Source organism: Vibrio sp. Y42_MX_L11, from assembly GCF_024181785.1.
Taxonomy (GTDB): domain Bacteria; phylum Pseudomonadota; class Gammaproteobacteria; order Enterobacterales; family Vibrionaceae; genus Vibrio; species Vibrio diabolicus.
Genome location: NZ_JAMZAP010000003.1, coordinates 115,344 through 230,686, shown reverse-complemented (window position 1 = coordinate 230,686; position 115,343 = coordinate 115,344). Strand labels below are relative to the sequence as shown.

Sequence of the window (115,343 nt, the reverse complement as noted above, 5' to 3'; positions counted from 1 at the left end):
ATTTTCTCGTTTAACAAAGGCTTACCACTTACCATGCGATCCATTTTTTACCCACTGTTTGGTGAGCGTGTATGGGGTTGGACTGGTCACATTATCGACATTCTTGCCGTTGTAGCGACAGTTTTTGGTCTGGCAACGTCCCTAGGTTACGGTGCGTCTCAAGCCGCAACGGGTTTGAACTTCCTATTTGATGTTCCAATGACGAATACTACGCAGGTACTATTGATTATTGGCATCACCGCACTCGCTTTAATCTCAGTTGTTGCGGGACTAGACAAAGGCGTGAAAATCTTATCTGAGATCAACATGGGTCTCGCTGCGCTTTTACTGCTTTTCGTTATTGTTGTCGGCCCGACGATCGCGATTTTAACGGGCTTCTTCGAAAATATAGTGTCATATGTGGCTAATATTCCTGCCCTATCAATGCCATTTGGACGAGAAGACGTAAACTATTCTCAAGGTTGGACAGCATTCTACTGGGCTTGGTGGATTTCTTGGTCACCATTTGTCGGTATGTTCATTGCGCGTGTATCTCGTGGTCGTTCAGTTCGTGAGTTCATTATTTGCGTTATCCTTATCCCTTCTTCTGTTTGTGTGTTATGGATGACCGCTTTTGGTGGTAACGCTATAAGCCAATACGTGAGCGATGGTTATGAAGCCGTGTTCAGCGCGGAATTACCGTTAAAACTATTTGCCATGTTAGATGTGATGCCGCTAGCTGAAATTACATCTTTCGTCGGTATTATTTTGGTGGTGGTATTCTTCATTACCTCTTCAGACTCTGGTTCACTGGTTATTGATACTATTGCTGCGGGCGGTAAGGTCGATGCGCCAACGCCTCAACGCGTGTTCTGGTGTACGTTTGAAGGCTTAGTTGCGATTGCATTGATGCTTGGTGGTGGCCTAGCGGCAGCTCAAGCAATGGCCGTGACCACAGGCCTACCATTTACGATTGTTCTGCTTGTTGCAACGGTTTCCCTAGTAAAAGGCCTGATGGATGAACCTCGTCCAAAAGCGGTTTCTAAGAAGAAATCGAAATAACCAACATCAGCAGTTAAATATTTGAATAAAGCGGCATGCGAAAGCATGCCGCTTTTTTTTATTTTTGAATTTTTGCTGAGAAATGAAGACCATGGAGGACAGTTTTTTCTGTTCGTTTTTTATACTTATTCTTTAAGTGATTTTTTAATAAATTAGACCTCGAACTATTTTAAGATTTGGTTAAATGGCATATTATTGTGATCTATATCACAAAAATATCGATAAAAAGGCGGATTATTTGATTTTTAGTCGCGAGGAATGCCCATAATAAAAAGGAAATTTAATTAGACCTCAAAGGATATGTATTTCCACATGATCACATCAGCACCTTGGGTTCTTTATCCAGAGATTGGAGAAGACTCAAGTAAAAAATGGATTTTTCGTGAGCCTAAAATCTCTGATGGTGACGACATTTACAGCTTAATTGCAGACTGTCCTCCATTGGACATGAACTCATCTTATTGCAATTTCCTACAGTCTACGCATTTCAGCAAAACCAGTATTTTGGTTGAGCAAAAAGGCGAAATCGCAGGTTTCATTTCCGGTTATCAGAAACCAGACGAGCAAGACGTTTTATTTGTCTGGCAAGTTGCAGTCTCACCTCGCTTTAGAGGTCACGGTTTAGCATTCCGCATGTTGAAAGAACTTCTCACCCGAGAGGAATTGGGCGGTGTTAAATCGGTAGAAACTACCATCACGGAAGATAATAAAGCCTCTTGGGCATTGTTCAAAAAGTTAGATGCGATGAACGGCAACTCTGGCCAAGTAAGCACATTTTTGGACGAAGAAGCCCACTTTAAAGGCAAACACGATACAGAATATTTGTATCGCATTCCTCTCAAATAATCCTCAAACAATAGGAATTAAAAACGGTCTCATCATGGATATTTTCAAAAAGCAGGAATCCAACGTACGCTCATATTCAAACAATTTCCCAGTCGTTTTTCGTAAAGCGAAAGGCTGCTGGCTGGAAACAGAACAAGGTGAACGATACTTAGACTTCCTTGCTGGAGCGGGATCTCTAAATTACGGCCATAACAACCCAGTACTTAAGCAAGCACTGCTTGAGTACATTGAGATGGACGGTATTACTCACGGTTTGGATATGCACTCAGAAGCGAAAGCATCGTTTCTTGAAGCGTTGGATACTTACATCCTTAAACCAAGAAACTTGGACTACAAAGTTCAGTTTACTGGCCCAACCGGTACTAACGCCGTTGAGGCAGCACTTAAGTTAGCGAAAAAAGTAAAAGGTCGCGACAGCGTTGTTGCATTTACCAACGGTTTCCACGGTTGTACAGCTGGCGCACTGGCTGCAACGGGTAACCAGCATCACAGACAAGGTAACGGTTCTAGCTTAAGTAACGTCACTCGTATTCCATTTGAAGGTTACGCTGGCGTTGATGGTCTAGCATTGTTCGAAACCATGCTAAACGACAACTCTGCAGGTATGGATAAACCAGCCGCTGTACTTCTTGAAACTGTGCAGGGCGAGGGTGGTTTAAATGCTGCTTCAAACGAGTGGTTACAACGTTTGAGCAAAATCTGTAAAGCCAATGACATTCTTGTGATTGTCGATGACATTCAAGCTGGTTGTGGACGCACAGGTACTTTCTTTAGCTTTGAGCCGTCAGGTATTCAACCAGATATCGTGACGCTATCGAAATCGATCGGTGGTTACGGTTTGCCAATGGCCGTCGTTCTACTTAAACCAGAGCTAGACCAGTGGAAGCCAGGTGAGCATAACGGCACGTTCCGTGGCAACAACCATGCATTTATTACCGCGGCGAAAGCATTAGAAATTTATTGGGCAAATGATGATTTTGAAACACACATCAAGCAGTGTTCAGACAAAGTAAGTGCTGTTATTGATCGCTGCGTTCGTCGCTTCCCACAAATGTTTGTACAGAAAAAAGGTCGCGGCATGATGGTTGGTATTGAGTGTATCAACGGTGATATGGCATCTGAAATCGCGAAAAACTGTTTCGAAAACGGAATGGTAATTGAGACAGCTGGCCCTGACGACGAAGTCGTTAAGTTCTTCTGCCCACTTACGATTAGCGAGTCAGAACTAGACCAAGGACTAAGCATCTTTGAAAGTGCAGTGGAAACCATCGCTGCGAAACATTTCAAACAAGCATCTTAATAAGGATTATTAATTATGATCGTCAGAACACTCGATGAGTGTCGCAACAGTGAGCGACGTGTGGTTTCAGATAACTGGGAAAGTGTCCGTATGTTGTTGAAAGATGACAACATGGGTTTTTCTTTCCACATTACTACGATTTATGAAGGTACTGAAACACACATTCACTATCAAAATCACCTAGAATCGGTTTTTTGTATGAGCGGTGAAGGTGAAATTGAAGTCGTTGGTGGAGAAACTTATCCGATTAAACCGGGTACGTTATACATCCTTGATAAACACGATGAGCACTACTTGAGAGCTTATAAGAATAAAGAAATGGTAATGGCGTGTGTATTCAACCCACCAATTACCGGCGCTGAAGTGCACGATGAAAACGGTGTTTATCCTCTCGTTGACTAAAAGATAGAGGTGGGGTGCTTGTCACCCCACGATCAACTATCTCTTCTTTTTTCTTTTAAAGTTACCAATCAAAAAAGGCTTATCATGACATTTACCGTAGAAAAAATCGGCGGTACATCAATGACAGCATTTGATGCTGTTCTCGACAACATTATTCTTCGTCCTAAATCGCCATACAATCGTATCTTTGTCGTCTCTGCATACGGCGGTATGACCGACGCGCTACTCGAATGTAAAAAAACCAGTAAGCCAGGTGTTTATCAGCTTATCGCGAAACGTGATGACAAATGGGAAGAAGCGCTAGCATATGTAGAAAGCCGTATGCTGCTCACAAATGAAAATATTTTCGCGGACCCAATGAATCGTATCCGTGCAGATAAATTCATTCGCTCACGTATTGCTGAAGCAAAAAACTGTATTGCGAACATTTTAGAAACTTGTCAGTACGGTCAGTTTTCGTTACGTCAGTATTTGCCTCAAATTCGAGAGTTTCTGTCGTCTATCGGTGAGGCGCACAGTGCTTACAACACGGCACTGAAACTAAAAAATATGGGTATTAACGCTAAGTTCGTTGACCTGTCCGGTTGGGACAATCAAGCGCCAAGAAGCCTTGATGAATCGATCAGTGATGCGTTTGCTGATATCGATGTGTCAAAAGAACTGCCAATCGTTACAGGTTATGCTTACTGTAAGGAAGGCCTAATGCACACTTATGACCGAGGTTATAGTGAGATGACATTTAGCCGAATTGCAGCGATAACAAAAGCGGATTTAGCGGTAATTCACAAAGAATATCACTTGAGCTCTGCAGACCCGCGTGTTGTTGGTCCTGAAAAAGTTTTGCCAATTGGTAGTACAAACTATGACGTAGCAGACCAACTTGCTAACCTTGGCATGGAAGCGATTCACCCAAATGCAGCCGCAGGTTTACGCGAGAGTGGTATTGAGCTACAGATCAAAAATACATTTGAACCTGAACACGAAGGCACTTTGATCTCTTCAAGCTACCGCCCAGAAGAAGACAAAGTCGAAATTATCGCAGGTAAAGAAAAAGTGTTTGCACTGCATTTGTTTGACCAAGCGATGGTGGGAAAAGCCGATAACGTTAGCTACGAATTAATGGAAATTATCTCTGATGCTCGCGTAAGTTTAGTTGGTAAAGAGATGAACGCGAACTCTATTACTTACTATCTAGGTGGCAGTACTGATAGCTTGAACAAAGTATTGTATAAAGCTGAAAAACGCTATCCGAATGCGTCGATTAAAGGCCGTATGGTCGCGCTGATTTCAGCCATCGGTTCTCAAATTGACACTAACAAGACACTAGCGAAGGGTGTACTTTCTTTGATGAACAATGGCGTAACGCCAGTTGCACTTCACTCATCAATGAGAAATGTAAACGTTCAGTTCGTAGTGGGTGATAAAGAATATCAGCGTGCGATTTGCGCATTACATGATGAATTCTTTCAGAGCAATAGTTTAACTAAATCGGTTAACGTCGCTTAGTTTATTCACGGTTAAAATATAAAGGAGAGCAGGTTTGCTCTCCTTTTTTGTTTTTCTGTGTTCTCAATATAGGCCCGCTTTGCATGGAGTAAACTACCGAGCTAAGTGTGTCCGTAGAGATACAGATAAGCCAGCAGAACTCTGCTGGCTCAGTAACGCAATCTAGAGTGATTAATTAAATTACTTAACTTTATTCACTTCCTGTTTAATCATTTCTAACTGCTGCATCTTTTCTTGCATCTGCAAAGAGTCGTAATTTAAAGAAGCAGGGTTCATAGTTGTACCGCGTTGCATTGGGTATTCAGGTAACGTTTTAAAGAAGTCGCCAACAACGTCTTGAATTGGTACAAACAACCACATGTTGTCTGCCATCCAACGTAGGTACATTTGTGACTCGCTAGGTCCTTTTTCAAATGGGTCAGCACGTAAGTGAATGATCTTAGGCCAGTTTGGTACAGATCGCACGGCGTCGCTTAGGTTTCCTTCTAGAGTTGCAAAGTGAAGTTTCCAGTCATTCCAGCGTACTGCGTTTAGTTCACCATTTGAGGTGAAGTAGAGCAGAGACTCACGTGGTCCTTTCTCTTCTTTTCCCTCGAAGTATGGCATGAAGTTGTAGCCGTCTATATGGACACGCCAGTCTTTACCATTTGCTTTGTAACCTTCAGCAAGCTTTTCTTTCACGTCAGGAACGCCAACTGCCGCCAACAATGTTGGCAACCAGTCTTGATGAGCCATCATTTCGTTGATTTTCGTTCCTGGCTTAATGACACCAGGCCAACGCACAAGTTGAGGCACACGCATACCGCCTTCCCAAGTCGTGCCTTTCTCACCGTGGAATGGGGTTGCGCCCCCATCAGGCCAAGTCATGGTCTCTGCGCCGTTATCTGTTGTATAAATAACGATGGTGTTGTCAGCAACGCCTAACTCATCGAGTTTGTCGAGCAATACGCCGACTTGATCGTCATGCTCTAACATGCCATCAGCGTAAATGCTAACACCGGATTTACCTCGGTACTTCTCTTGTAATCGGGTCCACACGTGCATGCGCGTAGAGTTATGCCAGATGAAGAAAGGCTTATCTGCTTTAACAGCTTTCTCCATAAACGATAAAGTGCTTTCGAGGAACTCTTCGTCCGCGTGTTCCATGCGTTTACGCGTCATTGGGCCAGTATCTTCAATCTTACCGTCGGCATAAGATTTAATTACACCACGAGGACCATAGTTTTTATGGAACTCTGGGTCTTTAGGGTAATAGTAGGTTTCGGGCTCTTCTTCTGCATTAAGGTGGTACAAGTTACCAAAGAATTCATCAAAACCATGATTGGTAGGTAGGTGCTTATCTTGATCGCCCAAGTGGTTTTTACCGAACTGAGCTGTCATATAACCTTGGTCTTTTAGTAAGTCAGCAATAGTTGGTGCCCAATCTGGAATCCCATGGTCGGAACCCGGCATACCAATCGTCAGCAAGCCAGTGCGAAATGGTTCTTCGCCAGTAATGAATGCTGCTCGACCGGCAGTACAAGATTGTTGGCCGTAATGGTCTGTAAACAAAGCCCCTTCGTTCGCGATACGATCGATGTTAGGGGTTTTGTAACGCATCATACCTTGGTTATATGCGCTGATGTTCCAGTAACCGACATCGTCACCGAAAATTGCGAGTATGTTGGGTTTGTCTGCCGCCATCGCTGCGCTGGACGTTGCTAACAGTCCGACGCCTACTGCGATTTTTCTCAATTGGTTTGCCATAAAAAACTCCAGGTGGTTGAGAGTAACGAGAAGCACAAGTAAACCTTGTGCTTAGGTGTTGCATAAGTTAATGATGTGTATAGAAAAATCCTCTTATACTCTTTATAACCATAAGTTATTGAGGGTATTTAACTATTTGTTTCTAAATAAAAATACTTGTCATTGTGATGATTTGGGGAGGTTTTAAAAATAGAGATGGGTCACTAATAAACACCATTGCCGATTGCTGGTGAGACGAATAAAGTTTCAGCAAAAACACCGAGATATTCCCTAATCGGGGGACGAAGAATGGAGCACTCATTTTGAAGGCCTTTCACTTCTAATTATTTGTATAACCAAGGGGTTAGCGACTATATTGATTCAAGTTGCACCATCTAAATACTAAGGATAGTTATGAGTCAGTGGGCGGGTCGGTTTCGGTGTCTATTTCTGGGTATCGTCATGGTGAGTGGTTCGTTTTTTTCCCAGGCATCAGTGATAGAGAGTCCCCAAAATACCACGAAGCTTGGGTTGGAATATGTTGGCACGCAAACGTGCGCGGAATGTCACCAACAAGAGGTGGAGGCTTGGAAGGGCTCTCATCACGATATGGCAATGAAACATGCAAACTCAGAATCTGTTCAAGGTGACTTTGATAACCGCACAGTGACGCATGATGGGCAACCCAACCGTTTTTTTAGACAAGGCGAGGAGTATTGGGTCAATATTCAAGGCCCTGATGGTCAATGGCATGATTATAAAATTAGCTACACATTTGGCTGGAAACCGTTACAGCAATATATGGTGGAGTTTGAAGACGGTCGTGTACAGCTCATTCCTTTTGCATGGGATTCAAGGACGAAATCGGAAGGTGGTCAGCGCTGGTTTCACCTTTATCCAGAGACAACAACGACAGATGAGTTTTACTGGACTAACACTGGGCAAAATTGGAATTTCATGTGTGCAGACTGTCATTCGACCAATGTAAAGAAGAACTATGACGCAATCAAAAATACCTACAACACGTCTTGGTCCGAGATCAATGTTGGTTGTGAAGCGTGTCATGGCCCTGCAAGTGGACACATCGAGTTGGCGAAAAAGTCCGCATCTACAGGAGGCTCTTTCGATACAGATAGTCACTATGGTTTTGACCGAAATTTATCTAAAGCGGTAACCGAGTGGGTATTTGAGAAGGGCCACAGAACGTTACAACCAAAAGCAATCGCAGAAACAAATCAAGTTCAGACGTGCGCACAATGTCACAGCCGTCGAACGCAGTTAAATGAGACAGGTGATCACATTCAAGGCTCATTTTTCGATAAATATCGGTTAAGCCTGATCACTCCAGAACTCTACTACCACGATGGCCAAATTTACGATGAAGACTATGTTTACGGTTCATTTCTTCAGTCTGAAATGGCTGAAAAAGGCGTAACATGCACCAATTGCCACGATCCTCATTCGGCAAAACTAAACATCCCAGAAGAGGCGGTATGTTCACAATGTCATATTGCGTCAGAATATACCCCAGAAAACCACACCTTCCATGAAGCGGGATCCAAAGCGTCACAATGTACGACTTGTCACATGCCAGAAACGACTTATATGCAAGTCGATCCTCGTAGAGACCACAGTTGGCACGTACCTAGACCTGACTTGAGCAAACACATCGATACGCCCAATGTATGTACGTCTTGTCATGAGGATAAGAGTAACCAGTGGGCGGATGCGCAGATAGCCGAATGGTTTCCTCACTCTCAATACCTCAATCAACAACACTTTGCTGTCGCGTTTTATGCCGATGCAATTGGGCACAAAGGGGCGGCGAATGCTCTGGCTTACTCTGCTCAGAATTCATCATTAAAAGACATCATACGAGCTTCTGCATTAGAGCGAATGGGCGGCAATACTGACCAAAATACGACTGTTTCGCTCGCAAGGGCCGTTAAAAATGAGAATGAAATGATTCGGCTCGGCGCAGTCGCGGGCTCGTCTGGTTATGAGTTTCATGATCGATGGCGAATTTTAGAACCACTGCTGGATGATCCCGTACTTTCAGTGAGGGCGGAGGCGGCTTCGGTATTAGTGACCAGCTATGCGCAAATGACGCCGTTACAAAAAGATAGGATTCAACCATCGCTTGAAGAGTACATGGACATTCAAAAGTTTAACGCCGATCGTGGTTTTGGTAGAACCAATTTGGCAAATGTATACCGCAGCTTAGGCGAAATCGATAAGGCAATTGCGTTATACCAAGAAGCGATAAGTATCGAGCCTTATTTCGAAAATAGTTACGTGAATTTATCGGACCTGTATCGACGCCTTGGGAAAGAAAAAGCTGCGCTCTGGGTGTTACAACAAGGGATGAAAGCTCAGCCTAAATCCAGCTCATTACCTTACAGTGCCGGTCTTTCTTTGTTACGTCAAGGCAAGGAAGATGAGGCCAAAGCTCTACTTAAACATGCCGCAGAACTAGGAAAGACTAACGCTCACTACTGGTATGTTTATGGTCTAGCTTTGGAAAAAAGTGACGTTCTGGAAGCCAGTAAGGCATTGCAGACTGCGTTTAAAGTTGGTGGGAACCCTCAACATTTATATGCTCAATGCGAAGTTCTAGCGAGAAATCATAAAAAAGGCGCTGTCGCTTTTGCTTTCGATAGGTGTCTAAAAGAGCTGAGTAATTATGCTCCTAAGCAGGCTATTGATCAGCTGAAAGCGTCTATTGCGAATCTGTAGAGATTAAACACCAATAGTAAAAAGTGGAGCCTTTATCGCGCCACTTTCTCTACTTAGTTTAGTCTACGTCTTTCGCTAGTCTAAGGCCCATGTCAGACATAATGACGGATTGGCTGGCAAAATCGCGGCGATAGTTTTCAGATTCGTCTGCGTTATAAGCAAAGCTGCCGCCACGTACAGACTTGTGTGCAAGGCTTTCTTTTTCCTCTTTTGCGTTTACCGGATTATCACTGGGTGCTGTTTTGTAATAACCTTCGTCAAAAGCATCAATCACAAACTCGCCTACGTTACCTGTCATGTCGTACAACCCGAGCTCGTTTGGTTGCTTTTGACCTACCTTATGAGCCTGATTGTGCGAGTTATTCGCATACCAAGCTACATCGTCAATATTGTTTGATCCAGAAAAAGTGAAGCCTTTACTTAAAATTCCGCCTTTAGCGGCAAACTCCCATTCTGCTTCTGTTGGTAGACGGTAATGCTCTCCCGTTTTTTCATTCAATTTCTTAATGAAATAATTGGCTTGTTGCCAACTAATATTATTGACGGGTGTATTTGGATCTCGAAAGTAGCTCAGAGAGGAGCCAGTGACAGCTTCAAAGAGCGATTGAGTTACCTCGAATTTTGACAAATAGAATCCATCAACGTTAACAGTGCGAGCTGGGCCCTCTGACTTTTTGGCTGATGGATTATCTGCGCCCATCGTAAACTGCCCACCTTCGACAAGAACCATATCTTGATCGATTTTCTGAGCGAGAGAGTTTGGTGGGGTTGTTGCACACCCATTAATTATCAGCGTGACCGATATGGCTGAGACAAAGGAAATAATCTTACTTTTGGGATGCTTCATTCGGCGACTCCGTCAACGACTTTGGTCAGAAAGTCTAGCAAGCAAAACCATAACAAACGGTTATACACACTATAACAAGCGCCGAGAATAATTGAACATTATCATCACCCTAGGTGATTAACTCGATGATTAGGTTTGACATCATTGGGGACAGGTTAGCAACTAAGAAGGTGATGAATGCACATAACTCAAGGGCCTCAGTTCAACGGAAAAGCATCTAAGCGTTTACATGTGATGGCAAAGCCCATTGGTGCTGCCTGCAACATCGATTGCACTTATTGTTATTACTTAAGCAAACAAGATTTGTTGGAATATAAGCAAGGGTGCTCGCCAATAATGGATGATGAAACCTTAGAGAGCTATATCCGCCAATACATAGAAGGGCAGAACACACCTGAAGTTATCTTCTCTTGGCAAGGTGGAGAGCCAACCATGCTTGGGTTGGATTACTTCAAAAGAATTGTTGAATTACAAGATAAATACCGCCCTCATGGTATTACGATCTCTAATGATCTTCAGACTAATGGCACGCTTCTTAATGATGAGTGGTGCGAGTTTCTAAAAGCGAACCACTTTCTTGTCGGTTTAAGCATCGATGGCCCTGAGATGATGCACAACGCTTACCGAACAAATCGAGCAGGAAGAGGAACATTTAAACAAGTGATGAACGCCGTTGAGCTATTACATAAGCATGAAGTGAAGTTTGCAACGCTCACGTGTGTGAACAACTTGACCAGCCGTAACCCATTGGAAGTGTATCGCTTCTTACGAGATGAAGTACGTTCCCCTCAAATGCAGTTTATTCCGATTGTTGAGCAGAAAACTTTCAGAACAACCGCGCCACAAACTTGGAAGCCCAATGAGCAACTGATGCAAGGTGATAAACGTCTGATTCCCGGTCACAAGGATTCGGTTGTCGAGCCATTTTGTGTGGCGGATGAAGCATGGGGTAACTTTCTTATCGCGATATTCAATGAGTGGGTCGTGCATGATATTGGTAACGTTTTTGTACAGTATTTTGAAGCAAGTTTGGAAACATGGATGGGAAGCAAAAACCCACTATGCACGCTAGGTGAAATCTGTGGCAAAGGTTTAGCAATGGAACCAAACGGTGATGTCTTTGCGTGTGACCACTATGTTTACCCGGAATACAAGGTCGGAAATATTCACCGCGAAAAACTCGATACTCTCGCTTATGGCCCTGACCAGCAGAAATTCGGGTTTGCTAAAAGTCGTACACTGCCTCAGCAGTGTGTTCATTGCGATTATCAGTTTGCATGTTTTGGAGAATGCCCTAAAAACCGCTTTATTCGCACCAGAAAAGGTGAGCCTGGCCTTAACTATCTATGTGCAGGTTGGAAGAAGTTTTTTGCGCATGTCGACAAATCAATGGCGTACATTTTACGAGCGATGGGCAACCCTGTGGTACACGGTAAATACAGCGATAAGGTTTTACACCTGAAAGCGTCTAATCGACCTGTTTTTGACACTAAGTTCTAAGATTCAACTGGTCCAGTTTTATAAAAGTAAGGTCTCATCAATGCAAAAGATAACGCGTTTTACGAAGTCACTTTTAACTTTCACGCTGAGTGTAGCGTTAAGCCAAGGCGCTTGGGCTCAAGATAAACCTCCGCTCAATTCAGATAGAGTTTCATCCGTTGAGATAGCATCTCAAGAAGAATCAATGACGCTAGCACAGCAAGTCGAAAAATTGTCTTATGATGCACAAAACAAGAAGTTGTCTTCAGAAAAGCGTATTGATGCTTTACGTGAACTAGCCAACTACCCCAGCCAAAACGCTTTGGTTGCCGTCGCTCGTGGTTTGAAAGATGCAGATGCTGGAATTCGTGAAGCAGCAATTGTAGGAGCTCAACCCTATATGATAGAGCATCGCTGGCGTCTGGTTTCCCCGTTGCTAAGTGATGACGATGCAATGGTTCGAATTACCGCAGCGATAAACTTGGTTCGAGATTACGCCAGTTTAAGTTCGGAGCAGCAACAGTTACTTGAAGGCGCGGTGACTGATTTAACATCCTACTTGTCGCAGAAAACTGACAACGTTTCTAGATTACTCCTTGCCGATGTATATCGTTGGCATCGAGAGTGGGACAAAGCGGCATTGATTTATCCAGAGCTAACCAAGCTGATGCCAAGTAACCCGCAAGTCTGGTTAAGCTACGCGGACAATTTTCGAGCACAACAAAAAGATCGACAAGCTATCCAAGTACTTGATGAAGCAATCACACTTTTTCCTGATAACGCTGCTTTGCATTACTCGAAGTCATTGGCGCTAGTAAGACTTGGTGAGAAGCATGATGCCGCTAGCGAAATTGAAAAGGCCGCTAACATGGCAAAGAACAACAGTTATTTTTGGTACTTAAATGGTGTTCTGCAAGAAGAGTTAGATCTTAAAAAATCTGTGGACGCTTTTGAAAAAGCTTATTTGATCTCTGGCGCGCCGGAGCAGCTTTATGCAGTGTGTGATATCTACATTCGGTACGATAACCCCAAGTCTGAACAGTGTTTAGCGGAACTTAAGAAAGTAGCTCCGGATTACGTGATTGATGAGCTTAATCAGAAAAAGGGACGTCAAAGTACTTCAGAGCAGGTTGACGCCAGCGAACTCAACACTTTATCAGTAAGCTTCTTTAATTAAAGCGTGTTTCTAGTTACAAGGTCACTTTCTGGTGTCGTTGCATATGTTGCTCTGAATTGCGCTTGTTAATCGTGAACTATACTTTCATTTGGATTTGCATCCCGTACCTCAATATAAGGAATTAAAATGGCTATAAAGTTAAAGGTGATTGTCCTTGCGACAAGTTTTGCTCTGTCTAGCTATAGCATTGCTGCTGATGTGCAAGATCCTCTGCCGTCATGGAACAACACCGGTGCGAAGCAAGCTATTATGGCGTTTGTTACTAAAACGACGACTCAAGGCTCGGACGCTTATGTTCCTGAAAGCCAAAGGATCGCTACGTTTGATAATGACGGGACGCTGTGGGCAGAAAAACCCGTTTATCTACAGCTGTTTTTTGCGATCGATAAAGTGAAAGAGATGGCCTCTGAGCATCCTGATTGGAAAACAACAGAACCTTTTGCTTCGGCAATAAAAGGTGACTTGGAGGGGGTTGGTAAGCAAGGCCTTGAAGGTGTGATGCAGCTTGTTATGGCGACTCACTCTGGAATGTCGACTGATCAGTTCCATCAAGAAGTGAAGGAGTGGATGAAAACGGCCGTTCATCCTACGACGGGAAAGCCATACACTGAAATGGTTTATCAACCGATGCTTGAGTTACTCGACTACTTGAGAGCAAATGACTACCAGACCTATATAATTTCTGGAGGTGGCATTGATTTCATGCGTGTTTGGGCACCAGAAGTGTACGGGATCCCAACGCAAAATATCGTTGGGACGACATTAAAAGCGGAGTATCAGGTCGTTGATGGAAAGCCAACGATTCAACGCTTGCCAGAAATTGATTTTGTGAATGATAAAGCGGTGAAGCCTGTCACGATTCAGAACTTCATTGGTAAGCGCCCGGTGATGGCATTTGGTAATTCTGACGGTGACTTACAAATGTTAGAGTGGACTAAAGCGGGGTCTGGCCCACGATTTTCAGCGGTTATCCATCACACGGATGACAAGCGTGAATGGGCGTATGATAAAGACTCTCACGTGGGGAAATTAGACAAATCATTTAAAGTGGGTGAAGAGCAAGGTTGGTTGTCTGTCGATATGAAACAAGATTGGAATCAAGTTTTTAAAGAAGCGATGAAAAAGTAGCGACCCAGCCAACGTAAATATTACACCAAAAATTTTTTGATAGGGGGTGATGAGCAAAACGCTCTTCATCTCCTCAACTTAACAATTCTGTTTGGTATTAGCATAAGCAAATATTGCGTGCGTCCGTATTGGTTATTTGATTGCTGTGTGGCATTATTGCTTAAAACCACTTAAGTGAATTTAAGCAATGACGCAAGAAGAGCGATTGATAGAGCTCAGAGCCAAGCTAGACCTACAAAACAAAATAACGTTATCGGAAGTTTGCGAGTATTTTGGCATCTCGCGAGATTCAGCGCGTCGAGACTTAGTCAAGTTGAGCCAACTACCGGGATTACAAAGAATCCGAGGTGGCGTCATGCTTGCCTCGATATCCTCCTCTACAGAGGCGTACTCTAATCGACCAATTAGTGACACTAAACATCGCCTCGCTCAAGCGGCCGCTAAGCTTTTGGATGAGCGTGACCACCTTGTTATTGATACCAGTACTATCTTATCTCTGCTCCCACTTTACGTAGAAAAAGCACGCTGTGAAGAAGATAAGCTCAACGTGGTCACCAACAGTATTGACGTACTGCTCGCTGCTGAAAAAAGTGAATCAATGGACGTCCATTTCTTAGGTGGACACTTTGACCCCTACGCCAGAGCGATCTTGGGTGCACAAGCAGAACAGCAAATGAAGCAATATCATGTGAATAAGGCGTTTATTGGTGTGTGCGCGTTGTCATCCCGAGGGTTGACGACAAATAATGAGCTAGAAGCAACCATGAAACAAACCATGATAGAGCAAGCTCAACAAGTCATTGTCGTTTGTGAATCCCGCAAAATTGGAAGCGACAATTTTCACCATGTATGTGATTTGTCAAAGATCGACATCGTTATTACCGATCATGCTCCTCAATCAGATTTTCAACAACTTCTCGACCACAATGATATTGAATGTATTGTTGTTTCACCGAAATAAGGAATCTTAGTATGGCTTACGATCCCGTAAAGACCGCCGTGATTGGTTACGGATATTCAGCAAAAACTTTCCACTTACCCTTCATTAAAGCACTGCCAAACTTGACGTTGAGCGCAATAAGTTCTCGTCAACAGGAAGCGGTCCAAAATGATTGGCCAGGTGCTCAGTGGTTTGCTGATGCCAATACTTTACTCGATGACAGTGACGCTGAGCTTGTGATCATCACTGCGCCAAATGACGTGCACTACGAGCTCGCAAAGCGTGCGTTGAACAATGGGAAACATGTCATTGTCGAAAAACCGTTTGTAACGCGCATAGAAGATGGGAATGAGTTGATCGCCTTAGCAGAAGAAAAAGGATTGGTTCTGAGCGTTTTTCATAATAGGCGTTGGGATGGCGATTTTCTCACTGTTAAATCGCTTATCGAACAAGGTAAGTTAGGTGATGTGAGGCTGTTTGAGTCGCACTTTGATCGCTACCGTCCTGAAGTTCGTCAACGCTGGCGAGAGCAGGCTCAAGATGGCGGTGGTATTTTATTCGATCTTGCTCCCCATCTTCTCGATCAGGCCTTGGTGTTATTTGGTATGCCAGATGCGATAGACGCACAGTGTCGAATGATGCGCCCGGGCGCGACGACGATTGATTACTACAACTTAGTGCTTCATTATCCAGATCATATTGTGCATTTACATTCAAACTTATACAGCCCAGAACCAAACCTGCGTTATAAAGTATTGGGTACCGAAGCTAAATATGAAAAGTTCGGATTAGATCCTCAAGAAGGCTACTTAAAAGAAGGCCGATTACCGGAAAACGATGCTTGGTCAGAAGAGGACGAGGCGTTATACGGTGTCCGCTACGACGAAGACGGTGCGCAAACCATCAAAACGGAGAGAGGTGCGTATCAAGCTTATTTTGTTGGTGTAGCAGATGCCATTCGTTTGGGGACTGATAACCCGGTTCCTGCCGTTCAAGCAGTACAGAATATCGCTCTGATTGAGATGGCATTGGAAAGCAGTAAAACGGGTAAAACGATTCAGGTGAAATCATGAGCTTAACGCTTGAGCTCGTCGCTCAACAAGAGCATGAGCTTCAATTGAAAGAGTTTAACCACCAAGTGGCGTGGTCTATTGGTTTAGCTTTAAAAGAAGCGGCGGAAGCCTGTGACGCGGCTGTGGCTATTGAGGTCTACGGTTTTGGACAAACGCTATTTCAATACGCGATGACAGGAACGTGCGCTGACCATTTGGATTGGGTTCGTAGAAAGCGAAATTCAGTATTGAGATATGGTCACAGCTCTTACTACCTCTCGCTGTACAATAAGCAAAAGCAGCGTGATTTTGAAAATCAGCCACATCTCGATGCGCGTGAGTATTGTGCTCATGGCGGCGCGTTCCCAATTCGAATCTTGGGTTCTGGTTTAGTTGGGGTTGTGACGGTATCGGGTTTACCGCAGTTAGATGATCATCAGCTTGTTGTCGATGTATTAAAGACAATGGTAATGACCAGCACAGAGCTTGCTTAAAGTTGTTCGATATTACAGTGGCACGGCATTTATTTTGTGTCACTGAATTCTCTTATTAGCTCATTTTGCGTCCTATTATGTGAGAAAATATTTAATATTGCTCCCAACTTCCTACCTGAAAATTAAATCGATTTCATATAACCTATACGCTCATTCATACAAAAAGCCATCGAAGCTGGCAGTTGGCAAATGTCCTTTAGAAGAAAAGAAAAACTTAATCTTAGAAACCTTATTGTAATCCTGTGTGTTTTCAGTGTGCTTGTCACTTTGATCAATGCGTTTTATTCGATCTATCGAGTGCAACGAGATCTCATCATCAATAACACGTTAGAGTCCAACCGCGTTTATGCGCAAAAAATGTCAGAAATGACGGACTCTTTCATAGAAAGCTCAATGTCGCAGCTAAAATACAGTGCGAACTTGCTAAAAGATAAGATGCACGATGCTCAGTTTCTGGACGAAGAGGCGGAGAGGCTGAGAAAGCAAACCAAATCATTCAACTCTGTGGTTGTCGTTAATGCGAAAGGCGTCATTATTTCTGTATCACCAGAGACACTTCAGGTTAAAGGTGTAAAGCTCGTTGGTGAAAGAAAACGTCAATCTTTAAATGCTCAAGCGCCCGTTGTCACTGAGCCATTCATCTCACCCGCAGGAAATTATCTGTTAACGATCTCATACCCTATATTTTCTCAGTCCAATGAATATTTAGGCTATATCGGCGGTACTATCTATTTAGAGAAGGACAATATTCTTGCGGAATTACTTAGCCAGCATGCTTACAAAGATGGCTCTTTCCTTTACGTTGTGGACGAAAGCAATACGCTGATCTACCACCCAGATAAATCGCGGGTTGGTGAAGTGATCAACGATAATATGGCAATTAACGCCGTGACAATGGGTCAGCGTGGTAACAAAGAAATTGTGAACTCTCGCGGTGTTGAAATGCTAGCAGGGTATGCACCAGTTGAATCATCAGGGTGGGGAATTGTCGCTCAGCGCCCGAAATCAATGACGTTAATGGTGCTAGATGAGCAGATGTGGAGTGTATTTTTCAAATCGATTCCAATTGGTTTATTAACTCTGCTGTTGATCTGGTTCTTCTCTCTACTTATTTCAAGACCATTATGGCAATTGGCTGGCGCTGTTCGAGGAGTAGAAGAGCACTCCTCATCCATCGATGATTTGAAGCTGGTTAAGTCTTGGTATTTTGAGGCTTCACATTTGAAGCTCAGTTTTCTCAAGGCGTTTGGTATCGTTTCAAAAACCATTGATAAGCTGCAACTGGATACGCTAACAGACGCGATGACTGGGTTGTTAAATCGACGCGGCTTAGACAAAGTTCTAGGCTTGTTTAAGCAAGAAAACACCGCTTTTTCTATTTTAGCTTTGGATATTGATCACTTTAAGAGCGTCAATGATAACTATGGTCATGATGTGGGTGACAATCTACTCAAAGAATTCGCTCAGTTGATGAAAGAGCAAGCCCGAGCGAATGATCATCTTTGCCGTTCCGGTGGGGAAGAGTTCATGATGTTCCTTGAAGCGACGGATGTTCATCACGCGGTTGATGTCGCAGAGCGGATTAGGCATAACGTAGAAAAACACGATTTCCTGGTCGTTGGTAAGGTAACGGTATCACTTGGAGTTTCTCACTGGAAAGGCAACGATATGCCAATTGAAGCGGTAATGAAAGACGCGGACAACGCTCTGTATAAAGCAAAGCGCAACGGAAGAAACAGAACCGAGTTAGGTGAAGACGCACAATAGGTATAGTGCTATGCACTGAACGTAAAACGCGCCAGTTACCAAGCTTTTGTTTTACTCGTTGGCGTAGCCGCTACCAATTGCTCTAAATGGCAAGTCGAGTTCTAACTCTGGAATTTGCTTGCCCACCCAAGCCGGGAATGTATTGCTATTTGGTCCTGGAAACAACGTGTATTCTTCAGCCCAAGGGTATTGGTTGATAACGCTTTGTATTTTTGGGATAAGTTTATCGGCTTTTTCACCTTGTATTGAGAGTATTTTTTCTGGCTTCGCACCGTACCAGTAGCGATCTGGTGTGCCCGTTTGGTATTGATACAGAGCGGGTTGTCCACGATTCACGCGCCACCCGACCACTTCATACACGGTATATTCGTTCGCATTTTCAGGCTTTATCGCAAACCAAGTGTGCACCGCAAACCAGCCTCGCCAACCAAATGCATCTGCGGCATAAAACTCAATTACGGCATGTTTCACATTGGAAGGGTCAGGCGCGATACCGGCAGGTTCTCTGCTTGCGGTACGCCAATCTCCTTGAGTGCATCCACCCATCAAAGCTGCGATTGATATCAAGCCAACTTTTAATAGATGAGTAAAACTGAGAGAGTTTTTCATTGATCGCTCCTAGACCAACCGATGTTGGAAATGCTTTATTGATTTTAGCTATAAAATAGGTGCAAGCCTTATTGTTAAATCTTCCCTTCGTTAAAAAGAAGGGAAGGCTAGCGCCACAATATCGGATCATACGTAATAATGAGGTAAGCAGATTTGTAACATGTGGCATAGACAATATTGTCTCTCTCTATTAACTTGCTTAGTTGCGTATGAAAAAGTAAGAGCTTGTACGTATATTGCTTACACTATTTAGTAATTTAAAATTAAATAAAAACAATTGCTTGGGTGTTATTGGGGGCGATTAAATAGGCTGGTTTATCCTCAACTGCATTGTGATTCCCCCATTTTTAGCGGAATTTCATCGTACATCCTTTTACTGTATTTAGAGACTTGCGTACACCTGTGGCACAATGGGCGATTATTGAGAGTGCTGTTTGGTAATGCAAATGGCAGAAAAATAACTAGAAATTGAATAACCAATGTTTAAATCAAAAAGTATACTTGCATTATGCACCTTCGCATTTGGCTGTTTTGCCAATCAAGATAGTGAACCAACGTCCGTTGTACTTAACTATGGTGACTCTTCACTCAGCGCTGATATTCAAGCAAATCGAAAATTTCATGTGGTCCAAGATAATGAAAGTGAACATGTGGAGTTTTCTGGAGGAGTCACGAAGGAATATTCCGATTACATTGTGAATATACATATCATCAGAAAAAGCAAAATACGCAGATCAAGTCGAGAGCTAAATACCACCGTATTGATGAACAGCGATCAGCTTGAAAAGCCTTTAGTGGTTGGTATTGAAAATGATGAATTCACCAGTATTACTTTGCGTTAATACTTGGTATTTATCGAATAGGAATGGTTGAACCGATGCTCTCAATACGTCGCTATCGCACAGAGGATGCTCCAATATTGTGGACACTTTTTTACCACACTGTACGAGTCATTAATCGTCGCGATTATACCGAATCACAAGTTTCAGCTTGGGCCCCATCAGATTTTGATCTCAATTCATGGCAACGCACAATGGATGCTATTCAACCCTATATCGCGGAAATAGAAGGGCAGATCGTTGGCTATTGTGATTTGCAAAGTGACGGCTTGATTGACCATTTCTTTTGTCACCATGAATATCAAGGCCAAGGTATTGGTCGTGATTTGATGTCTTTTCTATTTTCACAGGCGAAAGTAAAGGGGATAGAGCGACTGTACTCTGAAGTGAGTATCACTGCCCGGTCTTTCTACGAGAAAATGGGGTTCACAGTTAAGGTTCAGCAACGTGCTGAAGTTAGGGGAGAAACCTTAACTAACTTTATGATGGAAAAGTATATTTCATTGAAATCGTGAGCATTTAGTGAGCTTGAACACAGATATAAAATGTTTTCCAATGTGAAAACAAGTTCATTGATCTCGCACCAAAGTTTTGTTTGAAAACAGTGTGCATAATCTTCTCTGGAACAAGCCATTACTGCATTTTTCGTCTCTGAAGGCTTAGTCAGAGCCTAAAAGCTTCGGTATTGCGGTGGGTAATGGCGTTCCAAACGCCAAACGTGTCTGGCTAACCATCTCAGGAAGAGAAGTAGTACTATGCGCCCTTATCTCAAATACATTATTCCAACATTGATACCATTGCTTATTTGGTTAATGCCCCTCTCTGCATTCCCATTTGATGGCATTACTATAGTCCAGCAGAGAGTGATCGCAATCTTCTTGCTTGCTGCACTCTGTTGGGTGTTTGAACCCATTCCAATCTACGCCACTTCGGTCGTTATCATTGTGCTCGAACTATTGCTTGTTTCGAATAAAAGCATCGTACTTTTTCGCTTGCAAGAAGGGCAGCCACATTTTGGTGAGCTGTTGCAATATAACGAGATAATGGCGACTTTCGCTAGCCCGATTATTATGCTGTTTCTCGGCGGGTTCTTCTTAGCTATGGCGGCGACAAAGTACAGGCTGGATGTCAACTTAGCGCGCGTGTTGCTAAAACCATTTGGACAAAACCCAAAGTTCGTTATGTTGGGTTTGATGTTGATCACCGCTGTCTTTTCCATGTTTATGTCAAACACCGCAACAACAGCGATGATGTTGTCGATTCTAACCCCTGTGATTGCGGTATTTGGACCTAAAGATCCCGGTCGAATTGCGTTTGCCTTGTGTATTCCTGTTGCCGCCAACATTGGTGGTATTGGTACACCAATCGGCACGCCCCCGAATGCTATCGCGCTGAAATATTTGGTTGGTGATAACTTAATCACGTTTGGTGAATGGATGGTCTTTGGCGTGCCATTCGTCATTGTGATGATGGCGCTAGCGTGGTTTCTGATTGGCTTTTTGTATAAAGCCGAGCAAACCACCATTGATCTGAATATTAAGAGCAAGTTTTTGAAAACACCAAAAGCGATGATTGTCTATGTCACCTTCGCAGGTACGATTATTCTCTGGTTGATGGGGTCAGCACATGGGATGAACTCTTACACAGTGGCATTAATTCCGGTCGCGGTATTCTCATTGACGGGCATTATCAACAAGGAAGATTTGAAGAAAATTTCTTGGGACGTGCTTTGGTTGGTGTCAGGTGGTATCGCTCTGGGTCTTGCTCTGGATAAAACAGGGCTTGCGAAGCTGGTGGTACACAGTATTCCGTTTGATCAGTTCTCGCCATATGTGGTCTTGTTTGGTGCGGCGTTCTTGTGCTTGTTAATGGCAAACTTTATGTCGCATACGGCTACTGCAAACTTACTTATGCCGATTATGGCTGCGCTAGGTACCTCGATGACTTCGTTAACGCCATTGGGTGGAGAAGTGACGCTGATCTTAGTCGTGACATTTGCCGCGTCGCTCGGTATGTCGTTACCAATCAGTACGCCACCAAACGCGTTAGCTCATGCTACTGGGCATGTCGAAAGCAGCCAAATGGCTCGTATCGGTGCAGTGCTGGGCGTGATTGGTGTATTACTTAGTTTTGTTATGGTTTGGATTTTACATACCGTTGGGCATATTGGGTAACCCATGTACGAAACGAAACTAGATGCGTTAGTACAACGCTATTTTAACCATCTTGAACGCCGATTAACGGTCCTATCCGGATCGGTGCTTATTGAGCAAGCTGGCTACAACGATCGGTTGTACTACGTGCTTTCAGGAGAGTTGGCTGGCTATTATGCGGAAGATGATAAGAAGCCAATTCAGGTATTTTCTGCGTCTCAAGGTGCGTTTATTGGCGTACATAGTTTCTTTTCTGGTACATGGACGGCCTCTTCGACAGTGATTGCTCAAACTGATGTTGAACTGGCTTGGATACAGCGTGATACGCCCGCGGTGGAAGAGGCGACATACGGACCATTGACGACACAATTTATGCCCGTGATGGTGAACGAATTATCTCGGCGTCAACGGCGTGCAATGCAAGAGGCCTTAGCTAAAGAAAAAGCGTTGCAAAAGCTGCATACCGCAGAGCAAATGACAACGTTAGGGCAGCTTGCCGCGGGTATTGCTCATGAGTTGAACAATGCTATTGGTGTGGTAAGCAGTAAATCTGAGCGACTCGAGTCGGTCATCATGGAATTGCTTGAAGAAGTTCATCCGGAAGCGAGTCAGTTTTTTGATTTTGGTTTGATGCAAGGACAGAAAGTCTCTTCCAGCGAAGCGAGAAAGCGGGGGCGTCACTTCGAAAAATATTACGGCTTGCCCAAGGATCTCGCGCGTGATCTCGCACGTGCCGTTCCAAATAATTTCCTGTCGGAGCATTGGTTAAAAAGACCCGAAGAAGCGATACGTTTCTGGCAAATGGGGCGAGACCTTCATGATTTGCGTATTGCCTCTAAACATACTGTTGGCATTGTACGTTCAGTGAAACAATTGGGGCGTACGGATATCGACCTGGATGAAGCGTTTAATATTAATGACTCAATCAATCGAGCGCTGGCCCTATTGCAAAGTGACTTAAGACGTGTGAGCGTACGTTTTAGCCCAGCGGACTTGCCGGACTTTGTCGGTTCTCAAACCGAACTCGTCCAAGTTTGGGTCAATATTTTAAAGAATGCGTGTGATGCACTTGGTCAAACCGAAGATCCGGGGATCGAAATACATACTCGAGAGAGTAAGGGGAAAATTTTGGTCACGATTGCTAACAACGGACCAGAAATCGATGAAGCGACACGCAGAAAAATTTTCCGGCCAAACTTCACCACTAAAAAGGGTGGGTTGTCGTTTGGTTTAGGATTAGGGCTGTCGATTGTGAAACGCATTATCGCCGGATATAACGGCTCTATTGTGGTAAAGAGCGACAGTGAAAAAACAATTTTTAGAATCAAGTTACCAGTAGAGGGTGAACATGGAGAAGCTTAATGTAATTTGCGTTGATGACCAACGAGAGGTATTAAGCGCGGTTCTACAAGATTTAGAGCCGTTACATCAGTGGTTGAATATCGAAGACTGCGAATCCGCAGGTGAGGTTCTAGAACTGATGGATGAGCTTGATGCAGAAGGCGAGATGATCGCATTAATAATTTCCGATCATGTCATGCCAGGTAAAACAGGAGTGGAACTACTGACAGAGGTATCACAAGACAGTCGTTTTGTTCGCACACGTAAAGTGCTTCTGACGGGGCAGGCGACGCACACGGATACCATTAATGCGATTAACTCCGCAGGTGTTGATCGCTACTTTGAGAAGCCATGGCAAGCGAGCCAATTGATTGAGTGCGTTAGAAACTTGGTGACTCAATATATCTTTGATATGGGCTTAGATTACACTCAATATCACGAACACTTAGATCAGAGTGTTGTTTTTGAGCGCCTACGTTAATCAAGGCTCTCTAAGGTTGTTTTCGTCACGGCCAGTTAGTGTCTGAAATTTACTGTGAGTAGTTCAGCATGCTTAACGTGGCCGTGCGGAATAGCGTTAATTCTGGGATTATTTCGCCGAAGAACGGTTTAGCTCAATGAATAGCGACTGGCACTGGCAACAGAGAGTGGTTTAGAGAACCAATAACCTTGCAAATAATCGACGCCCATCTCGGAAAAGAAGTCACACATTTTTGCGTCTTCGATGCCTTCTATCACCACTTCAATATTATTTTCCTGACACATAGTGATAAGAAACTTCAAATACTCTTGAGAAGAGCGATTGGTCAGTGTCTTCCATGCCATCGACTTATCAATTTTGATTTGTGTCATCGGCAAGTCGAAGAAGCTATTTAATGAACTGTAACCAGAGCCAAAGTCATCGAGCGAGAGTGCAAAACCTAACTCCCTGAGCGTGCTTAGGGGAGCAATGGCCGTCTGGTTATTATCCAAAATAAACGTTTCTGTCAGTTCCAAAACAATAGACTCGGGGTCAACGCCAGCTTCATCCGCCATGGCTTTAATTCGCGTAGGGAATTCGCTGTTCATCAACTGAAGTACAGAAACGTTCACGTTAACACGAACTTGGTTTTGGTAACGTTCACGGTAGTTTTTGATGAATTCACACGCTTTGGCAAATACTTGATATCCCAGTTCGACGATCAATCCTTTGTTCTCTGCGACGGGGATGAATTCGTCAGGATAAATTTCGCCAAACTCTTTGCTACGCCAGCGAACTAGCGATTCGAAGCTCACCACTTTTGAGCTTTTGGCGTCAATAATTGGCTGAAACTTAACACTTAATGTCTGTTTTTCTAGCGCACTTTTAAGACCTTGCTCAATAAAGAAGTAGCGATCAACGGCATGCTGCGTCTTCTCACTGTAGACCGCGACGCGGTCTCTATTTTGTTCGCTCGCGTACTGACAAGTTCTTGCCGCTTTACGTAAAATTTCCTCTGCGGAGTGACTAGGGTCAATACAAGGATACAAACCAATGCTAATGTTGCTACCTAGGTATTGGCCTTCTTCAATCACCGCTTCATGGTAGGTTTGTTTTAAACTTTCAGCGTAACTCTGTAGCGCTTCTATTGAGCACTCATCGTGAATCAAAATCGCAAAGTCATCATCATGCACGCGATACACCGAGCTGTTTGGAGAGGGCAAGTGACTGAGAGTTTGTAGCAACTTCTCTACTAACCCATCGACCAGTTCACTGCCATATTGATTCAAGTAAGATTTGATGTCTTCGATCTGAATATAACAAATAGACGCGCAAGAATCGGTGGTACGTACACTGTCCTCGATATCCAGCAAGAGATGGGCGCGGTTAGCCATGCCTGACGCGTTGTCATGAAATGCAACTTGATGGATGTAACTTTCCATCAGCTTACGCTCAGAAATATCTCGATGGCTGCCAACCATGTAATGGCCATGTTCTGTTTCTTTGGTCATGGCTACGCCTTCTATCCAGACGTATTATCCATTGGGTTTACGCACTCGGTAAGTGGTTGTAACCCTCGTATTGTTGGTCGTGATGTGCGCATCGACCCTTGTGGACAGCCTTTCTCGATCAAGAGGATGAACAAGCTCTAACCATTGCTCTAAACTGATTCGGCCAGCGTTAATACCGAGCTGTTCATAGAAGCCTTTGTTGTAAAATACCATGGTACCAAACTCATCCATGTAGAAGAGGCCTTCGTTAAATACGTCGAAGATATGAATGAATCGTTCTTCAACGATTTTCAGGAACTCTCGGTCACTATCTGAGGCTTGTTGGTCAAATATGGTGGTCAAGATATTTCCTCCTCGAGCGTGTTAGCATCAGAGATGAGTGTGGGGGTTTGATAACATAGAGGTGATCTGTTGGCGTACATTACAATCACAAAAGTATCAGTTCAAATTGTTTGGCTATCATTTTATGCGCTACTAGGTTAATAACATACTAAGATTAGGCGGCTAATCATCGACATTTATAAAAAATAGTCAACAGTAAAAATCATTTATAAAATACAGTTATTGATGCTGTCCGCAATCTATAAATATTTATGAATAATTATCCTCAAGTTATTTTAAGACGTGTCGGTTAGAGGTTCTGCTCTTGAGTGTCATATCTGTATATTTGCTAGGCTAAAGACCATAATAACAAAAAGGGCTTAGTGATCGCGATGGGTTATTAATTGACAGGATGCTCATTAATAGTAATCAATTCTAATTTATTATCACGCCAATTAATCAAATCTCTTATAATACTGCCGTTAATATCGAGTAAGCTTTCTTTTTATGCAGTACGATCCAAAAAATTCAATCAAAATTGCGCTCGCTGATGTCGGCGTTGGTATGTTTGTTACCGCGATAGAGCACAACAAGCGCGTAAATTTAGCCAATGCAGGGCGGATATCTAGCCCAGAGGGCATTAAGAAGCTTACCGCGAGCGGCGTGAAGTATGTTTGGGTAGATCAAACATTATCTTCTCAGAAGTGTGTCTTTAAGCCTGTGGATGAATCCATTGTTGCCGTAGAAGAGGAGCGAGAGCCCAAGTCCTCTGACTTTTCGAAGGTTCAACGCGCTTATCGCTCGAGAGATGTTCAACATAAACGAGCCAAAAAGCTAATTGCGGAAGCAAAAGATCTGGCGCAGAAACTATTGAATCAAACTTTTGAAGGCAAAATCATTGAAGTTGATGAGGTAGAAGCTTGGGCAGATGATGTCATTGAAAGCGTTTTTATCGACTCAGATGCTTTGCAATGTGTTTCTGCACTCCGAAAAAAAGACTCCTACTTGTTGGAACACTCCGTCAATGTGGCTTGCCTTTTAGTATCATTTGGTAAGTACTTGGGGTTAGATAAGCAGACATTAAAGCAGCTCGCTATTGGTGGCATCATTCATGATGTAGGTAAAATTAAAGTTGATGACAAGATTTTGCATAAACCAGCAAAGCTAACACCTGAAGAGTTTGAACACATGAAGCTACATCAAGTGTTCGCTGGTGAGATTATTCTCCATGTAAAGGGCCTTAGTGATGTGAGTCGCGATGTCTGTTTGATGCATCATGAGAAGTTAGATGGCAATGGCTACCCTAGGGGCTTGAAGGGCGATGAGATTCCGATTCACGGCCGCATGAGTTGTATTGTTGATATTTACGATGCATTGACGGCCGATCGCTGCTACAAAAAAGGCATGAGCTCAGCGGAAGCGTTTAAAATCTTGTTGAGTTTAACGCCATTTCATTTAGATGCAGACCTAGTCTACAAGTTCATTAATTGCGTTGGGATGTACCCAGTGGGCTCTATTGTTGAGTTGAGTGATGGGCGTGTTGGTATTGTTTGGTCCTCAAATGACTCTCAAGCTTTAAAGCCAGAAGTGAAGTGTTTTTACTCACGCAAATATCAGCGTTATATCGATGTGGCGATGGTCGATTTGAAAAATAGCCTACACAAAATAGAAAGAGCAGTCGCTCCGTCATCGTTAGAAATCGATCCCAAGCCTTTTTATGATTAAGAAAAATAAACATGCTTTACAACCTTGCATGCAGAGCGTATTTTGATTGCATAACTATCTATTAATGGTTTCTAAATTATGTAGGGACTAGGTGGTTATTAAAGAATCGAGTTTCATGGATGGAAACTGAGCTAGGAATATCTCAATAAAGATTGAGATATAACCCTCTACTTTTTGCGGGAAGGGATGCCAATGCAAATTGATACATGGATTTTTTACACTCTGGCCGTTTTGGTGCTTACTGCATCGCCTGGGCCAAGCTCATTGCTGTGTTTAAGTAAAGGTGTGAGTAGTGGGTTTCGTATTGCCCTCATGACTGCGCTAGGCAGTTTATCAGCGATCACTATTATATTAACGCTTTCTTTTACCGGGTTAGGGGTTGTGATTGCCTCATCTGAGCTGGTCTTCAATATCATCAAATGGTGTGGTGCCGCTTATTTAATCTGGTTAGGCATTCAAGCGCTGCGCTCTTCTCAAACGGATTTTGACAAAACGGCAGCCGTCCAAAGCTCCTCGAATGCGCTCAGCGCGTTCACCAGTGGTTTTATTGTTGGCGCTAGTAACCCGAAAGCGATTGTCTTTTTTACCGCTTTGTTTCCTCAGTTCATTGATCCCTCTGCGCCTTTGTTGGCTCAATACGCGATTTTTGCATCTACATTTGTGGTGTTTGAGCTAAGTTGGCTAACATTTTATGCATTATTAGGTGTAAAAGCTTCAGACTGGCTGTTTGTCGCTGGAAGAGCCAAGTTGTTCAATCGCCTGACTGGCGGAGTATTTATTAGCGCGGGCGTCATGTTGTCGACGGCAAACCGATGAGAAAGCGCGTGTTCGGTGCATGGTTGGGTTATTTCAATAGCGTAAGTTGCAATAACCTAATTTAGCGTTAGCTTATTTCCATTATGGAAATAGACGTTTTGTTTATTTTCATTAGTGGCAACAGGTAAGCCGGAGTAAAATCACGTTACTCTTTAGGGGTAGAATCCATGTTTTATCTTGTGGGTTTGTGGTTACTTTTTCAGGGACATCTCAGATGAAAAGCCTTTCTGAACTACAACAACGTTTTCTAGACATTGCGACTGATGTTCGTCTTTCTCCAAAACAAAAGTCGAACTTTTTGGCCTTGGAGGCGGAAGCATGTATTCCTTACATGTCGATTTCCCCATCGCTAAGACAAGCAATGGATGAAGGAATCATCTGTGATATGTTTGAAGGCCATGCACCTTTCAAACCACGCTATGTGCTGCCTGATTACGCTAAGTTCCTATCGCAAGGCTCTGAGTATCTAGAGTTGCTTCCAGCTGCCGATTTCGATGATGCGCTGAATATGCTCACCATCATTTACCATCATGTTCCATCGGTAACGAATATTCCGGTGTATTTAGGTCAGTTGGATGATGTCTTGCTGCCTTACATAGGCGACCTAACAGAGAATCAAATTTACAAAAAGTTAAAACATTTTTGGATCATGTTGGATCGCACATTGCCAGATGCGTTTATGCACGTGAATGTCGGACCGACAGACAACATTATTTGTCGCACTATTTTAAAAGTGGACGCCGAGCTCAAGCAGATTGCGCCAAATCTTACGTTCATGTACGACGAGTCGGTCACGCCTGATGATTTACTTCGTCAAGCGACGCAGAATATTTGCGAGTGTAGTAAGCCTCATATTGCCAATTACCCTGTGCACTCGAAAGCCTACAGCGGTTCACGTTTTGGTATTGTAAGTTGCTACAATTCACTGCCACTGGCTGGTGGTTCAAACACGCTGGTGCGAATGAACCTAAAAGGAGTCGCAGAACGAGCATCGGATTGTAACGACTTCTTAAACAGTGTTTTACCTCTATACCATCAATTAATGGTTGAGTTGATGGACGCTAGAAGTACGCACTTGCATGAAAAGTCCAATTTCTTTCAAGGATTTTTGACGCAAGAAGGGTTGCTTGAAGAGTCCCGTTTCGCACCAATGTATGGCATTTATGGTATGGCAGAAGCGGTGAATCTTCTGTTCGAAAAAGAAGGCCAAACGGGGCAGTACGGAAAAGATGAACGTGCGAATGCCTTTGCTCATGATGTTTCAGCCACACTGGCGAAACTAGTGGAGTCAACCCCAGTGAAATATGGTTTGGATGGTAAAGCGCTCTTACATGCTCAAGGTGGTATTAGCTTAGATCTTGGCGTTACGCCAGGTGTGCGTCTTCCTTATGGCACGGAGCCAGACCCTGTCACTTATGTACAAGCAACAGCTGAGCATCACCAGTATTATCGTGCAGGTATCAGCGATATTTTGACGATTGATGAAACGGTGAAATCAAACCCAGAAGCGATGTTCAATTTGTGCAAAGGGGCGTTAAATGCTGGTTATCGTGAGTTTACCGCGAATGTGGCCTCAAATGATTTGATTCGCGTTACGGGATACATGGTCAAACTTTCTGATATCGCAAAATATGATGCAGAAGGTTCGAGAACCAATACGACGTTTCTGGGAGCAGAGGCGGCAAGAAATACTGGGATTTTAGAACGCTCACCACGTGTGGTGAGTCATGAAATGACACCGACCTACACGCAGGCGTAAAGGTCGGTTTAGGAAAGAACAAGATGTCTAGACGAAGTGGAAGCCTTTTGGCAAAAGTCACTCGTATCCTTCCTTTCTCTTGTGTTGATGGGCCAGGAAACCGTCTAGTCATCTTTCTACAGGGTTGTAACTATCAGTGTTTGAACTGTCATAACCCTCATACAATAAACCATTGTAATCACTGTGGTGATTGTGTGAGTGAGTGCCCGGCAGACGCACTGAAGTTCGACGAAAACAACAACGTTGTTTGGCTTAAAGAGGAGTGCACCCACTGCGATCATTGTATAGAGATATGTCAGAACCAATCTAATCCAAAAATTACTGACTACTCTGTGGTAACAATGCTCGATTTGATACGCAAGCATCGCTTTTTTATCAGTGGTGTTACAGTATCCGGTGGGGAATCTACCTTACAACTTCCTTTCATTATTGAGCTGTTTAAAGGGATGAAGCAAGATCCTGAGTTACAGCACCTTTCTTGTTTCATCGACAGCAATGGCTCTTTATCAGTGACAGGTTGGCAGCGTGTGCTTCCTTTTATGGATGGTGCGATGATCGATTTGAAATCGTGGCAGACAGAGACGCATCAGTGGCTAACTGGGCGTGATAATCATCGTGTATTCAAAACGCTTCAGTACCTCGCAAAGCATGAAAAATTGTATGAAGTTCGGTTACTGCATATTCCAGGGAAAAGTGATTTAGATATAGAAATCGTAGCGATTGGGCGCTATTTGAGTACTTTGCCTGAATCGGTGCTTATCCGTTTAAATGCATTTCAACATCACGGAGTCATGGGGGAGGCGCTAACTTGGGATGTCTGCTCGCGCCATGATATCGAACGCTTAAAATCAGAACTTTTACGTTACGTGAGTAACCCCATCGCAGTGCCGACTATACTCACGTAATGCAGTTTTGATTCGTTATCTTACTCACGCATCGCACGCGTCTAGCATGGCACAGGCATCGAGCAATTGTTTTTGTAGCCATTTTAAAGCCGGATCGTTCAAGCTCGCTTTGTTCCAAGCGAGGCTGTAGGCTACCTGTCCATAATCGAATGGAAGGGGTTGTTCAACCAAGCCTTTTGCTTGCATGGCCGCCCTTGCCCAAAGCTTGGAACAGGTGAACAAGTAATCTGAGTGCTGACACATCACCGCAGCTGAGCCAAAATCCGCTACACGCATAGCCATATTTCGCTTCGAGTGCCTTTGTGTGAGGTTCTGCTCGAAATAAGGTTGTGAGAGATCTTTATCATGAATCCCAATGTGTCTTGCACAGGGGTAGCTTTCAACAGACAAAGGCTGTTTAGAGAGTGGATTTGATGGTCCCATTAAACAAACCATTTCGTCTTTCAGAATGGTTTGCCATACCAAGTCTTTGTTTTGCGTGGGCGGCTGACTAAGATCGTGTGGAAGCAGCAAAAAGTCCACTTGGCCTCTTACCAACGCATCAAAACTCATTTCCTCTTTTGCATGCACATTCAAATGTGCGTGATTACCGAGTTGCTGAGATAAATGCTGTAGAACTGGCGCAAAAAGCTCAAACGAACTTTCACGCATAGCTAATGAGAAACTGCCCTGATAGTAAGCTGGATTAAATGAGCCCTGATGTAATAATCCATTCATGCTAGAGAGTATGCCATGGATCGAGGGGCCAATGTGCAGCGCAAATGCCGTTGGTACCAAGCGAGTACCATCGCGATAGAAAAGGTCATCTTTCAGCGTTTCACGTAATTGCCCAAGTGTTTTACTGACGCTCGAAGGTGTTACACACAGGCGCTCTGCGGCAAGCGTAACACTGTGAGTGGTTAACAACATATGCAATACAGTGAGGTGTTTTAGGCTAATGCGTGAAAGAGCAATGTAGTCCATAAATAGCATGGTTTCTTATGATTTTTGGCAGTATATCAGGATGAAACAAATTTTTACTATTGTTTATCTCGTAAATGAGCATCTTTCGCTTTGAGCTCAATGTATTTAACGTGTTGCGTAAAAATAATTTGAGCTTTGTAAGATTAAAGAACTCTCTTGGATTTGTTAGGTCTTTGGCGTTTTTCTTTCTTCAATTTTAGAATTTCTATTTTATTTATCTTTCTAGTGCGAGGGCTGAATAGTTTGTGTACGAATGAAAAGCCGTCATTACCTATTAAAAATAGCCATTGTGTTGTTGATTGTTTGGTGATTTACTCAAGATCCTTAAGTAACAGAGGTATAAATAATTAATGGACGACCCCTTTAGTCGACAGAACCCTTCACCGTATGTCTTCCCATCACTGGAGGCGTACTCATGTTAGAACTTTTCATGCAACCAGAGGCTTGGGCGATTTTTGCCACTTTGTTTGCGCTTGAAGTTGTCTTAGGCGTTGATAACGTCGTTTTTATCTCCGTCCTATGTGAAAGATTGCCACTGCATCAACGTAAACTGGCAAGAAACCTTGGTATCGGCCTTGCTGTTATTGCTCGTATTGCATTGGTTTTTTCTATCTCTTGGATTATGCAGTTGACTCAACCACTGTTTTCCGTCGTAAACCAAGCGTTTACCGGAAGAGACGTGATCATGATCGCGGGTGGTGCATTCCTATTGGCAAAAAGCCTGAAAGAGTTGTGGAGCTGGTTAAATCACAATGAATCTGGCCACTCGACTCATGCTCGTACTGGATTAGCGGTAGTGCTGCTGCAGATTGTTGCTGTGGATGCGGTATTCTCAATGGACTCGGTGATAACCGCCGTCGGTTTGACAAGTGATGTCCCGCTTATGGTCGCGGCGATTGTCTCGTCTGCAATCGTGATGGTAATGACTGCTGAAAAAATCAATAATCTGGTGACGCGCTATCCCGGCTTTAAAACGTTGGCATTGCTGTTCCTGGTTTTATTGGGTGGCTTATTGATGGCAGAAGGCTTCGCAATTCATATCAATAAAGGTTATGTGTACTTTGCGATGGCATTTGGTTTGATTCTGGAACTTTGTCATATCCAGCTAAAAAACAAACAGCGTCCTAGCATTAAGCGTCTTCGTCCGTTGCGAATTCGAGCAACGAGATTAGAAGCTCGTCAATAACAAACGACATTGCCGCTCACATGAGCGGCATTTTTGTATCTTGTATCGTCATTTTTAATTCTCGTTTTGCTTCGTTGTCGTCTCGATAAAAAATCGCATTTGTTGTTGTGTCGCAGATTTTTTATATAGAGCGCCCAACTAACACGAGTGAACGAAAATAATGAATAAAATGATCGATGCGTTAGCAACCAATGGCTACTACATCTGGGATGATTTTCTTTCTGAACAAGAGGTGGCTCAACTGCGAGATTGCATTCCAAGCAACTGGAAAAAAGCACGTATTGGTCGTAACGATGATGTTACTCGTATTGAATCTATTCGTAGTGACAAGATTCAATGGTTATCGCCAAATATGGGGCATGCTGTTACTTCTTACTTGGATAAAATGGAAGAGATCCGCCAAGAAGTGAACCGTCACTTGTTTCTTGGACTTTTTGAGTACGAAGCTCATTTTGCCAAGTACGAGAAAGGGGACTTCTACCAAAAACATTTAGATTGCTTCAAAGGTAACGAAAACCGTCGATTGACGACCGTTTTTTATATGAACGAATCCTGGACGGAAGAAGACGCGGGTGAATTAGTAGTATACGATTTGAATGACAATAAAATTGCAACCATTCCCCCACGCTCAGGGCGTTTGTTCGTATTCTTATCAGAGCAGTTCCCACATGAGGTGTTACCAACCAATGCCGAGCGTTTTAGTATCGCTGGTTGGTTCAGAATCAATGGTGTGCGAGATAATTTACTTGATATTGCTAGGTAGCTATTTATTATCTGCCTAGTCTTATCATCCTAAAAAAGGGGGGCGTGTGTTCGCCCCTGTTTTGATTAAACGTCGGTTGAGAGTTCGTAACATTCTGTCATGTTTTGTTCTAATACCGCATAAACGTCAGAGCAAAGCTCCTCTTTGGCTATTTGCTCACCCATAATGTCGGCGATCTGTGTTTGAGTCATTCGTCCTCGATAAGGGCGATCTTGAGACAGGGCTTGGAAGACATCCGCGACAGCAATAATACGCGATGGTACATCGAGCTCGTCGCCTGTTTTGTGATAGGGATAGCCCGAGCCGTCTAAACGCTCATGATGATTGGAAGCCCACTCCGCTATTTTCGCGTTAGGGAAGACCTTATACAATGCGAGCTGAGTATCAATGGTATGGCGTTTAATGCGCGTGTACTCTTGTTTGTTCAGAGAGCCTTCTTTGTGAAGGATTTCATCTGGTGTTTTTAACTTTCCAATATCATGCACCAGCCCTGCAATATATAACATCTCTTGGTCGTGCTCGTTTAGCCCAAGCTTAATCGCGAGATACCGAGACAATTCCGCCACTTTTTGTGAATGTTGATAAGTGAATGGGCTCTTTGCATCAACAATTTGAGCGATAAACATTCCCAAACTGTTCATATCTTGGATGGTTAATTGTTTTTGAAGCCAATCAATGCTTTTAAAATTTAGGCCTATGGTTTCAATATTTTCCGACTCCATCGCGAACCAAAACGCGTCGGTCATGACGAGTTTAACCATTGCTTCGGCCATACTTGGATTAAACAAGGTTCCAACGTTTGCCATGATGCACTCAGCAATCAATTCTTCATGAAGCGTGACAATGTCACAGTGGCAGTTCATGACGTATTTTGAGCGCATAAAATCAAGGCGGTCCGATAAGTAGAGCAGGGCGGCCACCTCTTTTTCAAAAGGCGGTAAATCGAGCTCTTTTAGTTCGCTCCAATGTGTATGATGGTAGAGAACTGGTGTCGCAAATTGGCGCAACAAACGACATTGCTTGAGGCTTCGGTACCCTCTTAAGCAGTGTGTTTTCACGTCTTGTGGCACCAGCTCTCCAAGTAACATTTTATGTTCTTGTGTTTCGGAGACTCCACAGTCGTGGATCATACCTGCGAAGTAACAAAACTCCGCTTTTTCTGGCTCCCAACCCATGACGCGAGCACATTGGTAAGCGATATAAGCGACACGATGGCTGTGGTGAGTATCGTCAACACCGACATAATCGAGTGCTCGAGCAACCCAGATAAGTGCTTGTTTTAGATCGACTTCAAAGCCCGTGTCCGTATGGGGATGGCAAGAATGATTCATGGTTTATACCGACATTGCTAATTAGCCCACGCGAAACCCAAATCAGAAGGTGATAGGAAAATTGGGTACGACAGCGAATAGACCCCAAAAAGGTGGGCGTTTAGACGTAGTTTTAATTATGGGGCGGATAATAATCCTAGTTGCATAACAATATCACCTGAAGCTCATGATTAAGAGTCAGTTATTTGAACTAAGTATTAGTTTTGAAAGATTATTGTTGCTTTTATTGACTTATTTGAAAACGACAATAAATCATGATGTAACGTATTCTTATTTGTATTTTTATAAGTGATGTTCGGATTAGATTACTGATATACCGTACCGTTATGTGATTAAGCAGAATCCATATTTTTGAGTTTGTATGAATGATAAGGCACCTTCAATAACCACTTTATGATCGGCAAAGCCGAAGAGGGGTGAGTTATTAAGGTAACGCTAATGGAAAATCATAAAAAATAATTTTCTCTACAGCTCATGTGGTGTGGGGAGATCAAGATAACGGTATTGCTCCCTCAGCAGCATTTATGTGTTGATGGAATGACTTAATTAAAAAATGTGTGATTGCAAAGTAAGCATAGGTGATAAAAGTAGCTAGAATGATAGCTCTAAATGAAAAGGATTTCGTATGTTGAAGCATCGCTTATATCGGACTTACACCGCAGGGCTAAAAATAGCAGCTCTTATCCTTCCTATGCCGAGACCAACCTTGTTTTCCGGCCCTGGTTCGATGAATGAGCTATTAGAATCGATGACCGAACTGGGATTTAAACGCGTCTTATTAGTTACCGACGAAGGGTTAGTCCAAGTCGGTATTGTCGATAAGGTGCTCAAGGCGGCAGCACAACTTGATTTACAGTTAGATGTTTTCTCGAAAGTGCAGCCCGATCCTACCTATGATCAGGTAGAAAGCGGTCTAGAGGCTTACCATCGTTTTCATTGTGAGGGCATATTAGCTTTGGGTGGTGGCTCGGCAATGGACTGCGCAAAGGTCATTGCTGCGAAAGTTACCAATAAACGACCAATAAAAAAGTTAGCTGGACTATTGAAAGTATGGCGAATGCCAGCGCCTCTGTTTGCTATTCCAACGACCGCAGGAACAGGAAGTGAGGTCACCATCGCCGCGGTCGTATCAGATCCCTCCTCACACATTAAAACCCCTTTGATGGATCCAAAGTTGGTGCCACTAATGGCAGCTTTAGATGCGAACTTAATGATTGGTTTACCTCCTAAGATCACGGCTGATACTGGCGTTGATGCATTAACTCACGCTATTGAGGCGTATGTGTCGAGAAATGCTACTCAAGAAACTAGGGCTTACTCTGTTGCCGCCATTAAGTTAATTTTTAAGTATCTTCCTCGGGTCGTAGCACAAGGGGATGATGTTGAAGCTCGACATAAAATGGCCATGGCATCCTACTACGCAGGTTTAGCATTTACGAAAGCGAGTTTGGGTTATGTTCATGCGTTTGCTCACACATTCGGTGCGAAATATGGAATACCTCATGGCATGGCAAACGGATTAGCCTTGTTACCTGTGCTGCGCTTTTCATTATCAGAGATAGAGCCTCAACTAAGAAAACTCGATGCGTTGACGGCCGAAGGGCAGTCAGGTGAGGCGAGTGCTCAACACTTTTTGACGCATGTGGAGTCTTTGTTTGCAAGCATTGATATTAAGCAGAAAAGTGCACTCATTAAGCGCGAAGATGCTGATGCGCTTGTAGATTTAATTCTGAAAGAGGCGCACTGGAATTACCCTGTCCCTAAGTTCATGAGCAGGGAAGAATGTACTCAGCTATTGTTGGATATTAGTGAGGTGTGAATTTATATTTACACCTGTGGTTTTTTATCCTTACACTTTGCTTGATCTTCTGCTGAAGATCCTACAATATCGACAGCATTGCAAATATGGTATTGGTTTCGGTACGCCGTTGCCCGATTTAATACCGATAATTCCTAATAAAGTGTAAAGATAAATATACAATGAGTCGTTCTAAAGTATTCGGTAGTACGCTAATTATTGCGGGCACTACAATAGGTGCTGGCATGCTAGCCCTTCCACTTGCCTCTGCCGGCATTGGTTTTTCAACTTCAATCATCATCATGCTCAGTTTATGGGCTCTGATGGCTTTCACTGCCTTACTCATGCTAGAGCTTCATCAGCATGCAGAAAGTAGTGCAACTCTTCATACTTTAGCGAAACAGATCCTGGGCCAAAAAGGCAAGTGGGTGGCAAGTTTTGCTATGTTGTTTCTGTTCTACTCATTGTGTGCAGCGTACATCGCTGGCGGTGGTGCTCAGTTCGGAGACCGCCTTGCACAATGGTTTGACCTTGATATTTCAGGGCCTACATCAACGATAATCTTTACCTTGATTGTGACTTTAGTTGTGACAGTTGGTACAGGTACGGTCGATAAAGTTAACCGCGTGTTGTTCGCGATGAAACTTGTTGCGATGGTTGCTGTGCTTTCTTTTCTTGCTCCAAACGTTACGGAATCTTACTTATTGAGTATGCCGATTGAGCAAGGTCTTATTGTAGCGGCGATTCCTGTTATCTTTACTTCGTTTGGTTTCCACGGAAGCATTCCGGCAATTGTGAATTACTTAGATGGCGATACTTCTTCTTTGCGCAAAGCCGTTATTATTGGCTCGACGATCCCGCTCGTGATTTACATCTTTTGGCAGATCGTGACATTGGGTGTGGTTAGCCAAAGTACGCTTATTGAAAACGGTGGGTTGAGCGCGCTTATTGGTCAACTATCGCAGACGGTGCACCAATCAAACTTAGGCAACATTGTCGGTGTATTTGCTGATTTGGCACTGTTAACGTCATTTCTTGGTGTGAGTTTGGGTCTATTCGAATTTTTGGGTGATACCATCAAAGGGAGCAACGATAAGCCTAATCGCTTGGTTGCGGCACTCGTGACGTTTACCCCACCGCTGGGCTTCGCACTTTTTTACCCTCAAGGCTTTATTATGGCTTTGGGCTATGCAGCGATTGCCTTAGCGATTTTAGCCATCTTTTTACCTCTGGTTATGGTGATCAAGGTTCGTAAATCGGATGATTTTACAGGAGAGTACCGAGTAGCTGGTGGCCAAGGCGCATTAGTGATAACGGGTATCGCTGGCACAGGTATCGTATTAGCTCAGCTGTTAATTACGCTGGGTGTGCTTCCTGCTCTGGGCTAGTTGTTTAGAACGTTCTCTGAATAACCTCTAGTTACTGAATCCATCGTAATCAATCAGTATTGTTAAGCCAACGAGTTTCGCTCGTTGGCTTTTTTAATCTGGATCAAATTACCGTAAGATATTCGGTGAAAGAATTGGTAGAAATGTGCTTTTATTTCGTACACTTAAGTTGTGGTATATCGATAATTTAAGTGGAGAAAACCGCTCAAAATACCATTGAATTTACAACACAATGAGCTTCTCTTGTTTCTCTGCTTGGGTGTGGAGGTGAAGTATGGCGCACCGGAGTTTTTACCCGTTTGCAAAACCGCTTAATGAGCAACTGCAAACGCTAAAGGGCAGGATGCAGGCGCACTTGCCGTGTATTGATAGGGTGTCATTTGCTAAATATCACCCAGACCAAGATGTGCTCAAATCATTTGCAGAAAGTGAGTTCGACACTTGGTGTTTAGCCCACCATGAGTCAGCATTCCGTAAACTCCACCACCTCAATATTGCCTCCAAAAACGCGATTCCTCGCATCGTCGAAGACCTTCACGATATTAATCATTGTCCTCGGGTTCAAACCTTACTCAAACAGGGATACCAGTCGTCGGTTGCGATTCCTTGTTACGACAATAAAGCATTTACAGGCTTTGTGTTTTTAAATTCCACTCAGCCCAATGCGTTTAGCTTAGAAGCGTTGAATAGTCTCAAACCTTATTTCGAAATGATTCAATTTGCGGTTGAATCAGAAGACCACGTCGTTAGCGCGATAGAAACGTTGGCGAACCGAATGCAATGTATGATGCCAGGCTACTCCCCTGAGTTTTACGCGCATACCAAACGAATGAAGTACTACAGCCAAGTCATCGCAACGCAGTTAGCGGATCGTTATCACCTGAATGATGAAATGGTCGAAGATATTGGTATTTTTGCTCAATTCCATGCGCTCAGTGATATTCAGTTGCCAGTTGAAATTGCTAGTCGCCGAACAAATTATACTCAAGAGCAAGAGGCGATATTGATTCAACATATTGAGCGTTGCATCGACTCTGCCGATGACATAGTGGCTCGTATCGGAAATCCGGTTCACCCGAGTGTGACTTTGTTTTTGCAGATGGTTACTTATCAATACGAAAACTTAAATGGTACTGGTTATCCGTATGGTTTAACCAGTGACGATATACCAATCGCCGCGCAAATTACGGCTGTCGCGAATGCCTTTGATTTTATGACGACGCACCATCCGTACAGACAAGCGTGGTCCATCCCATACGCATTGTTAGAACTTGAAAAATGGGTATATCAGGGATGGTTATCTCGAGAATGTGTTAATGCTCTGCGAGAGCATCAAGGTTATATAAAGCAAATCATCCACAAATATCCGGAGCACTATACAGGCTTGGGGTTAATGTGAAGAGCAGTAACGAAGTTGAAATGTTGACGAGGAGGAATATTTAAACAATACTGTTTTTATATACAGTGATAAGTTTGGAGGTGAAGTATGTTGTGGGAAACCCTTGAAAGAGTAAACCGCTTACGCCAACAAGCACTTGCAAATTCTGAGTTTGTTGAGTCAGCAAAAGAGCACGAACAAGCACTTCAGGAGCAAGAATATCATTATCAAACGAAGAAAAAGCGTTCAGCCAAAGACAAACAAGGTAAAAAGTCGCTGGCCGATATCTATAAAGAAGTAGAGTTTGGCGCTGACGCTCGTCATTAATTTATTCACTGCGGCATTTCTCATTTCTTCATGCGCCGCAGTATTCATTCAAATTTATGCGAGGGCAGTGGTAGACCGCTGCTCTCGTTGACCTGCCGACAATCCACTAATGAAGTCATCCGCAACAAATAATCATTAACGCTTAGTAATTCTCTCAATGATCTTGCTGATGTAATGATAATGACAACGGTTTGCATTTGTATCTTTGTTGTTATATAAAACCTCCCTTATTAATCGTTCTGTTGAATAAGAACGGCAAACGTGATGAACGAATGAAAGCGGTTGATTAGCTTTCATTTGTGAATGGCTATTAGGTGAAGTAGGGATGTTGGAAGCTAAAGCACTCCAGTTTGAGATTGAAGGCAAGTCATTGCTAAAAGCGTTTGATGTGACATTTGAACCTGGGAAAACATACGCTCTTGTTGGGCACAATGGTTCAGGAAAATCCACATTGTTAAAGTTGCTGGCACAGCAACAGCCATACACCGCTGGTGACGTGGTTCTGCATGGAACGAGCATTAACGATCTCTCAGCGAAAAAATTCGCCCAACACATTGCCTACTTGCCTCAGCATCTTCCGGTGACCGACAGTATTTTAGGTCGAGATTTAGTCGGTTTTGGTCGTTACCCATGGCATGGTTTACTTGGTCGTTTGAGCAAGAAAGATCATGACATTGTTGAAGAATCAATGGCGATGACAGGAACACTAAAATACGCAGATCGCTTAGTTGATACGCTATCTGGAGGGGAGCGCCAACGAGTGTGGCTAGCCATGCTATTAGCGCAAAAAACCGAGTATTTGCTTCTTGATGAGCCTTTGTCTGCGTTAGATATTAGCCATCAAGTCGATATGTTGAAGCTCATCTCTAAACTCAGTAAAGAGTTGGGTTTGGGCGTTATTATCGTATTGCACGACATCAACTTAGCGGCGCGCTTTTGCGATCATATCGTTGCATTACATCAAGGTGATTTGATTGCACAAGGCAATGTTGAACAGGTGTTTACTGAACCTAAGCTAAGGGACATATACGGGATAGAGATGAAGATCTCTGACCACCCTGCGGGTTATCCGGTGGCGATGCCAAGCTAGAGGTTGAATAATGAGCAGTACAAACACTCGACTTAAGCATTTCTCTTTCGCTCTCTCACTTAGTGCGTTTTTGGTCAGTTCCTTTCAAGCAGTAGCAGAGGCGTCACCTCGGGTGATGTCGGTTGATTGGACACAAACTGAAACGATGTTGGCGTTAGGGGTTGTGCCCGTAGGCGTCGCTCAAGGGCAAGATTACGATGCTTGGGTAAAATCGCCACCGTTACCACCTCAAACTAAGGATGTAGGGTTAAGAACTCAACCCAATATAGAGCGTATTTACGAGCTCAGACCTGACCGTATTTTTATTGCCCCGTACTTCTCCTCAATGAAGCATCGCTTAGTCGATATTGCCCCCGTTACCACGATTGACTTATATGAAAGCGGGATTACAGATTGGTCGGTACTTACTCGTTTCACTCGGAGGTTTGGTGAAGAGCTAGGAAGAGAAGCGGAAGCTGAGGCACTTATACAAAAATATGAAGAACGTTTCTCTTTATTAAAACAGCGCATAAACAAAGGCCAGCCGCCGCTTTTAATGATTCAGTTTATGGATACGAAGCACGTTCGTGTTTTTGGTCAGAATAGTCTTTACTCTCAGGCTATCGAAAAGATTGGGCTGAGTAATGCGTGGAACGAAGAGACAAATAGCTGGGGCTTCAGCTTAGTCGGCATCGATAAGTTAGCAGGTATAAGAGCCCAAATTGTTATCGTTGAGCCATTGCCTCACGGTGGCGAAAAGCAGCTCTCTCAAGATCCGTTTTGGCAATACGTTGTTCAACAGTCTGGTGAGAAGGTCATGCAAGTCGCACCTGTTTGGAGTTTTGGTTCTATGCCTTCAGCGCTTCGGTTCGCGGAGTTAGTTACGGCGAGTAAGGTCGAGGAGTTAGAACAATGAAAGCCATGCCTTTAAGCCTTGTGGTGTTACTTTCGGCATTTACCTTTTCTATTGGTGCTTTCCAATTGTATCAAGCAAGTTCATTCTCACTGGCTCTTAGCAGTTTATGGAAACCTAACTTTCAATCTATCGATTCCGTCTTACTTCACTTTAGCTGGTGGCCTCGAGTCTTCACCACGATTATTTCTGGCGCCGGATTAGCGGTTGCTGGGGTATTGATGCAGCAAGTTCTGCGTAACCCTCTCGCTTCACCCACGACACTTGGTGTGGCGAGCGGTTCAAGTTTTGCTTTGATGTTAGCTACGCTATTTGCCCCTTGGATGTTGGATATAGCACCTAATTTGGTTGCTCTCATCGGCGGTGTGACATCGATGGGGTTGGTGATGCTGTTGTCATGGCGACGAGCGTTATCTCCAACGGTTGTCGTCGTTTCTGGGTTAGTGATAAACCTGTACTTTGCATCATTAAGTACGGTTATTTTGATGATGAATACCGAAAAGCTGAATGGATTAATGATATGGGGAGCGGGCTCGCTTGTTCAGAGCGGATGGGGTGATTTCTCGTATCTTGCACCTCGAATCGCACTTGCTACGGTTATCGCATTTGTGTTTGCAAAGCCGTTAAGTCTGTTAGAACTCTCCGAGCAAGGTGCCAAGAGTTTAGGTGTCTCGCTAGCCAAACTGCGCTTTGTCTGTCTTGGGCTTGCGGTGTTAATCACTTCTTGGGTCGTTTCTGCAGTAGGAATCATCGGTTTCATCGGATTAGCAGCGCCAGCGATTGCTCGATTGATAGGTATCAATAAAATCCAGCATAAGCTTTGGGTATCGATGCTGATTGGTGCCATGTTATTGACTTTAACCGATTTGGTTATTCAGCAACTGCCAGGGCTAATGGCGAGTTTTATACCAACGGGAGCAGCAACCGCTGCACTGGGCGCTCCGCTACTGTTATGGCTGCTACCTCGCTTATCACAAAAGACGCAGGGTCATACTCAAACGGTGTTAACTCGACATCGTCAACATGTTTACAAGCTAAACCCTAAAGCGATCTCATTGGCGTTGATCGGCACATTAATTTCCGTTGTTCTTTTTACCACGGTTGCTGTGCAAAATGAAGGGTGGACAAACTTGTTTGCTAGCCAAAATTGGATTTTTTTGGAATGGCGCGCACCTAGATTATTTGCAGCAGCAATTGCGGGGGCAATGTTAGCGATTGCTGGCACCATGATTCAACGCCTAAGTGGAAACCCAATGGCCAGTCCAGAAGTGATCGGCATCAGTTCAGGGACAGCGATGGGATTGATCATCGCGATGTTTACTGGGTTAGGTTCGTCAATTTTCACTCTTTCTTTAGGCGGGCTTGTAGGTGCATTAGCGACGGTATTGGTCATTGTGCTGCTAAACCGTAAATCAGGTTTTCAGCCGGAGCGCATTTTGTTGACTGGTATTGCTATTACCGCACTGATGAATGCAATACAGAGCTTTATTCTAGCCACTGGTGACCCAAGAAGTTATCAAGCATTGGCTTGGTTGTCTGGGTCTACCTACTATGTTTCGGTTGAAACGTTACTCCCATTGTCTTTATCTGCGCTTGTTTTTATAGGGTTGAGCTTTCTCTGCGTAAGATGGCTAGATATTCTTCCTGTTGGCGCCGCTTCCTCTAAAGCACTTGGGATTCGCGTTGATCGTTCGCGCGCGATACTGCTGCTTTTAGTTGCTTGTCTCACGGTCAGTGCGACATTGGTTGTTGGTCCTATTAGCTTTGTTGGGTTACTGGCTCCGCATTTAGCTCGCTTATTTGGCTTTAACAAAGCGTCACAACACATGTTATGCGCCGCGATATTGGGTTCCGGCGTGATGTTGTTGGCCGATTGGTTGGGACGACAAGTTCTTTACCCACAAGAAATACCAACAGGGCTTATGGCGTCTCTCATTGGCGGTTTGTATTTAATGTGGGGTTTACGCCGTTTATAGATACGAGCTAAGCATCAACGAAGAAAGTACTTATACAACAAACAAGCACTCGCAGTGGCATTGGTAACCTATGCCACTGCGAGTGTCTTATGCAAAACCTCTGGTTTGTCTTTTATGGAAACAACTGGCGATGCCGTAACTCGCTTTTCTTTCAGCGATCGCTGAAGTCATGAAGGGTTGGTTTGGCTGCCGACAAAAAAGGAGAATAATATGACTCGGCAGTTTATGCTGACACCAACGTCAATGGCGGTTGTATTAGCGTTATCAACGCCAAATGTCTTGGCTCAGGAAGATGAAAATATAGTTGTGATTGGACAGCAGCAAGACAGTGCAGTTGGTCCTGATTTTAGTTATCTTGGAGCGAAGAGTCGGGCAGCGACGAAAACTGATATTGCCATCAATGAGACCCCAAGAGCGGTATCTGTTGTTACGCGAGAACAAATGGATGATCGTGCCTCTATTAGCATTTCTGACGCGCTACAGTACACACCAAGTATTCAAACTAATTATTTCGGCGAAGATAACAAGCAAGATTGGTTTATTATTCGTGGTTTTAAACAGGCGAACAGCGGGCTGTATCAAGATGGTACCCGTTTATATTCTTCTGGTTTCTATAGTTGGCAAATAGATCCGTTTGCGTTAGAAAGGGTTGAAGTGTTACGTGGTGCAGCGTCTGTTCTTTATGGGCAAAACCCTCCTGGTGGGGTTATCAATGTCGTCAGTAAGCGACCTCAATTTGATGGAGGCTCAGGGCTTGTATCTTTGGAGTACGGTTCTGAAGACCGTAAACAACTTTCTCTTGACGTAAACTCTGAGGTGAGTGAGCAGTTAGCTTTCCGCTTTCAAGGGTTAGCGAGAAAAAATGGGACGAGAATTAGTGGGGTAGAAGCAGAGCGCATTCTTCTCTCGCCATCAATGACGTACAAATTTAATGAGATGTCTGAAATTACCTTTCTAACGAGCTATCAAAAAGACGACTCAGATCCTTATCTGCAATTTTTGCCAGTTGAAGGAACGTTAACGCCAAACAAAAATGGAAAGATCAGTGATAGTTTAGCGATAGGTAATCCTAACTGGGAGACCTTTGAGCGTGAGCAGGTGTCTTTAGGCTATGAGTTTTCTCATGCGTTTAATGATACCACTTCATTTGTTCAAGCAGCTCGTTACAGCGAAATGGATGTTAAGCTAAGACAAATGTATTCGTACGTTTACTCGGCTGATGTGCCTGCGTTGGGGCCGGCTTTGGACCCATCAAATGAACGCAAAACCATACTTCGGGGCGCTTCAACAGAAGATGGGTCATCTGATGCTTTTAATATCGATAATCGTTTGATGCACAGAGTAAATTGGGGAAGCGTTGAGCATAACTTGATGTTGGGTTTAGATTTTCAAATGATCAGTATCGATGGTAAGGACTTTGCTAATGATCCTATCGTTGCTGATGGTAATGCACTCTTAAACACACCAATGGGAGCTTTGCCTGACCCTAGGTTTAATGTATTTAATCCCACTTATTCGGATAATATAATGTTACTCGATCCGAATACGCTACAGCCATTGAGCGAAACCGATAAGCAAAGAACGAAAATCGAGAACCGACAGCTCGGTGTCTATTTTCAAGATCATATGCTGATTAACGATAAATGGGCAATGTTATTGGGTGCGCGTTACGACGATACAAGTAACGAAGTACATAATGTTACCACGGGTGCTCGCACGAAAGTCGACAACGAAGAGTGGACGTTTAGCGTGGGAACGGCTTATATTTCTGATTCTGGCTTCACGCCATACTTTAGTTACTCTCAGTACTTTGATCCAATTATTCAAGAAGACAGCAATGGTAAGCCAGCGAAGCCTGAAAGCGGTGATCAATTTGAAATCGGTATGAAATACCAACCGGATTCATTTGATGGCTATTTCAATATTGCAACGTATCGGGCAACAAAAGAAAACTTGGCTCGTATCTACTTGAGTGAATTAACGCAAATAGGAAAAATAGAAAATAACGGCGTTGAGTTTGAAGTTGTAGCTAATGTGACACCATCCTTAACATTAATCGGAAACATAGCCTATGTTGATGCAGAGATAAAAGAAGACGTCAATAATACATGGGTTGGCAAAACACCTTCTCAAGTCGCGAATACCGTATCATCAGCTTGGGCACATTATCGTTTCTTTGATGGACCTCTTGATGGCGTTGCTGTTGGCTTAGGTGCGCGCTATACAGGTGAGTCATACGGAGATAATGAAGAGAGACTAAAAGTACCAAGTTACTTTTTAATGGATGCGACGGTCAGCTATCGCATTGGAGATTACAAGCTACAAGTCGCAGCCAAAAATATCACTGATAAAGAGTACATAGCGACATGTGATGGTTTTTGTTGGTATGGCGATCGACAAAATATTATTGCCAGTTTAACTTACGATTGGTGATTTAACGGATAAATAAACACCCCTAGTGTAGGGGTGTTTATTTAGAAATCGGCTTTGCGGACAAAATGTGGGTTTTTGTACTTTTTCTGCGGACCAAACGATGATACTACGAGCTTGTTCCATAACGTTTTGTCAAACTCACCCTTTGGAATCGAAGGGTAGAGGGTTTCCTCTTCTTCTCTTGCAAAGTTCATGTACTGTTTCTTCTTAATTTGATTGTACTTTTTGGCGATCTGGTTATGTTTCCTTACCCACTCCAGTTTGTAATTGTGGAGCACTTTTTCACCTTCTTCCGCACTCATTCGAGATAGGAATAATCGCTTGTACGAGACCTTTCTGTCCAACATTGTGCGCATGACGGTTTGGATATATTTACCGTGGTGCGTGACAGTAATATCTTTTTCGTCAATAGGAGTGACGCACCAGCCTTTAGGTAAAAAGTCTGGCTTCTTAAATTGCTTATTACGCTCCATTAGCGCCTGATGTAAAACTAGATCAGAGGTGCCGCGGAACGTTTTTTGCCATTTACCGATACGAATTTGAATCGAACCAGGCAAGCGATAGATGTTAGTAAACTTATCTTTGTCCATGGACTTGTGTCATGAGATTAATATGCATTATTAGAAAGTGAAAAACAGTCTAGTGCAAAGGGCACCAGACTGAAGTACCGTACGATTTTACAACGACCTTGCGTGATATAGCGAGGGGTTATGTCAATAATAGGTAAGAAATAGAAAATTAGTTCACATTATGAAGAAATTGGAAGCTAATCAGGCTAACTTTTGAAGTTGGGCCGATTATGCCCATGCCTACCAAATAAAAAGAAGGCATGGGTATAAAAATCACACCGCTTCTTCGAGTTGCTTGGTTTCTTCTTCAATCTGCTGTAAATGTCGGTTTGCTTGCTGTAACTGATACATTTGGGCATAACGACCATTTTGTTTTAACAGTGCTTTGTGTGTGCCTTTCTCTACTAATTCCCCATGATGAAGAACAATGATTTGGTCCGCATCCAAAATAGTTGAAAGTCGATGAGCGATAACGACTAGTGTCATGTCTTGTCTGAGTACCGCCAAACTCTTTTGTATTAAAGCTTCTGTTCCTGAGTCAATATTGGCCGTTGCTTCATCTAGTATCAATATTTTAGGTTTTACCACAAGCACACGCGCTAACGCTAAGAGCTGTTTTTGTCCAGCAGATAGATTGGTTTCACCTTGACCTAACTGCGTGTCTAGCCCATTGGGATAACGGTGAATTTGCTCTGCCAAACCTACCTTGTCTAACGCATCCCATATTTGAGTATCGTCAACCGCTCGACTAAGAGAGATGTTTTCTCTGACTGAAGCAGGGAGAATATGTGGATCTTGTTGAACCATTGCCACATCTTTGCGAAGTACGTCTTTCCCTAATGTTTTAAGTGGACGACCATCTATGAGCAGTTCACCATATTGCGTTGGATAAAAGCCCATTAACAGTGACGCTAATGTGCTTTTACCGCTTCCTGTATGCCCGACAAGCGCAATAAAGTTTTGGTGGTTGGCCCTCAACGAAATGTCTTTTAGGACGTCCTGTTTACCATCGTAGCTAAATGTGAGGTCTTTAAGTTCTATAGCACCTGACCTTAATGGTTGATGATCGTCCCCGTAAGTTTGTTCTTTCGCATCAATCAATTCAAAAACACGTTCGCTTGATACTAACGCTTGCTGAAGTAGAGCAAGTTGCTGAGTCATCTCAATTAGTGGTTCAGTAACTCGCGCAAGATAACTGATAAATGCATACAGTACCCCCACACCAATCAACTCAATACCATTAAAGCCAAAGATCGCAACCAAGCAAAGCAACGCAAGACCTGCGAGCAAATCCATTAATGGTCTTAGCAGATAGCCGTTTAGCCGAATCACTCGTTTAGATGCCACCAAGTGCTCTGCGGTTAGCTCGTTGAACTGTTTATTAAAACGCTCTTCTTGTTGCATTAATTGAATGACACTCATCCCTTGAATGGATTCACTCAGATTCGCATTTATATCAGTCAATAGGTCACGCATCTTTCGGTAGCTTTCTGTACTTAGCTGCTTAAATAAGTACATAAAGCCGATGACGATCGGTAGCAATACAAGCACAACAAGTGTGAGTTTCCAGCTCATGAAAAACATAACGCCAAGCATCACCACAATCATGACCACGTTTTTCACCACGGTCGCGATCAAGAGCTCATAAAATTGCTGTAGAGATTCCGTATCGTTGGTGATTCGCGATACCAATTTCCCCGCAGGAGTGTAATCAAACGCAGATAACGGCTGCTTAATCACACCAGAAAATACTTGCTTACGAATCGTTTTGATCGTGTTAGCCGCGACAATGCTAAATTGCAATGACTGAAAATACTGAAATGTTGCCGATACAATCTGAAGAGCGATATAACCTACTGCTAGCGAAATCAGAACATTCTGTGAATAGTCACCTTTAGCGATGTGCTCATCAATGAAATATTGAATCAACCAAGGGCCGCCAGCGCTGGCTAACGCTGCGATAAACAGCAAAGCAAGTCCTTTAATCATTGGCTTTGGTTGAGATAATGGGTAAGACATCAACCGTTTAAACGTACTGGTCTGGTTCATTCATTATTCCTCCATCGCCTGTTCTAGTTTTTGGTACTCGAACATTTCGGCGTACCATCCCTGATGCGCTAATAAAGCGCTATGTTGCCCACGTTCAGTAATGTGGCCGTGATTCAAGACAATGATCTCGTCTGCTGCTTCCAATGCGGTGAGGCGGTGTGCAATAACGATTAGGGCTTGATCACGGTAGTGTGTTTCCAAATTCTTAAGGATTTGATGTTCGGTCCGGCCATCAACAGCCGAAAGCGCATCATCCAATACCAAGACTTGTGCATTTAGTAACATAGCGCGTGCTATCGCAATACGTTGTTTTTGCCCGCCGGAGAGTGTAATGCCTTTTTCACCGACTTCTGTTTGGTAGCCTTCAGGAAACTTCTCAATATCGTCATGTATACAGGCTAACTTTGCTGCTCTGTAGACTTCTTCCTTTCCCGCGTTAGGGTTGCCTAAGGCAATATTGTCAAAGATAGATTTTGAAAATAGAAACGGGTTTTGATTAACCACGGCAAAGCGGTTGCGCCACTGAGGAAGTAGGGCATCTTTAATCTCAACATCCCCGAATGTAATTGAACCGTTTGTTAGGTCGTGCTGACGCAAAAGCAGCGTTAGCAGGGTTGATTTTCCGCTTCCGACAGGGCCAGCTACTCCCAACATTTTACCGGGCTTGAGCTCGATTTTTATTTCGGCTAGAGCTGGTGGTAAATCACTGGACCAGTGGAAAGCATCGATATCAATTTTTAATGGCAGTGGTTTATCTTCTAATGGTTTATTTCCACTGACAATCTCTGGTGTTTCATCAAAGATCTCTTGTAGGCGATTCCATGCTGCGGAGCCTCGCTCTAAAATATTAAATAAGAAAGCGAAGGCCAGCATAGGCCATATCATCAACCCTAAATACATCGTAAAGGCTGTTAGATCACCAAGCGTGATCTCTCCCTTATCGACAAGGTAAGCACCAGCAGCGACACTGAGAAGGAAAGAGAGGCCGATGGTGAATTGGATAGCTGGATCAAATCTCGCGTCGACTCTAGCGACGGCGATATTTTTCTGACCGGTATCATCGACTACATCTTCAAAGCGCTGTTGTTCTTGATTCTCTAACCCAAAAGCTCGCAACATTCGCACGCCGTTAAGTGACTCTTGCGTCATGTCTGACATGGTAGAAAAGGCTTCCTGAGCAATGCGGAAACGTTGATGCAGTATACGGACGATAAAAAAGATGATGATTGCAAGAAACGGCATTGGAAGAAGTGCCATAACGGTGAGCTTCCAGCTAACTTGCGTTACCATGATGATTAAAACTGCAATGCCCGTGATCAAGGAATCGGCTGCCGTTAAAACCCCTTCGCCGGCTGTCATTACGATGTTACGTACATCATTAGTACCACGCGCCATCAGATCACCGGTCTTATAACGTTCGAAAAATCGGGGTGGTTGTGTCGATAAGTGCCTATAGAGACGATTACGTAGAATGGTTCCGAGTTCCCAGCTTGCGCCGAAAAGCCAAATTCGCCATAAGATACGGCATCCATAAATGGCAAAGATCAGTACAGTGAGTCCCAAGAGCCACAGAATCAGCGTATTTGTATCTAACGTGTTATCTACGACCCCATCAACGATGATACCGACCGCTTTAGGAGGAACAAGTTGTAGAGTTGATATCACAGCGAAAAGCAAAATCGATCCGACATAATGCTTCCACTTTTGTTGGAAATACCAACGTAACTGCCAGAATATTCTCATCACGCCTCCCGCTTTAAATTATTGAATTTGTAATAGAACTATTATTGAGCGAAATGATGAGTTTACAAGCACAAATTATTGGCGGTCGGAAAAACGATAGATTGTTTCGATTACGGGCGCGTGCGGTCGCTAATTACTTGTTTTCTCGCTGCAAGCTAACTATGAAACAACATTATGTGAAATAGTTGTTAATAATGGGTTTTAGGGCCAGTATTCTGCTAAAAGCGATGAAAGCACCAAAAGTGCAACTGTTACTTTCACTCACTAGGGGGAACTAGCAGTCGTCAGTTTGTATTTTGTAGCTGACTTGGCCTCCTGGAGTTTCTGGGTAGTAAACTTCGACATAACACATATGGTCTGGACCAACAGGTTTGTTTGCAAAGCCGATAAGGAAATAGGGTTCGTCCGGGCTGTCTACCCCGTACCAAGTATTGATAGTGAGTTGAGGGTCGAAACCTGCCAGCTCTTTTGCGGGAATGACATTCTTAATGAATCCAAAGTAACCAATTAGGTCGTTATTGCCGTCATTATCTAGATCAATGTTATATTGTTTGTCGCCATCTACCGTCTCTTGAGATTGAATAACGGCTTTGGTGTACACAAAGTTGTTTGCAGTCATGAGCGCTTCCCTCGCGCCATATAGAACCGCCACTCGAGCATCTTTTTGCAGACCAAGAAATTTAGGAAGGGCAATAACACTAACGACACCAAGGATAATGATGCACACAATGAGTTCAATGAGGGTAAATCCTTGAGAGCGATGCACTGCCTTTTCTCCATGAGTCATGAATAGTTTGGCGGCTATTTTGATATAAAAATGCGCAGGTCAAGTATTAAAAAAGGATGGGAAGGAGTGACCAAGCTTGCAGATCTTAAATATAAAACAAGTTGCTTATTTGTTACATGCTGGTGGGAGGCGGCTATCGAATAAGGGGAGAGAGTTAAATTCGGGAGGATAAAATACCTCCCGAAATGATCAATTAAGACTCGTTTGCGACGGCTTGACCGCTGCGCTTAAATACAAATCGCCAAATGAATAAGACAACGGCAATATAGGTTAGACCAACACCTAACGCTTGCCAGTGCATGCCGTTATACATTGCGATTGGCATAAGCGAGATGATGAAAATGTCCGTAATTGAGCCTGGAACATAAGCGATAGCATAGTCGTCTAACACTTTACTGCGCATTTTGGGGTCGACAATGCGTAATAACGCGATACCCATAGCGACTGTACCTGTTAACCATCCCCAAGAGAAAATGCCTTTCTCAAACCAGTCATCTCCCATGATGCGAGGTGCAACCCAAAAGATAAGCCATAGCGTGAACGCGATACCACCAATTGCGAGCACTACCATTGGCATTAAATACTGCGCTAGAACCGTGATCTTAATCGCTGAGATACCAAAGATGATCAGGTAATCCGTACTAATACCCGCTGCGTGTTTGAATGCGCCGTCACATAGGTAATGAGATGCCTTGGTTTGCTTAGCGATAATTCGAACTAACATACCGCCTAGAAAGCCAGTAACGAAAGTCGGAATTTGTACCTTATCGTGGAAAGAAGATAAGTAGTTGGCTGCTACATAAGAGAAAGCGGTTACCACTACAACCAGCGCCGCGTGAATCGCGAAAGAATCGACTGACAATGATGACATCGTATCTTTCATCACAGGTTCTTGATCGTCAGGTTTCACTAAGCCTTTGCGCTCGTGTTCGTCCATGCTGTCGAATGTCGTAAAGCTACGAATCCAGCCCATTTTCAACGCAAACTGAAGCATTAACATGCCCACCGAGATTGAAATAAAGATCCCAACCGTGGCGAACGTTAAACCAAGTGTAAAACCATCTTCCCAGCCAAGGCCTGTGAAGATTTCACCGACTACAGATGCTGAACCATGACCGCCCATGAATCCCGCGGACATGGTTACGCCAAACCCAGGATTAATGTCAGGCCAAAAGAAGGTGGTAAGTACTAAACCAAACATTGCTGCAAACAGCCATTGCGACACGGATGCAATTTGGTTAAACGCCCACAATGAGCCTGCTCGTTGAGCAACCACTTTTGGTGACGGGACATCTGTTGCTAAACCCAACGCAGAAAAAAGTGCAGCAGTTAAGAGGCTTGCGTTTGCGGTAAAAGTATCTGTCCAAGGTAATACGTTAAGCAGAGCTGGGCCAAAAATAAGACCAAATAACCCAGCCAATACAGCTGATGGAATGTACATGCGTTGTAGTAAAGGCATATGTACACGAATTACTTTTGCTGCAATTAATAGTAAGCCAGCGATGGCTAAGTCAGTCAGCATTAGACCTTTTGGCATTTCTTGTCCTCCAGTAAATGCGTTCAAGGGGCTCATCCTTTTAACCAGCCTTGATGTAATAAATAACTTCCAGCACAAAACCACGAAAATAGTCACTCGTGTGACATCGCGTCATGGTTGTTCTAGTCAGCACTCTATTGCGCTGTCGAATTTGTATTAACGGATCTGTTGATCCTTAAATCTATAAAGTGAGTGCAATTGTTGTGAGTGCTCACGAAGTGTTGAGAAATTTGAATAAATTCCTCGATCAAGTTTCTGATAGTTCACTCAGGAAGGGCGTGTATCCTAGTCAGTTTGTCAGCGCAATGCAATTGAGCGTCATCAATATTTAGTGCCTAAAAACTGGGCACTTGTAATTAAATATTTGATAAATAGAAATATTGAACAAGAAAAATAATTTGTCGATATGATAACTTTTTGTGATTTGAAGGGGGATTTTGCCACTTTAAGGAGGGATTTTTTGGAGGAATCGAGAAAGTAGTAATATCAGTAAGAGCTAAAGTAGAGTGATTCGCGCAAATATCATGCGTTATAGGGGGCCGGAATTTCGCCCCCAGAGCTACAAAGTGCTTGTTTAAATTCGGTTGTCACCAGTACTAAACGCGATAATTTGACTGATTTCGGTCAAGCTTCTTCCACTTTCTTGCTGCCACTGAATAAAGGCTTTATTACCAGAGTCCAAGGACTTTTTCGTGTCTTTGCCGCCTTCAATGATCTTGCAGTTGCGTAAATAAGCTTCGACATCGTTAGACAGAATAAAAGTGTCCACGCCCATTTGGCGTAAAGTGTAAGGGCCTGTATTTCCACCCAAACGACTACCATGCTTCTTCAAGTAGCCCCATAGATCCGTGATCTTTTCCCGAGGCCATTCAGCAATCATGTTACTGAACGAGCCATATTCGATTCTTGCTTCGTGGATCATGCGAGCGTTGGCCGGAATCGACATGACTTTAGTGAGGTGGCGAATGATGCGTTTGTCGGTCGCTTTGGTTTCCCATTGCTCGTCTGACAGCATCAACAACGGCTCAATCTTAAATCCGAAGAACACTTCTTCGAAGTTCGGCCACTTGTTGTGAACCACGCTCCACGAAATCCCACTTTGGAACACCTTCATCGAAAAAGCGGCTAGCCAACGGTCATCGGGAATCGCTGCTAATTCCTCTTTACTTAATGGGTGAGACAATAGCGCTTCAAGCTGATCTTTTCCGCCTTTTCGCTTAGCAGCACGTTGATAAATCGCGTCAAATTTTTCGATACTCATAAAAGAAGTTAGTCCTAGTTTATGTCGATATTTGCGAAACATACTACGCTTAAGTGGCTGAATCGTAAATTGATGGAGTGTCACAAATGAAGAAGGTCACATTAACGTTTGTCGGGGAAGGTTCGGAGCGTATCGCGGATAAATTTTATACTTGGCTGGCTGATGGCGGATTAGAAGACAGCTTAATTGAAACTCTATCGGACAGAGAAGTGTCGGTGGTCGGTATTAGCGATATGGATAACGAAACGCGCGATGTAGTGATTACGACAGAAATGAATTAGCGCGTTGTACACGATAAAAACCAAAAGAATGCGATACAACAAAGCCCTTCGTCGGAAGGGCTTTGTACGTCTAACTCGTCTTCTTGTGTAGAGTGGATTTAATGATGAACCAGCGTTAAACCGCTTGGTAAAGCATCACCGAAGACGCGTTTTGATTCGCTTTCTGAAAGCTCTTTCACTTCTTTAACTAGTGATACCCAAGATTCGGGAACTTTACTTTGCTTCAACTTAACCAAGACCTGCTCACGGTAGTCGTCAGAGATATCGAATAGTCGGTCGCCCGTCTTACGACAAATCATTACGGCTGCGAAAGCGATCATTGGCTCTTTCTGCCAGTTCTGCTCTAACAGCTTAGGCAACCACTGTTCTGCTTGTTCACGAGGAATGACGTTGTGCTGGCTGCCATAAAGTGGTGTGCGAGAAGCCAAACGTCCCATCGCCCACCAGTGCGCTTGTTCAAACTGGTTTTGGTTGATCGCTTTACTCAAGAACCACGTTGCCAATAGAACTTTATCTTCCACTTCTAGATGCTCTAGAGAGGCTGAAAGACGCACCATGGATTCGTAACCCATGTCTTGTGCCGCTTTGGCGGATTGTGGGTTTTTCATCGCACCAGGGTGTAGGTATTTCGCGATGTCCGCCAAGATGGTCTCTTGCTGCTCTTGGCTTAAACCACCGGCAATACGACGCCAGAATACCCACCAGTCTGTCCAGCCTTGATGGTTTTTGAACTGAATGTTTTGTTGGTAGAGGCCCCAAACTTGCTCAATGCGCCAAGAGTCTGTTGGATCGCCAAAGCCCGGACGCAGTGCAAAGCCCGCCAAACGAAGCCAGTTTTTCTCGTGCTGTTCAGAACGACGGCGACGTTTACGACCTTGTGCAAAGGTATCAAACAGTTGACGTAGGGTAGTGAAATCCCACTCGTCACGTTTGCCGAGCTTCTTCTCAAGATCTTTGGCTAAGGTTTTGATCTCTTTGCCTTCTGCGCTTTTTTTGTTACCGCTGTATAGGCGAGCGATTAGCCCCTTACATTCGTTCAGTTTAGGGTGAAGCTTAACTTGCTCGCTGTCATCGGTTTGCTTGTTACGGACTTCAAATTCGAGTTCCCAACGTTTGTTGTCGTCTTCTGCGCTGACACATTCCATCTTAAGTGTGCCGACTTCAGTCAACTGACACGCCAGTTGTACTTCTACGCGTTCTTTCTGGTTGGCTTGCAGTTCGGCACCTTCACCTTCAAGGGTGGTGATATAAGGCGGTAGCGGAGCAAACAAGTCTGGGTCAACATCAACCATCACGCCATTTTGAATGGCGGTGTTATTGGTTAAGGTATCGTGGGTAGAAGTCAGCAGGTTAAAGCGGACTGGCTCTCCAAGAGTGAGCGAGAAACGACGACCGCTTAAACGGATCTCGTGACCTTCTTCTGTACCTTTTGCAAGCAAACAGAGCGCTTTGCCCATTTTGTTCTTTTCTTGAAGATGCAAGAAGTAAGAACGGGCTGCACCACCACCAATTTTAAGCTGTGCACCACGACGTGCTTTACCAAAGGCAACGGCACCCAGCGCAACAGACCAATCTGGATGTGGGTTATCTAATACCGTAACTGGTGCGCCGCGCCAATCGGACAGTAGGGTAGTGACACGCTCAGTCACCAGATCACTGTTGAACACGCCACCGTTGAGTAGCAAACCGACTGGAATCGCGTTTTGTTTGTCGTCTTCAATGCCAAGAGCGGCACGAGACACTTGCTGATGCATCGTTAAGAACTCGGCAACGTGCTTACTGACGGCTGGGTCAGCAACGTATGGAAGGCCAAACTCGACAACTGCGCTGCGGCGTTTGTCTGGTACTTCACTGAAATCAGAAAGCGGGAAGAAGCCATCTAATGCGATTTGGTGCACTTCTTGTTTGCTTAGAGCAATACTCTTTGTGCCCCCAAGTAGCTTAGAGCCGCTACCTAACATGGTGATCTTCACTTCGTCAAGTGCGCTCGCTGAAAGCAGGTTCTCTTTCGCTTTACGTGTTTGCTGAATTAGCTTTGTTAGGCTTGCTGCAGTGAGCTTCTTACTTTGATTGAAGCGGCTTTCTGCAAGGTGTGCTAATGCTAAGTCGAGGTTATCACCACCCAGCATCAAGTGTTCGCCAACGCCAATACGATCAAGGGCTAGCTCATCTTGAGAAGAGAAACTTGCTTCAATCAAGCTTAAGTCGGTGGTACCACCGCCCACATCGCACACCAGAATCAGCGGTAGCTCTTTGAGCTCATCAGCTGCGGCTTTCTGATGGCGTGCGTACCAGTCGTAACATACGGCTTGTGGCTCTTCGAGCAGGACGATTTTCTTTAAACCTGCCAACTCTGCGGCTTCAAGCGTGAGCTTACGAGCCGTCTCATCGAATGATGCTGGAACAGTCACAACCACATCTTGGTCTTCTAGCTTGTTGCTAGGGTGACGGTAGTTCCATGCTTGACGAATGTGGTTGAGGTAGCTTGCGCTGGCAATGACGGGTGAGACTTTATCCACGTCTTGCGCGCCAGCCCAAGGGAGAATGTCTGAGCTACGATCTACCGCTTGGTGCGATAGCCAGCTTTTTGCACTGGATACCTGACGTCCTTCTACTTTCGCGCCTAATTCACGAGCCCATTCACCAACGATGACATTGTTAATGTCGCCAGCAACAGGTTCGTTGTCCCAAGGAAGAGTGAGGTCAGAAGGGGAGATTTGACCTACAGCTGGATGATAGCGGAAAGAGGGCAGAAGTGGTTTACGAACGACTTCGCCCGGACCAATCAGTTGGTCGATGTCAAATAGGGATACTTCGGATTGTTCAAGGTTGTCGGTGATTTCACAGTAGGCCACCACAGTGTTTGTGGTGCCGAGGTCAATACCAACAAGGAAACGAGGAGATGCCATACAAAACCAAACCTTCGTGTATTTAAAAACGGCACCCGATTGGATGCCGTTTGACTTCTAATTATTGTTCTTCGTTTGAGTCACTTTTCGCGTCTTCGCGCACATCGAACTCAACATGCCATTTTTGCCCGTTATCTGCGGCGATGGCTTCTAAGTAAAGCGTGCCAAGCTCTGTGACGCGAGAAGCAAGAGTTACTGGAACCACTTCACCTTCACGACGACCTTCAGATACTGGCAGCGTTACTTGGATTTCTGGTAGCTCTTCAAGCTCTTCAGGTGCCCAGTAGTCTAAGTGAGTACCTGCTAGGTCATCACGACGAACGGTTGAGCCGAAGAACTGGAAGTTAACTGGCTGACCGATGATCAAACCAAACTCTTGGCTTGGTACGTCAACGCTTGAGCCTTCTTCCATACCAAATGGTGCTACACACAGTGCTTCCATTGGAGGTGCCATGCCCGGAATCGCAGGCATCGCACTTTCGATACCCACGTAGTACGCCGAAGCAATACCGCCGCGGATACGAACGCCTTGACCACGACGCACAGAGCCGTAGTAAGCCGCACCGCTAGCAACCGCAAGGTCTAGATCCACACCTGTTAGGCGTTTCGCCATTTCTGCGTCTGCTTCAATTAGCCATTCGTTGATCGTGTCTTCTAGACGAGTGGCTAGAAGTTTCGATTTCAGAACGCCGCCGTTGAATAGGATTGCTGTTGGCTTGATGAAGTCAGCCGATTGCGCTGCATCCGCGCCAGGCATACCTGGCATGTTTGCGAATGGGTTGAAATCTTGAGCTTGCGCTGATTCACCACCGCTTTGCGCGTGTGCTTGCTTAGACAAGAATGCTGCAATGTGGCGAGTAATACCCGCATCTTGTGCGTAAGGCAGACCCATTTGTGTTAGTGCACCACGGTTACGTTGAACAGGGTGGTCGGTAATCGCAACTTGAGGGAAGAAACCGTCAACTAATGTCTGTTGTACTTCTTCTTGAGTCAGTTCAGTTTTCAGCGTTGCCCCTAGCAGTTTAGAACCGCGGCTTGGTACAACGATTGGCACTGACTGAAGCTCGCTGTCGTTCAATAGCGCTTCTTTCGCATCGCGACATGCGTGCGTCATCGCCTGAACTTGCCATGGCTGTAGCTCTTTGCCTTCTTGCGCGAGCTTCATCTTCAAGCGGTACGCAAGTGCAAGGTCCATGTTGTCACCGCCAAGTAGGATGTGTTCACCTACCGCGATACGGTTCAGAGTTAGGTTGCCGTCGTCTTCAGTTACTTCAACCAAAGAAAGGTCAGTTGTACCACCACCGATATCGACCACAAGTACGATGTCGCCAACTTCAACTTCGTCGCGCCATTTGTCGTTGCTGTTATCAATCCAGTTGTAAAGTGCAGCTTGTGGCTCTTCTAGAAGCGTTAGGTGCACAAAACCAACGTTGCGTGCAGCTTCTGCAGTTAGATCACGAGCCGCAGGATCGAAAGAAGCCGGAACCGTAATGGTAACGTCTTGATCGGCAAGGTTGTGATTTGGGTTTGCGTGATTCCAAGCATCTTTTAAGTGCTCAAGGTATAGCTCGGTTGCGCGAAGAGGGGATACTTTTTCCACTTCTTCTGGGCTACCTGCTGGTAGGAATGCGTCACGACGGTTTACACCACCGTGGCAAAGCCAAGATTTCGCACTTGCAACAAGACGAATTGGTGTTTTTGAACCTAGGTTACGTGCAATTGCACCAACTAAAGCTTTTGGCTCACTTGACCACGGAAGAACACGTGATTGCGGGTTCATTTCGTGTTCGTGTGGTTGATAAAGGAAAGAGCCAAGTTGGCTACGAGTCTCTACCGTACCCGGCGCAGTCAGCTGTGGGATAGGCATTACTTCAACGCGAGCATCTTCGTCGTGCGTATCAACAAAAGACATCACGCAGTGTGTGGTACCTAAGTCGATACCGACGCTGAATTTAGGCGTCTGTTGTTCTTGAGCAAACGCTTGGTTATTCGTTTCTTGAGAATGATTTTCTTGGTTCATGTGTTCCATTACAGCTCAACCTCGGCTGGAGCAATCACAGAGGCATCGTAGTTTTCAGCCAGCTTAGGAAGGTTCATCGATGTTGCCTTCCAGCCTTTGTGCACTAACGTGCCTTGGAATGGCGCGCTGCCTGTCACGTTGCCAGTAAGGCGGATTTCTTGTGGGTTGAAGCCTTCTTCAACCGTAATACGAGTTTCTTCTTCTTCGTTACGAACGTGCGCAAGTGTCACGTAATCGTTCAATACTTTTTGACCGCCAGTGTGAATAACACGAGCCGCAGCGCCTACTTCTTCATCAGAGAACGAAGTTAGGTCTTCTTGTAGGAAGTCGATCAGACGAGCTTCTTGCTGCATGATAGAAAGTAGCTGCATTGCAGAATCAGTAGAAGCTGTTGCGAGTTTCGATTCAACTTCAACGACTTTTTCTACTTCGACGATCTTCTCAACTGGCTTCTCAACTTCGACGATTTTCTCGACCGGTTTTTCTACGACTTTCTCAACCACTTTTGATTTGCGAGAGACCGCGACTAAAAGAAGCAAAACGCTCGATGCGGTTAGGCCAGCGTGAAGCATATCGAACGTTTGAGGAATTAGGTTCAAATCAATGTTCATGACGTTTTTTCTCTTTCTATTGATTATTGGTGCTCAGTATTGGCTCATATGTGTTCACTAAAACGATCGTCTTTGCGATCTTGCACCAAGTTTAGACATTAAAATGATGACGGATGGTAGCATATTCAAGGCTTAAGGCTGTAATAATTCGTGACTATACCGTACGAACAGCGTGAAAAATCGACGATCGGACTGCCCAGCATAGGTTGTTGCTTGATGTTTGTGCGTTGCTAACGCAGTATTTCAACAGATCCCGAAGTTTAACTTACGGAAGTATCAAAATTACGATATGACACAAAGCACCGCTCACAAGAGCGTTATCAAACGACATTCAGACTCTATTCTAGCTTTCGCAGCGACGTTGTGTGTCACTGCTGGTGTGGTCGGTGCTGCTTATACGATGCAGCAACGGTATACGCAGACGACGTTTGATACTTTAGCTGACCGACAAGCAGAATCACTGAAAGCGAACGTCGAAAATGATTTAAAGTTTATTGGTGCAGGTGCAAACTTTTTTCATTCGATTGAACGCACCTATTGGTCTTCGTTCCCAATGTATGCGGAACAAGTAATCAATAGCTCGCGAAGTCTAATCGGACTTCAATGGATGCAAAAGGTCGAATTCGAAGACCTTGATGAGCATATTTTAAAGACCCGTCAAACATTTCCTGATTTCCAACCGTTTACCGTTCCTAAAGATGACCCCAAAACCTACGGGTACATTTTTGAACACAAAGAGCCAATTTTTATCGCATCGGATATTTATCCAAGAACACCAGAAAACCTTTCTCTATTAGGTTTCTATTTTTCACGTAAACGCTTCGATCTCATCTTGGATGATATATCCACAAATGGGCGAGCAAATGTCTCGGATAAAGTTCGCTTACTGCAAGATGGGTATGACAAGTCCATCCCTAAAACTGGGCTGCTAGTGTTCCATCCAGTGTTTGACTTCGAGGATAAACATTTATTAGGTGTAGTGACAGGGGTGATTCGAAGTACGGTTTACTTTGAGGATTTGATCACGAAAACCGCGACCGAGCTAGATATGTCGGTGCGCGTAGAAGATTTAGGCTTTGACGCAGCAGATGACCCCGTTCTCTTCCAAAGTTCAAACTGGGATAACATTCGAGGAACGGTTATAAGCCGTACCATTCAGCTGCCCAATCGTGAGTGGCGGATTGATTTTAAACTTTCTGATGCCGTCTCTGCTTGGGAGCGTTCTATTTTAGCGGGCACGACATTAGCCGGGTTGGTAATCGCCTTTTTGATTAGTTGGATTGTGAATTTACAGTCACGAGAAAAAGAGCGCTTGGCGGTTATGTTAGAGCTTAAAACCGTCGAATTAAAAAGGATGGCTGAGCGTGACCCTCTAACTCAGTTACTCAATCGCCGAGCGTTTAACGATCATTTGCTTAGCCAGATAAACAAAGGTGTTAGCTTCGCATTGGTTGGTTTTGATATCGACCACTTCAAAATTATCAATGACAAGCACGGTCATTTAGGGGGAGATGAAGCATTGCAGCATGTGACTAAGCTAGTCAGTGCGAATCTAAAGCCTGGAGACCGATTTTATCGTGCTGGTGGTGATGAGTTCTGTATTATTTCTAAAGTCATTGATAAAGAAGCACTGGAAGCTTATCTGGAAAAGTTGCGGAGCATCGTGGCAAGTACGGCTTTTGACTATGGCGATGCTTCAATCATTTGCACGTTAAGTATTGGCGCGGCTGTCCATAAAGATGAAGATCCTGAAAGCTTGTATCACAAAATGGATAATCAACTTTATTTGAGTAAAAAAAACGGTCGTAATAATGTGTCGATTGGCGATTAAATGGGCGCGCAAATTCGAGTTTTACACCGTGTTACGGTAGAATCGCACGCTTTAAAATTTTATGTTAGGAATCAAGACAAACTATGAACCATAACCGTATTGTATGCTTCGATTTAGAAATGTGTTGCTGGAACGAAAATGGTGTCGGCAGCACGGGTGAAATTATCGAAGTTGGGTTGGCTGAAATAGATTTGTCTAGAGGCGAGATAGTCAAGCGAGCTCAATACTACGTAAAACCTGAACATGATGAAGTTTCGCTGTTTTGTGCCGAGCTAACAGGTATTACGCCGCGTAAAATTGAAAAACAAGGGCGCCCATTAGAAGAAGTGCTTAAATCCATGGTTAAGAACTTTGGTGGTCGAAACAAGATTTATGCATCATGGGGCCGAGATGACCTCATCCTGCTTGAAGAGTGTAAGCAAAAAGGTATTGAAGCGCCATTTACGGAGTTCATCAACTTAGCGACGCTTTATCGCATTCAAAATCGTCTTAAGGATAAGCGTATTGGTCACCGAGCAGCTCAAGAAGCAAAAGGCATTGATTGGGAAGGGCGCCAACATTCTGGTTATGTGGATGCGTACAATTTAGCGAAGCTTGCTCTGACTATGCTTTAATGGTCCGATATAGTTCGGCAAACTTGTAATCAAATCGTCATTCAACCATTGTTGTTTTGTCATGGAATCTGTTTAGTGTAGAGCTCGTCAAACATATTCATATCTTGACCAGTATTTTAATAACAATGTCGTTGGCTTATCGAAAAAACGCGCGTAATGCGCGTTTTTTTATGGCTATAGAATTCAATCTTCGCCATCATTTCACGGTAGACTTGAAATAGCTTGCGCGACTTACATGTTTACCTTGTTTCCTTACTGAGATTGCAACTTTGCTCGAATGAACTCACTGTGATCAACGTAGAGTAGTTCTGCTGTTTTGCGGATCACTGCATCTTCTAGTGGATCAATTTCGCCATCGGCATACGCCACTTCCCACATGCTTTTGATTAAGTTGTAGCGTGTTTCTTGAGTCAATTCTCTCAGTTGAGAAGTAAAATCGTACAGAGACGCGGAGTCTTTTATTTTCTGTTGAGCTTGCTCTAACAAAGCATTTGATTCTTCTTCATTTAATGACAGAAGCTTCATCAATAATGAACGCTTTGTTTCTTGCTCTTTATCATCGACGTTATGGTCTGCGCCAGATACTTCACACAGCAAGCACGCGATAGCCATATTCGGAGAGAGTGTGTTGGTTTGGCTTAAATCAGAGCCTTCAATGAGCTGTTTAAATAATGAGGTAAGAGAGTTAAACATATTGAACACCGAGCTATTGTTTATTTGGTTAACATGGTCATAAATACGGTAGATCTCAAGGTGCGGTATCAAATTTAGCACGCCGTTGACAGTCAAGAGCTTTGCTCATCTACCCAAATCCCTCGTACTTTTAAGTTCAGTCAAAAATGACTTGTCTTCAAGAAAGGGCAAGTCATTTTGGGAGCGAGATTTAGCCTTCTGCACGAGTTGGTGGAAAATGTACCTCTTCACCATCGCTCGTTAGAATGCTAATTTGGCTCGGCTTTCCTTCGTCATCAAGACGCAGCTCACCAATAGCACTGTGGTTAACTAAGCGATAAAAATTGTGCGTACTTGGTGCGCGTTTGTAGATCTTTAGCCGCTTACGTTTTGTAAACCAGTTTAAAGGCGAACGAGGGCTATATAGAAGCCTATCTAGACCATCACAAATATTGAGCAATTGGGTTGGGAACTGATTTTTAATCCCGCTACAGGTGATTTGATAGATATTCGGACTATTTTTTCGGTAGCGAAGTTTAATGTCGTATGCAAAAGAGTAGTGCACGTCGCCAGAGAGAATAACGAAATTGGTCGGCGTCTTAGTATGTGTAAAAATACTAATAAGCGTATTCGCACTTCCGGGGTGCGCCATCCAGTTTTCAGCATCGACCATTAATGGTTTACCAAGCATCGTTACTACTCGCTGCAGTGCTTCGATAAATTTCACTCCGAACATCGGCGCGGCAGAAACAATGATAACTTTGTCTTGATGAACAAGTTCTTGGTGGAACTCAATCATTGCTTCCCAGTCCATTAACCCAGAGGGCTTGTTCATTTTAGACTCAGAACGCCAGCGTCTGGTTCGCGTATCTAGCACGACAACTTTTGGCGTCGTCGGAATGGTGTAATGCCAATTCTCAAAGCGATACAAATATTGAATAAATGCATCTTGAGTTTGTGAGGAACGCTCGTTGAAAAAGCGTTGAGCGATACTCATAAACTCATCATTGAATTTTTCTGGCGCGTTTCCCCACCCTTGGCAGAGCCAGTAGGCAATCAGGCTGTTACCGATAATGCGTTTTGCAAAGGCGTTGCTGTACGCGGCTTGTTCCCAGCCTATGGTAAGGTTCCAATCGTCGGTGACATCGTGATCATCAAAGATCATGTAGGTTGGAATGTGAGCAAGTAGGCGTTGAACCTTATCCAGACCTGAGACGAATTTATCTATTTGAGCTTTTTCTTCGCGCCATTGCTGCTGCCATTTGGGATCGAGAGTTGCTCCGCCGACAGTAAACTCATTTTCTAATAAGCGATCTGTCCGAATGAGCTTCCATAAGGTTGGAGACCAAACCAATAAGTACATTGCAAAGCATTCGGCAAAGCTTATTAGATGGTTTTCACACTCTTTGGCGCTGAATATTGGCGTCCCTCTGTGCGGGAAAAACGTACTCAGTAAACTGCCATCATTCACATAATGAGGCAACAATTTGTCCCGACCATAATAACAAGCTGAGTGCTGGTAGAGGGCATTGGTATTTTTTATCGGCGCTTGCTCGAATTCTTCGCCCGGTAAACCGAGTAGGGCAATGACTTGTTCGATGGCGTCCAGAGTAGGGCCTGCAACATGGTCTGCGTAGATTTGGTCACCACTCATGATGAGCATATCTGGTCTTTCTTCGATGGTTTGAGATGCGATTTTATGATCCGCAGCGACCAATGTATCTTTACTGAAGTGGTGGGGATTCCGGCACGAGCCATGCAGAACATAATCTGCTTTTTCGCTGATTAGGAACTCAACGCCCAAATTTGGACAGTTATCTCGTTCATAAGTCAGATGAGGAAGCAGTTCCGTTACTGAGCCGTGTTGCGTTTGTATTTGATAGCGTAACGTTTGATGGGTCGGAAACTCGCCCTTTAATTGCAACAAACAGCACCACGCATTGAGACCGATTTGAAGCTGTTCTTTTTGCTCACTTAAGGGGGCTTGATGAAGGACGGAGGCGTTTTCATCCGTAATTTGCACCATACCCTCCAAGCGTTGGGTGGTGACTAGCCAAATATTGATTTCAGTTGCGGTCACTTTGCGCAAAATCGGACCTGCAACGATAAGAGGAAGTGAAGATGTTTCAGTCGTATTCATCAATGCTGGCAAAACGGCTCCTTATGTGTCAGCTTCTTCTTCTAATATTTCGATAACTTGTGAACTGCTAAGTTCATGTCCCATAAGGAATAAACCTAGCATGGCATCGGCTTTTGACGCGTTATCACTGTCTTCATCCAAAATCTGCTGAAGTCGCGTTCTGATTAGATCTATTTCGTGCTCGACGAAGCCGCGTCCCTCTTCGTCTCCCTGACCATCTTCTGGAGCATTATCAAAGTGCAAAAATAACATGTCACCATCAAGTTGAGTCCCTATCAACCTTTCAGGCAGCCATGCTTCTCCCATCACAATGTCTGGGTCCGTGTCTGCGGGTAAATGATTCAAGGTAGAGATGAGTTCTGATGCTTTCACTTTTTACTTCATTATGTTTGATTTAGAACTAAGCTAGAGTTTTAAGAGCTTGTTACGATAGTAAAAATATTCACAAATAAGCTCATCTAGTCGTGCAATATTAATATAATCTTGGGACTCAAACTGTCACGAGGATGACAACATTTGTCATTGTAACGGCTATCATCAGAAGAACATAAGCTTTAAATGGCAAATCATTGATGTTTGCCTGCTTCTCAACCAACATTTTTCGAACTCATGAAGAGATTAATTCTAACAACACTCACTTTGCCTTTAGCTGCGATGACTTCTTCTGCGTATGGTGTAGAAGAGCAAACGTGGGGAATTGCAGCGATGTATCGCACCGCATCGATCCCGTTTTATACCGCCGATAATGACTCGACGGTGAGTACATTTGTACCAATGATGTTCTTTGAAAACGAGCATTTGTATATCAATGGCATTGAAGGCGGCGTTTTTCTGTATGACGAGAGTGATTCTGACTGGCGCGCGAGTGCGATCATGCGATTGAGATTTGTTGATATTCCCATGTCGCTACAAAATGCCAATGAAGGGGACAGAGTCGACTTTGGTGGTCAAGTTCGTTATAGCATTAACGACAACTGGCGCGCAGAGTTAGAATTAATGACGGACGATGAACTCCAGTTTCACTCTAATTATCGCCTTGCCGCTAATTATGCGTTTGGTGATTGGGAGTTAGAGCCATCTATCACGATTCGATACAAAGACGCTGACTTCAACAGTGAATATTATGCGTTTAAAGATGTTACTGGGGAAAGAATTGGAGCAGGACTTGACGCCAACTTCGGCATCAAAGCGCGTTATCATGTGACTTCCAACTTGTATTTATTGGGGGAGACGAGTGTCACTCGCTTAGATGATAATGCCTACAACAGCCAGCTTGTAGAAGACCGATATCAAGGTGAAGTGTTTGTCGGTTTTGGCTTTTTCAACGATAAAGGCAAAGCTCCGAAATCAGCACTGAGCAATAAACCATACCTACGTATCGCGCATGGTTGGGCGACGCCTTCAAATATTGGTGAAATATTTAGCTTTGAGAGAGAAAAAGACCCATACGACAATCAACTTACTTCATTGTTTTATGGGCACCCGCTAACGGACGAGTTGTTTGGCTTTCCTCTTGATATTTATTTAACGCCAGGTTTGGTTCATCACTGGTCGTCCAGTGTGCAGTCCGCGAGCACAGAATACGTGATGGCGATTAAGGCTTATTATACCGTTAATTGGCCAACGACTTGGCGATTTGGTGTTGCGGAAGGTATGTCATACGTCGACAACATTACCTACATCGAAGGAACCGAAATGGAAGACAAGGGTTATACACCAAGTAAGCTACTGAACTACTTAGACTTCTCGTTTGATGTAAATATAGGTGACTTATTCAACCAAAAAAACTGGGAAAATATGTGGGTGGGTTATTCATTGCATCACCGCTCAGCAATTTTCGAAAGTGCGTCCCAGTTTGGGCGCATTAAAGGCGGGAGCAACTACAATACCATTTACTTCCAGTTCGAGTTTTAGAGCATCGTAAGATGCATATAGGTCGGATTTGCAACTGACTTCTTTATCACCCATTATGAGTAATGATGAATAATACAATGCTGCTTTCAACGCGAACCTTCGTGTATCGTGCCAAAGTTAAGGCTGTTTGTGATGCATCTGATGAATCGGATGGCATGAGCACCATGAGTATCGACTCCTCATTCAATATTCAAATTGAGGCGATAAACTGTACCAACGATGAATTTGCCAAGCGCTTTTTTGTCGTCCACGGGGAAGGGCATTTAGAGGGTGATGAATGGTTAGTGTTGTACGTCAATTCTCTTGAGGTTGACGTTGGAGACGATCTCGAAATTCCGAGTGATGTCGCGTTTGATGCGATGATTGAGAATATGATAAACGAAGCCGAGCAGTCTTTGGAAAAGCTCTATCACGAAGCGCTACACAACTTAGAGAAAGTGAATCGCTCTGGGAGAAATAAGATAATTTCTAAACACGATTAGGGTATTTTGATCGACAAGGGATTGGCGCGAACCAATCCCTTGTTATTTGTATTCTACTTGTTCTTGAACTTAGGCCAATTTACGCTATCGCTGCAAGTTGGCTCTGCGCTTCAGAAATGCCTTTCGCAGCGAAATCTTCACCCATGTTTAGCGCTTCCGCATAAACAAATTCCACATCTGTGATACCAACGAAACCTAGCACGGTACACAGGTATGGTGTGACGTTGTCTGTTGGTGAATCTTTATGGATACCACCGCGAGTCGTGATGACAATCGCTTTCTTACCTTCGATCAGGCCTTGGACGCCGTTTTCAGTGTATTTGAATGTCACGCCAGCACGAGCAATCAAATCAATCCAGTTTTTAAGCTGAGTTGGAATTGTAAAGTTATACATTGGCGCTGCGATAACCAAAGTATCAGCGTTTTTTACTTCTTCAATCAACGTATCCGACAGTTCGACTACCGCTTGTTGTTCTTGTGAAAGATCTTCCGTTGCGCGAAGTGCAGTGGCAACGGCGAAGTCCAAAACTGGTAATGGGTTTGCAGCCAAATCACGAACAGTTAGCTTGTCTTGGTCCACATTTTTGATGAAGTCTTCAACCAGTTTGTTTGATTGAGAGTAATCGCCAAGGATGCTTGATTTTAGAGCTAGTACACGAGACATAATGGTTATTCCTTAAATAAGTGCTTTTGACTATGGGAGCCATTATAAGCGAGGCACGTTGGTTAAAAAGTATAGGGATTCGCTGAACATGTTCGAAAAATTTGAATGTGGTTTCGGTTATCTTGTTGCAGATCTTGTGTGATACAATCCGCGCAGTTTTTGTAATGAAAAGAATAGGAAACGCTTTGACTTCGTCACAGCCCCCAAAAAAGAATCCCGCTGAAGAGCAAGCGACACCGTCAAATGGTGTGCAAAAGGCGACAGCGAAACAAGATAAAGCACCTCAGGCTCAAGTGAATAGCGCGGCGTCTCTACGCAAAGCGTTAAGCCAGTGCATGATGCGTGACCGCTTCCGTTTAAGTAAACGCATTTCTGGTGCGAGCAAAATTAAGAAAGATGCAGCACGTAATGCTGTGTTTGATGAAATTGCACTCGACATTGCTAAATCGATGATGGTTGCGGAACAACGCAGCAACTACAAACCAACGATTGAATACCCAGAAATTCTGCCCGTCAGCCAAAAGCGTGACGACATCGCTAAAGCTATTGAAGAAAACCAAGTGGTTATCGTCGCGGGTGAAACCGGTTCTGGTAAAACCACTCAGCTGCCAAAAATCTGCGCTGAGCTTGGTCGCGGTAAGTTCGGCCTGATTGGTCATACTCAGCCTCGTCGTCTTGCGGCGCGTTCGGTTGCGAACCGTATTGCCGAAGAGATGGAAACCAAACTGGGTGAGTTTGTTGGTTACAAGGTTCGATTCAACGATCAGATCTCTGAAAATACCCAAATCAAATTGATGACGGACGGTATCTTGCTGGCTGAAATTCAGCATGACCGTTTCTTGAATCAATACGACACCATTATTATCGATGAAGCGCACGAGCGCAGCCTTAACATCGATTTCATCTTGGGTTACTTGAAAGAGTTGCTACCACGTCGTCCTGATTTGAAAGTGATCATCACGTCGGCAACCATTGACCCAGAGCGCTTCTCAAAACACTTCAACAATGCACCAATTATTGAAGTGTCAGGTCGTACTTACCCAGTAGAAACCCGTTACCGCCCACTAAGCGGTGATGACGACAATGATCGTGACCAACTTGAAGGCATCTTCGAAGCGGTCGACGAATTGTGCGATGAAGGTTTAGGTGACATCCTGATCTTCATGAACGGTGAGCGTGAAATTCGTGATACCGCAGATGCACTGTCTAAACGCAATCTGAAGAGCACCGAAATTGTGCCGCTTTACGCGCGTTTGTCGGCGGGCGAGCAGAACAAGATTTTCCAACCTCATACTGGTCGCCGAATTGTACTGGCAACCAACGTGGCAGAAACCTCGCTAACCGTTCCGGGCATCAAGTATGTTATCGACCCGGGCACGGCGCGCATTAGCCGCTACAGTTACCGAACTAAGGTTCAGCGTCTTCCAATTGAGCCGGTTTCTCAGGCGAGTGCGAACCAACGTAAAGGTCGTTGTGGTCGTGTGGAAGAGGGTATCTGTATCCGTCTGTACTCAGAGGAAGATTTTGAGTCGCGCCCAGAGTTTACCGATCCCGAGATCCTGCGTACCAACCTAGCATCGGTTATCTTACAGATGACCGCACTTGGCTTGGGCGACATTCAAGCCTTCCCATTTGTGGAAGCGCCGGACAAACGTAACATCCAAGATGGTGTTCGTTTGCTGGAAGAGCTTGGCGCGATTAATTCTGAGGTAAAAGACCCGAAAAAACGCCTGACTTCCATCGGTCGCCAATTAGCTCGTTTGCCAATCGACCCACGCTTGGCGCGTATGGTTTTGGAAGCGCCAAAATATGGTGCGCTTAAAGAAGTGATGATCATCGCAGCTGCTTTGTCGATTCAAGATCCACGCGAGCGTCCTTCAGACAAACAACAATCATCAGATGATAAGCACCGTCGTTTCTTCCATGAAGAGTCGGACTTCCTGACGTTTGTGAATTTGTGGGAATACATCCAAAAGCAGCAAAAAGCCTTGTCTAGCAACCAGTTCCGCAAGCAATGTAAGCAAGACTATTTGAACTACTTGCGCGTGCGTGAGTGGCAAGATGTGTACTTCCAAATTCACCAGTCGATGCGTGAAATGGAATTCAAACTGAACGATGAGCCTGCGTCTTACCATGGCGTACATAGTGCGATCTTGGTTGGTTTGTTGTCACACATCGGTATGAAAGACCAAGAGAAGAATGAATACCAAGGCGCGCGTAACGCTCGCTTTCATATCTTCCCTGCATCGGGTCTATTTAAGAAACAACCTAAGTGGATAATGTCAGCCGAGTTGGTGGAAACCTCGAAACTTTGGGGTCGCATCATTGCCAAGATTCAGCCGGAGTGGATTGAGCCATTAGCCAAACATCTTATCAAGCGTAGTTACAGCGAACCGCATTGGTCGAAGAAACGCGCGGCGGTGATGGCGCATGAAAAAGTCATGCTTTACGGCGTACCAATCGTACCGAAGCGTTTGGTCAACTACGGCAGTATCGATCCGACCGTTAGCCGCGAAATCTTTATTCGTAGTGCATTGGTTGAAGGTGAGTGGGAAACCAAACACGCGTTCTTTAAGCAAAACCGTAAGCTTCTGCAAGAAGTGGAAGAGCTTGAACACAAATCTCGTCGTCGTGATATCTTGGTGGATGATGATGAGCTGTTTGATTTCTATGATCAACGTGTTGGCACCGAAGTGGTGTCTGGTAAACATTTCGATACGTGGTGGAAAAAAGCATCGAAAGAAGCTCCTGAGCTGCTGACCTTTGAAAAAGAGATGCTGTTCAAGGGCGACGCTAGTCATGTCACCGACTTGGATTACCCGAACTTCTGGCATCAAAATGGTTTGAAGCTCAAGTTGAGTTACCAATTTGAACCAGGCGATGATAGTGACGGTGTCACAGTGCATTTGCCGTTGCCGATTTTAAACCAAGTTGAACCAGCGGGCTTTGACTGGCAGATCCCGGGTTTGCGTCATGAGCTTATTGTTAGTTTGATTAAATCGCTGCCGAAGACGATTCGTAAGAACTTTGTACCTGCGCCGAACTATGCCGATGCATTCTTAGCACGCGTAACACCAATGGAAGCGCCGCTGCTAGACTCGCTAGAAAAAGAACTGCGCCGCATGACGGGTGTAGAAGTGTTGCGTGAAGACTGGAACTTGGAACAGGTGCCTGAACACTTGAAAGTCACGTTCCGAGCGGTTGATCATCGAAATCGCAAACTGAAGGAACATAAAGATCTTCACGAATTGAAAGAGAGCTTGAAAGACAAAGTTCAAGAAACGCTTTCCAAAGTGGCAGATGACGATATTGAACAGCAAGGTCTGCATACGTGGAGCTTCGGTGAATTGCCGAAAGTGTATCAACAAAAACGTGGTGGCTACGATGTAAAAGCGTATCCTGCACTTGTTGATAGCAAAGACAGCGTTGAAATCAAACTCTACGAAACCGAATTTGAGCAGATCACCGCAATGCGTGCTGGCCAGCGTCGCCTAATTTTATTGAACGTACCGTCGCCAATTAAATACTTGCACGCTAACTTACCGAACAAATCGAAGTTGGGTTTGTATTTTAACCCTTACGGCAAAGTGCTTGATCTGATCGATGACTGTATCGCCTGTGGTGTCGATAAGCTTATTGAAGAGCAGGGTGGCTTAGTTTGGGAGCCAGAGAAGTTCGAAGCGTTGAAAGAACACGTTCGTGCTGAACTGGGTGATACCGTCGTAGAGATCGCGAAACAGGTTGAGACTATTCTGACAACGGCGTTCAGCATCAATAAGAAGCTAAAAGGCAAGATCGACTTCACAATGGCGTTTGCTCTGTCGGATATCAAAGCACAAATTGAAGGCTTGATCTTCAAAGGCTTTGCGACGGAATGTGGTTGGAAACGCTTGCCGGATATTCTTCGCTACATGCGTGCGATAGAGCGTCGTATGGAGAAGTTGCCAATCGATCCAAACAAAGATCGTTTACATATGCTGAAGATTGAATCTGTGACTCAAGACTATAAAGAGTTGCTGAAGAAGATCCCGAAAGGTGTGGCCATTCCTGAAAACGTAAAGGAAGTGCGTTGGATGATTGAAGAGCTTCGCGTGAGTTACTTTGCTCAACAATTAGGCACTCCTTATCCTGTTTCTGATAAACGAGTCAAAAACGCGATTGATGCTTGCTAATCAACCAGTAAAATAGCGTCAGATTTGTAATTCTCGCGTATGAGATTACTGGTACACTAATTGCTAGTAACTCAATAAGCGTTATTTTTTAGTTCTGGGAGGCAATGGTTCGCCTCCCTTTATTTGTAGTACCAACGACTGAGTTATGCAGACGTGGGAATAATAAAGAGTAAAGGTAGATGATGAAAAAAACTCTATTAGCAGTGGCGCTACTTGGCGCATCTTCTGCGGCAATGGCAGATTCTTGGATTTACGGTGGTGCAACAGTAGGTCAGTCTGACTACAAAGGTGAGACGGATACATCATACTCTGTTCACGTTGGTACAGGCATTCTACCTATCATTGGTATTGAAGCTGGTGTGACGCAACACGGTGAATTTAACGTAAATGGTCAAGACACTAAGCTAACGTCTTACTACGCAGCACTTAAGCCAAGCATCGACTTTGGTCCACTGCATGTATATGCAAAAGGTGGCTTCCACCAGTGGGACAAAGAAGTGAAAGGCGGCAAAGACGATGACGATTTGGATCTAATGTACGGTGTAGGTGCTGAGTACTTCATTTTTGGTCCGATGTCTGTTGGTGCTAGCTACATGAACTACACGGCGGGTAAAGACGATATCGGCACGTTCTCTGTTAACGCAACACTGCATTTCCTATAAGCGTCTAGCTTTCTAACACCCATATGAAAAACACCGACTTTATGTCGGTGTTTTTTTGTCTGGAAGTCACAAAACAAAAGTTGAACATAAATTATTCACTTTTGGATCTTAAAATGCTCATGCTTTCCAATATATAGTGGCGATTAAATACGCATATTTGCGTAATGTTTCGCTTAGGAATCGCTCAGGAAGGGATAGTATGAAAAAAACACTCTCGTTATTAGCTCTAACGTTGTGCTCAACATCAGCAATGGCTGACTCATGGATTTACGCTGGCGGTCAAATTGGTCAATCTGATATCGATAGCGAAAACGATACAACCTACGGTATTCATGTAGGTACTGGTATTTTGCCATTCATTGGCATTGAGGCAGGTTACTTTAACCACGGCAAAGTGGATTTATCACTGAGTGGCAGCAGGGGTAGTGCTGATTTTGATTCATTCTATTTAGCAGCGAAACCAAGCATCGACTTTGGGCCGCTTCATGTCTATGCCAAAGGTGGCATCAATGCATTCAACGTTGATTATGACGGCGGACTGAGAAATTTAGATAAAGATGATGGTGTCTCCTACATGTATGGTGTCGGTGCCGAATACTTCTTGCTCGATAATGTTTCTATTGGGGCAAGCTATCAAGCGTTTGGCGTGGATATTGACAGCGATAGTGACACCGTGAGCAGTGTGACGGGGAATATTACCTTCCATTTCCTATAATACTCAGTCTCTATGAAAACGTTACTGACTTGGTTTCATCGCTATCTTTGAAACCAAGTCAGTGTTACTTATCTCAATTTACGCGCCCATCAATGATAAAGCCACAGAGCGCAAGTATTTCCAGTGCTTTTCGAACGATCAAATTACGATAAAATCAATCGTTAGACCTCATAATTTTTGTGTTGATATTACTTTGTTCTCATCTGCCTTTAACTGAGCCAAAAATGCAATAAATGGCGATTTTTTGCAAAAATATGTGATTACTGCTAAACTTCGCCCCGCTTTAAAACTTTAGAGTTCAAATTAATGGAGGGCGGTATTGGAGTTCTTCTCACCTGAGGGGCGTTTCAAATTCACGTTAAATTTGTATTTATGGATAATGCATTTAAAAAATATAGTATCGACACAACAGACTATCAGGTTGGACAGGACAACGTTCAAAAGTGGGGATTCGACATACATAACCCCGTTTTTGGCATCAGTGCGGGTCTCGTTGTTTTCTGTCTAATTTCACTTCTTCTTGTTGAGCCAACCACTGCTCGTGATGTATTAAACGGTCTGAAAAACGGAATTATCGAACAGTTTGATGCGTTCTTTATGTGGTCGACAAACTTCTTCTTATTATTCGCTGTTGCTCTTCTTTTTTCTCCGCTGGGTAAAATCCGCTTAGGTGGCAAAGAAGTAACGCCGGATCACTCAACCGTTTCTTGGTTGTCGATGCTCTTTGCAGCTGGTATGGGTATTGGTCTTCTGTTCTGGAGTGTGGCGGAGCCGACCGCGTACTTCACTGATTGGTGGGGAATGCCACTGAACGCAGTGCCATACACAGAAGAAGCGAAATCTCTAGCGATGGGTGCCACCATGTTCCACTGGGGTGTGCATGGTTGGAGTATTTACGCACTCGTTGCACTAGCACTTGCGTTTTTTGCTTTTAACAAGGGTTTACCGCTTTCATTGCGCGCGGCGTTTTATCCAATTTTTGGTGACCGAGCATGGGGTTGGTTAGGACATGTTATCGACATTCTTGCCGTTTTATCCACGCTGTTTGGTCTTGCAACGTCGCTGGGTCTCGGTGCTCAGCAGGCGACCAGTGGTATTAACCATGTCTTTGGTCTAGAAGGCGGCATTGGTACACAAATGATTGTGATCACCTTTGTTACCTTTATCGCGGTGCTATCAGTAATTCGTGGTATTGATGGTGGTGTTAAACTACTGAGTAACGTCAATATGGTGGTTGCATTTGCCCTGCTTATTTTCATTACCTTTATCACGTTTGATACGGCGTGGGGTTCGCTACGCGACACAACAATGGCTTACATTGAAAATATTATTCCGTTGAGCAACCCCCACGGTCGTGAAGATGAAACTTGGATGCACGGCTGGACGGTATTCTACTGGGCTTGGTGGGTATCTTGGTCACCGTTTGTTGGTATGTTTATCGCGCGTGTGTCTAAAGGTCGTACGGTTCGAGAATTCCTGTTCGCAGTGATCGTTATTCCTACTGTCGTTACCTTGATTTGGATGTCTGTATTCGGTGGTATCGCGCTTGACCAAGTGGTGAATAAAGTCGGTGAGCTAGGTGCAAATGGTCTAACTGATATTTCACTGACTCTGTTCCATGTTTACGATGCGCTTCCGTATAGCTCAGTGATTTCAATGCTTTCTATCGTGCTGATTCTGGTGTTCTTTATTACATCATCAGACTCTGGCTCACTGGTTATCGATAGTATCACTGCGGGTGGTAAGATTGATGCACCAATTCCACAGCGTATTTTCTGGGCTTGTATTGAAGGTGCAATTGCAGCCGTTATGCTTTGGGTTGGTGGTAAAGAAGCCTTGCAAGCATTGCAGTCAGGTGTGGTTGCAACGGGATTACCGTTTACCTTTGTTCTGTTGTTGATGTGTGTAAGCTTGGTTAAAGGGTTAAGAACCGAACTGTCAGCTTACAAATAAACACTATCCACTATTGAATTTAAATGCCGAGCCTAATGCGCTCGGCATTTTTTATTTCTACTTTTCTTTTTCAATAATTCCGTTACAGTTTGGGCTTATTCCCACCTCATTTAACAGCATTATGTCACTGGCTAAACTCATTCTTATTCGTGGACTTCCAGGTTCAGGTAAAACAACCTTAGCAAAGCAATTGGCGATAGAGCTTGGTGCTAAGCATTTTGAAGCTGACATGTATTTTGAAAATGATGAAGGTGATTATCACTTTAACCCGACTCAATTGTCCCAAGCGCACGAATGGTGTTTTCAGCAAACTCGAAAGTGGTTGAACAAAGGGAAAGTCGTGATTGTGAGTAATACGTTTGTTCGGCACTGGGAGATGAAGCGTTACTTGGACTACTGCGTGAAGAAGCGCATTGAGGTGGAAGTTAAAGTGTGTCGCGGAGCGTATCAAAGCATTCATGATGTGCCACCAGCGACCATCGAAAAGATGCGACGCCAGTGGCAAGAGTGACCGTTACGAGAATCGAGAAACTACTGGCCTCGTCCATCAATCATCACAACGAATGTTTTACTCATGATTGAAAGGTCCATTGAAATCCAAGAGTAGAACGAACCTAAGCTTAGTGCGTAACTGTGATCAAACCCAACTTTACGTCGTACATCTTCAATGCAAGCATCATAGCCTTGGTTAACTTGCGCTAGGCCTGTAATTCCTGGTAATACGCCATATGTGCGTTCTACAAAATAAGGGATTTCATCTTCCAACTTTTGGTAGAAAGCAGGGCGCTCTGGACGTGGCCCGATCATAGACATTTCACCTCTCAACACATTAAACAGCTGTGGTAACTCATCTAAACGCGTCTTACGTAAAAAACGTCCTACTGGTGTGATTCGAGGATCATTCTCGGTTGCCCAAACTGCACCGGAGCGTTGCTCCGCATCAATATACATGGTGCGAAATTTCATGATTTGAAAAAGATCCATTTTTTCTGGTGTACAGCGCCCAACACGCAGTTGACGATAGATCACTGGGCCTTTTGATGTGATTTTTATAGCTAGCGCGATAAATGGGAATAGTGGTGCAGTGACGAGCAAAATAAACATTGCAACCAGTACATCAAACGTTCTTTTCGCGTGGCATACATTTGAATCGTAGCGTGAGTTTTTCATGATGCTTTCCTTATTGGTTGACGCGTTTCCAACGTCCATTTTCCATTCCTAGCAAATACTTCATACCGCCGATGAAATTGGCGAGATGACCAATGACGATGTAGCTAATCAGTTTAAAAGGCTTGACTGTGTTAAGTGCAGGCACCAAGTAAGTGACAAGTGCGATACCATAAACACAGGCTTGAGCGAGCAGCATTACTTGAAAAAGCGGGTTGTGTGCCAGTAGTAGTGAACAAACCAAGCAAACAATCATCAAATAGGGTGTTGCTAAGCGCAGAACCTTTCCCGATAGAAATGCAAAGGCAGTGCCACGATAGCGAGGTAGCAGTAATTTCTTTAATTGCATGAGCTGCTGCATGTTACCCGCTGAAATTCTTAGGCGTCGCTTGAAGTCTGCGTCGTCTGAGCTTTGTTCGAGTTCAAGAGCTAGCATGTTAGGTTCGTAGATAGCGTTATAGCCTCGCAAAACGATTCTCATAGGGAGAATAAAATCGTCATTGATGGTGCTGACTTCAAGTGGTTCAAATAGGTGGGTTCTGAATGTATAAAACGCACCGTGAGAACCAATCGTTGAACCCAGCAAGGATTCTTGGTGCTTCACTCGAGACTGGTATTGCCAGTACGCTGCTTCACCTTGGTTATCGGTACTCATTATTTGATATGTCGCGTTAACCACTCCAACCTTCTCATTTTGATAATGCTGACTAGCTAGCAACAGAGAATCGCAAGAAATCAATGCCGATGTATCACTCAGTGCGGTAATGTCCGAGCTAACATGACGCATTTCTTCGTTGAGTAGGGCAACTTTACCGCGATTGACTTGGTGGTCATTAATGATGAACAGTGTATCGGAGCAGATTGCTTCTTGAATCGTCGCTTGAGCAATCTCGGCTGTGTTATCTGTGCAGCCATCACATGCGATCACCACTTTCAATTTATCTCTTGGGTAATCTAAGCTCGCAAGGTTGCGGATCTTTTCTGCTATCCATTGTTCTTCATTGTAGGCGGGCACGATGACAGTAATAGATGGTAACTGACTGTCTGTTTGAGAGGCTTTGTAAGCTCGCTCTACAAATGGTGCTGTGGTTTTTTGCTGTTTTAAAGGAAGCCATTTAAGTAGCAATGGATAACCAACATGATGATAGACAATCAAAAATGCGGATAAACCAAAACCTGTAATCCAAAGTAAATCATTCATAGCTAGCCTCCTTGGCCAAACGTGAGTAGCGACTCACCATGTCTTTGATATCAAAATGTTTGAGAATAAAAGTTCGAGGAGAACCATGGGTTGATTTCAATTGCTGCGACAAAGCTTCCGCCAAAGAGAACACTCGGTTGGCTTCAACCAATGTGCTGTTAATCGGGCAGAGCGTCTCTTTCACGCCACCAACATCGGTTGCGACACAAGGAATGTCACATGCTTGAGCTTCTAGTGTTGAGAGGGGGAAACCCTCTTGAAGCGACGGTAAACAAAATAAATCGAGGCTTTGGTAAAAGCTGGGCATATCGTCGACCAAGCCTAAAAAGGTAACGCGATCCTCAAGTTTTAACGTTCTAACTTGTGCTTCCAATTGAGCTCGCTGAGAACCATCTCCAGCAATGGCTAGGTGTGTGTTTGGCGTAAGATGAGAGAAGGCTTCGATAAGCACTTTATGGCCTTTAACAGCTTCTAAACGTCCAGCTACTCCAATTACTGTTTTGTTGGCTGGAAGCCCAAACAAGTTTCTCTTGGTTGCTTGATTACCGCTTTGAAATTTCTGGCAATCGATTCCATTATGTATGGTGCAGACTTTGCGGTAATTCAGTTTTGTCTGGATTTGTTCGGCGACAAAGTTCGCATCGGCAACCACATGTGGACGAATCATTTTTAGCAGTAGGGACTGCAGTCGAGCTGACTTTCTGTTATTCAGATGCCAGGCGTCGTGCTCAGTATGGATAATTACTGGCACCTGCGCTAAGCGTGCCGCTATCCCACCATATAATAGTGGACCGATATGGTGAGTGTGGACCACATCAGGCTTAAGTCCTTTGAGCATGGAAGTCAGCGTACTGATGGTTGTCCCGCTGAATCCAGGTTTCTTATTGAGAAAGTGCAGTTGGCCTTGGTAGGCCGAGAGTTTTGACCAGCATTGCAGTGCTTGCGCTTTGCTTCCCTCTAAACTTACGACAAACACGGAATGATTCGGTTGCGCAAAACGAAGCATCTCTAATACGAGCGTTTCCAAACCGCCAGGAGCTAAGTGCTGCACGACGTGTAATATCACTTTTTTATTGCGTTGAGTGCTATTTTGCATTTGTCTGAATTCCATTCTCAAACCCTCGTTGAGTTCTTTGTTTATTCAGGAATTGCAGACTGCGTGCCAATAAATTAAGTGTTTAAAAACATCAAGTTAATGGCGACACATATGAAGTTCGATGTTTATTCTCAATTTGAGATTCATATTAGTGGAAACCTTATGCGGAGTTAGAATAAGCACAAAAAGAAAAGCACTCGCTGAACGAGTGCTTGTCATGGAGTGTTAACGGCTGTTAGCTTCCGTATACCACTTTAGGTAGAGTGGTGATCACAGGAACGCCAAGATGCTTTTCTAATGCTCTTTTAGAGCGGATAGAGTTATCTGCTAACTCAAGTATCGTCGCTAATCCAATGCCCAAACCCGCGCCACCGATAAACCCTAAAATAACAAACACAAAACTAGGTAAGTTAGACGGAATGGTTGGTGTGAAAGGTTCATCAATGATTTTCACGCGTTTATTCTCTTCAAATACGCCAAGTGAACCAGTTAATTGAGCCATTTCATAACGCTCCACAAGGTCATCATACATTTCTCTTTTTACCGCGACATCACGAGCTAGGCGGTTGATTTCTGTTGCTGTGCTACCAAATCGATGCGCATTACTTTCTAACTCTTGAATCATTGTTCGTAAGCTATTGGTTTCTTCTGTGAGGGCTTCAAAGCGTCCGCGCATAATTTGCAGTTGGTGAAGCTGAGAGACCAGAAGAGGCTGAGCTTCTCCAAGACTGTTTACGGTGGTATTGCTTGCGATATCCCAAAGTTGGGCGCTGTTTAATTCCGGTTGTTTAGAGTTCAATAGTACTGAGCGCTCTTGCTCCAAGCGGTTTAACTCTCGTAGCTTGCCTTGAACCATGCTATGCGCCTCAGTGTACTTGGCGCGAAGCAAAGTGAGCTCACTACGAATGTCGATGATTTGTTCTTCAAGCTTACCGATAACCGGGTTGGTTTTAGAAAGTTGTTGGTCCAAACTACCTAGGCTTCGGGTAACACCAGCAAGCTCCGCTTCTTTTTCTGCCAAGGTTTGTTTAAGGCTTGCCAGACGAGTCAGGCTTTGTGCTTGCATTTCAGGCGTCGCGTGAGAGTAAGTATTCTTGTATTCCGCGAACGCTTGCTCTGCTTTATCCAGCTCTTCTCTGCGTTTATTAATATGGATGGTTAAAAAGTGACTTGAATCTTTAATTGAAGATCGTTCAGGAGCTAAAAGCTGTTCGACAAAATGTTCGCTGACGGAGAGTAACATCGACTCCATGCCATTCGGTTTACCACTTCGTAGTTGGATTTGAATGAAGTCCTTACCGAGCTGCTGAACAGACAAACGCGACGCGAGATCTTTAATGATGAATTCTTGCTCTTTGGCACTCATTTCGTCACTAATCAGCGCTTGTTCTTTGGCAACTGAGTACAAAACATGTCGGCTTTTTAGCAAGGTACTGAGTGCGCTCAATCGATCTTTCAGCATGGTTGAGACGGCAAGGTCTTGAAGGAATGGGTTCATTTTCGCTGTCTCTTGGATAAGCATACTCGTATGAGCGACATAAGTCGTCGGAACCAGTTTACTTACGATGAAACCCAGCACAGGCAATACAAGCATAGGAATAACGATCATGTAGCGACGTCTCCAAGCACCATGTAACAGTACACTGAGGTTTTCTCTTAAATCGTTCATAGCGCCCTCACTAATTTATCAACTTGGTTGGCTCTTGCTTCCCAGCTTTGCTGTTGAACAAATGACTTTGAATCTGTTGGTGGCGGTAGGAGGTGATCGAGACTGGCACGCACGTCTTCGACATCTTGAACCACATGAAGCATATGTTTGTAGGGCATTAATGCAGGAAACGGTGTGCTGATAACAGGGGTTCCTGTTGCCAAGTACTCAAGAAGTTTAAGCGGATTACATGCCTTGATTTGAGCGTTATCAACAAAGGGCAACCAACTGGCATCCCAGTGTTGGGAGTAACGTGGCAGAGTGTGATGCGCTCTAGGGCCCAGGTAGTATATGTTGCTTCTTTGTGGAAGTGGATTGTCACTGAACTCGTTGGGGCCGATGAACACGAGATCCCAGTCAGGCGCTTGGTCTGCGACTTGGGCAATTAAGTCGTAGTCTAACCATTCAGACAAACTGCCATAAAAGCCCAGCACTTTGCGACCATTATTATTAGGTAAATCTTCAGCCTTAGGTGCTGGCGCAGAAAACAAACTAAAGTCGACACCGTGAGGTAAAGTGACGGTTTTACCAGACGGAAATTGAGTGGCGAGTTTGTCACTTGCTGTAAAAATCACATCAGCCGCGTTAACCAGTGTACGTTCGTGCTTGGCAACCGTGTCGTGGTCAACACCAGCTAAAGCGCTAAAGTCATCGCCACAATAGTAAATCAGCCCACGTGAATTCATTTCCGCACAAACATCTGCGGCCGTCGGGAGCGATGTCCAAAATATAGGCTTATCAAAACCAAGAGCGTGTAACTGTTTATTGAGCTGGTATTTCATTATCTTAGCCGCTACTTTTCTTACCAGCGCAGAACTTGGAGCAGGAATAGTGAGTAGGTTAATGGTGTGAATATTTGGGTTTATTTCAGACTCTAACGTTGGTTTATGCGATCCAGCGTTATTAAACACACGAGCGAGCTTGTTTAACGCACGTTGCATGTCTTTAGCGGTCAGCCTAGGTTGACGCAGACCGATTGAGTTAACCCAAAGGATGCGGTGGCTAGTTGCTAGTCGTTTGACAATGTGTTGAGTGGAGGAGGGTAACCCGCCAAAATCTTCTCCAAATACTACGATGTCTGTCATGTGGCTCTCCTTGAGTCTTCGTTATTTGATTACTAATCAAGAGAGTAATCACAATACGTGCCAAGGATTTATTTGATATAAAACAGGTGATTAGACTTTCTATTGGTATTTGAAATTAGGGTTTCTCATTTTGACAATCACTTTGAACGATTCGGCTAACGACAACCGTTAATGCTGCCAGAATGTAAATTGGCCAAGTGAAACCTTGAGTGAGGAAAGTACCTGATACGATGGTCCCGATAAGCCCACTTAAGACTGCGTTTGCTCCAACAGAGAGGGTGTAATCCGATGTTGGCGTCAGTAGTGAAATAGAATGCAAAGAGGTTCGAATCAATGACACAATCAATGTAATGAACACGGCGAGTCCAACAAACCCCGTTTCTGCTAATACGCCAAACCAAGTACTGTGTACGGCGTGATTGATGCCATCCCAGTGAGGGCTATAGAAATAGTAATTGAAGTAGAAATTATCAAGCCCAACCCCAGTTAACGGATGGTGGAGAGCCATTTTAAATGCGGCTTCCCACGCGTAAAGTCGTCCCATCGCAGAGGCATCTATACCATCCTCGGCTGCGCCACCCGATTCTCGCCCTGAGATACCAGCAAATGCGTAGAGTACGATGGCTGCGACGGCGCCTAGTACTAAGACTAACGTTTTGCTTTTGATGTGCTTAAAGGCAAAGTACGCAAATACCGATAGAGAGCCTAACAAGCCCCCGCGGCTTTGTGTCTCAATAATCGCAAAAAACAACACCAAACAGGTAACAAGTGCGAAGAGTCGGAGATGCTTAGGTGAACGTTTCTCCATTAACTGACTAACGGTAAAGGCGAGGGGAAACATTAACACAAGCGCCAAGTCGTTCGGATCGCCGAGTACTGAACCTATGGAGCGTCCAATCGATACGCGTGTCCCTTCCACTAAATCAATGCCATTCGCTGCGTTTTGTAATGCGACTAAACCAATCAACAATCCGGCGAAAATTATTGCTTTCGACATTTGTGCTAACTGAGCCGGTTTGGTAATAAGCCAGGTGATCGCCAATGTCATAATGATGATTTTCCAATAGGTATTTTTGAAAACTGTAATGGCAATGTCACGACTGGAGGCAAAGACGATGCCGATGATCACCAACCCCCAAAATATGCACAGCCATTTTAATGAAGGGTGCCAAAAAGCAGTAAGCTGGCGACTTATTAAAAGGTGGAAAGCAAGTGCGGCCAGTGCCCCCAATGATAGTAGCAATGGGATCTTAAAGTTATAGATAACGGGAAACGCTTCATGAATACGAAAGAATGAAAAAATAACGAACAGCGTGACAAGCCAAAACGTTTGGTTGAGAACGAACAGTAAAGCCAGCGGGGCGAAACATAATGCGACAATCAAAATAGGGTGAGGCATAACAATCCAAAGCAGGCCGATACAGACGGTAATCGTCAGCGCTGCGATGGATTGTTTTCTTCTCACCTTGGTTTCAGTCATAACGAGTATCTCTTCACCTGTCCACGCCATTTCACTATGTATCGAGTGAGCGCATCTAGCGTCTCTTTACTCATATAGCGAGTGGCTATCCCTGCCAGCAAAGTGCATGTCAAAATGCAAATTGCGATGGCGATGCCTATTGATTGTGAAGAGTGAAGCAGGAACAGTGCCACACCGGAGATAATCTGCAATAAAACCATCAGACTTAGGTGAAAAGGCAACGGCATGCATTGTTGGCCTACCACATAAGTAAAGCCAAGCTTACACAGTTGAGCGTAATAAAGAGCAATGAAAACTCCATAGATACCCAGGGACGATAGGCCAAACAGCAAAGCAATTGCAACGCATGCTGAGACGACATTAATACCCAGTAACCAGCGAGTACGACGCTTGTACAAAATGGAAATATTAATGAGCTCGCTCCACTCTTTTAGCATAGCGATAGGCAGTAAGAACAAGCTGAACAGTACCGCCTCATGATAGGTTTCTGGTAACAGGTAAGTGATCATCACCATTGCTAATGTGCCGACTGCAACACTTAAACCTGTAATGTAAATCATGCCTAGATGAGTGATGCGCACAGCTTCTGTACTCTTACGACCTTCTAGGTAATTAAATCGACGTGGCATCCACCACATACCAAATGGCTGAACTAAAATACACATGCCAACCGCAAATTTTACGGCTATCGCGTAAATCCCTAAGGTCGCAAGTGAGGCGTTCGCGCCGATGAACCAGCGTTCAGCGCCATTGAGACAAAACGCAACCAATCCAGCCATCATCATTGGCAGACAGTAATTTAGGTATTGTTTCGCCACTGTCAGATTTGGCAGAGTCATGCTGTAGCGGTTAATGATGTGCAGCCAGACAAACTGAGTAATAGCAGCCAACAAGCCACCCCATAAAACAGAAATAACATGTGGGTGAACAGACAGCGCCGTGATGATGAAAATGACCTGAAAAACAGTGGTAGTCACCATGACGTTAAGTAGGGTTCTTGCTTTGTCGTCCTGTGTTCTCAACCAAGCTGTGCCGATTGCGATACTGCCTTCTAGAACGATAGCAAACATAACAATAGCAAACTCGACTCGCGTAAAAGGTGCAGGAATAGGCGCGAGCATAATGATAGCGAGTAGGCATAAAGCCACGATGCCAGCGATGAATAAAGCAAGTGAGTACAGCTGGTTTAGAAGGCTTGTGCGCGTATTTTGATCCTTTTCAACCCCGACGAATCGATACAGCGCTTCATGTAAAGCGAAACTGACGAATAAGGTTGTGACAACGCCAAAGGTGGTAAGCAGTTCAAGCTTGCCCATTTGTTCTGGTGAGAGAAAGTGGGGCAATACAGGCAGCATGATTAAGCTGATGCTTTTGTTTATCACTAACGCGATAGCGAACAGCGACATATTGGTCATTGCTTTAGACATGGTCATATCCTTTGATGTATCGCGGTGTTTTGAGTTTACAATCGCCATTCGGTGCGGATTCTGCTGCAAGGTGCTGAGCGATTGGCAGATAACAACGTTCGGCCGTATAAAGTTGAGAAACGTTGAGTGCTTCGATACCCATTGTCACTTTCATCCATGGAGACTCATTCAAAAGGCGAATTGCGTTATGTAACGACGCCACATTGTTTGGTGTGTACTTGATGCAATTGCGGCCATGCGTCAATACGCGATCCCAGTAGCTATCATCATGTGGGATGACGATGCACATGCCTGCTGCGAGAGCTTCTAAAATGGATAATCCAAAAGGTTCGTTAACACTGGTGGAAACAAACACACCACACTGAGAGCGTAGGTCATCGAGGTTATCTGGGCATTCATGCCATTCAACACCTTTTGTGGTGAAGTCTGGTGTTGAATATTCCACACCTGCCACATTTGGTTTGATGTAACACACGGTAGATTTGATCTCTTTTGTCTTATCAAGTGTTAAAGCATCAAGAAAAAGATCGATGTTCTTCCATTTTAGTAAGCTGGCCGCCCAGAAGACGCGGTTTGAAATCGGATTTGCTTGTTTTGGCCAACGGTCTCTCGATAGTCCGTTAACAAACGTAGACGCATTCAAACCACACCAATAGCGTTCAGTGGCTGGCTTCTCTGTTTTGAGGTAGACCTGTAAGGCCTCTAGCATCGATTCTCGGGTGTTTGCCAAGTAATAAATTGCGGATGCTTTTACCAAGCAGTAGCCGGAAGATCTTGAACGACCAACTGGACCATGAACCATTTGTACCACAGGCTTTTTGCTGATTAATCTTAGTAAGTACAAAGGCATATCGTTACTTGGGCAAGATAGACCTAAAAAGCTATCTATCTTTGGTAGTTTCATGCACGCAAAAATCAGTTGGATAAAGTAATACGCGTTCATTAACCAGTAAGTGAGGCCATGAGTGGAGCTCAGTGGTGATGGTTTGATTTTGATAATCTGCACACGAGGCGTATCGCTAAGTAGTGACTCCCAATGCTCTGGATTCGTGGTCAGCAGATAACCAATTACGTTCAGTTTATCGCACTGTTTGAGGAGCTCTGCATTCGCAATTTTAGAACCACCTTGCATTGGGATGGCGTCGAACATTAATACACGTTTCATGACTGGCCTCCTCAATTGATGCTCAACCAGCGTGAAAGAGGCTTCATGCAGTGAGTCATTGGCATTGGTGTAATACTGTTGTTCTCAAGCTCACCTTCATAAATACGTTCAATGGCGCTTATGGATGCTGCAGTCGTGAGGTTTTGGCTAGCATGAAGATAGGCGTTTTCAGCTAGCTTGTTTCTTAGAGCTACATCTTGCATGACTTGTTGGATAGCGTTTAATAAGCCTGCCATTCCGCGATTCTGGTACAGTAGCGCAGAGTGATTATGCTCGAACAACTCAGGGATGCCTCCTGTTTTAGGAGCCACGATAGGCAGCTGAGCTAAAGCCGCTTCCCCGAGCACGAGACCAAAGGCCTCTTCATAGGCGCCGCTAATAAAAGCGTCTGCATTCCCAGACATCCATGCACCAGCATTGCTTTTTTCCCCGACAAAGTGGACTCTGTCTTGGATACCGAGATCCGAAGCAAGTTGTTGCAATGTTTCTCTTTCCTCGCCATCGCCAACGATAACAAGATGAGGATTATCGTGATGGTAATTGTGCATGCGCATAGCGCGAATAAGGCGGTCGAATCCTTTTCTTTTAATCAACGAACCTACCGAGAGAAAGGTAAACGCTTGTGGAGGTATTCCGAGGTGAGCCTTGATATCAATGGGCGTATCAGAGTCTTGAAGCGATACACCGTTGTGCACAACATAAAGCTGGTCTTCTGGGTAACCATCCTGAATAATTTCACGACCGACATCTTTACTAACGCAAATCAATTTTGGGGAGAGGTGTAGCCCAAGAGAGAAGCGATCTCGCAATGTATAGTGACAATGAAGTTGGGTGACAAGTGGGATGTGATTCATGCGTGCAGCCAAACACATCCATTGACAAGGGCCACCGCTATTAACGTGTACCAAGTCGATATTGTGTTTTTCGATCAGTGCTGAGCCTTGTTTGATAAGGCTATTCCATCCGCTAATATCCCAGCGAGGCGCACTCCAGCCACCAACGAGATTGAAAACAGAATGTTCCGCTTCAATTCCGAGCGATTGACACTTATCGATTAGTGGCTGGCAGTTTGACCACACGAATGGCTCAAACTTATCACGCTCAATCCCTGAGATGAGATCCAGAAGTACCACTTCACTGCCGCGAATCCAGTTATCACCATAATGAACATATAGAATGCGTTTTGGAGTAGTCATAAGTCACCTCTGTCTCATCATTAACTTGTGTTAACTGCTGAGTTGCAACAGAGATGCCAAAATATGCCATTAGTTTATGTGTTTGAATATTATTAGATATTTGTGCTTGGACTTAAGTGGAGAAGCAATATTCTCATATTGAGAACCAATATGGCTTATTGCTCCGTTTCAATTTGATATTTTCGTAGCAATACAGGAATAACGCTTTGCGCCGAGAAATCATCAATAATGGTCTGCCGAGCGTTTTGACGAATGAGAGATTGCTGCGCTTCATCAAGAGACATCCAATGTTTAAGGCATTGAGCGAGAGATGGGATGTCATTGACAATAAAGCCATTTTCGCCAGTTTGGATAATATCGGGCAAGCGACCCACGCGTAGGCTCATCACGATTATTCCTCTAGCCATTGCTTCAAGCGCCGCCATAGGCAGGCCTTCATAGCGAGAAGAAATTACCAGCACGCCAATGTTTTTCCAAACGGTCTCCATTTCAGTTTGATGACCGAAAAATTTCACATTTGAAGGGGCAATTTGGGCGAGTGATTCTCTTTCTGGTCCATCACCGTAAACACTAAAATGCAGTGTTGGGCAGAGCTCAGCCACTTCGATAAATTGGTCGGCACCTTTTTCTTGGCTCAATCGGCCGACGAAAGCGATTTCTTGATAGTTGAGATTACGATCGGGAATCGAAACAAAGTTATTCAGCAGCTCCGAAGGGAAAATGATTTTACGCTGAATGCTTGGGCTGACGGAAAAGCAGTGGTTAGAGAGGTAGCCTGAACTTCTATCAAGCCAATCATAGAGCCACAGTTTGCCCGAGGATGATTCTCCTGCATGATAAGTTGAAATCAAGCGAGGAAATGTGCGCGTGAGTAGCTTGGCACAGCGCGCTAAGATTGACGCTTTGTAACCGTGGGAGTGAATGACCGATGGTTGGTGATTGGCGACCGCGCTTGTTAGGTGTTTGATCTTTAATGCCTTATGTGGCTCACCAGACAAATGGTTCAAGTAACTCACAGGGATGGTGGATTCTTCTGCTTTCTCTACAATCTGTGCTGGTGGCGAGTACTCAGTCGTTAAGACAACACGTGCTTTGTGCCCAAATGTCATTAATCCACGAGCAAGCTCTATGACGTGACTTTCGATACCGCCAAACAGGCGGCTATCAAGAAAAATCCAAATTTCACCAACGGCAGGTTTCTCAAGATTGTTCGAGATTAATTTCATCCGCTTCCCACGCTTGTTTTTTTCGGTAAACCGTAGATGGGCTTAGCTCCAGCATTACGGCGGCATTGAGGACGTTGCCATCACAGTATGCGATTGCGTTTTGAATCGCCTCACGTTCCACTTGCCACATAGGGCGAATGGTTCCATCAGAGTTAAAGTAAGGCGAGGCAGCCGCTGAGGATTGTATGCTAGGTTCCGTTGTCGGTATTGACGGTTCTCTAGCGGGGGCCGACTGTTCCTCAACATACACAGGTTGGGATGTTATTGTTGTAGGGTTTGCTGGCTCTTGAGTTACATGTGTGGGAGTGGATGTTCTCACCGTTTTAGACTTTCTAGTCAGTTGAGCGGGTAGGTGATTCACCGTGACTTTTTCGTCATTATTAAGCACTACAATGTTACGTATGATGTTTTGCAATTGCCTTACATTACCCGGCCATTCGTAGTGCTTGATGATATGTTGAGCTTCGCTGTCGATTGTTGAGAATTTCTTTTTGTCCTGTTTGGCATAAGTGGTCAAAAAGTGCTTGGCTAGCGTGACAATGTCACTTCCTCGCTCGCGTAGGGGGGGCATATCGATAGGTATTACGTGTACGCGGTAATACAAATCTTCACGAAAACGACCTTCTTCCACTTCTGTTAATGGATCTCGGTTGGTGGCACAAATGATTCGAACATCCACCTTCATCTCTCGAGTGCCACCAAGCGGTGTGTAGGTTCCTGTTTGAAGAAAACGGAGCAACTTCTTTTGCATCTCAAGTTCCATTTCACACAGTTCATCGAGAAAAAGCGTACCACCGTGAGCCAGCGTCGCAGCACCTTTTCGGTCTGTTGTGGCTCCGGTAAATGCGCCTTTAACGTGGCCAAAGATCTCACTTTCCATTAAATCTCGTGGGATAGCCCCGCAGTTAATAGCAATAAAAGGCTTGTCTTTACGATCGCTCTGACGGTGCACGGCTTCAGCACAGACTTCTTTACCTGTGCCGCTTTCACCCACAATAAAGACACTGGCAGATGTTGGAGCAACGGCATCAATGGTTTTATATACCGCCTGCATTGGGAGACTTGAACCGATAAATCCGTGATAGTTATGGCGATCAAACTTGGACTGAATGTTTTCTACTAAATCTTCCAGTTTGGCGCGTTTGAGGTGCAATGCAACAGAAGTTTTTAGGCGATCAGCGTTAATAGGTTTTTCTAAGAAATCTTCCGCGCCTTTTTGAATTAGGTTAACGGCTAAGTCTACGCTGCCATGCGCTGTAGCAATAATAACGGAGGTAGGAATGTCATTCTGGTTGATCCAATCCAACACGTCTTCACCAGACATATCGGGCAGTTTCAAATCGAGAATGATGAGCTGAGGTTTGCTTCTTTCAATAAATTGAATTGCTTCGCGACCTGTTTCGACATGAAAAATGTCATAAGGTTCGTCTTTGACATACTGCTTATAAAGTATGGCTAGTGAAGTAGAGTCTTCTACCAGTAACACCCTTGGTCTCATAGTCCTATCCCAACGTAGTTCGTTTCACTTTTATGATTTTTGTCAGCACTATTATTTGTATTTGGCGTGATGAGCGAGTTATATGACTTAGTGCTCTCTAGTACTGAATATTCTCAATTTGAGAAAAGCGTTATCTAAGTATTAGCACAAGGTGGGAAATTTGCGAAAAATCCATACTTTTTAATTGATTAAGTTAAATTGTAAATGTCTTAGATGATATCGGCATCGCACTTTAATAAGTGCGATGATTCATAAGATAATTTATTATTGAAACGGTTACTCGAACCCTTGATCTTTTCGCTTTTCTAGCGCGTCAAACGATTCAATTGCCAGCTGGGAAAGAGACTCACAGAGAGCCAATGCTTCTAGTGTTTTCCCTTCCACACAATATTTCTCAATCATTCTTGCTTGTCTGGAAAGCGTTCGGTTACCTAAAGCAAGGGCAGAGCTGCCGAGTGTATGAACTTCGAACTCTAATGTTTGGAGGTCTTTCGCGCTTAATGCTTGCTCTATTTTCTCCATGCGCTCTCGTGACTCTTCAATATAGTGTTCAATCAGCGTAGGGATGATTTCGGCGCACGTATCTTTGATCATTTGCTGGAGAATGTGTTCATCCACCAGTTCCTGTTCGATAGTCGGTGTGTTATTTGCAGTCATATTGGCGCTCCCTATAACATAAACAGTTCACTTTTCTTAATTTGTTGAGATATCTTTTCTTTCCACTTTTTGGGTAAAAAGCGTAGCTTGGAAACTTGTCGGATCAACTCATCTTTCAGGCTAGGTGTATGCTTCATATTCAGCACGGAACCAATCAAATTCGCATCGCTAGCATCAAGTAGTTTTTTGGCTTGTTCGAGTTGGGTTGCCGTCGTAGAGCCATAATGTGCGACTAATAAGGTGGCATCACATACGCCCGCAATCACTTGAGGGGCAATATTGCTTCGGTTGACACTCAGAAGTGGAGATGTGTCTATCACGACGCGCTCGTATTGCGTTAACCACTCTGCAATATTGTGCTTCAGCATTGTCGGGTCTCGGTACGCCAATTGAGTGCTGGCGAGAGATGGAGCAGGGAGACCGACTAAGGTTTGATGCGTATTTTCTCTTGTGATCAGGTGGCCAACTTTTTCGGCATCATCAAACTCGTGAATGGTGCGATAAGCGGGCTTGAACAGGTTAAGATCCACATACAAAGTATTGTGCCCAGCTAAAACCAGACGCTCTGCTAGAGATGAAGCCACGGAAGTGACGCCGTCTTCAGACTTACAACCCACAACACAAATCGTTTTGTGGCCTTTCTGTTCACTCTGAAGATAAATTTGCTCAATCTCAGCGTGAGTGGCAGGAATAGTCATTACAACGCTCCTATTAACACGATGGTTGTGGTGATTTGTAAAATATCTCTTAATCCGGCTCTCGCTTTTTCAGCAAAGCTTTCGTCTTTATGTGGAATGTAAATAGTGTCGCCTGCACGGATGACTGGTAAATCATAAATGTTGGCGGTTTTGCTAAAGTTCACCAAATCAAATGTTCGAGCTTGGCCCTGACAGCAAGACATGTTGACCACACTGATTTTTTCAAGATACGCATTGTTAGTCGGGCCTCCGGCTTCGGCCAGCAGGTCAAGTACCGTCATGTTGTCATTAAATACATAGCGCCCTGGGTCTCTTACTTCACCTAATACGCGCACTGTGGATTCTTTGGAGCGATCCAACCAGTTTTTGTTTTTTTCCGGAATGTAAATGGTATCGCCGGGACGAACGTGGGGCAGAATAGACTCATCGCCCGTTTCAAAGTACATCGACAAATTCAATTTACTCACTTTGGCATAGCCTAGGCCACGGTGCGTCACACGAATATTGTGAATATCGGCATCCATTGTTGGTCCATCGGCGGCAGATAAAATATCCAGAAAGTGCATCTCTTCGGTAAAGCGATAGCGGCCTGGTGCATTGATTTGACCGAAAACATATATCGAGGCATCAGAGCTCTGGCTTACCCATTGCGATTTGTTGTCTGATGGATCGTCAGGTAATGCATGGACTCTTACTACCGTGCCAGCAGAAACTCGGGGCAGATTCGATGTTGGTGAGCCATCTAAAATGTATTGATCTAAATCGAACTGTGTCATTTGACCATTATTGGCGACTTCAATTTTGGTGGTGTCAGCTCTACGTGTTGGGCCGCCAACATGCGCAAGCAGATCAATTAAATCCATTTCGTCTGACCATTCAATACGTCCCGGGCGGACGACTTCTCCCATCACAGCGACCGCTCGACTTGGCGCCACTTTTAGCCATGACTTCTCGTTGAAATCGGTTTTCTCAGGCACGAAAATCGCGTCTCCAGGCCCGACATTCGGTGGTCTAACCGAAGACAGCCCCTCGGTATGCGCGGTTAGGTCGAATTTGATGACCTTACCATCGGCTTTTATGACTCGAATTTGGCGAGATTCTGCATAGCGAGTAGGCCCGCCTGCATTGGCGAGAATATCCATGAAGCTAGCGTCTTGCTTTCCTTCATACGCGCCAGGGTGGGCAACTTCACCCATGACATAAACCACATTTGCACCCGCTTTGATTTCTTCTTCCTGTTTTGGAACAAAGATGGTGGCACCCGGTAGGATTTCTGGTAGTAAGCTTTGATCACCCGTATCTAGATACTTTTTCAGATTAAACATGGTTGGGTTGTTATTTGTGATCACGCGAATTTGCTCAACACTGGCATATCGTGTTACGCCGCCAGCTCTCATCACGACATCAACGAGCGTGGTGTTCGGTTTGTAAGAGAATGAGCCGGGAGCATTAACTTCACCAAAGACTTTGATGGCACGAGCGGAGTCTGCGCTATCGCCTGAGTTCGCGAGTTTTGCTGCATCAAATTCTTGCTCAATATTCCCAACGAGTGGAGATGCTGGAACAAACAGTATGTCCAGCGATTCCAATTTCGGGAGCTGGCTATTATCACCAGTATCAAGGAAACGTTTGTAGTCAAATTCGATGTTTTTGTCGCCGCGTTTAACGATCATTTTATCGAGCTGAGCACCAGCGCGAAGGCCGCCAGCTTCGTATACAAACATTTGAATGTTGGAACCTGAAGGTAAGGTATATTCCCCGGGTTTGACCACGTAGCCTTGGACTGACACTAATAACTGTTGTTGTTTGATAAAGACTCGAGCGTTGTTTACGTCACGATACACGGTTTTTAGCGTTTCGATAATCACGTCTTGGAGCTGTTGTTCATTATATCCAGCAACAAATACAGGGCCGACTTCCGGTAAGTTAATACGCCCACGGCGATCGACTTGAAACCCTTTATTTAAAGACGCTTCTCCAGGTAGGTTAATCTGAATTAAATCGCCAACCTTAACAGTATTGTTTCCATCTGCTGACGAAGTAGGTACCCAAGCAACCAAGCACAAAAGAACTAAGGTGATAAATGGTTTCATCGTGTTCATAGCGCACCTCCTACAGATAGGTTGCGATTTACTGAGGTATCGCTATCTGAATTAGGGCTAATAACCTCGATGCTTACGCGGCGATTGGTTAAACGCACGGCAGGTGTTTCACCCTCGTAAAGCGGCAGGCTGTCTCCCACAGATTTGGTGGTTACGCGCTCTGAAGTGATGCCAAATACAGTCAGGTAACGCTTAACTTGTTCTGCACGCGCTTGAGCGAGTTTCTGGTTGTAATCTGGTGAGCCAGTGACATCGGCATGCCCAGTCACCACAAGAGTTAGGTTAGGGTGGTCACGTAAAATGTAGGCAGCTTCTGCCAAATGTCCCATGTACTTTGGATTAATTTCTGCTGAATCGACAGCAAATTGATTATCAATATTGAGGAGTGCATAAATTTCAGCGACGACGTTCAAATCGCTACGCAATGCTTCAATATCATCGGGTGGCGTACAAGTGGTTTGGCTTAATACATAGTCGAGTTGCTGTTCAAGTTGGTTTAAACGTCGACGTTGAATCACCAGATCGTTAGCAGCATCGAGTAGAAGTCCGCCTTCTAGCTCACGTGCGATTCTGTTTTGCTTCTCAAGCGCTTGCACTACTGCTGCAGGAAAGCACCAGCGTGCGCCTTCTTGAATCAACGCGTCTAGGTGTAGCTTGGTGAGTTGCCAATCAAACCTCAACCCATGCTCTGGACCTAACGGTTCATCGGGCATGACTGGGGAAAACTGATAATTTTCAATTGAGATATCTTGATAGTTTTCCGCCAAGCCACCTTTTCCGTGGTCTGGGTAGTCAAACGACGAACAACCAAACATGCCGACAACAAGACCGCTTACTACATATCGTCGTATAAGATTTACCATGCCAACCTCCGTTTAAACCGGTATTTTTAGTGTCCTTTTGAGTTAACGGGAATAGCATGGTTAATACGAAGCAAGCTCATGATTTCTAAAGGTTGGCCTGATACGTTTTCAATACTCATGCTTCTTTCACGTTCAACTAGACGCTTATATAAGTAAACAATGGCACCAATCCCTGAAGAATCAAGAAATTGGACGTGCTGTAGGTTAATTTCGACTTCTTTGTGATGATTGTCGTGAATTACTTCATCAATGTGATGTTGTGCTTGTCGACAGCCACTTGCGTCTAAGTCACCAAAAAACTCAATGGCTAATTTGTCTTGATTAATTTCTAGTTTGCGTAATTCCATGACTCTATCTCCGTTTGTTTTCTCTACTTGGATATAGAGCAGGTAACGTGCCAGATTTAAATGCAAATAAAATCAAATGGTTATGATTTTTTGTTGATGTCATTCAAATTGAGAAGGAATAGGTTCTCAATTTGAGAATCAAAAACGCATAGACAAACGGCTTGTTCAGGAGAGAGATCGAATTAGTATCGAGTGCTAAAGCAAGAGTCTCATCGAGATTAGATTGCGACTTGATTTGAGACTCACCCATCTTATTGTGAACAATGTGTAAATATTAAATGCAAAATCTGTCTAAAGTTTATGATTGTCCTTGCAAATCATTACTTAAGTTGATTGTTCTGAGTCGAAGAATGACTAGTAACAAATAGGTCATCGAGAGGAGTTACGGTTCAATAAAGGCGCTTTTTTGTACAAGGTCTTCTTATGCCATTAAAAATGACATTAATCGCGCTGGCTGTTATGACAGCGTCTTCACAGCTTCAAGCTGATACTTCTCTCACGCCTCCAGTTTCTCTTGCTCAAAGCTATCAAGATGGTATCGATGTATCTGAATATTGGTATAGCGAAAAACTCGACGGTATTCGCGCCTATTGGACAGGACAACATCTCGTGACGAGAAATGGTAACCGAATCTACGCTCCAGATTGGTTTATAGATTCACTACCTGACTATCCGTTAGATGGTGAGCTATGGGCGGGACGAGGCAACTTTCATCTCGTACAACAAACGGTTTTGGATAAAACGCCTGTGGAGTCAGCTTGGCGAAACATTGATTTTATGATCTTTGATATGCCGTATTCTGCTGGTGATTACCGGAAGCGTTATTACAACATCAAAGACTTAGTGCTCGAAGTAGACCAAGCTCATATCAAATATGTCGAACACCGAGCGATCCAAAATGAAGCTCACCTGTTTGCGCAATTGGATAAGATTTCAATATCCGATGGTGAAGGGGTGATGCTACGTAAGGTATCAAGCCGTTATCAAGCTGGACGTGGTAGTGATTTACTTAAACTGAAACGATACGCGGATGATGAAGCGCTAGTCGTGGGCTATAAGCCAGGCACGGGGCGTTTATTGGGTATGATGGGGGCGATGTTAGTTCGCTTACCAGATGGTACAGAGTTTTACATTGGTAGTGGGTTTACCGATGAAGTGCGTCGTCAGCCTCCGAAAATAGGTTCAACCATCACGTTCAGGTACAACGGTTTTACTCATAACGGTAAGCCACGTTTTGCCCGATTCTTGCGTGAGAGGCTGAAGGAATAGAACGCTCTGCACTTACTAGTTACCAACGGTTACACCGCACCGCTTGAAGAGACCCTGCCAAAACTGAACGTGGTTTAGGGTTTCTTGTCTAAAGGTTTTGTGTGCCTCTTTTATACCATATTGATGACCATGAAGTTGCATACGCTTTTCTATCAAGGTGGCGCCATCATGAAGTTGCTGATAGGTACTGTCTAAATAGGCTAAGTAAGGTTGCACTTCTTCAACGTAAATAGATTGGAAGACATTTCTTAGGTAGCGGAACTGGGTGGTGTCTCGGTTTGGCCCGCACAATACATTATTCTGATGTTGTTCAAGTAACTGAGTCGTAGCTTTTAGCCAGTGAGAAGCGTTTATCATCGAATAGTAAAGCCGTCCGATTAAACGAGATTTCTCTAGCTCTTCTTGATACTGCACAATCTCAATATCGGGCAGACGTGAAATGGCGCGATGAGGCAAGCCGTACATTTCACTGAAAAGGCGATAGACGTCGTTAATACGTGCAACATCATTTGGTGTTTCTTGAGATAGCCAATCCGACGCCGTTAGCTGCTTTTGCATTGCATCACTCGCGAGTAGCAAGTTGTCAAGATGAGTACCTAAATGTTGCCACTTAGTCGAATAAAGCTCTGTTAATGTGGTACGTTCTTCATCGCTGAGCTGAAATTCGGATAGACATCGATTCATGACTCGTAACAGTGAAGTTTGGTAATCAAAATCATGAAATGCATCCTGCACCTTACCAAGTTGCGAGTTTTTCTCGGCAAGTAGATTGAATAATCCACACTGGCGTAATTGGTAGCTTTCTAGTAAACCAATCGATAGCCTGGGAAGTGGCTCGAATAAGTCGCGTTTTGCAGGTATGGTCACCGTAGGTTGCGATTCGATTGGAAGAGTAGGAGCGTCCAACACATTGGCGACACGTTGGTGATACTTGTCAAACATTGCTCTTTCTGGGTTGAACCAGCTATCGCAACCGTTAAGAAACAAGACTAAAAACAATAAAATAGACCGCACAAATATCCTTTTTATAACTTCGTATTCGTCACCAAAAGAGCAGGCTGAACTGACTCACAAGCTTGCTATAAGTATACTCAACAGCGTTATTATTCGATCAAAAAAGCCAGCGTGTGCTGGCTTTTTCTTATTATCACTGAACTGAAAAGTTCAATTGCACCTCTGGTTCTTGGCGGTGCATCCAGCGCATTCTTACCCCTAACATAAGTGCGGCAGAAGAAAGGCCGATGATAAAGCCTAGCCAGAAACCTTGCGCTCCCATTGGCTCGACGATCCAGTCTGTGCGGCCAAGGACGTAACCCATTGGTAAACCAAGAATCCAGTAGGCGATAAAAGTACGGTTGAAGATGGCTCGCATATCTTTATAGCCACGTAGTGCACCTGCCGCGATTACCTGAACTGCGTCCGTACATTGATAAACAGCAGCAAATACGAGCAGTTGCATCGCTAGAGTGATGACTTCTGGGTTGCTAGTGTAAAGTTCGGCAATCCATTCACGAGACAATACGGTTAATATCGCTGTAAGAACAGATAGACCTAGACCAACTATGATGCCCACTCGTGAAGCAACGCGAGCGCCATCAACGTTTTCTTCGCCAAGTCGGTGTCCGACACGAATACTCACTGCCGCACCGATACTCATTGGAAGCATAAATACTAGCGACGAGAAGTTAATCGCAACCTGATGCGCAGCAACGATGATTGGTCCTAGTGGTGAGACCAATAGTGCAACGACAGCAAATAGTGTCACTTCAAAAAACAGCGCTGCTGCAACAGGAAAGCCGAGCCTGAACAGACGAACTTGCGCTTTCCATTGTGGTCGATGCCATTCACCAAATAAGTTGATGCCTTTAAGTCGATCTGATGTCATTACATAAAGCAATAGTAGGGCAAACATGACCCAGTAAACAATCGTGGTTGCGACACCACAGCCAATACCGCCTAATTCAGGTGCTCCAAACTTGCCATACACGAAAATCCAGTTTAGGGGAATGTTGAGCAGTAAACCGATAAAGCCAATGACCATTGCTGGTTTCGTCAATGACATACCATCCGTAAAGCTTCTAAGCGTTTGAAAAAGCAAGAAGGCAGGGACTGCTAAGATAACAGCATGAATGTACCCCACTGTTTTTTCTGCCATCAGCGTTTCAACATCCATAAATCCGAGAATAAATTGGGTTTGAAGCAGCACTGCAATAATCGGCACACTGATCAACAATGCCAAAACGACGCCTTGTTGAATTTCAAACGGGATTTTTACTCGACGACCAGAGCCATTTAACTGTGCGACAACAGGGACTAACGCCATTAACAAACCCACACCAAATAAAATGGATGGAAGCCAAATACTTGAAGCGACAGAAACCGCAGCCATGTCGGTGGCACTAACGCCTCCGGCCATAACGGTATCAACAAACCCCATACCAGTTTGAGCAACAGATGCGATCAATACCGGGGTCGCCAATTTGATGAGACTTGATGCTTCTTCTTTATAGCGATGCACGAAAAATACTCCAGAGCGGAACAATAAGTTGAAAGAATGAGAGCGCTCGAGGACAAAAGATGTGGTGAACTGATCTGATGGTTGATTTTAGTCACGATAAGGTGAAAAAATGCCTCGGAGAAACTCCGCGCAAATGATAAACAATTGTATGTTTATATTCCATAGTTAGGTTGCGAATAGTGGATAACACTAACTTAATGCTCGCTAAGCTCAGGATACGCTAATACTGAGAGCTGTAATAAATCATGTTAATGTAAGAAGCATTTATGAGAACAAGGCTCCATTTTTCAATAGGTCGTTGCTCTATAATCTACAGGTTTTATCTCGATACACAGTGCTGTGCTTCAGGCTCTGTCATCGATTGCAGCTTGTATGAAATCAATAGGTAAAAAGAATGTTTACAGGAATAGTTCAGGGTACGGCTAAGGTCGTTAAAATTGATAAAAAAGAACGCTTTCAAACGCATGTTGTCGAGTTAAGCGATGAGCTTTGTAAAGGATTAGAAATAGGGGCATCTGTCGCTCACAATGGCTGCTGCCTGACCGTGACCAATATAAATGGCAACCTTATCAGCTTTGATTTAATGCAAGCGACATTGGCTCTCACCAACTTAGGCGAGCTAGTTGAAGGTGACAGCGTAAACATTGAGCGAGCTGCCAAGTTTGGTGATGAAATTGGCGGACATAGCATGTCTGGCCATATTAGTTTGATGGCTGACATTGTCGAGATCATCGATACGCCTAATAACCGCACTATTTGGTTCCAACTGCCGCAAGAATCAATGAAATATGTGTTAGCGAAAGGCTATATCGGCTTGGATGGTTGTTCTTTGACGATTGGTGAGGTTGAAGCGTGTCGTTTTTCAGTACATCTAATTCCAGAAACCTTGCAACGAACACTCTTTGGAGTAAGACAAGTAGGGGACCGCGTTAATATTGAGTTTGACCCTCAGACTCAGGCCATAGTTGATACTGTTGAGCGAGTTCTCGCAGCAAAACAGCTTTAGAATGATAAAAAGGAGCCAAGCGCTCCTTTTTAATTCAAGTGACTTTGTGTTTCCAACGCTTACATGCTCGAGTTGTTATTCGTAATTGTCATCGATAAACAGTTCGACTTTATCTTGCAGCTCATCTACTCGCATATTTAAGTGAATGGCATGGCAACAAGCTGGACAATCATCATAAAACTCTTGGTCACCATTACTTGCATCTAGTGTAATGCCGATTGAATGTCCACAATGGGGGCATTTGACATGCCTTTCGGTATAATTTTTCATACAACAACTCCTAATATCGCAGGGCTTTTAAACACTCTATTCTTTAAGGAAGTACAGCCCTTCACTTACTTTGCCTACAAGGAAAATAGGCACAATCCAAAGTTAAGTCTCCTTTGATATTAGGTGGAGTTGTTGCTAATTGAGTCGAAATAAGTATAAAACTTGACCCCAAACTCAACCTTGAGCTTAGGGTCATTTTCTGTAGTGATGTGCCTCGAGGTTTTACATCTTGAAATATGCAGTGGCTTCCAAATTAATAAGAAATAATTTTATTAATAACTTGTTGAGCCTGCTCCAAGTAATGGCCGCCAAATAAATTGCAATGGTTGAGAACATGGTAAAGGTTATAGATATCTTTACGCTCTTGATAACCAGCAGAAAGTGGCATAACAGATTCATAACCTTGATAAAATTCCGGCTGAAATCCACCAAAAAGCTCAGTCATCGCAATATCACACTCCCTGTCACCCCAGTAGCAGGCGGGGTCGTAACAGATAGGGCCACATGCCGTGAGAGCCGCATTCCCATTCCATAAATCGCCATGCAGCAAGGAAGGCTCTGGAGCATGGTTTGCTAGCAGTTGTTTTACGACATCTATAAAGTCGTCGATATCAACTAAAGTGACGCCTTTTTCTTTAAGGAGCTGTAATTGCCATCCTATGCGTTGTTCAGCAAAGAAGACACACCACTTCTTGTGCCACTTATTGGGTTGTAGAGTGGATCCGAGATAGTTATCCGTATCAAAACCAAATTCCTTTTGCTCGCCCCATTGATGAAGGTGAGCTAATTGCTGTCCTAATTTAAAGCTGTTTGGGCCATCTTCTAATGGCTTTGTTGGAAGGTAGTTAAGAATTAGGAATGAGGCGTTTTTGGTTTTACCAACCAACACAACCTCTGGAACAAATAGGGTAGATGTCTCGCGCAAAAGATGCAGACTTTCTGCCTCAACTTCAAACTTAGACAAAAACTCGCGATCGTTAATTTTCACGAAATAGCGCTGTTCGCCGTCATTGATCATGTAGCTTTCACTGATATCCCCACCAGACAGTCTTACTTTTTCCGTGATCTGGTACTCGAATAATAAAGTATCAGAAAGCTGTTGCGATATTGCTTGCCACATACAAAACCTCGCGAATCTATTTGACCACCAACAGTTTAGGATAAAAAGCAAGGTGTTGGCGCTACGTTGAGCATACTTCGTAAAGAAACCTTCCTCTCAGTGTAGTCAATTTGTATAAATGTGAATCAAATCGCTTATAAGCCTCTGATTTGTCGGCATAGCATATGGAGATGAACGTATACAACAGGTATTATTATTTTTTTGACGTTAGTTCCATTGGTGACATGAAAATACTGATATGTGATGACTCAGCGGTTGCAAGAAAGCTCATTGCGCGCTCCATCGTACAAGATACATCATTGCACCTGATCGAAGCTCAAGATGGGTATGAGGCGCTAAATATTCTTGCGGAGCAAAATATCGATATTTTGTTTCTCGATTTAACGATGCCGATCATGGACGGTTTTGAAGTCCTCGAGTCATTACCTGTTAGTCATTACCAGACTAAAATCGTCATTATTTCTGGAGATGTTCAACAAGAGGCAAAACAGCGCTGCATAGAGCTAGGTGCTCAAGCTTTTATCGCTAAGCCTCTGACAGAAGAGCAGGTGATACCGCTCTATGAACAATTGGGGCTGCACTATGCGTTCAAGCCTAGCCATTCGATGGATCCTAAAAGCCAGATTTGCGAGGAGTTCTCCTCATTAGCCAAATTCCGCGAGATTGCAAACATTGCCCTTGGTAAAGGGGCTGCGATTATGGCAGACCACTTACACGAGTTCATCCAACTTCCTGTTCCACATGTTGGCCCGTTATCCTATGGCGAACTTCATATGACGCTTGTCGACGTTGTTGGGCGTGATGGCTCCGTCGCGGTTGCGCAGAGGTTTGTTGGTGGCGGTATTCATGGTGAAGCTCTGGTGTGTTTACGTGGTAGAGACATCAATCAAATTGGCGAGAAGTTAGGCTATCTGCTTGAGTTTACACCTCATAATGAAATCATTTTGAATATCTCGAACTTACTGGTTTCGTCATTTCTCACATCGTTAGGGGATCAGCTCGACAAGCAATTCTCACTTCGTCAGCCAGGCATTGTGGATACGTTAACGCCTTACTGTGAAGAGCAGGGTGAATTAGGTGAGCTGTTTACTATCGAATACACCTACATGGCAGAAGCGCTTGATTTTGAGTGTGAGGTACTGTTTTTAATTGATAAACCATCCGTAGAAATTATTTATGAAATCATGGAGCTAATCTAATGTCCGATATTACGCTGGACATAGCAGACTTTCATTGGGTCACACAAATTCTCGATACGATGGATTCAGGGCTTATCGTGTTGGATCAAGAGTATAAGGTCTGTGTGTGGAACAGTTTTATGCAGTCATACAGTGGCGTTCTGTCACAAGAAATCCTTGGCCAATGTTTATTTGATCATTTTGAAGAATTGCCAAAAACTTGGCTAGAAACCAAGATAAAAACCGCCGCCGATCTGGAAACTCGTTCCTTCTCTAGCTGGGAAAACCGACCGTACCTTTTTAAATTCAACAATTTTTCTCCGGTTTCAAACAGCAGTGATTTCATGTATCAAGACATCGTAATCACCCCGTTAATCGGGCTCTCAGGAGAGGTCAGCCACATTGCTATTCAAGTGAATGATGTCTCTGAAACGGCAAGAAATCGCATTCATTTGAAAGAAACAAATCAACATTTGTCTGAAATCAGTCGCAAAGATGGTTTAACAGGTTTATTTAATCGTGCTTATTGGGAGCAATCGCTGAAAGAAGAGTTTGCTCACCTAAAAGTTATCGACGGACCATGCTCATTAGTAATATTTGATATCGACCACTTTAAAAAAGTGAATGATACCTATGGTCACCCGACGGGAGATGAAGTCATTCGTCGTACTTCTTCGTTATTAAGAAAGACAGCAAGAAGCAGTGATGTGTGCGGTCGTTTTGGCGGAGAAGAGTTTACGGTATTGCTTCCTCATACGAATCAAGAACAAGCTTGCTATTTCGCGGAGCGTTTACGTAAAAGAGTTGAGCAAGAGATCGTGAAAGTGGAAGATTTTTTGATTAATTACACGATAAGTATTGGTGTTTGCGAGTATAAACCTTATTTTGAAACTCACACTCAATGGTTAAAGAGTGCCGATGCTGCGTTGTATCGTGCAAAAGAAAACGGTCGTAACCAAACTTGTTTGCATGAAAATGACTGAAATACAAAAAGGTTTGAAGAAACCCTGTATCCGAACGCAGTGAGGCAAAGCGCAATTGTTTGAAAAACATCCAGTTGGTTCGTGAATGTTTGTTAATATGAAATAAGTTAATGAAATTTTCTCGGCATGTCTTACTATTGAAACTATTCCGCTTTCAGCTTCGAAGGCTTGCAATAAACGGAGAAAAACAGTGGTTTTAGAAACCGATGGATATCTCGCTCTTATCGAGCACTTGTCGCTAAATCTAGATATTTTCACGACTGAAATTGGCGACACTGGATCCGAAAGCATCGAAGATGTCGTCACCGATATGGTGGCTTCAAACATCATGGCGATCTTTGAGCAAAACCCAGAGCTTCACTCAAGCGTACGCTTCAAATTACTAAAAGAAGCGGATGCGGTTGTTGAAGATCTTGGTGAGATATTGGCTGGTGTATGGCATAAAAAAGCGACTAATGAACAGATCACGTTCCTTGATGAATACATCGCTTTGGTTAAAAACCTATTCGATACTGCCGTTGCTACTTACGATTGATATTGTTTGATACCAGTCATCTCCAATTCTAAAAGTAAGAAGAGTTACATTGTAACTCTTCTTACTTGCCAAAACTTAGATGCCCAGTATGGGTTGTCGATTCTTGAAATGATCACACCTTTAGACGTTGACGCATGCATGAACTGCTTGTTACCCAAGTAAATCCCTACATGATAGGTCGTCCGTCTTGTCTTAAAAAACACCAAATCTCCTTGTTTGGCGTCCGTCCAATTTAATTCCACACCTTGTTTCGATTGTTGTCTCGTTGTCCTGGGTAACGATAGCTGATAAGCCTCGACAAAGGCTTTTTGCACAAATGCCGAGCAATCAATACCAGATTTTTGTGTGCCGCCTAAGCGATAAGGTGTGCCATGCCATTCTGTATAAAACTGGAACAAGTCAGGGTTATTGTCCAATAACTGATTTGTAGGTGTTGTCACTTGCACTTGCTCGCTAGGTTCAGGCCCAGAAGAGCAGGCGCTTAGTAGCACACTGATTATCAAAGGAAAATATACTCGACGCAAATCACCACCTGTCATCTCTACGACTCACAACTGAAATATTAGTGTCATAACCAATCCATAGTATGGGCTGCAAATCACGGTTTTGTCTCACAAATGTGACGGAATCACTGCAAAACCGATTCAACCTTAAGAAAGAATAAAAATTGATTATGGCAAAGCGAAAACGCTCACGCACATCACTTTCACTGATTCAGGCTGTTAGTGCAACATTTTTAACTATCATAGCTCTTGTTATAGCCCTTTCTGTCTCAAGTTTCAAAGGAATGGAACAGGTAGGAGAGCAATTTGAAGACTTGTCGCAAAAAGCGTTACCAATCGCGATGGCGAACGCAAAGTTAACCAGGAATGTATTGGAGATGGTTAAGCTACTCAACCATGGTATGCAAATTACTGAGCCAAAAGAGTTGCCTCTAATAAAAGAGCAAATCGATTCACTTGCGACTCAAAGTAAAAGTTTGGTTGGAGAAGCTTCTGGTGTTGCTGAGCAACTCTCTGAGGAGTTAGATACAAATTTAGCGCGTTTACATAACATCACGCAGTCCATTTTACTGAAGCAATCTTCAGTGATAAAAATTCAAATGGATATTGATGCAGGAGTTGGTGGGTTCCGCTATGGACTCAGCTCTATCGGCCCGGAAATGAATCGAATTAGCTCGTTTCTTAGTGCCGAAAGTCCTGAATCGAGTGATGCCGCCAACCGATTTATTGCCTCAGCGAGCTCAATGGAAAGCAAGTTCTTAGTAATGATGATGCATTCTGAGCTGAGCAAAGCCGAAAAAGAATACCGAGAAATGCGTAACCGTATTGCAGGTATTAATCTCGCCTATGAAGATTTCCAGTCTTTACATCCAGAAGTAAGCGAATACGCAAGCCTAACGGCACCGTACGAGATGGTGAAGCAAGGCTTTAGTGAAAAGGGCGTGCTGCGTTTGATCCTCGCCAAACTAGAACAAGGGGAACTGCAACGTTCAGAGTTTAAACAGGCTTCGATTCTTGCGGATGAAACCATGCGGTTGCTTGATCAAATATCACAAGCTGCTGGTGAGTTGATTGCGGATAAAGAGAGTGTGGTCAATGACACTATTCAGTCAGTGAGTGTTATGATCGTTTTTGCAGCGTGTGTGATTTCTTTCATTATTCTGATCACTTGGTTCAGTCTGAAGTCATGGACAAACCGAGGGTTAAGAAATGTACTAACGCGTCTTTCAGCACTTACCGAGCATGACTTTCGTGACAATGCAGATGAGGTCGGCCCTTATGAGCTGAAAGAAGTAGCACGAAAGTTGAATCAAGTGATCGATTCCACACACGATTCCATTCAAACGGTGACGCGCAATTGTGAAATGCTTTATCAGACGGCCGAAGTAAGCCACAGTGCAGCTGAACAAACGAGCGATGGGTTGACGACACAAAATGAAGCGTTGGCGAGCATGATCACGACCATTACGCAACTTGAAGCCTCCATTCGTGAAATAGCAACAGTGACAAATGCCTCGTCACAGGACTCGATGCTTGCTACCCAGCACACTGCAAAAGGCGTTCAAGTTGTGGAACAAAACCGTGAACGTTTGGAATCACTTGAACGCTCTTTGGATATGAATGAGCAATCTATGTTAGAGCTAGACCAGCGTGTTAAGCAGATTCGTGAAATGGTCGACATGATCAGTGGTATTGCTGACAACACAAACTTGCTTGCTCTCAACGCGGCAATAGAAGCCGCTCGAGCTGGTGAACAAGGGCGTGGGTTTGCGGTCGTCGCAGATGAAGTCCGCAAACTAGCAAGTGATACTTCTCAACAAACAACGAACATCCGAGCAATGATGAGTGAGCTTATTACCGCAGCAGAGCGTTCTCGCCAAGCGGTAAGTGATTCAAGAGAAGAAATGGCCCACGCGCTGCAGTCCAGCAATGAAGTGAAATCAACATTCTCGGATATCAACCTTGCGGTCAAACACATTCAAGAACGTGTTGAGCAAATCTCTGTTGCCACGGAAGAGCAAGAACGTGCGACGGCAGATGTATCTCAATCCATTACCCATATTTCTAACCTTGGCGAACGTACTAAGCTGCAGCTTGAGTCTATGGTTGAAAGCTCTGAACAAGTGGCGGAAATTGCAGGGCGTCAACAAGCGATGTTGCATAAATACGAGCTACATCAGTCCGCATAAGTGACATATTTTCATCTTCTAAAAGCAGAACTTCGGTCCTGCTTTTTGTTGCTTCTACGCACCCTCTGATTGCTATTCAAATCGCAAAAGTGAGTTATATCGCATCTTGCTCATTTCTTAAGGGCTGAGTTATCACTACGTGGTGTTAATGGTATCTCGGTGAAACAAGATGACTAGAATGTTGTCCGAATTCAAAGGAATGAATCATGCAATTATTACAAAGAGCTAGCCTTATACTGGTTAATCATCAGCAAGAACTTTTGCTTATTCAGCGTTTTCAAAACGATAGACACTATTGGGTTTTCCCCGGTGGCAGTGTTGAGGTAGGAGAGCAGCCTGTTGAAGCCGCGAAAAGAGAAGCGCTGGAAGAAACCTCATTGAAACTCAATTGGGTTGAGAAGGCTTTTGAACTCGAAAATCAAGGGCGCTTAGAAACCTATTTTCTCTCTTATGTCGGGAACTCAAAAGTGAAACTGGGGGCTGGGCCAGAGCAAATCAGAAAATCAGATGTTAATCAGTACCATTTAAAGTGGGTGCGTGTAGAGCAACTTCATGCGATTCCTTTATATCCAGAACAAGCCAAAGCTTTCTGCTTAAACAACGAGGAGTGGTTTTGTGATCGATAAAGTTTGTCCCGTCGTTCTGCGTAAGCAAAACCAAGAGCTCCTGCTTTTTAAACATCCGTTGGCGGGTATTCAGTTCGTTAAGGGTACTGTTGAAGTGTTTGATGAAAGTTACATCACAGCCGCGAAGCGGGAGCTCGCTGAAGAATCTGGAATTACGCACGTTATCTCCGCTCGGTATTTATGCTCATGGGACAGTGGCTTTCAAAATCAAGTATGGCATTTTGTTGTGTGCGAGTGTGCTGACCTAGCGGATTCATGGACGTTTCATACACAAGACGATGGCGGACATGATTTTGCGTTCTTTTGGCACGATATAGGGAGCGATATTTCCTCACAAGCGCATACCGTTTTTCAGAACGCACTGGAAAAAGTTCGAAAACTGATAGACCAAGGAGCGGTTTGAATGAGACTTCTGTTCTAACATTGGTGTATTTGAGCGAAATGCCAAAGCTAACACTATGCTTCTATCAGGAGCGAATAAATTTCTTTCGCACGCCTCACGTACTGTTTAAAGGCACTGTCGATCTCAAAAATGGCTATGAGATTACAAATGTTTAACTGACTTCTATATGCTTTGCGCATTCATTCAGATAAGGAAACGATAATGGATAAATTCGTCGTGTTTCTCTTATGCCTTTTTATGACAGTTGGCGGTGTGGTTCATCTTTATGACAACATTGCTAACGGTTTTTTGCCTTATGATTTTGCGCCACGCTGGTTGAATATTTATTGGAGCTCGTTGGGGCTGTTAGACTTACTAGCGGTGTATCTGTTGGTGAAGCACCGTCGTTCCGGATTAGTACTTATGCTATTGATTCTGACGACCAATGTTATTTTTAGCTCGCACGCTCACTATGCATTAGAAATATTGGACAACAATGCCGCACTTCAAATGAAAACACTCTTTTTAGGTTTTTCATTCGGCGTATCTATCTGGTTATGGAACGCGCGTAAACATCGACAATCACGCCAGATATTTCGTTAACTTTCACTTTTCATCACTCAATTAAGGATAGTAAACAGGGATTCGTTATGAACGATTTTAAAGACTTGGCCAGTTTCGCTGGTTTCAGCGTACTGACAGGTTTAAGCTTTGGTACCACTTTCTTCAGTCTGGCTTTTCTATACAGCTCAATAGAAGCACAACAAGCAATGAATACTAATGCTTTGGTGTGCACGGTGCTTGGTGTGGTTGGTTTATTTGTTGGTATTACTCAGTTAAACAAAAAACGTCAACTAACGGAGAGTGAATCCATTAGCTAGCATCGTAAGGATGAAGTGGTGTTTAACTGGTTGGTGTTTAGGTTTAGTCTATTCGCTTTGTTTACGCACTTCATCCACAAAAACTTTTCTTCAACTGTTGCGTCTTCTTCGGTTATAGCGAAAAGGTTGCGTTAACAGCTTGTCTAATCGTTGTTCTGCTTCATTCCTAATTTCCGGTATACCAATTACGACATCATCATGGCCAAGCTCAGGCTGAGCTCGATATGTCCCAAAAAGTCGATCCCAAACAGAAAGGAAGAAACCGAAATTCGAGTTGGTTTCTTTTGCTATCACGGAATGATGAACGCGATGCATGTCTGGCGTTACTATGACGTTTCGCAGTTTCTGATCCGCTGATAAAGCCAGTTTTGCATTACTGTGATTAAACATCGCACTGGCATTGAGCACTATTTCGAATACCACGATAGCGATAGGAGAAACGCCTAAGATAAATACGGTGGCAATTTTGACACCCATCGAGATGATGATTTCGATGGGATGAAAACGTGCGCCAGTAGTGACATCAATGTCGAGATCGGCATGGTGCATTCGATGAAGCTTCCACAGTGGCTTTACATAGTGAAAGACCACATGCTGAACGTAAATGACGAAATCAAGCAGAATAACCGCTAGAAGCACGTTTAACCAAGCGGGCAGGGAGAGCAAATTAAATAGTCCCCATTGTTGCTCCTGAGCGATAATTGCAGCTTGAAAGGCGGCGATAGGCATGACTAACGCAACAATCAAGCTATTCACAGCAACCAGTGATAAGTTATTGACCCAGCGAAACCCGCGTGAAGCGGTAAGTGTTTTTCTCGGCAGTTTGTTTTCCCAAAGGGCACAAAGTAATAATACGCCGAGAAAAAAGCCTAATCTTATCCACGAGGGATCTTGAAACGTCGTTTCTGTCACTGTCATTTCCTTATTTATTACTTTATCTATGACCGAGATAAGAGTGAAATTATTTCAACAAACAGTAAGGTGCTTTGAAGGGCTTATCTTGAGGCGAAACCATAATGTCAGTAGAATCGCGCTCTACTTTTTACTTGGCATTACTTACCATGAGAATTCACGCTTTCCACCGTTTATATCAGTACCGACAATCTATCTCAACCAAGCCTTTCAACGCGCGTGGATGTAAAGTGGTTCGTTGCCAATATTGCCAGGTTTCTGAGCAACACTGTTTGTGCGATCTTCAGCCAAACATCAAGGCTAATATTGCATGTATGTTGATTGTTTCTGAAAACGAAGTATTTAAGCCAAGTAATACCGGTCGTCTAATTGCTGATACGATTCAAGAGACTTACGTTTATCAATGGAATCGAACAGAACCGTCTGAGGAGATGCTGGAGCTACTACAGGATGACAACTACCAACCAGTGATTGTATTTCCTGCAGACTATGTGGATGACCCATCTCGTTTAATTGAAGATCTGGAGCCTGCGCGATTAATAAACGAAGAGGCTCAGAACAAAAAATGGTTGCTGATCTTTATTGATGGTAGCTGGCGTGAGGCACGAAAGATATTCCGTCGTTCTGACTTTCTTAAATCTTTGCCTGTGCTTTCTATTGAGCCAGAATCTCTGTCTGAGTACATCATGCGCCGTTCTGAGAATGAGCAGCATCTTTCAACCGCCGAAGTCGCGACGTTAGTTTTGAAACAAGCCGGTGAGAATAAAGCATCGGAATGCCTGCAGTTGTGGTTTGAAGCCTTTAGAGAAACCTACATGTTGACCAAGACCCGAGTCAAAAACGATCCCAACCGACCGCATTTAAAACGCTTCAAAGAGTGGGTGAAAACCGAGAGCTGACTCTAAGGAATGAACTTTTGTTGATGGCATGTTGTTCAACTGGCTGCGGTGAGGGGATAAATCTGCATTCGGTCACGGTTTGCAGGCGTACAGATATGGATAATGCCACTAGTTTATACTTTTGACTCCAGCCATTTTTGGAGTCGTTTAAGCATTTTTTAGGAGAGAAATACATGTATTACGGCTTTGATGTCGGTGGCACTAAAATTGAATTTGGTGCATTTAACGAGAAGCTTGAGCGTGTAGCGACGGAACGTGTACCTACACCAACAGACAACTACGAGCTGCTGGTTGATACCATTGCGGAATTGGTTAACAAATACGATGCAGAGTTTGGTTGCGAAGGCACAATTGGTCTTGGCCTACCAGGCATGGAAGACGCAGACGATGCAACGGTATTAACGGTTAACGTTCCTGCGGCGAAAGGCAAACCACTGCGCGCGGACCTTGAAGCGAAAATCGGTCGCAGCGTAAAGATTGAAAACGATGCGAACTGTTTTGCGCTATCAGAAGCATGGGACGAAGAGCTTCAAGATGAGCCTTCTGTACTTGGTTTGATCCTAGGTACTGGCTTTGGTGGCGGTTTTATCTACGATGGTAAAGTTTTCTCTGGCCGTAACCACGTAGCAGGTGAGGTGGGCCATACTCGTTTACCTATCGATGCTTGGTTCCACTTAGGCGAAAACGCACCTCTGTTGGGCTGTGGTTGTGACAAGAAAGGTTGTTTAGACAGTTACCTTTCTGGTCGAGGCTTCGAGCTGCTCTACGCCCATTACTACGGTGAAGAGAAGAAAGCGATCGACATCATTAAAGCGCACGCAGAAGGTGAGGCGAAAGCTGTTGAACACGTTGAGCGTTTTATGGAGTTGCTGGCTATCTGTTTTGCAAACATCTTTACAGCGACTGACCCACATGTTGTTGTGCTGGGTGGTGGTCTTTCAAACTTCGAATTGATTTATGAAGAGATGCCAAAACGCATCCCTAAACACTTATTGTCTGTGGCTAAGTGTCCTAAGATCATCAAAGCAAAACACGGTGATTCAGGCGGTGTACGCGGTGCTGCGTTCCTAAACATCAAGTAGTGACTGAAACGTTACTCGATATAAAGTAAGAAGAAATCTACGCCCCGTTTAGACCATCAAGGTAAAAACGGGGCTTTTTACTTATATATCGAAGTAACTCATATACCCAAGTAACTTCTATATGCTTGGGTATAGAGCACGAACAAAAATAGCATGCATAAAAAAAACTCGCGACGAATCGCGAGTTTTCTGTTTACAGCTAAGCTTATTTGTTCTTTTTGCCTACGCCTAGGTTTTCTTTTTGAGCTAGGGTAATTTTGCTAAAGCCTAATTTTCTGAAGTAGTTATCGCGGTAGTTGCGCACCGCTTTAGTGTCAGACACTGCTTCGATTTGTTGCTCCATCTTTAGGAACTCAGTGATATCGATACCTTCCGCTTCTGCAACCGCTTCTTGAATGTTGCGGTGTTGCTGGTATGAGAACGTCAGTTCTTTGTCTTGGTCTTTGTAAGTGTAAAGAATGGTGCGAGCCATAGCTGTCTCTCTGAAAAGGTTTCTGTATTAAACAAAAAGGCCAGACTCGCTGACCTTTGAATTTCTAGTTTGGGCTAGATTCTGCCTTGAAGTGGGATAATTGTCACGCTTTCTCCCGCTTTTACTGTATCAATAGCTGGGGAGATTTCGATCAAACAGTTTGCCTCACTCATTGAGCGCAAAATACCAGAGCCTTGCTTGCCTGTTGTACGAACGGTTAAACGGCCAGTGTTATCCAGTTCATAGATTCCTCGACTAAACTCGGTACGACCTTGTCGAGAGCGAAGATTCTCAGTCGCGATGGCATTCACTTTCAGAGGCTTCCAGCCTTGTTCGCCTTGCATCTTACGCAGTGCAGGCTCGACAAAGTTAATGAAAGAGACCATCACGGCAACAGGGTTGCCCGGCAGACCAAAGAACGGCTTGTTGTTGATTTGACCAAACGCTAGTGGACGTCCCGGACGCATGTTGATTCGCCAAAAATCGATTTGACCAAGTTTATCCAAGGCAAGTTTGATGTAATCCGCATCACCAACGGATACGCCACCAGAAGTCATAACCACGTCCGCTTGCGCCGATGCGTTTTCCAACGCTTCAATCATTAACTGTTCGTTGTCTTCCAGAATACCGAAATCCAAGATCTCGCAGCCGAGCTTTTCAAGCATGCCCATGATGGTAAAACGGTTGGAATCGTAGATAGAATTCGCTTTTTGCTCTGTTCCCGGCGCTTGTACTTCGTCACCGGTGGAGAACACGGCAACTTTCAATTTGTGGAACACATTCGCTTCACCAAAACCAAGCGAAGCGATCATGCCCATTTCTGGAGAGGCTAGGCGAGTGCCTGCGGTAAAGACGTCACTGCCGATAGCGAGATCTTCACCTGCTTGACGAACGTTTTGGCCTGCTTTGATATTCGCACCGTTAAAGGTGACCTTGTCACCTTCTTGAGAGGCTTGCTCACGCATGACCACTGTGTCGCCGTTTAGTGGTGTTGGTGCGCCGGTCATAATCTTCACCGCTTGGCCGACTTCCAGAGGTTGATCGTAAGCATGGCCCGCCATCACTTCAGCAACCACTTGGTAGCTATCGCGCTCAATATCATCACTGCGGATGGCATAGCCGTCCATCGCGGAGTTGGTGTACTGCGGCACGTTTACTGGTGAAATGATATGTTCCGCGAGAACGCGGCCATAGGCGTTTTCAATCTTGCATGCTTCTATTTCCGAAACCGTGTTCACCAAAGAAAGGATTTTTTCTTGGCCTTGAACCACAGAAAGGAAAGCCGGAGAAAGTGTGTCGCAACATGCGGCGTCTTTCTCTTTAGATTTTGGTGCTTTTGCATCTTGAACGTATTGAAGAACAAATTGAGCGATGGCATCCAAATCATTGATGTTCATTTGTGGCAGTTCAGAATCTAACTCCGCACTGTCGGAAGCGATAGCAATGATGTTTTCATCGTGAGGATAAAGCCAAGGTTTACCCACTTCTTCACGGTGCAATTCAATTTTAGGAAACGCGATGTTTTTACAGCCTTCGACCAAAACTACATCGAGCTTGTCTTCATCAAAACGTGTTAATAGGTATTCAAACTCTGCTTCGGCTTCTGGCGTTTCTGTCATTAACGCAAAACGGTTGCGAGAAGCAATCAGCATTTGAGACGCGCCAGCTTTGCGTAAACGGTAGCTGTCTTTACCCGGCTTATCGACATCGAAGTTGTGGTGAGCATGTTTTAGCATGCCAATGCGTAAACCTGCTTCAGTCAGTTTTGGCAATAGGGCTTCAAGTAGCGTGGTTTTGCCTGTGCCTGAATAAGCTGCAAAACCAAGAATAGGAATATTTAGCGTGTGTTTCATGATTCTAATTGTCCAAATTGCGCCAGTTCTTCCGGAGTGTTCAAGTTGACGAAACAGTTTGGTGAGTCGCTAAAGTCAACGTAACTGGTGTTGCACTCTTTGTAGAGCAGAATGATTTTGCGGTCGCCACGTTCTAAAAATGCGGTGAGTTTTGGCAGTACGCGCTTGTGGTAGAGCGTGAAAACAGGTTGCTGATGGTCACCATCATGAGCGACCAAAATATCGCTGTCTTCTTTGACTGCCTGGCAGAAACGCTCGACAAGGTCGGTGTTAATTTGTGGGCTATCGCAAGGTACAAATCCAACCCAGTCAGTATCTGCATGCATCAAACCTGCGTGAATACCGCCCATAGGTCCAGGGAAATCTTTGAATTGATCACTAAATACGAAACCAAATTTGCTGTACGCATCTTGGTTTCGGTTGGCATTAATTAAAATGCGTGGTGTTTGTGGAGATAAACGTTCAATAACGTGTTCGATGAGTGGCTTCTGATTTAATTCAATCAGACCTTTATCTTTTCCACCCATACGGCTGGCTTGGCCACCAGCCAAAATGACCCAACTAGTTTGTGTTGGTTGAAGCATATGCATTCTCTTGGGATGTTTCTTTTGGTATGACATACAACAGAGGAGACTCTATCAAAGTCTTGTCTTTAATCCACCACTGTTTTTTACATAAGTCGGTCAGTGCGTTGGTTTGATGGCTTGTCACCACAATACTGGAACCACGATCCAAAAGATCTTTCGCCATCACCACCAATCGTTCAATGGACTCTTGGTCTAAAGACGCACTTGGCTCATCCATCAATAAAATCGACGGTTTTAAGATCCAAGCTCTTGCCATGGCAACACGCTGTTTTTCACCGCCGGACAACACGGAGATATGTTCGTCCGCTAAGGTTTCCAAACCTACCATGCGCAGCGCGTGAATAACTTGAGCTCGCTTATCTTTTGGTGTGTCTTGTTGATATTTCACGCCATAGACTACGTTCTCATAAACAGTGCCGTCAAAAAGGTAAGGAGATTGATGGAGATAAATCACATCGACACGACCATTGCGACGCGTCAGTCTTTTCAGCCACGTATCTTTTGGCGCAACAACGTCGCCAGTAGAGGGTTTGAGCAAGCCGGCAAGGATTTTGAGTAGGGTAGTTTTGCCCACACCATTGTCACCCTTGAGATAAATGGCATCATTTGGGCCGATGGCTAACTCAGGGATGTGGAAAAGCACACGCTCTTTAAAGCGCATGGATAACTGCTCGGCGGTGATTTTTATAGTCATAATGCGCCTCTACATGGGGTTAATGGTGAGTCGTTTGTTTGCTTCATGTTCTATGTTCTGAGGTAGCCTTTGCCTCTCATGCTTGATAAGAAGAAGTTTAGTGCCAACGCTAAAGATAGTAATACAATTCCTAATGCAACTCCTTGCGCAAAAGCACCTTTGCTGCTTTCCATTGCGATAGCGGTCGGAATATTGCGCGTTACGCCCATAATGTTTCCGCCTACCATCATTGAGCAGCCCACCTCGGTTACGATACGTGAGAACCCTGCAATGATAGCTGCGAGTAGAGGAAAGCGGGTTTCCCAAATCATCGTAGCGGCCACGCGCGGAATGGAGACGCCTAGCGTGATGGCAGTTTCCACAGCGCGACGGTCGCTAGATTGCAATGCACCATGCATCATCGATACCAAAACAGGGAAACAGATCACCATTTGGCCGAAAATCATCGCCTTCTGAGTGAACAGCATTTGCCAGTCTC

The 115,343-nt window shown here is 44.1% G+C and carries 99 protein-coding genes and 1 pseudogene (2 of these 100 cut by a window edge); 54 read left to right on the top strand and 46 right to left on the bottom strand.

Features of this window, described 5'->3' with window-relative positions; all coding sequences use genetic code 11:
* The 5 genes from NL643_RS04735 to NL643_RS04715 form a co-directional block, all read left to right on the top strand.
* Positions 1-1,041, top strand: partial view of a BCCT family transporter gene (locus tag NL643_RS04735; protein WP_253643994.1) — the 3' portion only. Its footprint begins 621 nt before the window's first position; 1,041 of the gene's 1,662 nt are visible here — the last part of the coding sequence; the start codon falls outside the window, past its left edge; the stop codon is at positions 1,039-1,041.
* A gap of 312 nt (positions 1,042-1,353) precedes the next feature.
* Positions 1,354-1,887, top strand: a complete 534-nt coding sequence (ectA, locus tag NL643_RS04730; RefSeq protein ID WP_005393379.1) for a diaminobutyrate acetyltransferase — start codon at positions 1,354-1,356, stop codon at positions 1,885-1,887.
* A gap of 34 nt (positions 1,888-1,921) precedes the next feature.
* Positions 1,922-3,187 (top strand): diaminobutyrate--2-oxoglutarate transaminase, encoded by a 1,266-nt coding sequence (gene ectB, locus NL643_RS04725; RefSeq protein WP_005393371.1) that lies wholly within the window; start codon positions 1,922-1,924, stop codon positions 3,185-3,187.
* A 15-nt stretch (positions 3,188-3,202) separates the two neighbouring features.
* Positions 3,203-3,589, top strand: coding sequence for an ectoine synthase (locus tag NL643_RS04720; RefSeq protein WP_005393369.1), 387 nt, complete (start codon positions 3,203-3,205; stop codon positions 3,587-3,589).
* 84 nt (positions 3,590-3,673) lie between these two features.
* A complete protein-coding gene (locus tag NL643_RS04715) occupies positions 3,674-5,095 on the top strand; it encodes an aspartate kinase (protein WP_005393366.1) in 1,422 nt (473 codons plus the stop codon).
* 180 nt (positions 5,096-5,275) lie between these two features.
* Here the strand turns inward: NL643_RS04715 and NL643_RS04710 are convergent, their stop codons facing one another.
* Positions 5,276-6,841 carry an arylsulfatase gene (locus tag NL643_RS04710; protein ID WP_253643993.1) on the bottom strand — a complete coding sequence of 522 codons (1,566 nt, stop codon included), beginning with the start codon at positions 6,839-6,841 and terminating at the stop codon, positions 5,276-5,278.
* A gap of 393 nt (positions 6,842-7,234) precedes the next feature.
* Between NL643_RS04710 and NL643_RS04705 the strand changes: the two genes are divergently transcribed.
* Positions 7,235-9,556 (top strand): multiheme c-type cytochrome, encoded by a 2,322-nt coding sequence (locus tag NL643_RS04705; protein WP_253643992.1) that lies wholly within the window; start codon positions 7,235-7,237, stop codon positions 9,554-9,556.
* 58 nt (positions 9,557-9,614) lie between these two features.
* Here the strand turns inward: NL643_RS04705 and NL643_RS04700 are convergent, their stop codons facing one another.
* Complete coding sequence (locus tag NL643_RS04700; RefSeq protein WP_253643991.1) at positions 9,615-10,403, bottom strand: SUMF1/EgtB/PvdO family nonheme iron enzyme; 789 nt, start codon at positions 10,401-10,403, stop codon at positions 9,615-9,617.
* Between the two features lie 177 nt (positions 10,404-10,580).
* Between NL643_RS04700 and NL643_RS04695 the strand changes: the two genes are divergently transcribed.
* The 7 genes from NL643_RS04695 (at position 10,581) to NL643_RS04665 (ending at position 18,440) form a co-directional block, all read left to right on the top strand.
* Entirely contained in the window at positions 10,581-11,903 is a 1,323-nt protein-coding gene (locus NL643_RS04695; RefSeq protein ID WP_253643990.1) for an anaerobic sulfatase maturase, read from the top strand.
* Between the two features lie 40 nt (positions 11,904-11,943).
* Positions 11,944-13,059, top strand: coding sequence for a hypothetical protein (locus NL643_RS04690; RefSeq protein ID WP_253643989.1), 1,116 nt, complete (start codon positions 11,944-11,946; stop codon positions 13,057-13,059).
* Positions 13,060-13,185: 126 nt separating this feature from the next.
* Complete coding sequence (locus tag NL643_RS04685; protein WP_253643988.1) at positions 13,186-14,187, top strand: HAD family phosphatase; 1,002 nt, start codon at positions 13,186-13,188, stop codon at positions 14,185-14,187.
* A gap of 187 nt (positions 14,188-14,374) precedes the next feature.
* On the top strand, positions 14,375-15,148 hold the full coding sequence (locus NL643_RS04680; protein ID WP_253643987.1) for a DeoR/GlpR family DNA-binding transcription regulator: 774 nt from the start codon (positions 14,375-14,377) through the stop codon (positions 15,146-15,148).
* A gap of 11 nt (positions 15,149-15,159) precedes the next feature.
* The gene (locus tag NL643_RS04675; protein ID WP_253643986.1) at positions 15,160-16,200 is read left to right on the top strand and encodes an oxidoreductase; all 1,041 of its coding nucleotides are present in this window, start codon (positions 15,160-15,162) and stop codon (positions 16,198-16,200) included.
* A complete protein-coding gene (locus NL643_RS04670; protein ID WP_161444701.1) occupies positions 16,197-16,673 on the top strand; it encodes a heme-degrading domain-containing protein in 477 nt (158 codons plus the stop codon). The genes NL643_RS04675 and NL643_RS04670 overlap by 4 nt, the downstream gene beginning before the upstream one ends.
* Positions 16,674-16,862: 189 nt before the next feature.
* Positions 16,863-18,440, top strand: coding sequence for a sensor domain-containing diguanylate cyclase (locus tag NL643_RS04665; RefSeq protein WP_047008725.1), 1,578 nt, complete (start codon positions 16,863-16,865; stop codon positions 18,438-18,440).
* 51 nt (positions 18,441-18,491) lie between these two features.
* On the opposite strand, the gene NL643_RS04660 is transcribed toward NL643_RS04665, so the two are convergent.
* The gene (locus NL643_RS04660; protein ID WP_012841873.1) at positions 18,492-19,049 is read right to left on the bottom strand and encodes a DUF3750 domain-containing protein; all 558 of its coding nucleotides are present in this window, start codon (positions 19,047-19,049) and stop codon (positions 18,492-18,494) included.
* A 479-nt stretch (positions 19,050-19,528) separates the two neighbouring features.
* On the opposite strand from NL643_RS04660, the gene NL643_RS04655 reads away from it, so the two are divergent.
* From NL643_RS04655 to NL643_RS04635, 5 genes are all read left to right on the top strand, one after another.
* Positions 19,529-19,891, top strand: coding sequence for a hypothetical protein (locus NL643_RS04655; RefSeq protein ID WP_046875214.1), 363 nt, complete (start codon positions 19,529-19,531; stop codon positions 19,889-19,891).
* Between the two features lie 35 nt (positions 19,892-19,926).
* Positions 19,927-20,403 carry a GNAT family N-acetyltransferase gene (locus tag NL643_RS04650; protein WP_253644049.1) on the top strand — a complete coding sequence of 159 codons (477 nt, stop codon included), beginning with the start codon at positions 19,927-19,929 and terminating at the stop codon, positions 20,401-20,403.
* A gap of 240 nt (positions 20,404-20,643) precedes the next feature.
* Positions 20,644-22,062 (top strand): DASS family sodium-coupled anion symporter, encoded by a 1,419-nt coding sequence (locus NL643_RS04645; protein WP_005394158.1) that lies wholly within the window; start codon positions 20,644-20,646, stop codon positions 22,060-22,062.
* Positions 22,063-22,065: 3 nt separating this feature from the next.
* Positions 22,066-23,403, top strand: a complete 1,338-nt coding sequence (locus NL643_RS04640; RefSeq protein ID WP_053807362.1) for a sensor histidine kinase — start codon at positions 22,066-22,068, stop codon at positions 23,401-23,403.
* Entirely contained in the window at positions 23,390-23,863 is a 474-nt protein-coding gene (locus tag NL643_RS04635; protein ID WP_253643985.1) for a response regulator, read from the top strand. The genes NL643_RS04640 and NL643_RS04635 overlap by 14 nt, the downstream gene beginning before the upstream one ends.
* 128 nt (positions 23,864-23,991) lie before the next feature.
* On the opposite strand, the pseudogene NL643_RS04630 reads toward NL643_RS04635, so the two are convergent.
* Positions 23,992-25,695, bottom strand: a pseudogene (locus tag NL643_RS04630) (putative bifunctional diguanylate cyclase/phosphodiesterase).
* Positions 25,696-26,181: 486 nt separating this feature from the next.
* On the opposite strand from NL643_RS04630, the gene NL643_RS04625 reads away from it, so the two are divergent.
* From NL643_RS04625 to NL643_RS04610, 4 genes are all read left to right on the top strand, one after another.
* Positions 26,182-27,399, top strand: a complete 1,218-nt coding sequence (locus NL643_RS04625) for an HD-GYP domain-containing protein (protein ID WP_005394162.1) — start codon at positions 26,182-26,184, stop codon at positions 27,397-27,399.
* Positions 27,400-27,591: 192 nt separating this feature from the next.
* Positions 27,592-28,215, top strand: a complete 624-nt coding sequence (locus tag NL643_RS04620; protein ID WP_053807364.1) for a LysE family translocator — start codon at positions 27,592-27,594, stop codon at positions 28,213-28,215.
* Positions 28,216-28,429: 214 nt separating this feature from the next.
* Positions 28,430-29,974, top strand: coding sequence for a YjjI family glycine radical enzyme (locus NL643_RS04615; protein WP_253643984.1), 1,545 nt, complete (start codon positions 28,430-28,432; stop codon positions 29,972-29,974).
* 23 nt (positions 29,975-29,997) lie between these two features.
* Positions 29,998-30,879: a YjjW family glycine radical enzyme activase gene (locus NL643_RS04610; RefSeq protein WP_253643983.1), complete on the top strand. Its 882-nt coding sequence runs from the start codon at positions 29,998-30,000 to the stop codon at positions 30,877-30,879.
* Positions 30,880-30,903: 24 nt separating this feature from the next.
* Here NL643_RS04610 and NL643_RS04605 read toward each other — a convergent pair whose 3' ends face one another.
* A complete protein-coding gene (locus NL643_RS04605) occupies positions 30,904-31,842 on the bottom strand; it encodes a LysR family transcriptional regulator (RefSeq protein WP_253643982.1) in 939 nt (312 codons plus the stop codon).
* Positions 31,843-32,257: 415 nt separating this feature from the next.
* On the opposite strand from NL643_RS04605, the gene NL643_RS04600 reads away from it, so the two are divergent.
* Both NL643_RS04600 and NL643_RS04595 read left to right on the top strand, forming a co-directional pair.
* The gene (locus NL643_RS04600) at positions 32,258-33,028 is read left to right on the top strand and encodes a TerC family protein (RefSeq protein WP_047008736.1); all 771 of its coding nucleotides are present in this window, start codon (positions 32,258-32,260) and stop codon (positions 33,026-33,028) included.
* Between the two features lie 160 nt (positions 33,029-33,188).
* Positions 33,189-33,791 carry a 2OG-Fe(II) oxygenase gene (locus NL643_RS04595; RefSeq protein WP_047008737.1) on the top strand — a complete coding sequence of 201 codons (603 nt, stop codon included), beginning with the start codon at positions 33,189-33,191 and terminating at the stop codon, positions 33,789-33,791.
* A 65-nt stretch (positions 33,792-33,856) separates the two neighbouring features.
* On the opposite strand, the gene NL643_RS04590 is transcribed toward NL643_RS04595, so the two are convergent.
* Entirely contained in the window at positions 33,857-35,122 is a 1,266-nt protein-coding gene (locus NL643_RS04590; RefSeq protein WP_253643981.1) for an HD domain-containing phosphohydrolase, read from the bottom strand.
* A gap of 625 nt (positions 35,123-35,747) precedes the next feature.
* Here NL643_RS04590 and NL643_RS04585 point away from each other — a divergent pair.
* From NL643_RS04585 to NL643_RS04550, 8 genes are all read left to right on the top strand, one after another.
* Complete coding sequence (locus NL643_RS04585) at positions 35,748-36,941, top strand: iron-containing alcohol dehydrogenase (RefSeq protein WP_253643980.1); 1,194 nt, start codon at positions 35,748-35,750, stop codon at positions 36,939-36,941.
* Between the two features lie 161 nt (positions 36,942-37,102).
* Entirely contained in the window at positions 37,103-38,308 is a 1,206-nt protein-coding gene (locus NL643_RS04580; RefSeq protein ID WP_065646762.1) for an aromatic amino acid transport family protein, read from the top strand.
* Between the two features lie 274 nt (positions 38,309-38,582).
* The gene (locus NL643_RS04575) at positions 38,583-39,707 is read left to right on the top strand and encodes an HD-GYP domain-containing protein (protein WP_253643979.1); all 1,125 of its coding nucleotides are present in this window, start codon (positions 38,583-38,585) and stop codon (positions 39,705-39,707) included.
* 87 nt (positions 39,708-39,794) lie between these two features.
* Complete coding sequence (locus NL643_RS04570; protein WP_253643978.1) at positions 39,795-40,013, top strand: hypothetical protein; 219 nt, start codon at positions 39,795-39,797, stop codon at positions 40,011-40,013.
* A gap of 325 nt (positions 40,014-40,338) precedes the next feature.
* On the top strand, positions 40,339-41,103 hold the full coding sequence (locus tag NL643_RS04565) for an ABC transporter ATP-binding protein (RefSeq protein WP_005394180.1): 765 nt from the start codon (positions 40,339-40,341) through the stop codon (positions 41,101-41,103).
* Between the two features lie 10 nt (positions 41,104-41,113).
* Positions 41,114-41,998 carry an ABC transporter substrate-binding protein gene (locus NL643_RS04560; protein WP_253643977.1) on the top strand — a complete coding sequence of 295 codons (885 nt, stop codon included), beginning with the start codon at positions 41,114-41,116 and terminating at the stop codon, positions 41,996-41,998.
* Positions 41,995-43,971, top strand: coding sequence for a Fe(3+)-hydroxamate ABC transporter permease FhuB (gene fhuB / locus NL643_RS04555; protein WP_253643976.1), 1,977 nt, complete (start codon positions 41,995-41,997; stop codon positions 43,969-43,971). The genes NL643_RS04560 and fhuB overlap by 4 nt, the downstream gene beginning before the upstream one ends.
* Positions 43,972-44,181: 210 nt before the next feature.
* Positions 44,182-46,404, top strand: coding sequence for a TonB-dependent siderophore receptor (locus tag NL643_RS04550; protein WP_253643975.1), 2,223 nt, complete (start codon positions 44,182-44,184; stop codon positions 46,402-46,404).
* A gap of 41 nt (positions 46,405-46,445) precedes the next feature.
* Here NL643_RS04550 and NL643_RS04545 read toward each other — a convergent pair whose 3' ends face one another.
* From NL643_RS04545 to NL643_RS04520, 6 genes are all read right to left on the bottom strand, one after another.
* Complete coding sequence (locus NL643_RS04545; protein ID WP_005394187.1) at positions 46,446-46,994, bottom strand: hypothetical protein; 549 nt, start codon at positions 46,992-46,994, stop codon at positions 46,446-46,448.
* 252 nt (positions 46,995-47,246) lie between these two features.
* Entirely contained in the window at positions 47,247-49,022 is a 1,776-nt protein-coding gene (locus NL643_RS04540; protein WP_005394189.1) for an ABC transporter transmembrane domain-containing protein, read from the bottom strand.
* Between the two features lie 3 nt (positions 49,023-49,025).
* Positions 49,026-50,765: an ABC transporter transmembrane domain-containing protein gene (locus NL643_RS04535; RefSeq protein WP_253643974.1), complete on the bottom strand. Its 1,740-nt coding sequence runs from the start codon at positions 50,763-50,765 to the stop codon at positions 49,026-49,028.
* A gap of 274 nt (positions 50,766-51,039) precedes the next feature.
* Positions 51,040-51,531, bottom strand: coding sequence for a type II secretion system protein (locus NL643_RS04530; RefSeq protein WP_101911898.1), 492 nt, complete (start codon positions 51,529-51,531; stop codon positions 51,040-51,042).
* A 214-nt stretch (positions 51,532-51,745) separates the two neighbouring features.
* Positions 51,746-53,089, bottom strand: a complete 1,344-nt coding sequence (locus NL643_RS04525) for a sodium/glutamate symporter (RefSeq protein ID WP_041852964.1) — start codon at positions 53,087-53,089, stop codon at positions 51,746-51,748.
* A gap of 574 nt (positions 53,090-53,663) precedes the next feature.
* A complete protein-coding gene (locus NL643_RS04520; RefSeq protein ID WP_253643973.1) occupies positions 53,664-54,350 on the bottom strand; it encodes a DNA-3-methyladenine glycosylase I in 687 nt (228 codons plus the stop codon).
* Between the two features lie 86 nt (positions 54,351-54,436).
* On the opposite strand from NL643_RS04520, the gene NL643_RS04515 reads away from it, so the two are divergent.
* A complete protein-coding gene (locus NL643_RS04515) occupies positions 54,437-54,631 on the top strand; it encodes a hypothetical protein (RefSeq protein WP_005394200.1) in 195 nt (64 codons plus the stop codon).
* Between the two features lie 98 nt (positions 54,632-54,729).
* On the opposite strand, the gene NL643_RS04510 is transcribed toward NL643_RS04515, so the two are convergent.
* From NL643_RS04510 to NL643_RS04500, 3 genes are all read right to left on the bottom strand, one after another.
* The gene (locus tag NL643_RS04510; RefSeq protein WP_253643972.1) at positions 54,730-57,540 is read right to left on the bottom strand and encodes an Hsp70 family protein; all 2,811 of its coding nucleotides are present in this window, start codon (positions 57,538-57,540) and stop codon (positions 54,730-54,732) included.
* Positions 57,541-57,601: 61 nt separating this feature from the next.
* Positions 57,602-59,569 carry an Hsp70 family protein gene (locus NL643_RS04505; protein ID WP_253643971.1) on the bottom strand — a complete coding sequence of 656 codons (1,968 nt, stop codon included), beginning with the start codon at positions 59,567-59,569 and terminating at the stop codon, positions 57,602-57,604.
* The gene (locus NL643_RS04500) at positions 59,569-60,171 is read right to left on the bottom strand and encodes a DUF2760 domain-containing protein (protein ID WP_253643970.1); all 603 of its coding nucleotides are present in this window, start codon (positions 60,169-60,171) and stop codon (positions 59,569-59,571) included. Before NL643_RS04500 ends, NL643_RS04505 begins: the two co-directional genes overlap by 1 nt.
* Positions 60,172-60,460: 289 nt before the next feature.
* On the opposite strand from NL643_RS04500, the gene NL643_RS04495 reads away from it, so the two are divergent.
* Together NL643_RS04495 and NL643_RS04490 are read left to right on the top strand one after the other, a co-directional pair.
* Positions 60,461-62,002 (top strand): sensor domain-containing diguanylate cyclase, encoded by a 1,542-nt coding sequence (locus NL643_RS04495; RefSeq protein ID WP_253643969.1) that lies wholly within the window; start codon positions 60,461-60,463, stop codon positions 62,000-62,002.
* An 83-nt stretch (positions 62,003-62,085) separates the two neighbouring features.
* The gene (locus NL643_RS04490) at positions 62,086-62,616 is read left to right on the top strand and encodes a 3'-5' exonuclease (RefSeq protein ID WP_005394213.1); all 531 of its coding nucleotides are present in this window, start codon (positions 62,086-62,088) and stop codon (positions 62,614-62,616) included.
* A gap of 252 nt (positions 62,617-62,868) precedes the next feature.
* Here NL643_RS04490 and NL643_RS04485 read toward each other — a convergent pair whose 3' ends face one another.
* From NL643_RS04485 to NL643_RS04475, 3 genes are all read right to left on the bottom strand, one after another.
* Positions 62,869-63,309: a TerB family tellurite resistance protein gene (locus NL643_RS04485; protein ID WP_005394215.1), complete on the bottom strand. Its 441-nt coding sequence runs from the start codon at positions 63,307-63,309 to the stop codon at positions 62,869-62,871.
* A 190-nt stretch (positions 63,310-63,499) separates the two neighbouring features.
* Positions 63,500-65,440, bottom strand: coding sequence for an alkaline phosphatase D family protein (locus NL643_RS04480; protein WP_253643968.1), 1,941 nt, complete (start codon positions 65,438-65,440; stop codon positions 63,500-63,502).
* A gap of 9 nt (positions 65,441-65,449) precedes the next feature.
* Positions 65,450-65,800 (bottom strand): hypothetical protein, encoded by a 351-nt coding sequence (locus tag NL643_RS04475; RefSeq protein WP_005377676.1) that lies wholly within the window; start codon positions 65,798-65,800, stop codon positions 65,450-65,452.
* Positions 65,801-66,037: 237 nt separating this feature from the next.
* Here NL643_RS04475 and NL643_RS04470 point away from each other — a divergent pair, with 237 nt between their 5' ends.
* Together NL643_RS04470 and NL643_RS04465 are read left to right on the top strand one after the other, a co-directional pair.
* Positions 66,038-67,342 carry a MipA/OmpV family protein gene (locus NL643_RS04470; RefSeq protein WP_253643967.1) on the top strand — a complete coding sequence of 435 codons (1,305 nt, stop codon included), beginning with the start codon at positions 66,038-66,040 and terminating at the stop codon, positions 67,340-67,342.
* 62 nt (positions 67,343-67,404) lie between these two features.
* Positions 67,405-67,824, top strand: a complete 420-nt coding sequence (locus NL643_RS04465) for a hypothetical protein (protein WP_225311865.1) — start codon at positions 67,405-67,407, stop codon at positions 67,822-67,824.
* A 79-nt stretch (positions 67,825-67,903) separates the two neighbouring features.
* Here the strand turns inward: NL643_RS04465 and NL643_RS04460 are convergent, their stop codons facing one another.
* Positions 67,904-68,488, bottom strand: coding sequence for an FMN-dependent NADH-azoreductase (locus NL643_RS04460; protein WP_054867089.1), 585 nt, complete (start codon positions 68,486-68,488; stop codon positions 67,904-67,906).
* Positions 68,489-68,673: 185 nt separating this feature from the next.
* Between NL643_RS04460 and hrpA the strand changes: the two genes are divergently transcribed.
* The 5 genes from hrpA to NL643_RS04435 all read left to right on the top strand — a co-directional run bounded on the left by hrpA (position 68,674) and on the right by NL643_RS04435 (position 76,501).
* Positions 68,674-72,660, top strand: coding sequence for an ATP-dependent RNA helicase HrpA (gene hrpA, locus NL643_RS04455; RefSeq protein WP_253643966.1), 3,987 nt, complete (start codon positions 68,674-68,676; stop codon positions 72,658-72,660).
* A gap of 182 nt (positions 72,661-72,842) precedes the next feature.
* On the top strand, positions 72,843-73,322 hold the full coding sequence (locus NL643_RS04450; protein ID WP_005394221.1) for an outer membrane beta-barrel protein: 480 nt from the start codon (positions 72,843-72,845) through the stop codon (positions 73,320-73,322).
* A gap of 199 nt (positions 73,323-73,521) precedes the next feature.
* Positions 73,522-74,037, top strand: coding sequence for an outer membrane beta-barrel protein (locus tag NL643_RS04445; protein WP_005394222.1), 516 nt, complete (start codon positions 73,522-73,524; stop codon positions 74,035-74,037).
* A gap of 372 nt (positions 74,038-74,409) precedes the next feature.
* Positions 74,410-75,990, top strand: coding sequence for a BCCT family transporter (locus tag NL643_RS04440; RefSeq protein WP_253643965.1), 1,581 nt, complete (start codon positions 74,410-74,412; stop codon positions 75,988-75,990).
* 121 nt (positions 75,991-76,111) lie between these two features.
* Positions 76,112-76,501 carry an ATP-binding protein gene (locus NL643_RS04435; RefSeq protein ID WP_167426598.1) on the top strand — a complete coding sequence of 130 codons (390 nt, stop codon included), beginning with the start codon at positions 76,112-76,114 and terminating at the stop codon, positions 76,499-76,501.
* 20 nt (positions 76,502-76,521) lie between these two features.
* Here the strand turns inward: NL643_RS04435 and NL643_RS04430 are convergent, their stop codons facing one another.
* The 16 genes from NL643_RS04430 to NL643_RS04355 form a co-directional block, all read right to left on the bottom strand.
* Positions 76,522-77,160 carry a sugar transferase gene (locus NL643_RS04430; protein ID WP_005394228.1) on the bottom strand — a complete coding sequence of 213 codons (639 nt, stop codon included), beginning with the start codon at positions 77,158-77,160 and terminating at the stop codon, positions 76,522-76,524.
* A 10-nt stretch (positions 77,161-77,170) separates the two neighbouring features.
* Complete coding sequence (locus NL643_RS04425) at positions 77,171-78,358, bottom strand: glycosyltransferase family 2 protein (protein ID WP_046875243.1); 1,188 nt, start codon at positions 78,356-78,358, stop codon at positions 77,171-77,173.
* Entirely contained in the window at positions 78,351-79,469 is a 1,119-nt protein-coding gene (locus NL643_RS04420) for a glycosyltransferase (RefSeq protein ID WP_253643964.1), read from the bottom strand. The genes NL643_RS04425 and NL643_RS04420 overlap by 8 nt, the downstream gene beginning before the upstream one ends.
* A 220-nt stretch (positions 79,470-79,689) precedes the next feature.
* Entirely contained in the window at positions 79,690-81,123 is a 1,434-nt protein-coding gene (locus NL643_RS04415) for a chain-length determining protein (protein ID WP_006742947.1), read from the bottom strand.
* Complete coding sequence (locus NL643_RS04410) at positions 81,120-82,247, bottom strand: glycosyltransferase (protein ID WP_253643963.1); 1,128 nt, start codon at positions 82,245-82,247, stop codon at positions 81,120-81,122. The genes NL643_RS04415 and NL643_RS04410 overlap by 4 nt, the downstream gene beginning before the upstream one ends.
* Positions 82,248-82,362: 115 nt before the next feature.
* A complete protein-coding gene (locus NL643_RS04405) occupies positions 82,363-83,727 on the bottom strand; it encodes an O-antigen ligase family protein (protein WP_006742945.1) in 1,365 nt (454 codons plus the stop codon).
* Complete coding sequence (locus NL643_RS04400) at positions 83,724-85,154, bottom strand: lipopolysaccharide biosynthesis protein (protein WP_253643962.1); 1,431 nt, start codon at positions 85,152-85,154, stop codon at positions 83,724-83,726. Before NL643_RS04400 ends, NL643_RS04405 begins: the two co-directional genes overlap by 4 nt.
* A complete protein-coding gene (locus NL643_RS04395; protein WP_006742943.1) occupies positions 85,147-86,319 on the bottom strand; it encodes a glycosyltransferase family 4 protein in 1,173 nt (390 codons plus the stop codon). Before NL643_RS04395 ends, NL643_RS04400 begins: the two co-directional genes overlap by 8 nt.
* 11 nt (positions 86,320-86,330) lie before the next feature.
* A complete protein-coding gene (locus tag NL643_RS04390) occupies positions 86,331-87,515 on the bottom strand; it encodes a glycosyltransferase (protein WP_253643961.1) in 1,185 nt (394 codons plus the stop codon).
* A gap of 155 nt (positions 87,516-87,670) precedes the next feature.
* The gene (locus tag NL643_RS04385) at positions 87,671-88,741 is read right to left on the bottom strand and encodes a glycosyltransferase family 4 protein (protein ID WP_237311683.1); all 1,071 of its coding nucleotides are present in this window, start codon (positions 88,739-88,741) and stop codon (positions 87,671-87,673) included.
* Complete coding sequence (locus NL643_RS04380; protein WP_253643960.1) at positions 88,716-90,239, bottom strand: sigma-54 dependent transcriptional regulator; 1,524 nt, start codon at positions 90,237-90,239, stop codon at positions 88,716-88,718. The genes NL643_RS04385 and NL643_RS04380 overlap by 26 nt, the downstream gene beginning before the upstream one ends.
* 276 nt (positions 90,240-90,515) lie before the next feature.
* Complete coding sequence (locus tag NL643_RS04375; RefSeq protein ID WP_012841848.1) at positions 90,516-90,896, bottom strand: Hpt domain-containing protein; 381 nt, start codon at positions 90,894-90,896, stop codon at positions 90,516-90,518.
* Positions 90,897-90,907: 11 nt separating this feature from the next.
* Positions 90,908-91,594 carry an AAA family ATPase gene (locus NL643_RS04370; protein WP_225461665.1) on the bottom strand — a complete coding sequence of 229 codons (687 nt, stop codon included), beginning with the start codon at positions 91,592-91,594 and terminating at the stop codon, positions 90,908-90,910.
* Positions 91,594-93,696 (bottom strand): SLBB domain-containing protein, encoded by a 2,103-nt coding sequence (locus NL643_RS04365; RefSeq protein WP_253643959.1) that lies wholly within the window; start codon positions 93,694-93,696, stop codon positions 91,594-91,596. The genes NL643_RS04370 and NL643_RS04365 overlap by 1 nt, the downstream gene beginning before the upstream one ends.
* The gene (locus NL643_RS04360) at positions 93,693-94,559 is read right to left on the bottom strand and encodes an OmpA family protein (RefSeq protein WP_046875254.1); all 867 of its coding nucleotides are present in this window, start codon (positions 94,557-94,559) and stop codon (positions 93,693-93,695) included. The genes NL643_RS04365 and NL643_RS04360 overlap by 4 nt, the downstream gene beginning before the upstream one ends.
* Before the next feature lie 26 nt (positions 94,560-94,585).
* The gene (locus tag NL643_RS04355; RefSeq protein WP_005394270.1) at positions 94,586-94,906 is read right to left on the bottom strand and encodes an STAS domain-containing protein; all 321 of its coding nucleotides are present in this window, start codon (positions 94,904-94,906) and stop codon (positions 94,586-94,588) included.
* 423 nt (positions 94,907-95,329) lie between these two features.
* On the opposite strand from NL643_RS04355, the gene NL643_RS04350 reads away from it, so the two are divergent.
* The gene (locus NL643_RS04350) at positions 95,330-96,175 is read left to right on the top strand and encodes a DNA ligase (RefSeq protein ID WP_006742936.1); all 846 of its coding nucleotides are present in this window, start codon (positions 95,330-95,332) and stop codon (positions 96,173-96,175) included.
* Positions 96,176-96,190: 15 nt separating this feature from the next.
* Here NL643_RS04350 and NL643_RS04345 read toward each other — a convergent pair whose 3' ends face one another.
* Both NL643_RS04345 and NL643_RS04340 read right to left on the bottom strand, forming a co-directional pair.
* Positions 96,191-97,189, bottom strand: coding sequence for a DUF3080 domain-containing protein (locus NL643_RS04345; RefSeq protein WP_253643958.1), 999 nt, complete (start codon positions 97,187-97,189; stop codon positions 96,191-96,193).
* A 133-nt stretch (positions 97,190-97,322) separates the two neighbouring features.
* Complete coding sequence (locus NL643_RS04340) at positions 97,323-98,693, bottom strand: MATE family efflux transporter (RefSeq protein ID WP_253643957.1); 1,371 nt, start codon at positions 98,691-98,693, stop codon at positions 97,323-97,325.
* Between the two features lie 394 nt (positions 98,694-99,087).
* Here NL643_RS04340 and NL643_RS04335 point away from each other — a divergent pair, with 394 nt between their 5' ends.
* On the top strand, positions 99,088-99,699 hold the full coding sequence (locus tag NL643_RS04335; protein WP_054867079.1) for a riboflavin synthase: 612 nt from the start codon (positions 99,088-99,090) through the stop codon (positions 99,697-99,699).
* Positions 99,700-99,774: 75 nt separating this feature from the next.
* Here the strand turns inward: NL643_RS04335 and NL643_RS04330 are convergent, their stop codons facing one another.
* Both NL643_RS04330 and NL643_RS04325 read right to left on the bottom strand, forming a co-directional pair.
* The gene (locus NL643_RS04330) at positions 99,775-99,969 is read right to left on the bottom strand and encodes a CPXCG motif-containing cysteine-rich protein (RefSeq protein WP_005396219.1); all 195 of its coding nucleotides are present in this window, start codon (positions 99,967-99,969) and stop codon (positions 99,775-99,777) included.
* A gap of 253 nt (positions 99,970-100,222) precedes the next feature.
* Positions 100,223-101,089 (bottom strand): fructosamine kinase family protein, encoded by an 867-nt coding sequence (locus tag NL643_RS04325; RefSeq protein ID WP_005396217.1) that lies wholly within the window; start codon positions 101,087-101,089, stop codon positions 100,223-100,225.
* Positions 101,090-101,313: 224 nt separating this feature from the next.
* Here NL643_RS04325 and NL643_RS04320 point away from each other — a divergent pair, with 224 nt between their 5' ends.
* From NL643_RS04320 to NL643_RS04310, 3 genes are all read left to right on the top strand, one after another.
* Positions 101,314-102,288: a response regulator gene (locus NL643_RS04320; protein ID WP_237308854.1), complete on the top strand. Its 975-nt coding sequence runs from the start codon at positions 101,314-101,316 to the stop codon at positions 102,286-102,288.
* Positions 102,288-103,250: a GGDEF domain-containing protein gene (locus NL643_RS04315; RefSeq protein ID WP_253643956.1), complete on the top strand. Its 963-nt coding sequence runs from the start codon at positions 102,288-102,290 to the stop codon at positions 103,248-103,250. Before NL643_RS04320 ends, NL643_RS04315 begins: the two co-directional genes overlap by 1 nt.
* Before the next feature lie 190 nt (positions 103,251-103,440).
* Positions 103,441-103,785, top strand: a complete 345-nt coding sequence (locus NL643_RS04310) for a DUF3802 family protein (protein ID WP_005396212.1) — start codon at positions 103,441-103,443, stop codon at positions 103,783-103,785.
* A gap of 44 nt (positions 103,786-103,829) precedes the next feature.
* Here NL643_RS04310 and NL643_RS04305 read toward each other — a convergent pair whose 3' ends face one another.
* Positions 103,830-104,324, bottom strand: a complete 495-nt coding sequence (locus NL643_RS04305; protein WP_005396208.1) for an NlpC/P60 family protein — start codon at positions 104,322-104,324, stop codon at positions 103,830-103,832.
* 134 nt (positions 104,325-104,458) lie between these two features.
* Here NL643_RS04305 and NL643_RS04300 point away from each other — a divergent pair, with 134 nt between their 5' ends.
* The 5 genes from NL643_RS04300 to NL643_RS04280 all read left to right on the top strand — a co-directional run bounded on the left by NL643_RS04300 (position 104,459) and on the right by NL643_RS04280 (position 108,366).
* Positions 104,459-106,477: a methyl-accepting chemotaxis protein gene (locus tag NL643_RS04300; RefSeq protein WP_253643955.1), complete on the top strand. Its 2,019-nt coding sequence runs from the start codon at positions 104,459-104,461 to the stop codon at positions 106,475-106,477.
* 206 nt (positions 106,478-106,683) lie between these two features.
* On the top strand, positions 106,684-107,103 hold the full coding sequence (locus NL643_RS04295) for an NUDIX domain-containing protein (protein ID WP_069524617.1): 420 nt from the start codon (positions 106,684-106,686) through the stop codon (positions 107,101-107,103).
* A complete protein-coding gene (locus NL643_RS04290) occupies positions 107,093-107,506 on the top strand; it encodes an NUDIX domain-containing protein (RefSeq protein WP_253643954.1) in 414 nt (137 codons plus the stop codon). Before NL643_RS04295 ends, NL643_RS04290 begins: the two co-directional genes overlap by 11 nt.
* A gap of 201 nt (positions 107,507-107,707) precedes the next feature.
* Positions 107,708-108,088: a hypothetical protein gene (locus tag NL643_RS04285; protein ID WP_065646732.1), complete on the top strand. Its 381-nt coding sequence runs from the start codon at positions 107,708-107,710 to the stop codon at positions 108,086-108,088.
* 47 nt (positions 108,089-108,135) lie between these two features.
* Positions 108,136-108,366: a hypothetical protein gene (locus NL643_RS04280; RefSeq protein ID WP_005396201.1), complete on the top strand. Its 231-nt coding sequence runs from the start codon at positions 108,136-108,138 to the stop codon at positions 108,364-108,366.
* 90 nt (positions 108,367-108,456) lie between these two features.
* On the opposite strand, the gene NL643_RS04275 is transcribed toward NL643_RS04280, so the two are convergent.
* Positions 108,457-109,278 (bottom strand): sterol desaturase family protein, encoded by an 822-nt coding sequence (locus NL643_RS04275; RefSeq protein ID WP_012841839.1) that lies wholly within the window; start codon positions 109,276-109,278, stop codon positions 108,457-108,459.
* 149 nt (positions 109,279-109,427) lie between these two features.
* Here NL643_RS04275 and NL643_RS04270 point away from each other — a divergent pair, with 149 nt between their 5' ends.
* Complete coding sequence (locus tag NL643_RS04270) at positions 109,428-110,177, top strand: tRNA-uridine aminocarboxypropyltransferase (protein ID WP_054867106.1); 750 nt, start codon at positions 109,428-109,430, stop codon at positions 110,175-110,177.
* Between the two features lie 173 nt (positions 110,178-110,350).
* Positions 110,351-111,259, top strand: coding sequence for an N-acetylglucosamine kinase (nagK, locus tag NL643_RS04265; protein WP_006742573.1), 909 nt, complete (start codon positions 110,351-110,353; stop codon positions 111,257-111,259).
* A 205-nt stretch (positions 111,260-111,464) separates the two neighbouring features.
* Here the strand turns inward: nagK and NL643_RS04260 are convergent, their stop codons facing one another.
* From NL643_RS04260 to NL643_RS04240, 5 genes are all read right to left on the bottom strand, one after another.
* A complete protein-coding gene (locus NL643_RS04260; RefSeq protein WP_005377584.1) occupies positions 111,465-111,731 on the bottom strand; it encodes a DUF2960 domain-containing protein in 267 nt (88 codons plus the stop codon).
* A 74-nt stretch (positions 111,732-111,805) separates the two neighbouring features.
* On the bottom strand, positions 111,806-113,584 hold the full coding sequence (locus NL643_RS04255) for a bifunctional molybdopterin-guanine dinucleotide biosynthesis adaptor protein MobB/molybdopterin molybdotransferase MoeA (protein WP_253643953.1): 1,779 nt from the start codon (positions 113,582-113,584) through the stop codon (positions 111,806-111,808).
* Positions 113,581-114,168, bottom strand: coding sequence for a molybdenum cofactor guanylyltransferase MobA (gene mobA, locus NL643_RS04250; protein WP_253643952.1), 588 nt, complete (start codon positions 114,166-114,168; stop codon positions 113,581-113,583). Before mobA ends, NL643_RS04255 begins: the two co-directional genes overlap by 4 nt.
* Entirely contained in the window at positions 114,146-114,865 is a 720-nt protein-coding gene (locus NL643_RS04245; protein ID WP_005396189.1) for an energy-coupling factor ABC transporter ATP-binding protein, read from the bottom strand. The genes mobA and NL643_RS04245 overlap by 23 nt, the downstream gene beginning before the upstream one ends.
* A 50-nt stretch (positions 114,866-114,915) precedes the next feature.
* Positions 114,916-115,343, bottom strand: the 3' portion of a protein-coding gene (locus NL643_RS04240; protein ID WP_005396188.1) for an ABC transporter permease. Its footprint extends 271 nt past the window's final position; the window shows 428 of its 699 coding nt (coding positions 272-699); its start codon lies beyond the right edge, outside the window; its stop codon occupies positions 114,916-114,918.

Coding starts and splice junctions, on each gene's coding strand:
- NL643_RS04315 (WP_253643956.1), top strand. CDS start 102,288: ATGTCCGATATTACGCTGGACATAGCAGACTTTCATTGGGTCACACAA.
- ectA (WP_005393379.1), top strand. CDS start 1,354: ATGATCACATCAGCACCTTGGGTTCTTTATCCAGAGATTGGAGAAGAC.
- NL643_RS04300 (WP_253643955.1), top strand. CDS start 104,459: ATGGCAAAGCGAAAACGCTCACGCACATCACTTTCACTGATTCAGGCT.
- NL643_RS04580 (WP_065646762.1), top strand. CDS start 37,103: ATGAGTCGTTCTAAAGTATTCGGTAGTACGCTAATTATTGCGGGCACT.
- NL643_RS04640 (WP_053807362.1), top strand. CDS start 22,066: ATGTACGAAACGAAACTAGATGCGTTAGTACAACGCTATTTTAACCAT.
- NL643_RS04585 (WP_253643980.1), top strand. CDS start 35,748: ATGTTGAAGCATCGCTTATATCGGACTTACACCGCAGGGCTAAAAATA.
- NL643_RS04695 (WP_253643990.1), top strand. CDS start 10,581: ATGCACATAACTCAAGGGCCTCAGTTCAACGGAAAAGCATCTAAGCGT.
- NL643_RS04450 (WP_005394221.1), top strand. CDS start 72,843: ATGAAAAAAACTCTATTAGCAGTGGCGCTACTTGGCGCATCTTCTGCG.
- NL643_RS04270 (WP_054867106.1), top strand. CDS start 109,428: ATGAGAATTCACGCTTTCCACCGTTTATATCAGTACCGACAATCTATC.
- fhuB (WP_253643976.1), top strand. CDS start 41,995: ATGAAAGCCATGCCTTTAAGCCTTGTGGTGTTACTTTCGGCATTTACC.
- NL643_RS04670 (WP_161444701.1), top strand. CDS start 16,197: ATGAGCTTAACGCTTGAGCTCGTCGCTCAACAAGAGCATGAGCTTCAA.
- NL643_RS04505 (WP_253643971.1), bottom strand. CDS start 59,569: ATGGAACACATGAACCAAGAAAATCATTCTCAAGAAACGAATAACCAA.
- NL643_RS04520 (WP_253643973.1), bottom strand. CDS start 54,350: ATGAGTATCGAAAAATTTGACGCGATTTATCAACGTGCTGCTAAGCGA.
- NL643_RS04595 (WP_047008737.1), top strand. CDS start 33,189: ATGAATAAAATGATCGATGCGTTAGCAACCAATGGCTACTACATCTGG.
- NL643_RS04385 (WP_237311683.1), bottom strand. CDS start 88,741: ATGAAATTAATCTCGAACAATCTTGAGAAACCTGCCGTTGGTGAAATT.
- NL643_RS04525 (WP_041852964.1), bottom strand. CDS start 53,089: ATGCCAAAAGGTCTAATGCTGACTGACTTAGCCATCGCTGGCTTACTA.
- NL643_RS04380 (WP_253643960.1), bottom strand. CDS start 90,239: ATGAGACCAAGGGTGTTACTGGTAGAAGACTCTACTTCACTAGCCATA.
- NL643_RS04590 (WP_253643981.1), bottom strand. CDS start 35,122: ATGAATCATTCTTGCCATCCCCATACGGACACGGGCTTTGAAGTCGAT.
- NL643_RS04400 (WP_253643962.1), bottom strand. CDS start 85,154: ATGTCTAAAGCAATGACCAATATGTCGCTGTTCGCTATCGCGTTAGTG.
- NL643_RS04570 (WP_253643978.1), top strand. CDS start 39,795: ATGTTGTGGGAAACCCTTGAAAGAGTAAACCGCTTACGCCAACAAGCA.
- NL643_RS04700 (WP_253643991.1), bottom strand. CDS start 10,403: ATGAAGCATCCCAAAAGTAAGATTATTTCCTTTGTCTCAGCCATATCG.
- NL643_RS04610 (WP_253643983.1), top strand. CDS start 29,998: ATGTCTAGACGAAGTGGAAGCCTTTTGGCAAAAGTCACTCGTATCCTT.
- NL643_RS04535 (WP_253643974.1), bottom strand. CDS start 50,765: ATGAGAATATTCTGGCAGTTACGTTGGTATTTCCAACAAAAGTGGAAG.
- NL643_RS04420 (WP_253643964.1), bottom strand. CDS start 79,469: ATGGAATTCAGACAAATGCAAAATAGCACTCAACGCAATAAAAAAGTG.
- NL643_RS04425 (WP_046875243.1), bottom strand. CDS start 78,358: ATGAATGATTTACTTTGGATTACAGGTTTTGGTTTATCCGCATTTTTG.
- NL643_RS04355 (WP_005394270.1), bottom strand. CDS start 94,906: ATGGAATTACGCAAACTAGAAATTAATCAAGACAAATTAGCCATTGAG.
- NL643_RS04655 (WP_046875214.1), top strand. CDS start 19,529: ATGTTTAAATCAAAAAGTATACTTGCATTATGCACCTTCGCATTTGGC.
- NL643_RS04335 (WP_054867079.1), top strand. CDS start 99,088: ATGTTTACAGGAATAGTTCAGGGTACGGCTAAGGTCGTTAAAATTGAT.
- NL643_RS04395 (WP_006742943.1), bottom strand. CDS start 86,319: ATGAAACGTGTATTAATGTTCGACGCCATCCCAATGCAAGGTGGTTCT.
- NL643_RS04675 (WP_253643986.1), top strand. CDS start 15,160: ATGGCTTACGATCCCGTAAAGACCGCCGTGATTGGTTACGGATATTCA.
- NL643_RS04500 (WP_253643970.1), bottom strand. CDS start 60,171: ATGAACATTGATTTGAACCTAATTCCTCAAACGTTCGATATGCTTCAC.
- NL643_RS04445 (WP_005394222.1), top strand. CDS start 73,522: ATGAAAAAAACACTCTCGTTATTAGCTCTAACGTTGTGCTCAACATCA.
- NL643_RS04560 (WP_253643977.1), top strand. CDS start 41,114: ATGAGCAGTACAAACACTCGACTTAAGCATTTCTCTTTCGCTCTCTCA.
- NL643_RS04620 (WP_053807364.1), top strand. CDS start 27,592: ATGCAAATTGATACATGGATTTTTTACACTCTGGCCGTTTTGGTGCTT.
- NL643_RS04325 (WP_005396217.1), bottom strand. CDS start 101,089: ATGTGGCAAGCAATATCGCAACAGCTTTCTGATACTTTATTATTCGAG.
- NL643_RS04705 (WP_253643992.1), top strand. CDS start 7,235: ATGAGTCAGTGGGCGGGTCGGTTTCGGTGTCTATTTCTGGGTATCGTC.
- NL643_RS04410 (WP_253643963.1), bottom strand. CDS start 82,247: ATGACAGACATCGTAGTATTTGGAGAAGATTTTGGCGGGTTACCCTCC.
- NL643_RS04575 (WP_253643979.1), top strand. CDS start 38,583: ATGGCGCACCGGAGTTTTTACCCGTTTGCAAAACCGCTTAATGAGCAA.
- NL643_RS04435 (WP_167426598.1), top strand. CDS start 76,112: ATGTCACTGGCTAAACTCATTCTTATTCGTGGACTTCCAGGTTCAGGT.
- NL643_RS04550 (WP_253643975.1), top strand. CDS start 44,182: ATGACTCGGCAGTTTATGCTGACACCAACGTCAATGGCGGTTGTATTA.
- NL643_RS04710 (WP_253643993.1), bottom strand. CDS start 6,841: ATGGCAAACCAATTGAGAAAAATCGCAGTAGGCGTCGGACTGTTAGCA.
- NL643_RS04540 (WP_005394189.1), bottom strand. CDS start 49,022: ATGAACCAGACCAGTACGTTTAAACGGTTGATGTCTTACCCATTATCT.
- NL643_RS04260 (WP_005377584.1), bottom strand. CDS start 111,731: ATGGCTCGCACCATTCTTTACACTTACAAAGACCAAGACAAAGAACTG.
- NL643_RS04255 (WP_253643953.1), bottom strand. CDS start 113,584: ATGAAACACACGCTAAATATTCCTATTCTTGGTTTTGCAGCTTATTCA.
- NL643_RS04515 (WP_005394200.1), top strand. CDS start 54,437: ATGAAGAAGGTCACATTAACGTTTGTCGGGGAAGGTTCGGAGCGTATC.
- NL643_RS04645 (WP_005394158.1), top strand. CDS start 20,644: ATGCGCCCTTATCTCAAATACATTATTCCAACATTGATACCATTGCTT.
- mobA (WP_253643952.1), bottom strand. CDS start 114,168: ATGCTTCAACCAACACAAACTAGTTGGGTCATTTTGGCTGGTGGCCAA.
- NL643_RS04365 (WP_253643959.1), bottom strand. CDS start 93,696: ATGAACACGATGAAACCATTTATCACCTTAGTTCTTTTGTGCTTGGTT.
- NL643_RS04485 (WP_005394215.1), bottom strand. CDS start 63,309: ATGTTTAACTCTCTTACCTCATTATTTAAACAGCTCATTGAAGGCTCT.
- NL643_RS04665 (WP_047008725.1), top strand. CDS start 16,863: ATGTCCTTTAGAAGAAAAGAAAAACTTAATCTTAGAAACCTTATTGTA.
- NL643_RS04305 (WP_005396208.1), bottom strand. CDS start 104,324: ATGACAGGTGGTGATTTGCGTCGAGTATATTTTCCTTTGATAATCAGT.
- ectB (WP_005393371.1), top strand. CDS start 1,922: ATGGATATTTTCAAAAAGCAGGAATCCAACGTACGCTCATATTCAAAC.
- NL643_RS04605 (WP_253643982.1), bottom strand. CDS start 31,842: ATGGACTACATTGCTCTTTCACGCATTAGCCTAAAACACCTCACTGTA.
- nagK (WP_006742573.1), top strand. CDS start 110,351: ATGTATTACGGCTTTGATGTCGGTGGCACTAAAATTGAATTTGGTGCA.
- NL643_RS04615 (WP_253643984.1), top strand. CDS start 28,430: ATGAAAAGCCTTTCTGAACTACAACAACGTTTTCTAGACATTGCGACT.
- NL643_RS04660 (WP_012841873.1), bottom strand. CDS start 19,049: ATGAAAAACTCTCTCAGTTTTACTCATCTATTAAAAGTTGGCTTGATA.
- NL643_RS04465 (WP_225311865.1), top strand. CDS start 67,405: ATGATGAATAATACAATGCTGCTTTCAACGCGAACCTTCGTGTATCGT.
- NL643_RS04600 (WP_047008736.1), top strand. CDS start 32,258: ATGTTAGAACTTTTCATGCAACCAGAGGCTTGGGCGATTTTTGCCACT.
- NL643_RS04470 (WP_253643967.1), top strand. CDS start 66,038: ATGAAGAGATTAATTCTAACAACACTCACTTTGCCTTTAGCTGCGATG.
- NL643_RS04430 (WP_005394228.1), bottom strand. CDS start 77,160: ATGAAAAACTCACGCTACGATTCAAATGTATGCCACGCGAAAAGAACG.
- NL643_RS04295 (WP_069524617.1), top strand. CDS start 106,684: ATGCAATTATTACAAAGAGCTAGCCTTATACTGGTTAATCATCAGCAA.
- NL643_RS04565 (WP_005394180.1), top strand. CDS start 40,339: ATGTTGGAAGCTAAAGCACTCCAGTTTGAGATTGAAGGCAAGTCATTG.
- NL643_RS04625 (WP_005394162.1), top strand. CDS start 26,182: ATGCAGTACGATCCAAAAAATTCAATCAAAATTGCGCTCGCTGATGTC.
- NL643_RS04350 (WP_006742936.1), top strand. CDS start 95,330: ATGCCATTAAAAATGACATTAATCGCGCTGGCTGTTATGACAGCGTCT.
- NL643_RS04635 (WP_253643985.1), top strand. CDS start 23,390: ATGGAGAAGCTTAATGTAATTTGCGTTGATGACCAACGAGAGGTATTA.
- NL643_RS04370 (WP_225461665.1), bottom strand. CDS start 91,594: ATGACTATTCCTGCCACTCACGCTGAGATTGAGCAAATTTATCTTCAG.
- NL643_RS04440 (WP_253643965.1), top strand. CDS start 74,410: ATGGATAATGCATTTAAAAAATATAGTATCGACACAACAGACTATCAG.
- NL643_RS04360 (WP_046875254.1), bottom strand. CDS start 94,559: ATGGTAAATCTTATACGACGATATGTAGTAAGCGGTCTTGTTGTCGGC.
- NL643_RS04510 (WP_253643972.1), bottom strand. CDS start 57,540: ATGGCATCTCCTCGTTTCCTTGTTGGTATTGACCTCGGCACCACAAAC.
- NL643_RS04460 (WP_054867089.1), bottom strand. CDS start 68,488: ATGTCTCGTGTACTAGCTCTAAAATCAAGCATCCTTGGCGATTACTCT.
- NL643_RS04685 (WP_253643988.1), top strand. CDS start 13,186: ATGGCTATAAAGTTAAAGGTGATTGTCCTTGCGACAAGTTTTGCTCTG.
- NL643_RS04680 (WP_253643987.1), top strand. CDS start 14,375: ATGACGCAAGAAGAGCGATTGATAGAGCTCAGAGCCAAGCTAGACCTA.
- NL643_RS04690 (WP_253643989.1), top strand. CDS start 11,944: ATGCAAAAGATAACGCGTTTTACGAAGTCACTTTTAACTTTCACGCTG.
- NL643_RS04390 (WP_253643961.1), bottom strand. CDS start 87,515: ATGACTACTCCAAAACGCATTCTATATGTTCATTATGGTGATAACTGG.
- NL643_RS04545 (WP_005394187.1), bottom strand. CDS start 46,994: ATGGACAAAGATAAGTTTACTAACATCTATCGCTTGCCTGGTTCGATT.
- NL643_RS04320 (WP_237308854.1), top strand. CDS start 101,314: ATGAAAATACTGATATGTGATGACTCAGCGGTTGCAAGAAAGCTCATT.
- NL643_RS04720 (WP_005393369.1), top strand. CDS start 3,203: ATGATCGTCAGAACACTCGATGAGTGTCGCAACAGTGAGCGACGTGTG.
- NL643_RS04280 (WP_005396201.1), top strand. CDS start 108,136: ATGAACGATTTTAAAGACTTGGCCAGTTTCGCTGGTTTCAGCGTACTG.
- NL643_RS04715 (WP_005393366.1), top strand. CDS start 3,674: ATGACATTTACCGTAGAAAAAATCGGCGGTACATCAATGACAGCATTT.
- NL643_RS04650 (WP_253644049.1), top strand. CDS start 19,927: ATGCTCTCAATACGTCGCTATCGCACAGAGGATGCTCCAATATTGTGG.
- NL643_RS04495 (WP_253643969.1), top strand. CDS start 60,461: ATGACACAAAGCACCGCTCACAAGAGCGTTATCAAACGACATTCAGAC.
- NL643_RS04490 (WP_005394213.1), top strand. CDS start 62,086: ATGAACCATAACCGTATTGTATGCTTCGATTTAGAAATGTGTTGCTGG.
- NL643_RS04415 (WP_006742947.1), bottom strand. CDS start 81,123: ATGAACGATTTAAGAGAAAACCTCAGTGTACTGTTACATGGTGCTTGG.
- NL643_RS04405 (WP_006742945.1), bottom strand. CDS start 83,727: ATGACTGAAACCAAGGTGAGAAGAAAACAATCCATCGCAGCGCTGACG.
- NL643_RS04245 (WP_005396189.1), bottom strand. CDS start 114,865: ATGACTATAAAAATCACCGCCGAGCAGTTATCCATGCGCTTTAAAGAG.
- NL643_RS04285 (WP_065646732.1), top strand. CDS start 107,708: ATGGATAAATTCGTCGTGTTTCTCTTATGCCTTTTTATGACAGTTGGC.
- NL643_RS04375 (WP_012841848.1), bottom strand. CDS start 90,896: ATGACTGCAAATAACACACCGACTATCGAACAGGAACTGGTGGATGAA.
- NL643_RS04330 (WP_005396219.1), bottom strand. CDS start 99,969: ATGAAAAATTATACCGAAAGGCATGTCAAATGCCCCCATTGTGGACAT.